Source organism: Streptomyces sp. NPDC031670 (genome assembly GCF_055580545.1).
This window is the reverse complement of the sequence record NZ_JBVILC010000001.1, coordinates 396229-506342: the sequence shown is the minus strand read 5'-3', so window position 1 is coordinate 506342 and position 110114 is coordinate 396229. Positions and strand designations below refer to the sequence as shown.

The window sequence follows — 110114 nt, the reverse complement described above, 5'->3', positions numbered from 1 at the left end:
GTCTCCCGCTCCGGCCTCGGCGGGGTGAACCGGGCCAGGAGCTCGCCGCCGGGGCCGGTGAGGCGCAGGCTCGGCACCGGCAGCCGGCCCAGCGGCACGCCCGGCTCGGCGGGGCTGACGACCACGGTGAGCCGGCTCGCCCCGGCCCGCAGCCGGCCGGGATCGACCGTGATCACATGGTCGTCGAGCCGGGTTCCGGGGGCGGACGGCTGGTTGTAGAAGACGAAGTCGGCGTCGCCGCCCACCTTCCCCGTGTCGTCGGTGATCAGCACCGACAGGTCGAAGGGCCCCGGGACGCCGATCGTGAGAACGCCGTCCGGGAGGGATTGGTTGCCGCCGGGAACCAGCTCACTCATCGCCACCACCTGTCCCCGGGGCCTGCCGCGGTCCGCCGCCGCGCCGCTGTGCCGTCGTGGGGAGAACGCGACGGGCGCGGTGGCCGGTTCCCGGCCCGCGGCGTGTCGCGCCGAGGACTTTCGCGGCCGGGGCCGCCCGGCCGCCGGGGCCCGCCCGGACCACCGGAACGGGTGACACATCCGGGGCGGATGCGTTCTGCGGGGCCGGGTACCAGAATGGAGCCACGCCGGACTAACAAGGAGGCGGTATGAACGCTCAGTCCGAGCCCGCGCCGAAGCGGGAGGGAATCACCCCGGACGCACTGCTGCACACCGGGTCGAGCGGTGACGTCACGGCCGAGGACCTGGTACTGGCCTCGGGGCGCGACATCACGCCCAAGAACCTGGAGTGGGCCGAGCGCCGCCTTGAGCAGGACGGCACCGCGGCGATCGACAAACTGCTGCCCTGACCTGACCTGCCCTGACCTCGAAAGCCCGGCCCCTCCCCGCTCAGCCCCTCGCGTAGACGCTGCTCGCGAACGAGGCGAACTGGTCCGCGGGGAGGTGCCGGGCGAGGTCCGCCTCGGTGATCATCCCGACCGGCTCACCGTCGTCCACGACGACGAGTCGGCGGATCCGCGCGTCGCTCATCACCCGTACCGCCTCGACCGCGTCCGCGTCCGCGGGGACCGTCCGCGGCCTGCCGTAGGCGAGGTCCCCGGCGGTCACCTCGGCCGCCTCCCTGCCGGCCGCGAGCACCTTCACCACGATGTCACGGTCCGTGACGATGCCCGTCAGCGTGCCGTCCTCGCTCCGCACCGGAAGCGCCCCGATGCCGTGGTCCCGCATCAGCTGGGCGGCGCGGTCGAGCGTCTCGCTCGCCGGGATGCAGCGGATGTCGACGGTCATCAGGTCGCGGGCGGTGGTCATGAGGGCCTCCGGGGGCGGTCGGGTACGCCTTCGCCATGCTGGCGGCGCCCCGGAGGTGCGGCGACCGTATGGGGACGAACGGGTGACCCGCGCCGGTCCGGCGCGCCTTGGTCCCGCGAGGTCTTCGCACCGCCCTTCCGCGTTCCCCGCCCTTCCGGATTGCTGGAACACGTTCTACTGTGTGCCCGCCCGCACGACGTACCGAAAGGCGTGCGCCCCCGCACGGCCCCGCACGGCCGCGCACGGCGACGTTCAGCGACACACCGTGACGCGCACGCACCGCGACGGACCGTGACCGCCCGGGAGGGCCCCGTGCACCTCGAATACACGCCCGAGCAGCAGCGGCTCCGCGCCGAGCTGCGCGCCTACTTCGCCGAGCTGGTGCCCGACCGCGCCGACGGCCTCCCCCAGGGCCCGCAGGGCACGGGAGGCGCCCGCGCCACCGGTCCCGCCGCCCAGAAGCGCTTCTACCGCGAAACCGTGCGCCGCCTCGGTAGGGACGGCTGGCTGGGGGTGGGCTGGCCCACCGAGTACGGCGGGCGCGGGCTGAGCCCGATGGAGCAGTTCATCTTCTTCGACGAGGCGGCCCAGGGCGGTGTCCCGCTGCCGCTGATGGCGCTGAACACGGTCGGCCCGACCCTGATGGCCTTCGGCACGGACGAGCAGAAGGCGTACTTCCTGCCGAAGATCCTCTCCGGCGAGATCGACTTCGCGATCGGCTACAGCGAACCGGACGCCGGCACCGACCTGGCCGCGCTGAAGACGAGAGCGGTGCGCGACGGGGACACGTACATCGTCAACGGCCAGAAGATCTGGACGACCAACGGCGACACCGCGGACTGGGTCTGGCTGGCCGTGCGCACCGACCCCGCCGCGCCGGTGCACAAGGGCATCTCCATGCTCCTGGTGCCCACCTCCGACCCCGGCTACTCGTGCACCCTCATCAACACGCTCGCCTCGCACGACACCACCGCCAGCTACTACGAGAACATCCGCGTCCCCGTCTCCCGCCGCGTGGGCGAGGAGAACAAGGGCTGGCGGCTGATCACCAACCAGCTCAACCACGAACGCGTCACGCTCGCCGCGCACGGCACCATGGCGATCCGCGCCCTGCACGACGTCCAGCGCTGGGCCGCCGACACCAAGCTCGCCGATGGGCGCCGCGTCATCGACCTCGGCTGGGTGCGCGGGCGCCTCGCCCGGACCCACACCAGGCTCGACGCGATGAAGCTCCTCAACTGGCAGATGGTCAACGCCGTCCAGGAGGGCACCCTCACCCCGCAGGACGCCTCGGCGGTCAAGGTGTACGGCTCGGAGGCGCGCCGGGACGCGTACGCCTGGCTCATGGAGGTGGTCGGCGCGGCCGGCCCACTGAAGGAGGGCTCGGCGGGGGCGGTGCTCCACGGCGAACTGGAGCGCGGCTACCGCTCGGCGGTGATCTTCACGTTCGGCGGCGGCAACAACGAGATCCAGCGCGAAATCATCTCCTGGATCGGTCTGGGGATGCCGCGCGTACGCCGTTAGCCTGGCCGTACAGGAGGTCCTGTCCGTACAGGAGGTGGCCACAGATGGGTGAGGGCGGTACCGGACACGGCGGCGGCGACCCCGGGTACTTCGGGCCCGACTCGGTGACCTGGCAGATGCACGCCGACCCCGTCATGTGGATCGCCGGGGTGCGGGCCCTGTACCTCCAGGCCCTGCACCCGCGCGCGGTGCGCGGGGTCCTGGCGAACGGCGACATCCGCGAGGACCCCTGGGGGCGGCTGCTGCGCACGGCCCGCTTCGTGGGCACGCTCACCTACGGGACGAAGGCGGACGCCGAGCATGCCGGCGCGCGCGTGCGGCGCATCCACGGCTTCCTGAAGGCCGACGACCCGGTGACCGGTGAGCGGTTCAGGATCGACGACCCGGCCCTGCTGCTGTGGGTGCACTGCGCCGAGGTCGACAGCTATCTGCGGGTGGCGCGGCGCTCCGGCTTCCCGCTCAGCGACGCGCAGGCCGACCGCTATGTGGACGAACAGCGCGAGGCCGCCCGGCTCATAGGCCTCGACCCCGCCCGCGTCCCGGCGTCCACGGCGCGGCTCGCCGCCTACTTCGCCGACGTACGGCCCGAGCTCACCGCCGGTGCCGACGCCCGCGACGTGGACGCCTTCCTGCGGCGCCCGCCCGTGCACCCGCTGCTGGTCCCGGGGCGCGCCCTGGTGTGGCGGCCGGTGGCCCGGCTCGCCTACGACGCGCTGCCCGCGTACGCCCACGAGCTGTACGGGCGGCCCGCGCCCGGACCGGACGAGGTCACCCGCCGGCTCGTCGCCGCCCGGCGGCTGCTGCGGCTGATCCCCGACACCGTGCGCTGGCAGCTGCCGCCGAAGCACATCCTGCGGGCGATGGCCCGGCTCGGTCCCGGAACGCGACCGGCACCGTACAAACTCCGCGGACAGGCGGCCATACTGAACGGAGCCGGGGAGGGCGCAGCGGCACAGTGACGGGGGCGACATCGCGCGATGGCGGACACCAGGCTGATCCACGGCCGGTACCGGCTGCTGGAGCTGATCGGGCGCGGCGGCATGGGCGAGGTGTGGGCGGCCCGTGACGAGTCGCTGGGGCGGCGGGTCGCCGTCAAGTGCCTCAAGCCGCTGGGGCCGCAGCCCGAGCAGTCGTTCGCCCGGGTGCTGCGCGAGCGCTTCCGGCGCGAGGCGCGGGTGGCGGCGGCGCTCCAGCACCGGGGCGTCACGGTCGTCCATGACTTCGGCGAGTTCGAGGGCGGGCTCTACCTCGTCATGGAGCTGCTCGACGGCCGCAACCTGAGCCAGCTCCTGGAGGACGGCAAGGGGCACCCGCTGCCGGTGCCGGACGTCGTCGACATCGCCGAGCAGGTGTCGTCCGCGCTCGCCTACACCCACCAGCAGGGCATCGTGCACCGGGACCTCAAGCCCGCCAACATCATGCGGCTGGCGGACGGCACGGTGAAGATCCTGGACTTCGGGATCGCCCGCCTCGGCGCCGACATCGGCTTCACCTCCCGGCTCACCGGCACCGGCATCGCCATGGGCACCCCGCACTACATGTCGCCCGAGCAGATCGGCGGCGCGTCCGTCGACCACCGCAGCGACCTGTACTCGCTGGGCTGTGTCCTGTACGAACTGGCCACCGGGGCACCGCCGTTCGACCTCGACGACGCCTGGGCGATCCTCGTCGGCCACCGCGACACCGTGCCCGAGCCGCCGCGCGCCCGGCGCGCCGAACTGCCGGTCTTCTTCGAGGAGGCCGTGCTCGACCTGCTCGCCAAGGAGCCCGGCGCACGGCCGCCGGACGCCCGGGAACTGGTGCGGCGGCTGGCCGCCGGACGCGGACTGCCGCCCGCCCCGGCCGTCCTCCGGGCGACGGCGCCAAAGCCCCCGCGGACCCGCGGGCTGCCGTCCTGGGCGCGCGGGATGACCACCGGCCACAAGGCGACCGGTTCCGCCGGGCCGGACCCGGCCCCGCCCGACCCCGACGGCAGCCTCACCGGCGCCTGGACGAGCGCCCTGCCGCCTTCTCCGCCCGTCCCCGGCCCGCCGCCGCCCGCCCCGGCCGAGCTGCTCGCCGCGCTGGCGGACCGCCACCGCGAGGGCCTGGCCCTGGGCCGCGCGGGCCGCTGGGCGCAGGCGGGCGAGGTGCACCGCGCCGTCGCGGCCGAGCGTGCCCAGACGCTGGGCCCCGACCACCCCGACACCCTGGCCAGCCAGTACGAGGTGGCCTTCGCCCTGTGCCGGACCGGGCGCGAGGCGGACGCCCTGCGCGAGTTCGGCCTCGTCGCCCAGGCCCGCGCCCGCACCCTGGGCCCCGACGACCCGGGCACCCTCGACGCCCGCCAGGAGACCGCCTACGTCCTGGGCCGCCTCGGACGCCACTTCGAGGCCCATGGGATGTACGCGGCCGTGCTCGCCGCCCGCGAGCGCGTCATGGGCGCCGGCCATCCGGCCACCCTGCGCTGCCGCCACAACCTCGCCTTCAATCTGAGCCGCCTCGGCCGGCTGGAGGAAGCCCACCGCGTGGCGCACGAGGTCGCCGCCGACCGGGGGCGGGTGCTGGGCCCCGACCACCCCGACACCCTGGTCTCCCGCTACGAAGTCGCCTACGTCCTCGGCCAGTCGGGGCGCTGGACCGAGGCGCTCCAGGTCTACCGCGAGGTCGCCTCGGCGCGCGCGACCGTGCTCGGGGCCGACCATCCCGACACGCTCGCCACCCGGTACGAGACCGGTATCGCCCTCGGCCGTCTGGGACGCGGCGCCGAGGCGCTCCAGCTGTACCGCGTGCTCGTGGAGGACCGCACCCGCGTCGACGGACCCGAGGACCCCGAGACCCTGCGCGCCCGCCACGGCCTCGGCGTCAACCTCGGGCGTCTGGCCCGCTGGGAGGAGGCGCTCGTGGAGGCCCGTGAGGTGTGCGCGCTGCGCGAACGCGTCCTGGGCCCCGACCACCCCGACACCCTGGTCAGCCGGCGCGAGACAGCGGTCGGCCTCGGCTGGCTCGGGCGCTGGGAGGCGGCGCTGACCGTCTACCGGCAGGTCGCGGACGCCCGCGAACGCGTCCTCGGCGCCGACCACCCCGACGCTCTCGCCAGCCGGACCGAGGAGGCCCACTGCCTGGAGCGGCTGGGACGCGCCGCCGAGGCGGCGGCCCTGAAGCACCGGGTCGCGTCGCTGCGAAAGGAGAGCGGCCGGGGGGGTCAGGGCGGCCGGTAGCGGTCGGCGGACCACCGGCGCCACCCTGGCCGCCGGTGATCGGCGCGTGCTAGGAAGGGCCATGCCCGCACAGCAGGTCTACGACACCGTGATCGTCGGCGGGGGCCACAACGGCCTGGTCGCCGCCGCCTACCTCGCCCGCGCCGGGAAGTCGGTGCTGGTCCTGGAGCGTCTGGGCCGCACCGGCGGCGCGGCCGTCTCGACCCGTCCCTTCGCGGGCGTGGACGCCCGGCTCTCGCGCTACTCCTACCTCGTCTCCCTGCTGCCCCACAGAATCGTCGACGATCTGGGGCTGCGCTTCGCCGTCCGCAAGCGGACGGTCTCCTCGTACACGCCGGCGGTACGCGACGGCCGCCCCACCGGGCTGCTCGTCGGGGGCGGCGAGGAGCGCACCCGCGCCTCGTTCCACCGGCTGACCGGCTCCGACGCCGAGTTCACGGCGTGGGAGGAGTTCTACGGGATGACCCGGCGGGCCGCCGGGCGGATCTTCCCCACGCTGACCGAACCGCTGCCCACCCGCGCGGCCCTGCGCGAGCGGCTGGGGGACGACACGGCGTGGCGGGTGCTCTTCGAGGAGCCGATCGGCGTCGCCGTGGAGGAGCGCTTCCGGGACGACCTGGTGCGCGGGGTCGTCCTCACCGACGCCCTGATCGGCACCTTCGCCGACGCCCACGACCCCTCCCTCGCCCAGAACCGCTGCTTCCTCTACCACGTCATCGGCGGCGGCACCGGTGACTGGGACGTACCGGTGGGCGGGATGGGCGCGTTCACCGACGCGCTCGCGGGCGCCGCCCGGGCGGCGGGCGCGGAGATCGTCACCGGGCACGAGGCGACCGCGCTGCGCACCGACGGCCGCGAGGCCGAGGTCGACTTCCGTACGGAAGCGGGCGAGGGCACGGTCGCGGCCCGGCACGTCCTGGTCAACGCCTCTCCCGCCGCCCTGGCCGCCCTCACCGGCGGCCCGGCTCCGGAGCCCGCCGAGGGCGCCCAGCTCAAGGTGAACATGCTGCTCACCCGGCTGCCCCGGCTCAAGGACACGACGGTCGACCCGCGTGAGGCGTTCGCCGGGACCTTCCACATCGGTGAGGGCTACGGGGCGCTGGCCACCGCGTACGCCCAGGCGGCGGCCGGTGAGCTGCCCGCCGCGCCGCCCAGCGAGATCTACTGCCACTCGCTCACCGACCCCTCCATCCTCGGCCCGGACCTCGCCCAGCGCGGCCACCACACGCTGACGCTGTTCGGGCTGCACACCCCGGCGCGGCTGTTCGCGCGGGAGAACGACACGGCGCGCGAGGTGCTGCTGAAGGCGACGCTGGCGCAGTTGGACGCGCACCTGGCCGAGCCGCTCGCGGACTGTCTGGCCACCGACGCCGAGGGACGGCCCTGCATCGAGGCGAAGACCCCGCTGGATCTGGAGCGCGAGTTGCGGCTGCCCGGCGGCCACATCTTCCACCGCCCGCTCGCCTTCCCATACGCGGAGGAGTCCGCCGGGCGCTGGGGCGTGGAGACCGCGCACCCCAACGTCCTGCTCTGCGGGGCGGGCGCGGTCCGGGGCGGCGGGGTCAGCGGCATCCCGGGCCACAACGCGGCGATGGCGGTCCTCGGACGGTAGCCGCGTCAGGACGCGATCGCCCCGGGCCGGGCGCCGGCCGGAGCCCGTGCGACCGCGCCCGGCAAAGAAACTGACGCAGCATCAGAAAATCTCTTCCCTCTCCGTCCCGGCTGCGGCATCCTGCGCCCCATGCAGACGGAGCTGAGCAGAAGACTGGGAGTGGAGCACGCCATCTTCGGCTTCACCCCGTTCCCGGCGGTGGCCGCCGCCATCACCCGGGCGGGCGGGTTCGGCGTGCTCGGCGCGGTCCGCTACACCGCCCCCGACGACCTCGCCCGCGACCTCGACTGGATGCAGGAGCACACCGGAGGGCTGCCCTACGGCCTCGACGTCGTGATGCCCGCGCGGAAGGTGGAGGGGGTCACCGAGGCCGATGTCGAGGCCATGATCCCGGAGGGGCACCGGCAGTTCGTGCGCGAGACGCTCGTCAAGCACGGGGTCCCCGAACTCGCCGAGGGCGAGGTGTCCGGCTGGCGCATCACCGGCTGGATGGAGCAGGTCGCCCGCAACCAGCTCGACGTCGCCTTCGACTACCCGATCAAGCTGCTCGCCAACGCGCTCGGCTCCCCGCCCGCCGACGTGATCGAGCGGGCCCACGCCCGCGGCGTCCCGGTCGCCGCGCTCGCCGGCAGCGCGAAGCACGCCCGCCACCACGCCGAGGCGGGCATCGACATCGTCGTCGCCCAGGGCTACGAAGCCGGCGGCCACACCGGTGAGATCGCCTCCATGGTGCTCGTGCCCGAAGTCGTCGACGCGGTCGGCCCGCTTCCGGTACTCGCCGCCGGAGGCATCGGCAGCGGCGCCCAGGTGGCCGCCGGGCTCGCCCTCGGCGCCCAGGGCGTCTGGCTGGGCTCCCTCTGGCTCACCACCACCGAGGCCGATCTGCACTCGCGCGCGCTCACCCGCAAGCTCCTCGCGGCGGGCTCCGGCGACACCGTCCGCTCACGCGCCCTCACCGGCAAACCCGCCCGCCAGCTGCGCACCGGGTGGACCGACGCCTGGGACGATCCCAGCGGCCCCGGCACGCTGCCCATGCCCCTCCAGGGGCTGCTGGTCGCCGAGGCGCTGTCACGGATCCAGAAGTACGAGGTCGCGCCGCTGCTCGGCACACCGGTCGGCCAGATCGTCGGACGGATGAACTCCGAACGCAGTGTCCAGGAGGTCTTCGACGACCTCACCCGCGGCTTCGAGCAGGCCGTGGACCGTATCGCGCGCATCGCGGGAAGGACTGGGTCATGACCGACTCCCGGCAGCCGCCCAACGGGTTCTGGGCGCAGGCCGCGGCCGACCCGGGACGGGTGGTGCTCACCGCGCCCGACGCCGAGCGGTGGACGGCGGGGCGGCTGCACGCCGCCGTCAACCAGCTGGTGCACGGGCTGCGCGCGGCAGGACTGCGGCCGGGCGACGCGTTCGCCGTGGTGCTGCCCAACGGTGTCGAGTTCTTCACCGCCTATCTGGCCGCCTCCCAGGCCGGGTTCTACCTCGTGCCCGTCAACCATCATCTGGTCGGCCCCGAGATCGCCTGGATCGTGGCGGACTCGGGCGCCAGGGTGCTCATCGCCCACGAGCGGTTCGCGGACGCGGCGACCGCCGCCGCCGACGAGGCGGAACTGCCGGCCGACCACCGGTACGCGGTCGGGGAGGTGGCGGGCTTCCGTCCGTACGCCCAACTCCTGGACGGGCAGAGCGAGTCCGCACCCGAGGACCGCACCCAGGGGTGGGTCATGAACTACACCTCGGGCACCACCGGCCGCCCGCGCGGCATCCGGCGCCCGCTCTCCGGAAAGCCGCCCGAGGAGGCCCATCTCGGCGGCTTCCTCGGCATCTTCGGCATCAGACCGTTCGACGACAACGTCCATCTCGTCTGCTCGCCGCTCTACCACACGGCCGTGCTCCAGTTCGCGGGCGCGTCCCTGCACATCGGGCACCCCCTGGTCCTGATGGACAAGTGGACGCCCGAGGAGATGCTGCGCCTGATCGACACGTACCGCTGTACGCACACCCACATGGTGCCGACCCAGTTCCACCGGCTGCTCACGCTGCCGGAGGAGGTCAGGGCGCGGTACGACGTGAGCTCGCTGCGCCACGCCATCCACGGCGCGGCCCCCTGCCCCGACCATGTGAAGCGGGCGATGATCGAGTGGTGGGGGAGCTGCGTGGAGGAGTACTACGCGGCGAGCGAGGGCGGCGGGGCGTTCGCCACCGCCGAGGACTGGCTGAAGAAGCCGGGCACGGTCGGCAGGGCGTGGCCGATCAGTGAACTCGCGGTCTTCGACGACGACGGCGAGCGGCTGCCCCCGGGCCGGCTCGGCACCGTCTACATGAAGATGTCGACGGGCGGCTTCAGCTACCACAAGGACGAGACGAAGACCCGGAGCAACCGCATCGGGGACTTCTTCACCGTGGGCGATCTCGGCTACCTCGACGAGGACGGCTATCTGTTCCTGCGCGACCGCAAGATCGACATGATCATCTCGGGCGGGGTCAACATCTACCCGGCCGAGATCGAGGCCGCGCTCCTCGGCCACCCGGCCGTCGCCGACGCCGCCGCGTTCGGCATCCCGCACTCCGACTGGGGCGAGGAGGTCAAGGCGGTCGTGGAGGCCGCGCCCGGGCACGAGCCGGGGGACGCGCTCGCCGCCGACATCCTGGCCCACTGCGAGGAGCGCCTCGCGGGCTACAAACGCCCCAGGTCCGTCGACTTCATCGCGTCCATGCCACGCGACCCCAACGGCAAGCTCTACAAGCGCCGGCTGCGCGAACCGTACTGGGAGGGCCACGAACGGGCGATGTGAGCGGCGGGGCGTGTCGTGCGGGTCTCCGCCCTGCGGCGCGGGCCCGGAACGCGCCTCCGCGGCAGGGCCGAAGCCGCGAGATCGGCGGGACACCCCCGAGCCCGGTTGTGGCTCACGTCACATCCGGTGACTGTCACGCGCGACGGGGCTCGCCCGTCCTGATGCCGAACATCCCGTGGGACCGGACCATGGCCCCAGGGGACCGACATCGGGAGGAACCCCCATGCGTGTACTTGTCGCCGGAGCCACCGGGGTCGTCGGACGGGCCCTGGTCCCGCTGCTGGCCTCGGTCGGCCACGACGTCGTCGCCCTGTCCCGCTCGGCCGGGCGGACCGCCGTGCTGGAGGGGACGGGCGCGCGTACCGTCACGGCCGACGCCCTCGACGCAGGGGCGCTGGACCGGGCCGTGCGCGAGGCGGCCCCGGACGCGGTCGTGCACCTGCTCACCGCCATCCCGCCGCGGCTCGACCCCCGCCGAATGCCCCGGCAGTTCGCCCTCACCGACCGGCTGCGCACCGAGGGCACCCGCAATCTGATCGAGGCGGCCCGGGGCGCGGGCGCCCACCGGATCATCACCCAGAGCGTCGCCTTCGCCTACGACCCGGACGGCGACGGGCTCGCCGACGAGACCACCCCGCTGTGGCGCACCCCGCCCAAGCAGTTCCGGCGCTCGCTCGACGCGCTGCGGGAGCTGGAGCGGCGCACCGGCGAGGCGGACGGACTCGTGCTGCGCTTCGGCCACCTCTACGGCCCCGGCACAGCGTTCGACACCGACGGGCAGTTCGTGCGCCAGATCAGGGACCGCGCGCTGCCGCTGGTGGGCGGCGGCACGGCCACCTTCTCCTTCACCCACGTCCACGACGCCGCCACCGCCGTCGTCGCGGCCCTCGACAAGAACACCACCGGACTGCTGAACATCGTCGACGACGACCCGGCCCCGATGAGCGAGTGGGTGCCGGAGGTCGCTCGGATGCTGGGCGCCCCGGCGCCGAGGCGGCTGCCGGCGTTCGTGGCCCGGCTCGCCGTCGGCGGCTGGGGGGTGGCGTTCATGACCCGGCTGCGCGGCGCCGACAACACGCGCGCCCGCCTCGGCCTCGACTGGCGCCCGCGCCACACCTCGTGGCGCACCGGGATGGCGGTCGAGTTGAATGGCACGGTGGCCGCGGCGAAGTGACACCCACGGCCGTGAACAGCGCGAACAGGGGAGAGGACGGCGGCATGGCAACGCCGGCGCGACACCGGGACACAGCGGCGGAGGAGGGCGGCGCGGCCGAGTTCGAGCGGCACCGGCCGCTACTGCTCGGCCTCGCCTACCGCTTCCTCGGCTCCATGTGGGACGCCGAGGACGTCGTCCAGGACGCCTGTGTGCGCTGGCTGGGCACCGACCGCGGCGAGATCAGGGTGCCGCGCGCCTTCCTGATCAGGATGGTGTCGCGGCTCGCCCTCGACCAGCTGCGCTCGGCACGGGTGACCCGCGAGGCCTACACCGGTCCCTGGCTGCCCGAACCGGCCGCCACCGACGCGCTCGGGCCGATGGACACCGCCGAGCTCCGCGACACGGTCGCCTTCGCCACCGTGCACCTCATGGAGCGGCTGACCCCGCCCGAGCGGGCCGTGTTCGTGCTGCGCGAGGCGTTCGAGCTGCCGTACGACGAGATCGCCGACATCCTCGGCCTGAGCGCCGCCCACTGCCGCCAGCTCTTCCGCCGGAGCGGCCGGCACCTCGCGGACGGACGCGAACGCTTCCGGCCCGCCGCGGAGGACCATGTGCGGCTCTTCACCCGGTTCCTGGAGGCGGCCCAGCGGGGCGACCTCGGCGGGCTCACCGATCTGCTCAGCGAGGACGTCATCGCCTGGAACGACGGCGGCGGCAGGGTGCGCGCCGCCCTGCGCCCGGTCATCGGCCGCGCCAAGGTGCTGGCCTTCGTCACCGGCCTGTTGAAGCGCTACACCGTCGGCGCCACCCGCCTCGTCGACGTCAACGGCGCCCCCGCCCTGTTCACCTCGCTCGACGACCGCTCCCAGCTCACCTCCCTCGACATCCGCGACGGCCGGGTCCACGCCATCTACGTCGTGCTCAACCCCGACAAGCTCGGCCACGTCCCGGCCTGACCCTCCGGGGCGGCCCGCCCGGACGGGGCGGGCCGCGCGGCCGTCAGCGGTGCTCGCGCACCCGGACGATCCGCAGGGCGGGCGAGGAGAGGATGTCGCGCTCGCAGTAGCGCGAGGTGACCCAGCGCCCGCGCGAGTAGAGCTCCGTCTGATCGCTGTAGTGGGGCGAGCGGACGTTCTCCGACTGGGAGTACGTCAGCAGGGTGCGGGCGACGGGGCAGCGACCGCCGTCCCAGCCGACCGCCTGGATGTGGCTCGATCCGGTCGACACCTCGGTGTAGCCGCGCGCCGGGTCCCACACGCCCTCGACCTTGTTCCAGACGCCCAGCGCCTCCGTCCCGCCCGAGAGGGGCAGGCGCTCGCCGTCGCGCACCACGTACTGGTGGTCGCCCAGCGCCGAGTCCAGCGGGATGCCCGCCGCGCGCAGTTCACCGACCGCGTCGGCGAGCGCCCGGGCGACACCGGGCGAGGCGGTGTTGAGCGTGTTCGGCGTGTGCACCGGGTCGGCGGCGGAGAACGGCACCTTCCACAGCTCGGCCGCCGGCACCGCGGCCGTCAGCCTGCGCCAGTAGCGGTCGAAGAGCAGGGCGCCCCGGCTCCGTGCGTCGACGGTACGGTCCCAGCGGGCCAGCACCGGGCACGCCCCCGACACGTCGACGCTCCGGCCGGCGCTGTCCGTCGCGGTGCCGCCGGGCAGCGCGGCGCACGCCCGGGCGGTGTCGGCCGCCGCCAGGGTCCCGGCGGGCGCCCGGTCGGCGAACTCCTGGCGCTGGAGGTCGGCGACGGTCAGCCGCCCCTTCGCCGCCATCGCCGAGACGTCCTCGACGGCCCCGCGGGTGCGCAGCGAGCGCGGGGTGGCGACGCTGCCGAAGACCCGCTCGTAACCGGTCAGCGGATGGCCGGCGTTGGTCAGCCAGGCGCTGTCGTTGGAGTTCTCCACGTACGCGGTGTCCTTGAGCACCGGCATACGGGCGGGCCCGAAGACCCCGGACTGGAGCGCGTCCGGGTCCGAGCCCAGGGCGCAGTCGCCGCGCGAGCCGTCGAGGACGGCGACGCCCGAGGCCGGGTAGAGCGCCCGGCCCAGCGGGGTGGAGCAGCGTGCGGCCAGGTCGTCGGTGATCCGGGGCAGCACCTGCGACTGGGTGAACAGCGAGTGCCCGTGCGCGTCGGCGGCGACCGTGTTCACCCAGGGCAGGCCCTGCGTGCGGCGCAGCGAGGCGAGGACGTCGGCGGCGCTCCGCGCCCTGGAGAAGCCCAGCGAGGTGTCGGAGGCGCGCAGATTGAGGGAGTTGGGATCGTTGAGCGCGAACGCCGTGGCCCTGGTCCAGGGCAGCGGCACCGTCGGGCCCAGCCCCGTCACCACCGGCCCGTACCGCGTCCACCACTGCGTGCGGCTCACCGGGGCGCCGCCCTTGACCGCGACCGTCACGGTCCGCCGGGTCATGCGCTCGGAGCGGCCGTCCACGAGGTAGGCGGTGGGGTCGGCCGGGTCGAGGGTCAGCTGATGGAGGTTGAGGGTGACGCCGGTGGCGACGGTGTGGCTCCAGGCCACCTTGTCGTTGAAGCCGATGCTCATGGTGGCGGTGCCCAGCAGGGCCGCGCCGGAGACGTTCAGCTCGCCGGGGATGGTCTGCTGCATCTGCCAGAAGCGGCGGCCACCGTGCCACGGGTAGTGCGGGTTGCCCAGGAGCAGACCGCGCCCGTCGGCGGTGGCGGCTCCGCTGAAGGCGACGGCGTTGGAGCCCATGTCGGCCTGGTCGGCGGCGAACAGCCGCTGGGCGGCCTTCGCCGCCTCGCCGGGGTCGGGCGCCGCGGGCGGGGCCGCGGACGCGGGCGGCTGGGCGGCGGTGACGGCGTCGGTGACGCGTCCCTGGCCGCCGAGCACGGATATCGCGAAGCCGCGCGCCGCCACGTCGGTGAGGGTCACCGGGCGCACCCAGGCCGCGCCCCGGCACGCCGGGTCGGTGACGCGGTGCTGCTTCAGCCAGGCGTTGTAACCCGCCGCCCAGCCGCGCATCAGCTCCTTCGACTGCCGGCCGGGCCCGGCGGGCGCGGGGGTGGCGAGCAGCTTCTCGACCGTACGGGAGTCGCGTACGGAGGTGAAGTACAGGTCGCTGGAGAGGTTCTTGGTGGCCGCCGACAGCGCGCCGTCGGGGGCCGCGTCCGGGCCGAACCACTTCGACCGCTCCCCGCGCAGCGTGACGAACCCGTCGGCGAGGGTGCACACCTGGTCGGCGGCCTGGGCGTAGCCGGTGCCGAAGCCGAGGCCGGCGTAGTCGTCGGCGAGGATGTGCGGGACGCCGTACTCGGTGTAGCGGATGACGGCGGACAGGCCGCCGCCGGAGGGATGGTGTTCGCGGTCGCCGGGCGCGGCCGAGGCCGTCGGGGACAGCGAGGCCGAGGCGGTGAGCAGCGCGACACCGGCCAGCGCGAGGCGCTCGATCCGGGTACGGGCACGGATGCGTGTGCGCGTACGGGTGGTGCTTCGGCCGGTTTCGGTGCCGTCGCTGGTACGGGCGGCGGTGCGGGCGCGGAGAGCCAACGTTCCTCCCAACTCGGGGGGCGACAGGGGTGGTTGCCCAGGACACACGAAGTGCCGCCAGCCACTCAGTCAGCCCGGCGCACGCCTGTCAACAGGCAGGCCGGTACGCGTCCGCACCCACCTGCCGCCGCTAGTCTCCCCGCCGGCTCCCCGTCCACGGGCGCCGTCCCCCTCCTCAGCCCGCCCCGGCGCCCCCTCGCAGATCCACGATCCGTCTGAACTTGCCCACCGACCGCTCGATGGTGTCGGGGTCGACGACCTCCACCTCCACCGAGACCCCGACGCCCTCCTTCACCGCCGTCACGACCGACCGGGCGGCTGCCTCGCGCTGCTCGGCAGCGGTGCCGGCCCGCGCCTCCACCCGTACCGTCAGCGCGTCCAGCCGGCCCTCCTTGGTCAGCCGCAGCTGGAAGTGCGGGGCGAGGCCCGGTGTGCGCAGCACGATCTCCTCGATCTGGGTGGGGAAGAGATTCACCCCGCGCAGGATCACCAGGTCGTCGCTGCGGCCGGTCACCTTCTCCATCCGCCGGAAGACCCGCGCCGAACCCGGCAGCAGCCGGGTCAGGTCCCGTGTCCGGTAGCGGATCACCGGCATGGCCTCCTTGGTGAGGGAGGTGAAGACCAGCTCGCCGCGCTCGCCCTCGGGCAGCACCTCGCCGGTGAACGGGTCGACGATCTCCGGATAGAAGTGGTCCTCCCAGATGTGCAGGCCGTCCTTGGTCTCCACGCACTCCTGTGCCACCCCGGGCCCCATCACCTCCGACAGCCCGTAGATGTCGACCGCGTCGAGCGCGAAGCGCTCCTCGATCTCGCGGCGCATCTCCTCCGTCCACGGCTCCGCGCCGAAGATCCCGACCTTGAGCGAGGTCGCACGGGGGTCGACGCCCTGCCGCTCGAACTCGTCGAGGAGGGTCAGCATGTACGACGGGGTCACCATGATGATCTCGGGGCGGAAGTCCTGGATCAGTTGGACCTGGCGGGCCGTCATACCGCCGGAGGCGGGGATCACCGTGCAGCCGAGCCGCTCCGCCCCGTAGTGCGCGCCCAGGCCGCCCGTGAACAGGCCGTATCCGTACGCCACATGCACCTTGTGGCCCGGGCGTCCGCCCGCCGCGCGGATCGAGCGGGCCACCACGTCCGCCCAGGTGTCGAGATCGCGCTCGGTGTAGCCGACCACGGTCGGGCGGCCGGTGGTCCCGCTGGAGGCGTGGATGCGGCGGATCCGGGACTCGGGAACCGCGAACATCCCGAACGGGTAGTGGTCGCGCAGATCCGCCTTCGTGGTGAAGGGGAAGCGGGCGAGGTCGGCGAGCGAGCGGCAGTCCTCCGGCCGTATCCCCGCCTTGTCGAACGCCTGCCGGTAGAACCCCACATGCTCGTACGCATGGCGCAGCGAAGCCCTCAGCCGGTCGAGCTGGAGCGCCTCCAGCTCCGGCCGGCTCAGCCGTTCCGCCGCGTCCAGCAGGGGTTCCATGGGCCGCTCCCGTCCTCGCCGGTCGTCACTCCGCCAGAAAACGGACGACCGATCATTCGGTAGATCTGCTCGGGTTCAGTAATCCAGCCACCGGACCGCACCGTCAAGACCTGTGGACAACGCGCCCGCACCGCGCCTTTCGCGCTGTGGGCGAAACCCCCTTGGCCCGCTCGCCGCCGGCTGTGAGGATCACCGGCATGCCGAAGTTCACCGCGTACGACGGAACCGAGCTCGCCTACCGCCTGGTGGGGACGGGTCAGCCGCTGATCTGTCTGCCCGGCGGCGCCATGCGGGCCTCGGCCTATCTGGGCGATCTTGGCGGCCTGTCCGCCCACCGGCAGCTGGTGCTGCTCGACCTGCGCGGGACGGGTGACTCGGCAGTGCCGCAGGACCCCTCCTCGTACCGCTGCGACCGGATGACCGACGACGTCGAGGCGCTGCGCGAGCACCTCGGCCTGGAGCGCGTCGACCTCCTCGCCCACTCGGCCTCCGGCAACCTCGCCACCCTCTACGCGGCGGCCCACCCGCGGCGCGTCGGCTCGCTCGTGCTGGTCACCCCCGGTGTCCGGGCCGTCGGCCTGGAGATCACTGCCGACGACTGGCAGGCCGCGGCGGCGCTGCGCGCGGGCGAGAGCTGGTACGAGGAGGGCCGCGCCGCGCTGGCGGAGATCCGGGGCGGGCGCGACGCGCGCGAGGTGTGGACGGCCGTCCAGCCGTTCATGTACGGGCGGTGGGACGAGGCCGCGCGCGCCCACGCGGCGGGCGAGGACACCCAGATCAACCGCGCGGCGGCCGATGTCTACTACCAGGACGGGGTCTTCGACCCGTCCGCCACCACCGCCGCGCTGGCCGCCGTGGACGCGCCCGTGCTGGTCCTCGCGGGGGCGTACGACGCCTCCCCCACCCCCGAGCGGGCCGCCGAGTTCGCCGCGCTCTTTCCCCGGGGCGAGGTCACCGTGCTGCCGGGCGCCGGGCACTTCCCGTGGCTGGACGCGCCCGGCGACTTCGTACGGACGCTGGCCGCCTTCCTGGAGCCGGACGTGCGCAGCGTGCGCACGCCATCCGGTGTCCGTCTCGCCTACCGGGTCCTGGGCGAGGAGTCCGCGCCACCGGTCCTCCTCGTCCACGGCCGGGGCGGCACCGGCGCCGACTGGAACGGGATCGCCGAAGCGCTGGCCGCCACGCGCCGGGTGTACGCGCTCGACCTGAGCGGCCACGGCCTCAGCGACTGGCCCGGCAGCTACTCGTTCGAGGGGTTCCGCGACGATCTGCGCGGCTTCGTCGACGCCCTCGGCCTGGCCGGAGCCGATGTGGTGGCCCACTCCATGGGCGGCGCGGCGGCCCTCCTGCTCGCGATCGGGGCGCCCGAGCTGGTCGGGCGGCTCGTCCTGGAGGAGTGCCCGCCGCTGACCCCCCTCGATCCGCCGCGCGGGTTCGTGGACCGGCCCGACGGGGAGCTCTCCTTCGACTGGCCGGTCGTCACCGACGTGAACGCCCAGCTCAACAAGCCGGATCCGGCCTGGCGCGCGGGTTGCGCGTCCCTGGCCACGCCGACGCTGATCGTCGCGGGCGGCCCGGACAGCCACATCGACCAGAAGGCGCTCGCGGAGCTGGCCGCGGACATCCCCGGCGCCCGGCTCGTCACCCTGGACGCCGGCCACTCGGTCCACGCCGGGCGCCCGGACGAATTCCTGGCGGCGCTGCGGGAGTTCGGCATCTGACGGGCGGCTCTGGCGGGCGCCTCTGACGGACTGCCCCGGAGGGTCAGCCCGCCGACTCCACGGCCACCGCCCGCGCCCACCGGTAGTCGGCCTTGCCGCTGGGCGAGCGCTGGATGCTCGGCGCGATGACCAGCTGGCGCGGCACCTTGTACCCGGCGAGCCGGGTGCGGCAGTGGCTCTGGATGGCGTCGAGCGTCGGCGCCTCGGCGCCCTCGCGCACCTGCACCACCGCCGCGACATGGTTGCCCCAGGTCGCGTCCGGCACCCCGGCCACCAGCGCGTCGTACACGTCCGGATGGGACTTGAGCGCCTGCTCGACCTCTTCCGGATAGACCTTCTCGCCACCGGTGTTGATGCACTGCGAGCCGCGCCCGAGAACCGTGACGATGCCGTCCTCGTCGACCGTGGCCATGTCACCCAGCAGCACCCAGCGCTCCCCGGCCCGCTGGAAGAACGTCTCGGCGGTCTTCACCGGGTCGTTGTAGTAGCCGAGCGGCACATGGCCGCGCTGGGCGATCCGGCCGGGCTCACCGGGCTTCACCGGCTCGTGGGTGGCCGGGTCGACCACCGCCGTACGGGAGTTGACGCGCAGCCGGAAGCCCCTGTCGGGGCCGGAGTCGTCGGTGGCGGTGCCGTTGAAGCCCGATTCGGACGAGCCGAAGTTGTTGAGCAGCATCGCGTTCGGCACCAGTGCGCGGAATTGGGCGCGGACCGTCTCGGACATGATCGCGCCGGAGGACGAGACGCTGAACAGGGACGAGCAGTCGATGCCCTTGAGCGGGCCGCTCAGGGCGTCGATGAGCGGGCGCAGCATCGCGTCCCCCACCAGCGACACGCTGGTGACCCGCTCCCTCTCGATCGTCCGCAGGACCTCCTCGGGTACGAACTTGCGGTGGATGACCACACGCTGGCCGAAGTGGAAGCCGATGAACGCGGTGAGGGTGGAGGTGCCGTGCATCAGCGGGGGAGTGGGGAAGAAGGTGATGCCCTCGCCGCCCGCCGCGACCCGCTCGGCCAGCTCCTCGGGGCGGGAGACCGGCTCGCCCGTGGGCGCGCCGCCGCCGAGCCCCGAGAAGAACAGGTCCTCCTGGCGCCACATCACGCCCTTGGGCATCCCGGTGGTGCCGCCGGTGTAGATGATGAAGAGGTCGTCGGGGGAGCGGGGTGCGAACCCCCGCTCCTCCGACCCCGCCGCCTCCGCCTCGGTGAACGGCACCGTGTCCAGCGCGGGCGCACCCTCGGGCGGCTCCCCGACCCGTACGAGATGGCGGAGTTTCGCGGTGTGCGGCAGCGCGCCCGCCACCCGCGCGGTGAACTCCGCGTCGAAGACCAGCGCGGCGAGGTCGGCGTCCCGGTAGAGGTAGACCAGCTCCTCCTCCACATAGCGGTAGTTGACGTTGACCGGGACGATCCGGGCCTTGAGGCAGCCGAGCACGGTCTGGAGGTATTCCACGCCGTTGTACAGATGCAGGCCCAGGTGCTCGCCCGGTCCGACGCCGCTGTCGATCAGGTGGTGGGCGATCCGGTTGGCGGCGGCGTCCAGTCGGCGATAGGTCAGCCGGCGCTCCGCACCCGTGCCGGGGTGGTCGAGGTGGACCAGTGCCTCGCGGTCGGGGACCACGTCGACGACCGACTCGAACAGGTCGGCAAGGTTGTACTCCACCGCTCCTCCTGACCCCGGCGCCATCCGTGTGGCCGTCATCAGAGCAGAGCCCACCACAAGTGGGAAGGGCCTTCGGCGAAAGAATCTGACTGCCTGTCAGAAAACTATTGAACTGCGCCCCCGGCTCCTGCAACCTGTTCCAGTCCGACGACGGGAGGCAGGTCCATGGGTGGCACCGAACACCTCACCGTGCGGCGCGAGGGCGCCACACTCGTACTCACACTCAACCGGCCCGAGGCCAGGAACGCGCTCTCGCTGTCGATGCTGGTCGGCCTCTACGACGGCTGGCTGGCGGCCGACGCCGACGACACCGTCCGCTCGGTCGTCCTCACCGGCGCCGGTGGCGCGTTCTGCGCGGGCATGGACCTCAAGGCCCTGGCGGGCAGGGGCATGGAGGGCGAGGCCCACCGGGACCGCCTCAAGGCCGACCCGGATCTGCACTGGAAGGCGATGCTGCGCCACCACCGCCCCCGCAAACCCGTGATCGCGGCCGTCGAGGGCCCCTGTGTGGCGGGCGGCACCGAGATCCTCCAGGGCACCGACATCCGGGTGGCCGGCGAGAGCGCCACCTTCGGGCTCTTCGAGGTCCGGCGCGCCCTGTTCCCCATCGGCGGCTCGACCGTCCGGCTCCAGCGCCAGATCCCGCGCACCCACGCCTTGGAGATGCTGCTCACCGGCCGCCCCTACACCGCGCGCGAGGCCGCCGGCATCGGCCTGATCGGGCACGTCGTCCCGGACGGCACCGCCCTCGCCAAGGCCCTGGAGATCGCGGAGCAGATCAACGCCTGCGGTCCGCTCGCCGTCGAAGCGGTCAAGGCCTCGGTGTACGAGAGCGCCGAGATGACCGAGACCGACGGCCTCGCCGCCGAACTCGAACGCGGCCGGCCGGTCTTCGACACCGCCGACGCCAAGGAGGGCGCCCGCGCCTTCGCCGAGAAGCGCCCGCCCGTCTACCGGCGCGCCTGAGCGCGCACCCGCGCCGCGCGCCCGTAAGGAGACCCCGATGCCCGAAGTCCTCAGCGCCCCCCTGGTGGTCGAGTTCCCGTTCACCCGCTCGCTGGGCCCCGTACAGAGCGCCTTCCTCACCGGGCTGCGCGAGCGGACCGTCCTCGGAGTGACGACCTCCGACGGCAGGACGCTCGTGCCGCCCGTCGAATACGACCCGGTCACCGCCGAGGAGCTGCGCGACCTCGTCGAGGTCGCGCCCACTGGCACCGTCACCACCTGGGCCTGGAACCCCTCCCCGCGCCGCGGCCAGCCCCTGGCGCACCCCTTCGCGTGGGTCCTGGTCCGGCTCGACGGCGCCGACACCGCGCTGCTGCACGCCCTGGACGCGCCCGGCCCCGACGCCGTGCGGACCGGGATGCGGGTGCGGGTGCGATGGGCGGGGGAGCGCGAGGGCGCCATCACGGACATCGCGTGCTTCGAACCGTACGAGAGCGAGGCGGCGGGGCGACCGCGCCCGCACGACGGCTCCTTCGCGGACCCGGTCACCCAGATCGTCGCCCCGGCCCGGCTCGACTACACCTACAGCCCGGGCCGCGCCCAGACCGGGTACATCGAGGCGCTGGCCGAGCACCGGACCGTCGGCGAGCGCTGCCCCTCGTGCCGCAAGGTGTACGTGCCGCCGCGCGGGGCCTGCCCCACCTGCGGGGTCGCCACCGAGGAGCGCGTGGAGGTGGGCCCGGCCGGCACCGTCACCACGTACTGCATCGTCAACATCAAGGCCCGGAACGCGATGAACGACGCCATCGAGGTGCCCTACGTCTACGCGCACATCGCCCTCGACGGCGCCGACCTCGCCCTGCACGGCCGGATCGGCGGCATCCCCTACGACCAGGTGCGGATGGGGCTGCGGGTCGAACCGGTGTGGCGCGAGGGTGGCCGCCACCCCGACCACTACCGGCCCACCGGCGAGCCCGACGCCGACTACGACGCGTACAAGGAGCTGATCTGATGCGCCCCGCACGGGACGTGGCCGTCGTCGCCTTCGCGCAGAGCGACCACCGGCGCCGCACCGACGAACTCTCCGAGGTCGAGCTGCTGATGCCGGTGCTGCACCGGGTGCTGGCGAGCACCGGACTGCGGACCGGCGACATCGGCTTCACCTGTTCCGGCTCCTCGGACTACCTCGCCGGCCGCGCCTTCTCCTTCACCATGGCCCTGGACGGCGTGGGCGCCTGGCCGCCGATCGCCGAGTCGCATGTCGAGATGGACGGTGCCTGGGCGCTCTACGAGGCGTGGGTGAAGATCCTCACCGGTGAGGCCGACACCGCGCTCGTCTACTCCTACGGCAAGTCCTCGCCCGGCGAACTCCGCGACGTCCTGACCCGCCAGCTCGACCCGTACTACCTGGCGCCCCTGTGGCCCGACTCCGTCGCGCTCGCCGCGCTCCAGGCGCAGGCCCTCATCGACGCGGGGGACACCGACGAGCGCGCGCTCGCCGCGATCGCCGCCCGCAGCCGGGCCTCCGCGACCGCCAACCCCCATGCGCAGGTGCGCGGTTCACGCCCGCTGGGCGACTACCTCGTACGCCCGCTGCGCACCGGCGACTGCCCGCCCATCGGGGACGGGGCCGCCGCCGTGATCCTCGCCGCGGGCGACACCGCGCGCGATCTGTGCGAACGGCCCGCCTGGATCCGGGGCATGGACCACCGCGTCGAGGCCCACGCCCTGGGCGTGCGCGACCTCACCGACTCGCCCTCGGCGCGGCTCGCCGCCGAGCGCGCCGGGGCCTTCGACCGGCCCGTTGACACCGCCGAACTGCACGCCCCCTTCAGCTCCCAGGAGGTCGTCCTGCGCAAGGCGCTGAGGCTGGCCGACGGGGTACGGGTCAACCCGTCCGGGGGCGCGCTGGCCGCCAACCCGGTGATGGCCGCCGGACTGATCCGGATCGGGGAGGCCGCCGCCGGGATCCACCGGGGCGACTCCGAGCGGGCACTGGCCCACGCCACCTCGGGGCCGTGCCTCCAGCAGAACCTCGTCGCCGTACTGGAGGGGGAGCCGTCGTGAGCAAGGAACCCGTGGCCGTCGTCGGGATCGGCCAGACCAAGCACGTCGCCGCCCGCCACGACGTCTCGATCGCGGGACTGGTCCGTGAGGCGGCCCAACGCGCGCTGGCCGACGCGGAGCTGGGCTGGGCGGACGTCGACGCGGTCGTCATCGGCAAGGCCCCCGACTTCTTCGAGGGCGTGATGATGCCGGAGCTGTACCTCGCGGACGCCCTCGGTGCGGTCGGCAAGCCCCTGCTGCGGGTGCACACGGCCGGCTCGGTCGGCGGCTCCACCGCGCTGGTCGCCGCGAACCTGGTGGCCGCCCGTGTCCACGGCACCGTCCTGACCCTGGCCTTCGAGAAGCAGTCCGAGTCCAACGCCATGTGGGGCCTGTCCCTGCCCATCCCCTTCCAGCAGCCGCTGCTCGCCGGGGCGGGCGGCTTCTTCGCGCCCCACGTACGGGCCTATATGCGGCGCACCGGGGCCCCCGACACGGTCGGCTCGCTCGTCGCGTACAAGGACCGGCGCAACGCCCTGCTGAACCCCTACGCGCATCTGCACGAGCGGGACATCACCCTGGAGAAGGTGCAGTCGTCCCCGATGCTCTGGGACCCCATCCGCTACTCCGAGACCTGCCCGTCCTCGGACGGGGCGTGCGCGATGGTCCTCACCGACCGCGCGGGCGCGGCCCGTTCGCCCCACCCGGCCGCCTGGGTGCACGGCGGGGCGATGCGCAGCGAACCCACGCTCTTCGCGGGCAAGGACTTCGTCTCCCCGCGCGCCGGCAAGGACTGCGCCGCCGACGTCTACCGGCAGGCGGGGATCGCCGACCCGCGCCGTGAGATCGACGCCGTGGAGATGTACGTGCCGTTCTCCTGGTACGAGCCCATGTGGCTGGAGAACCTCGGCTTCGCGGCGGAGGGCGAGGGCTGGAAGCTCACCGAGTCGGGCGTCACCGAACTCGACGGGGACCTGCCGGTCAACCCCTCGGGCGGGGTGCTCTCCACCAACCCCATCGGAGCCTCCGGCATGATCCGCTTCGCCGAGGCGGCCCTCCAGGTGCGCGGGCGGGCCGGCGAGCACCAGGTGCAGGGGGCGCGCAGAGCGCTGGGGCACGCCTACGGCGGCGGCTCGCAGTTCTTCGCCATGTGGCTGGTCGGCTCCGAACCGCCCGGCCGGTAGGGGCCCGGGGTCCCGGGCACCGGGGCGTCCCGGCCCGTCGTCGCGGGTGGGGCGCGGTACTCCTTCCGTGGCCTGTCCGGGACCGGACGCGATCGCTAGTCTGGCCCGGACGACAGGGAACCGGGAGGAGCAGGGACGTGGCCGAGAGCACCACCCAGCAGACCCTTGTGGGCTGGGACAAGCCGGATCTCGATCTCAGCAAGGCCGACTGGAGGTCGAGCAGCCAAGGGACGGGGGACGTCCAGATCGCGTTCGTGGAGGGGTTCATCGCGATGCGCAACGGGGGCCGCCCCGGCAGCCCCTCGCTGATCTTCAACCCGGCCGAGTGGCGCGCCTTCGTGCTGAACGCGCGCGACGGCGAGTTCGACCTCACCTGAGGCACGGGACGGATCGGGCCGCCCGGCCCGGTCGCCGTCTGCCGCGCACCCGCCCGGCCCGCGCGCCGGGCGGGGCCGGAGCCCGCCCGGGGACGGCCGCCCGCTGAGGACGGACGCCCCCCGAGGGACGGGCGGGCCGGTCAGGGGCCCGGAGACCGCCCCGGTCCCGCGCTTGCCCCCGTGACTGCCGTGAGCCGCATGCCCGGCCACTCCCTCGTGCTCGGCCTCGCCCTCACCGGGCGTCAGGCGTCCAGCGCGTCCGCCTGCTCGAAGAGGTGCGCCCAGGGCCGCTGCCCCCGGCCCGCCGCCTCGATGCCGGTCCTGTTGTACCGGGCCGTCGTACGCGACCACGCCAGATTGCCGCTCATCAGGGCGCGCATCCCGGCCACGTAGTCGTCGACCTGGGCCCGCAGCTGGTCCGAGACGCCGGTGCCCGCCAGCGTCCCGGTCAGCTCGGCCGCGAGTGTCTGGAAGCGCTGCACCCGGGAGTTGGCCATCCGGGCGACCTCGCGGGCGGCCCGGTCCACCGAGAGCCCGGACCCCTTGTGCAGGATGATCACGCTGTTGTTGACGTCCCCGGCGGCCAGTTCCTTGTCCGCGGAGACGATGTCGTTCACGAAGATCACCACATCGGCGGTGATGCAGCGCATTTCGGCCAGTGGACTGCCCCGGTGCAGCTCGTCGGGGAGCGTGTACCGACCGCACCGCTCGACGAGATCCAGACAGGGCTGGACCCCTATGGAGTCACGGCGCCCGCGCAGGAAGCCGGGCAGCGACGGCAGCCCGGTCCGGGTGCGGTTGACCGCCTCCCAGTGGTAGGCCGTCAGATAGTCCCGCCAGTGCTCGCGGAAGCGGTTCTGCCACAGCAGCGGGGTGCCGTGGCACAGCCGCTTCCACAACTCCGCGAGGGTGCCCGCGAGATGGCTGGTGGGGTCGCCGGGGGCCGGGCCCCGCTCGCTCATCGTGCGCAGCATGATGTCGATCTGCCGGGCCACCGCGTCGGGCTGCCGCCCTATCGGACCGTCGAACTGGTCGTCGAAGACGAAGAACCAGGCGTTGAGGTCGGTCGCCAGCGCGAGATCCGCGTCGGTGGCGTCCGGATAAAAGTACGCCATCAGGCGTTCCAGCCCCATCGCGTCGTACTCGTCCGTGGCCTTCTGGTCCGAGAGCATCCCGAACCGGTGAAGCCAGTCCAGTGTGTGCCGACGCGCCAGCGCGTGGCGCGGATGGCAGCGGGCCGGAAACGGGATGTCGACCAGTCCCGTGCGGCCGTCCGACAGCTGTGGGCCTGGTGGGGACGCCATCGCTCCGCCTCCTGAACGCCGAAGGGGGTGAGCAGCCTTGGGCGGAGCTGCTGTCCGAAAGCCCATAGTGCGCCCGTGTCCGAAAGGGCACAAGCGGCGTGTGGACCGGCGCTTCGCGCCCCCCGGAAGCGGTCCAACGCCCGAGCAGATCCAGGCCAGTTAGTCAAGCTGGATTTGCAAGACAGTCACATCGGTGTCACGGTGCGTGTCCGAAAGCGTAGGCTCGGCCCTACTGGCAAAGGGGACGGTTGTGGCGGACTCGAAAGGCCGGCGGACCGGTGGTGCGCGCAGGCGGCTGTTCGAACGGGAGAACGAACTCCTGCTTTTCGAAGGCATGCTGGACGATCTGTGCGGCACCGGAGCCGAGGGGGATACGGGCGCGCCGAGCGGCGGGCTGCTCGCGATCGCGGGAGCGGCCGGACTCGGCAAGACGACCCTGATCGCCGAGATCCGCAGGGAGGCCGTCGCACGCGGCTGCACCCTGCTGACCGCCCGCGGCGGCGAACAGGAACAGGGCGTGGCCTTCCATGTGGTGCGCCAGCTGGTGCAGCCCGTACTGGCCGCGACCGGCGAGGACGAACACCGCAGGATACTGGGGACCTGGTACGACATCGTGGCGCCCGCGGTCGGCCTGGTCGCCCTCCCGGGCGGCGGCTCGCCCGACCCGCAGGGAGTGCGCGACGGCCTCGACTGGCTGGTGACCCGGTTCGCCGTCCAGCACACACCCGTCGTGCTCATCGTCGACGACGCGCACTGGGCGGACGGCGAGTCCCTCACCTGGCTGAGCTCGTTCGCGCTGCGCGCCGCCGAACTGCCGATCCTGATCGTGACGGCCTACCGGCCCGACGAGCTGCCCGCGCGGGCCGTCGAGTTCCACCGGCTGGCCGAGCGGCACGGCTCCCGCCCCGTCACCCTGGCCCCGCTCTCCCCGCACGGCGTGGGCAGGCTCGTCCACGACGTACTGCAGAACGGCGCCGACGACCTCTTCTCCCGCGAGTGCTGGGCGCTCACCGGAGGCAACCCGTTCGAGGCCGTCGAGCTGATCGCCAAGATCCACGAGCGGAACATCAAACCGCACTACGCCAACGCGGCCGAGCTGCGCGAGCTCGCCTCCTCCGCCCGCGGCAGCGGACTCGTCGAGCGCCTGGAGCGGCTCGGCCCCTCGCCGGTCAGGCTGGCCTGGGCCGTCGCCATCCTGGGCACCTCGGTCGACCCGCAGATGGCGAGCAGTGTGGGCGGACTGGGCGCCGAGGAGTCGGTGGACGCGATCGGGCGGCTGCGCGAGGCCCGCATCCTGGCCGAGCGCACGGGCGACAGCGACCGGCTGGACTTCTTCCACCCGCTGGTCGGCACCGCCGTCTACCGGGCCATCCCGCCCGCGATGCGGGTGGCCATGCACGGGCAGGCCGCCGTCCGCGTCACCGAGGCGGGCCTCGGCCCCACGGTGGCCGCCCGCCACCTCCTGGAGATGCATCCCGAGGACGACCGCTGGGCGGTGCAGCAGCTGAGGGCCGCGGCGCGCGAGTGCATGCGGGCCGGCGCCCCCGAGGCCGCCCGGCGCTGTCTGGCCCGCGCCCTGCGCGAACCGCCCTCCCTGGAGGACCGGGCCGAGGTGCTGTTCGAGCTCGGCTGCTCGGCGCTCCTGAACGAACCCGCCACCACCGTCAACCACCTCCAGGCGGCCCTGGAGGAGCCGGAGCTCGACCCCGCCCTGCGCGAGGCGATCACCTGCCGGCTCGCCCAGGCACTGGCCCACACCGACCGGATGGGTGAGGCGGCCGAGCTGGTCGCCCTCGAGGCCAGGAGCTCCAACAATCCGCGCACCCGGCTGCGGATGCAGGCCGAGGGCTTCAAGTGGAACGCCTTCCGCGCCGACGAGCAGGACTCCGCCGCCCGCTCGCGCAGGCTCGCCCGCCTCGCCGACCACCTCACCACCCGGGGTATGGCCGAGCGCTACATCCTGGGCCTGCGCGCCTGGGACGCCATGGTCCGGGGCGAGCCCGCCGCCACCGCGCTCGCCTACGCCGAGGAGGCGCTCGGCGACGGCCTCTCCTGGACCGACGAGGAGTGGGGCTTCGAGGTCCCCGTGATGGTCGCGCTCACCTTCATGTACTGCGACCAGCCGGGCCGCGCGGACGAGCTGTTCAGCAAGGGCATCGCGGAGTGCGAGAACCGGGGCTGGCGCGGCGCCCACCTCTCGTTCGGGCTCACCCTGCTCGGCTACATCCGGTTCTGCCGCGGCCGGCTCGCCGAGGCCGAGGACCTGGTCCACGGCGGACTGCGGATCGCCGACCGGGTCGGCCAGCGCATCCCCGCGCAGTGGTTCGCCCTCGGCATCCTGATGGAGATCCTGCTGGCCAGGGGGAGGGTGGACGAGGCGCAGGACCTCTCCGACCGCTACAACTACGGCCAGGTCGTCCCCAACGCCGTCGTCTACCCCGACTCCGAGACCGTCTACAGCGAGCTCCTGCTCGCCCGCGGGCTGCGCAGCGACGCCGAGCAGCGGCTGCGCGCGGTCGGCCGGCGCCTGGACCGCCGGGGCATGCGCAACCCGGCCTGGTGCCCCTGGCGGCCCCTGCTCGCCGAATCACTGGCCCAGGCCGACCCGGCCGAGGCCCAGAAGGTGGCCGACGAGGCCGTGGAGCTCGCCCGCAGGTTCGGCACGTCCGGCGCCATCGGCCGGGCCCTGCACTCGGCCGCCAAGGTCGCCACCGGCGCGAAGAGCCTCAAACTCCTCGCGGAGGCCGTGCACCACCTGGAGCGCTCGCCGTCCGCGTACGAGCTGGCCCGCGCGCTCGTCGACCACGGCGCGGCGCTCAGCCGGGCGGGTCTGCCCCAGGACGCCTCGGAGCTGCTCGTCCGGGGCATGGAGAGCGCGGCGAGCTGCGGCGCCGACGCGCTGGCGGCCCGGGCCCGCCAGGAGCTGGCCGCCTCCGGGCTGCGCCCGCTGCGGCTGCGTGCGGTGGGCACGGACTCGCTGACCACGCACGAGAAGATGGCGGCCGACCGGGCGGCACGGGGCTGGGAGAACACTCGCATCGCCGAGGAGCTGGGTGTGCGGGAGCGGGACGTGGAGCTGCTGCTCTCGGGCGTCTTCCGCAAGCTCGGTACCGACCGGGCCGGGCTGCCGGAGGTCCTGCGGCACAGCGAGCCCCACTCCGCCCCCGGGGCGCCGCCGCGCTGAGCGACCGGACGTGGGCCGGGGCCCGTCGCGGTGCCCCGGCCACGTACCATGGCGGCATGTCGTTCCTCCGCCGCCGCAGCTCCGCCACTCCCGCGGGCCCGGACTTCGATGTCCTGGCCATGGACCCGGGCGACTGGCCCGGAAACCTCGGGGCCGGGCTGCTGCCCGCACCCGACGGAAGCTGCCAGGGCGTCTTCCTGCGCTACGACCTGTTCGGCGGCCGGGGCCCCGCGATGGTCATCGGCAATCTGCCCGAGGGCTCCCCGGCCCGCGAGCTGGACGAGGGCCAGGTGCCCTTCGAGGTCGCCCAGCTCCTGCTGGCGCTGGAGAACGACGAGCCCGTCGAGGTCGTCGGCGCCGAGGACATCCCCGTGATGCAGGGCGACAACCTGCTGATCGTGCGGCGCCTCAAGCTCTCCGAGAGCCGCGTCTCCTGTGTCCAGTTCGACCGCAGCGACCGGGTGCTCGTCACCATCGCGAGCTGGGACCGGCCGATCACCGACGATCTGTACGCGCTCCTCAAGCCGCTTCCCGCGGAACTCTTCCAGCAGGGCTGACGGCGCCAGTGGCAGGTCAACGGCCTGCCACTGGTCTCCTCCACTGACACAACACGCCCTTCCCGCAGCGCTCTTGACGCGCCCTCACCCGGGGTCACACAGTGTGCGCGCACCGCACCGAGGTGAACTCCCGGCAGGAAGGGCCGCCATGACATCCCATCAGAGGACCAGGCTCGCACTCGCGCTGACCGCCACCGGGGCCTTCGGGCTCGCCCTCCTCGCCCCCGTGTCACCGGCCGGTGCCCAGGAGCGTGCCACCGAGTGCCCGCGCGTACTGAAGTGCGACTGGATTCCCGCGGCGTACCAGCAGAACGGCGACCCGGCCAATAAGCAGGCGTACGGGAACTACGACATCGCCGACCGGCCGTCCACCAACCGGATCAAGTACATCGTCCTGCACGACACCGAAGAGGACTACGCCGGGACGATCCGGATCTTCCAGGATCCCAGGAGAGCCGTCTCCGCGCACTACGTCGTCCGTTCCTCGGACGGCCATGTGGCGCAGATGGTGAAGACCAAGGACGTCGCCTGGCAGGCCGGGAACTGGTACATCAACACGCACTCCATCGGCATCGAACAGGAGGGCGTCGCCGTCGAGGGCGCCACCTGGTACACCCCGCAGATGTACCGCTCCACGGCCGCGCTGGTGCGCTATCTCGCCGCCAAGTACGACATCCCCCTCGACCGGCAGCACATCCTCGGCCACGAGAACGTGCCGCCCACCACGGCCGCGGGCACCAAGAACATGCACTGGGACCCGGGCCCGTACTGGGACTGGAACCGCTTCATGGCCGTGCTCGGCGCCCCCACCCACCCCACCGCCCGCCCGAGCAGCCGACTCGTCACCATCAGCCCCGAGTTCGCCACCAACCAGCAGGTCTTCCGCGACTGCGAGAAGAACACCGACCTGCCCGTCCAGGGCAGCAGCGCCGTCCCCCTGTACACCGAGCCCGCCACCACCGCCCCGCTCTTCGCCGACCCCGGCCTCCACGCCCCCGGTCAGCCCGGCACCAACTGCGCCGCCGATTGGGGCAGCAAGATCAGCGCCACCCAGCAGGCCGTGGTGGCCGAGCGCAGACCCGGCTGGACGGCGATCTGGTGGTACGGCCAGAAGGCCTGGCTCCGGACGCCCGAGCACACCCGCACCACCACCCCCACGGCCGGCCGGGTCGTCCGGCCGAAGCCCGGACTGACCGAGGTGCCGGTGTACGGCGTCGCCTACCCCGACAAGGCCGACTACCCGGCCGACTTCACCGCCCCGCGCGTGGGCGCCCCGCTCCCGTACACCATCAAGGCGGGCCAGTCCTACCCCGGCGGCGGCGAGGCCCCCACCGGCTACTTCTACGCGCCGACCATCGACTCCTCGCTCCCGTACGACCACACGTACTTCCCCGGCGCGGCGAAGTACGTCACCGTCCAGCTCGGCCACCGCGTCGGCGTGGTGCGGGCCGCCGACGTGGATGTCGTACGGGTGCGCTGAGGACACCCGCACACGGCGACGCGCCGCGCCCCCGGTGTGTCGGCACCGGGTGCGCGGCGCGCCCCTTTCCCGGGCCCCTCCGGCGGAGCAGGTAGCCGGACGGGCCCCTCACACGGCGGCGGTCAGCGGGTCCCGACCGCCGCACGCACGGCCCGACGCGCCATGGCGCAGTCGTCGTGCAGCCTGCGCAGCAGCAGCCGCTGCTGCTCTCCGGCCGAGGGCACACCCGGCTGCTGCGGCGAGGCGGTGCCCGAGGGCGCCGAATCGCGCATGGCGCGCTGCACGGCCGTCTCGTACGTCCGGATCTCCCGCGTCAGTACGAGCATCAGGTTCACCAGGAAGGCGTCCCGCGCGGCCGGGCCCGCGGCCTGGGCCGCCTGGCTGATCTGCCGCCGGGCCGCCGGGGCGTCCCCGAGCACCGCCCACAGCGTCGCCAGGTCGTACCCCGGCAGATACCAGCCGGCGTGCTCCCAGTCGACGAGCACCGGGCCCGCGGGCGACAGCAGGATGTTCGTCAGCAGCGCCTCACCGTGCGAGAACTGCCAGGTGAGGGAGCGGCCCGCGTGGGCCAGACCGTGCAGCAGCTTCTGGAGGTCGCTCAGATCCCGGTCGGTGAAGAGGCCGAGCTCGTGGTAGCGGGCGATCCGTGGCGCGTACTCCAGCGGCCGGGTGAACAGCTCGGTCGGCGGGCGCCAGTCGTTGACCCGGCGGATCGCCCCGAGCGCGGCCCGGATGTCGGTCCGGGGCGGAGCCTCGACCGGGTGCCGGGCCAGGGCCGCCGCCCGGCCGGGCATCCGCTCGATCACCAAGGTGCAGTTGTCCGGGTCCGCCGCGATCAGCCGGGGCGCCCGCACGGGTGGGCGGTGCCGGACGAACGCGCGGTACGCAGCTATTTCGTGCCGGAACCGCTCCGCCCAGGCGGGCGAGTGGTCCAGCAGGCACTTGGCGACCGCGGTGGCGCGGCCGGTGGTGCCCACGAGCAGCACGGACCGGCCGCTGCGCCGCAGGACCTGCACCGGGTTGAACTCCGGGCAGACGCGGTGCACGGACGCGATGGCCATCCGCAGCTGCGCGCCCTGCGGGCCGGACAGGTCGATCCTCCCGCTGAGCGGCTGGACGCCCGCCCCGGGCCGGCGCGGGGTCCGGCCGGCGCCGAGCGCCGCCGGAGCGGCGTGCGTGGGGTCGAGGTACGGTCCGCCGCCCGTCACCAGGTGGCGGTGCGGCCGGGGCGGGGCTGACACGGAGGACGATGCTGTGTACATGGGCGAGACAGATCCCTTCGTGCGCCGACGAGTTGCTGGCCAGCCCGGCCCGGTGGCCCTGATCCCACCCTGGGGAATGGGGTCCGCCTGCCGGGGCGGGGTGGCGCCTTCTTACCTGACACCCGGTCGCGGGTGGCACACCATCTGGCGCACCCTGGCGAACCCTGGCGAATAGTCCCACCGCGTCTGACAGGGGGTTACTGTCAACTCAGCCGAGAACCTGGGGGCTTGAAGTGAACGGACAACCCAACACTCGCCTGAACGACCTCTTCGGCCTCGCCGGCTGGTCCAAGGGCGAACTCGCGAGGCTGGTGAACCGGCAGGCGGCGGCGATGGGCCACCCCCAGCTGGCCACCGACACCTCCCGGGTGCGGCGGTGGATCGACATGGGGGAGTCCCCGCGCGATCCGGTGCCGAGGGTGCTGGCGGCGCTGTTCACCGAGCGGCTCGGCCGTGTCGTGACCATCGAGGACCTCGGTTTCGACCGGCAAGGGCGCACCGGGAAACGGCGGGACGTCGGACCCAAGCACAACCCCGACGGCCTTCCGTGGGCGCCCGAACGGACGGCGGCGGTCCTCACCGAATTCACGGGAATGGACCTCATGCTCAACCGACGCGGTCTGGTGGGCGCGGGCACCGCGCTCGCCGCAGGCTCAGCACTCAGCAGCGCCATGCACGACTGGCTGCACACCGACCCGGCACTCGCGGCCGACGCCCCCCGTCTCGACGATCCCCTGCACGCCGACCCCGTCGGGTACGACCGCTACGAGGCCGCCCCGATCGGGTCACAGGAGATCGGCGCGCTGGAGCGCTCGGTCGAGGTCTTCCGGGCCTGGGACGCGTCCCGGGGCGGCGGACTTCAGCGCAAGGCCGTGGTGGGGCAGCTCAACGAGGTGGGCGGCATGCTCGCCTACCGTCACCCCGACCACCTCCAGCGGCGCCTGTGGGGCGTCGCCGCCAACCTGGCCGTCCTGGCAGGCTGGATGTCCCACGACATCGGCCTCGAACCCACTGCCCAGAAGTACTTCGTCATCGCCGCGCACGCGGCCCGTGAGGGCGGCGACCGTCCGCGCGCCGGCGAAGCCCTCTCCCGCGCGGCCCGGCAGATGGTCCATCTGGGCCGTCCCGACGACGCGCTCGACCTCATGAAGCTCGCCAAGTCCGGCTCCGGGGACGAGACCCTGCCGCGCACCCGGGCCATGCTGCACACCATCGAGGCCTGGGCGCAGGCGTCGATGGGGCACGGTCAGGCGATGCGGCGCACCCTCGGCGAGGCCGAGGAGCTCTTCGTCTCGGACCGGGGCGACGTCCCCCCGCCCAGCTGGATGCAGATGTTCGACGAGGCGGACATGCACGGCATGCAGGCCCTGGCGTTCCGTACGCTCGCCGAGCACGACCCGAGCGCCGCGAACATCGCGGCCCGCCATGCGAAACAGGCGCTCGAACTACGGGTCAACGGGCGCCAGCGCTCGAAGATCTTCGACTACATCTCGCTCGCCTCGGCGTGCTTCATCGCCGACGACCCCGAGCAGGCCGACCGCTACGCCCGGCTGGCCCTGGTGTCGATGGGGGAGACCTCCTCCCACCGCACCTGGGACCGGCTGCGCGAGATGTACCGGCTGACCGGGCAGTACTCCGGATACCAGAAGATCCAGGACCTGCGCGAGGAGATCCAGCTGGCCCTGCCGAAGGCGCCGACGCGCCGGGGCGGGAACACGGACGTGTAAAGGGCGGGCCCGGACCACCGGACCCGCCTCGTCCCACCGAGCATCACTCGATCCGGACCGCCCTCAACCGACCTTCGCCGCCCGGGCGTTCACGACCCGATCCGTGCCACCAGCACGCACGCGTCGCCCTGGCGGTCCGCGTCGCCGAACTCCTCGACCACCGTACGCACCCCGTCCTGCGCGGTGCGGACCGTGTCGAGGCGGGGCGCGAGCTCCAGCAGCCTGCGGCACCCCGGCTCGTCCGAGGTGCCCCGCCGGGTCAGCCCGTCGGTGTGCAGGACCAGCAGATCGCCGGGCCTCAGCTGCACCTCGGCCTGTCCGTACCCGGCTCCTGACGTCGCTCCGAGCAGCACCCCGTCCGGGGGCGTCAGCGCGCACCCCGTCCCGCCACGGAACAGCAGCGGGGCGGGGTGTCCCGCTTGGGCCCAGGACAGGACGCGGGTGGCCGGGTCGTACTGGCAGCAGACCGCGCTGCCCAGGGCCGGCTGGACCGAGTGGTCGAGCAGCTGGTTGAGGTGGCCCATGAGGTCGCCGGGGCGGATGCCGGCGACCGCCATGCCGCGCAGCGCGCCGAGCAGCATCGCCATGGCGCCGGTGGCGGTCACCCCGTGTCCGGTGAGGTCTCCGACGGTCAGTAAAGACCTGCCGTCGGGCAGCTCCAGCGCGTCGTACCAGTCGCCGCCGATGAGCGCGCTGCTGGCGGACGGCAGATAGTGCGCCGCGACGTCGAGCGCCGCCGGGTTGCCCTGGGGCAGCCGCAGGGAACCGCGCCAGGGCGGCAGCACGGCCTCCTGGAGCTCGACGGCGAGCCGGTGTTCGGTCCGGGCGATGTGCCGCTCGCGCCGCAGCGAGTCGCGCGACTCCCGGACGGCGCGCTGGCTGCGGCGCAGCTCGCTCACATCGCGCAGCACGGCCCACATCGAGGCGGTGCAGCCGTCGGCGTCGAGGACGGGCTCGCCCATCATGTGCAGCGTCCGGACCCGTCCGTCGGTGCGGACGATCCGGAACTCGCCGTCGATCGGCTTCCCGTCGACCAGACAGTCCGTCACCATGGCCGTCAGCAGGGCCTGGTCCTCGGCGAACACCATCGACGGCAGTTCGTCGAGCGACATCGCCCCGCTCTCGGGGGGCCGTCCGAAGATCTGGAAGAGCTCGTCGGACCAGTCCACCGCGTCCGTGAGCAGGTTCCACTCGGCGCTGCCGACCCGGCTGAGCAGGGAGCCGGGCAGCGGGTCGGGCTCGAAGCGGGGCGGCTCCTCCTCGACGGTCTCCTCCGGCGCGGGCTCGGGCAGCCCCTCCTTCAGCTGGTCCAGATGCGTACCGAGGTCGTCGAGGTGATGGACCGCCAGGTCGCACAGGGCACGCTGCCAGCGGCCGTGCGCGTCGTCGTCCACGACCGCGTCCCGCCGTACGGCGTCCACTCCGCCGCGGAGCCGACGGGTCTGTGTGATCAGTGCGTCGACCGTCTCCCGCTCCGGCGGTTGCGGGCTGGGACGGTCCGCGAACAGATGGGACGGCATGACGTACTCCGATACAGGCGCGGCACTGCAAGTCGGAAGGATGGACCGGTAACGACTGTTGCACAGGCGGCGATGCCCCGTAAGGGATTTGGCAACACTCGATACGGTGGTGCTTCTGGCATATGCCTGAGGCCTTCCTTGGGCGATCAGCGCACGCCTCGCCGCACGGGATTTCCACGGGTGGGCGCGCTCCAAACCACCAGTACAGCACCGTTGAGGAGGGGAAAGGACGCCGAGGACAACGCCTCGGTGTCCGTTTTGCCCGTGATCCAGGCCCCGGGACGCCGACCGGGGCCGTCCGGGTCTGCGCGGCACCCCGGTCGAGGGCCGTGCCGCCAGGGCGGGGGCCGATCCGGCCCCGGGGCGCACAGCGGGGCGGCGCGCAACCTCCGATCGACCAATACGCCCGCGCGCCCGGCCCCGGCGACCGCCCTGCCGAAGGAGGCGAAGCGCACGGGGCTCCCGCCCGGCCCCGGCCGCTCGGCGGGCGGCACCGGAAAGGCGGACGTCGTCCGACGGGGCGCCCTGCCCGGGGGACCGCGCTGACCTGCGCCGAAACCCTTTACGGGGCGGAGAGCGAGGTTCTTGGCCGTTCATGACATCCTGTGTCGTCACAGCTCGCCGGACAGATGGGATCGGCGGACGTCCGGGGGGTTACAGGGGAAGGTCGATGAGGCTCTGCTTTCTGGTGGAGGAGCACTACCGCCACGACGGCATGCCGGTGGAGGTGATCCGCCAACTCGTCGCCTGGGGTCATCGGGTGGACGTACTGCGCCCCGGCGGCTCCCTGCTGCGGATGTCCGAGGCGGTCAGCGCGGGCAGCCACGACGCCTGGGTGCTCAAGACGGTGTCCGGCGGCCCCGGGCTCACGCTCCTGGAGGCCGCCGCCGCGGTGGGCCTGACCACCGTCAACGACGCGCGGTCGATCCGCGGCGTCCGGGACAAGGCGCTCGCGGCGGCCATCGGCCGCGGCCGGGGCCTGCCGATGCCGACGACCTACGCCGCGGCGGTCCCCGAACTGCTCGCGGAGATACCCGATTCCGAGTTCCCGCTGGTGGTCAAGCCCGCCGACGGCAGCGCCGGACGCGGGGTGTGCCTGGTCCCCTCGCCGGACCGGCTCGCCGCGATGACGGGACAGCTGGGAGGCCAGGGCATGCTGGTGGCCCAGCCGTACGTGCCCAACGCGGGCGTGGACCTCAAGGTGTACTGCGTGGGCGGTGAGCTGTACGCCACCGAGCGCTGCTCCCCGCTCCACCCCGACCACGCCGTCCGCGAACGGCGGGTGGAGCTGCCCGCCGAGGTGGCCGCGATCGTCGCCCGGGTCGGCGCGGTCTACGGCCTGGACCTGTACGGGGTGGACGTGCTGCTCGGGCCCGACGGGCCGGTGGTGGTCGACGTGAACGACTTCCCCAGCTTCCGCCAGGTCCCCCAGGCGGCGGCGCGCGTGGCGCGCGCGGTGCTGGAACTGGCCCGCACCGGCCGGGCGAGCGCCCCGGACGTCTTCCCGGCGGCGATCATCCCCGAGCAGCCGGGGGCGGCCGTATGAGGATCGGCCTCGTCACCCCGGAGCCCGGCCATCCGCTGCTCGCCGCCACCGCCGCCCTGCTCGCCCCCGACCACGCGGTGGAGGCGGTGGACCCGGACTCGGCGCCCCCGGAGCGCGTCGCCGACGTCTATCTGCTCAAGTCCCGTACGCCCCGCGCGCTCGCGCTGGCCCGGGAGCTGGAGGCGCGCGGGGCCGCGGTGCTGAACTCCGCGTCCGCGACGGGACTCGTCCAGGACCGCACGGCGATGGCCGAGGCGGCCGTCCGGGCCGGGCTGCCGTTCGCGGCGACCCGCACCTTCGCCGCGCTCGCCCCCCTGCCGGACGATCCGGACCGCACCTATCCGCTCGTGGTGAAGAGCCGGCACAGCCGCCGCCACGACCTGGTCGCCCGCGCCGACGACAGCGCGGAGCTGCGGGCGCTCGCCGAGGAGTGGGCCGGGGAGCCGGTGGTGGTGCAGGAGTTCACCGCCAACAGCGGCTGGGACCACAAGCTGTGGGTGATCGGGGACCGGGTCTTCGCCGCGCTGCGCCGCTCCGAGCTCGCGCCCGGGGGCCGCGGCCCCACCCGCTCCCTCCCCCTCGACGCGCTGCCGCCCGGCTGGGCCGCGCTGGCGCTGCGGGTGGGGGAGGTGTACGCCCTGGACGTGTACGGGGTGGACATCGTCGACGCGGACGGCGCCCCGGTCATCGTGGACGTCAACGCCTTCCCCGGGATACGGGGTCAGCTCGGCGCCCCCGAGGCCCTCGCGGAGCTGGCCCTGGCGGCGGGGAGCGGCCGGCTCATCCCGCGGTCGCGGGTACGCCCTGAGCGGGAGTCGTGTTCCACGCCGTGATCACCGGCCGTCCGTGCTCGGTCCCCAGCCGCGACACGGCTCCGGTGCCGAGCAGGAACAGCGCCCCGGAGGCGGCGGGCAGCCCGAGGTAGCGGGCCGTCAGGACGCGCAGGAAGTGCGAGTGGGCGACCAGGGCGACATCGGCGCCGGCGTCCGGGCCGCCCAGCGCGGCCACGGCCTCCGCGAGCACCCGGTCGGCCCGCTCGCCGACCTGTTCGGCGTCCTCGCCCGGGTGCGCGGCGGGCCCGGGGGCGACGCCGTCCGTCCACAGGTTCCAGTCGGGACGGTCGCGCTGGATCTCGGGGGTGGTGACGCCCTCGTACGCCCCGTAGTCCCACTCGCTCAGGTCCGGGCGCACCCGAGGGGCGGTGAGTCCGGCGAGTTCGGCGGTGCGCCTGGCCCGGGTCGTGGGGCTGACCAGGGTGAGCCCGATCCGGCGTCCGGCGAGCAGCGGCGCCACCGCGCGGGCCTGGGCCTCGCCGTGTCCGGTGAGGGGCAGGTCGGTGTGGCTGGTGTGCTGCCCGGTCAGGCTCCACGCCGTCTCGCCGTGCCGGATGAGGATCAACTCGCCCATGGATCGTTCCCGTTCTCCGCGACCGGCCGCCGGGCTCCTCCCGCCGGACCGTGTAGGGCACAACCAACCGGCGCGGAGTGACATTCCGGCAGGTGGGGCCGGTGGCGGAGATCACGGACAAGGGGCCGGGTCCCGGTCGGCGGGCGCGGCGGGCGCTCCGCGCGCTCATCTGTCGGCCAGCGTGTTCCAGAACATCTCCTCGTAACTCTGGAGCAGGCGGCCGTAGCGGCGCGCCGGAGCGGTTCCGGCCTCGGAGCCGATGCCCGAGGCGACCGCCGCCAGGGCCTGGCGTTCCACCTCGGGTGCGGGCTCGGCGAAGAAGTCGAAGAAGCCGCACGCCTCGTCCGGGAAGCCGTAGCGGGCGCGCAGCGCCTCGGCCACGGTGGCGCAGTAGCCGCCCCACGCCGCGAAGTTGGCGGTGAGCGCCAGGGCGACCGACGGTGGCTCACCGTTCAGGGCCAGCCAGGCCACCTGGGCCGGATACGCCTGGCAGCCGGCCAGCGGCTCGTAGCGCCCCACGGCGTCCGCGTCGAGCCCGCAGGCGCTCTCGTACGCGCCGAGCCGCTCCAGGGCCAGCCGTTCGCCGCTCGCCAGCGAGGCGAAGAACTCCGCGCACGCCGGATTGCCCGCCTGCGCCGAGCGCTCGGCGAGGAAGGTGAAGGCGCGCAGGTCGGAGGCGATGACATGGCGCTGTTCGAGGGCCAGCGCGGCCAGTGTGTGGACGGTGGCCGAGCCGTCCGCGATCCGGGGCACCAGCCGGTTGGCGTCCTTCGCGGGAGCGAGCTCCGCCGTGATCCGCTCCACCAGTTCTCGGGCCGTCTCCGCCATACGGGACCCCTTCTTCCGTGTGCGCTCGTGCTGCCCAGGCTCTCACGCGGGCAGGGGACGAGGGGGTCCGATCGGGCGGAATCCGGCCGGATCGTCCCGCGGGGGTGATTCGGCCGAACTCCGCGTAGACCATTTAGCTGCCTCGGGCATGTAGTGGAGATCGGCAAGACGGACTCTTCGCTTGCGAGGTTGACCCATGACCGGACCCATGACCGCAGCCGTCTCCTTCCCCCAGGACCGCACCTGCCCCTACCGCCCGCCCACCGCGTACGAGCCGCTGAGCCAGGCCGGCCCGCTGTCGCGGGTGCGGCTCTTCGACGGCCGCGCCGCGTGGTTCGTGACCGGCCACGCCGAGGCACGGGCGCTGCTCGTCGACCCGCGGCTCTCCTCCGACCGGCTCCACCCGGACTTCCCCGTCGCCACCGAGCGGTTCGCCGCGCTCAACGAACGCCGCACGGAACTCCTCGGCGTGGACGACCCCGAGCACAACACCCAGCGCCGCAAGGTCATCCCCGGCTTCACCCTCAAACGCACCGCCGCCCTGCGTCCGATGATCCGCGCGACCGTGGACGGGCTGCTGGACGCGATGGTCGAGAAGGGGCCGCCGACCGATCTGGTCACCGCGTTCGCGCTGCCGGTGCCGTCCATGGTGATCTGTTCGCTGCTCGGCGTGCCCTACGACGACCACGACTTCTTCGAGGAGCAGTCCCGGCGGCTGCTGCGCGGTCCGGCCCCCGCCGACACCCGGGACGCCCGTGACCGGCTGGACGCCTATCTGGGCGAGTTGATCGAACACAAGGTCCGCGAGCCGGGTGACGGCCTGCTCGACGAGCTGGTCGAGGACCAGTTGCGCACGGGCGGCATGGACCGTACCGAACTGGTCCGGACGGCGGTGCTGCTGCTGGTCGCCGGGCACGAGACGACCGCGAACATGCTGTCGCTGGGGACGTTCACGCTGCTGGAGCACCCCGAGCGGCTGGCGGAGCTGCGGGCGGACCTCTCGCTGATGCCGGTGGCGGTCGAGGAGCTGATGCGCTTCCTCTCCATCGCCGACGGCATCCTGCGGGTGGCCACCGAGGACATCGAGGTGGCCGGGAGCGTGATCCGCGCCGGCGAGGGCGTCGTTCTCTCCACCTCGATGATCAACCGGGACGGTTCGGTCTATCCGGACGCGGACGCCCTCGACTGGCGCCGCCCGGCCCGCCACCACGTGGGCTTCGGGTTCGGCATCCACCAGTGCCTGGGGCAGAACCTGGCGCGGGCCGAGATGGAGATCGCCCTGGGCGCCCTGCTCACACGGCTGCCGGGGCTGCGGCTCGCGGCGCCCGCCGAGCGGATCCCGTTCAAACCGGGCGACACCCTTCAGGGGATGCTGGAACTCCCCGTCACTTGGTAGTGGAGTGGGCTCATGAAGATCAGCATCAAGGGTGACGTCTGTATCGGCTCGGGGCAGTGCGTCCTGACGGCGCCGGGGGTGTTCACCCAGGACGACGACGGGTTCAGCGAGTTGCTGCCGGGGCGCGCGGACGGCGGGGGAGACCCCATGGTCCGCGAGGCGGCCCGGGCCTGCCCGGTGCAGGCCATCTCGCTCGCGGACTGACACCGGGCGGGGGTACGGCACGGGACACCCGTGCCGTACCCCCGACCGTCCCGGTCGTCAGTCGCCGGTGTGCCGCAGCCGTACGACGGGGATGTCCCGCTCGGTCTTCTTCTGGTAGTCCGCGTACGGCGGGAACACCTCCACCAGATGCGGCCACACCCGGGCCTTCTCCTCGGGGGAGAGGGTCTCGGCGCGGGCGGGGAACCGCTCGGTGCCGATCCGGACGCTGACGTCCGGCTCCTCCATGAGGTTGAGGTACCAGAGCGGGTGGTCGTCGGAGCCGCCCTTGGAAGCCACGATCAGGTAGTCGTCGCCGTCGCGCCCGTAGATCAGCACGGTGCGGCGTACGGCGCCGGTGCGCCGGCCGACGTAGTCCAGGAGCAGGCACGGGGCGCCGTGCATGGTCGTTCCCTTGGTGCCGCCCGACTCCTCGTACAGCCGGGCCTGTTCGGCCACCCAACCGGTCGGGCTGATCTCCACCGCGCCGCCGTCGCCGGGTTTCAGAGCCACTGCGTCCTCCTTCGCCGAGGGTGAGTCGCCTTCCAGCCTGCACCACGGCGCGAAGTCGCGTCGTCGGGGCGCACCGGGGCGGCCGGAAACGTCTCCTCGCGCCCGCGCGGCCGTCAGCCCCCGGTGGTGGAGCCGGGCCGCAGGACCATGAGGACGGTCACCGCCGCCCACAGGAGGTTGAACACTCCGGTGTACATGGCCAGTTGGACGGTCCGGCGGACCTCCGGGTCGCCCGCGGGCGCGGTCCGCGCCTCCGCGGCGGCCGTGTCGAGCCCGGTGAGTATCGCGTCCTGGCGGGGCAGGACGAGCGCGATGAGCGCGCCCGCGGCGAGGGTCGTCAGCACGATGGAGACGATCAGCCAGGTGTCGCCGAGGATGTGCATATTGCTGGCCGTGGCGAAGCCGAGGACGGGTACCGCGACGCCCACGGCGGCGTAGACCCGGCAGATCCGGTACAGCAGCCGCACCGACGCCAGCGCCTGCGCGTTGCCGGGCGCGGCCAGGGCCCGCCGGGCGGTGGGCGGGAACATGCTGGCGGCCACGGCGACCGGTCCGACGGCGAGGATCGCGGCCAGGATGTGCACGGTGAGCAGGAACTTCGTCACGGGCTGAGGCACTTTCGTACGGGCGTGCGGGCTTTCGGACGAAAGCCCCGGCCGACGCTATGGCCTGCCCGGGTGCGGGAGAAGTGGCGGGAGTGCCAGCCTCCAACGGATTTCCGCCAGGCCCCGCGTGAGCCTGCCTGTTCTGCGTCCACAGGCCCCGGGGCGCTGTCGGCGCCCGCCCCTACGATGGGCGGAAGATCACTTCGTCGGGAGTGGTCGTCCGCTCGTCGTCGGAGGTCTTTCGTGGAGCAGAGGTCGGTCACCGTCGTCACCGGCGGCAGCCGTGGGATCGGCGCCGCGGTCTGCGCCCGGCTCGCCGCCGAGGGTCACGACGTGGTGGTGGGCTACCGTTCGGACGCGGCAGCCGCCGAAGCCGTGGCCGATCAGGTGCGCGCGGCGGGCCGCGGGGGCCTGGCGGTGGCGGTCGACACCGCGGACGAGGCCTCGGTGGACGGGCTCTTCGACGCCGCCGCCGCGCTCGGCCCGGTCACCGGGCTGGTCAACAACGCGGGGGTGAGCGGCCCCAACGGCCGTCTGGCGGACGCCGACGCGGAGGGGATGCGCCGGGCCATCGACGTCAATGTGCTGGGCTATCTGCTCTGTGCCCGCCGGGCCGTGCGCGACATGGCGGCGCGGGGCGGCGGCTCCATAGTCAACATCTCCTCGGCCGCCGCCACCCTGGGCAGCCCCGGTCAGTACGTGCACTACGCCGCCACCAAGGCCGCGGTCGACGCCATGACGGTGGGTCTGGCCAAGGAGGTCGCGGCCGACGGGATCCGGGTCAACTGCGTGGCGCCGGGCATCATCTGGACCGGCTTCCACGAGGACCCGCAGCGCCCCGCGAAGCTCGCCGGCGCCATCCCGATGGGCCGCGCCGGCCGGCCGGACGAGATCGCCGGGGCGGTCGCCTGGCTCCTCTCCGAGGACGCCTCGTACGCGACGGGGACCGTCCTGCGGGTGGCGGGCGGGATGTAGCCGGGGACCGGCCCCCGCGCCCGGGCGTCAGGTGACGGGTCCCGGTGAGGGCGCCGGGTCCGGTACCGGGTCGGGCCCCGGCGGGCTGGGCACGGGATCCGGCTCCGGTACGGGCAGGGGCCCGGGCAGCGGTCCGGGGTCGGGCGCGGGCGGACCGGGCGTCGGCCCGGGAGTGGGCGGTACGGGATCGGGCCGCCCCGGCGTCGGGCCCGGGGTGGGCCCGGGCGTCGGCGGGTTGGGGTCGGGGTAGGGCGGCTGGGTCACGGGGCCTCCTGGGTGCGCGGGCCGATGGGCGTGGCGGCGGCCCCCGCGCCCGGGACCGGGCTCTTGGGCCGACGCCGCCTCCACTGTCTCCTCCAGCGCGTGCCCACGCGCGTCGGCCGTACTCCATCCGTCACCCGGCGGGCGCTCGCCGCGGATGGCGCCGGGGCGCGTCCGCTGGGATCAGTCCACGCCGTCCCCGAGGGATTCGAGGAGTTCGCGCAGGGTACCCGCCAGGGCCTCCCGCCGCTCCGGGGCGAGGGCCGTGAGCAGCCGCTCCTCGGTGGCGAGGTGATCGGGCAGCGCCCGGTCGATCAGGGCCCGGCCCTCGGGGGTCAGGGCGACCTGGACGACCCGGCCGTCGGTGGGGCTGGGGGAGCGGGTCACCAGACCCCGCTCCTCCAGCCGGTCGAGGCGCTGGGAGACGGCACCGGAGGTGACCATCGCGGAGCGCATCAGCTCGGCGGGCGAGAGCAGATGGGGCGGCGGGCTGCGGCGCAGGGTCGCGAGCACGTCGAAGGAGGCCGGGTCGAGACCGTGCTCGGCGAAGGTGCGGCGCAGCTCGGTCTCGATGAGCCGGGAGAGGCGTTTGAGCCGCCCGATCACCGCCATCGGCGACACGTCGAGGTCGGGGCGGCGCTCGCCCCACTGCGCCAGCAGGAGGTCCACATGGTCGGTCACGGATCCACCCTAGCCAATCTCTTAGCGATGAGATACTTTTCCCTTAGCGCTAAGAGAAACTTCTCGCGGCGAACGGACGAAACAGAAGGAGCGGACCCTCATGCGCATCACCGTCTTCGGAGCAGCCGGAAACGTCGGCAGCCGCGTCGTGGCCGAGGCCGTCGCCCGGGGGCACGAGGTCACCGCCGTCGTGCGCGACCGGGCCCGCTTCCCCGAACTCCACCCGGCGGCCCGCGCCCGTACCGGTGACGCGGCCAGTGTCGAGGACATAGCCGCGCTGAGCGCGGGCCAGGACCTGGTCATCAGCGCCACCCGGCCCGCCCCCGGCAGCGAGGGCGACCTCGTCACCGTGACCAAGGCGCTGCTGGCCGGGCTCGCCGGAACCGGCGTGCGGGTGCTGCTCGTCGGCGGCGCCGCCACCCTGACCCTCCCCGGCACGGACGGCGTCACCGTCGTCGACGACCCGGACTTCCCCGCCGACTGGCGCCCCATCGCGGACGCCTGCACCGAGCAGCTCGCCGTCTGCCGCGCCGAGGCCGAGGTCGACTGGGCCTACCTCAGCCCCGCCGCCCTCCTGGAGCCGGGCGAGCGCACCGGCACCTACCGGCTGGGGGCCGACGAGCTCATCGTGGACGGCGACGGCGTGTCCGCGATCTCCATGGAGGACCTCGCGGTGGCGCTCCTGGACGAGGCCGAGGAGCCCCGCCACCACCGCACCCGGTTCACCGTGGCGTACTGAGCCCCGCCCCTCAGTGCCCGAGCAGCACCCGCAACTCGGGCTGGAGCAGCTCCCCGTGGGCCTGTACGAGGTCGTCGCACAGATCCCAGATCCGTTCCACCGGCAGGGTGGCGGCGGTCGCCGCGTCGGTCATCGCGGCATGCCGCACATGCCGGGGCTCGCCCTCGGTGGCGGCCCGGACCACCAGATCGGTGACGCTCGCGTACGTACGGTTGAGCGCGGCGCACTGCGGCGGGAGCGCGCCGACATGGGTCGGCTGCACGCCCGAGGCGTCGACCAGGCACGGCACCTCGACCACGCAGTCGGTGGGCAGATTGGGGATCAGGGAGCTGTTGGGGACGTTGCCGTAGATCGTGCGGGGCGTGCCGGTGACGATGCTGTGGACGATCTGCGGGGCGTACTCCATGGTGCCCTCGACCGGCAGCGGCCGGCCCGCCGCCAGGGCGTCGCGGGTCCGCTCGTAGCTGAGCGTGTTGTCCTCGATGATGTCGAGGTACGCGCCGATCGGCAGCCGCAGCCGCTCCACCTCGCTGTCGTGGTGCAGATACCACGGCACGTACTCGGAGGAGTGCTCGCTGGTCTCGGTGGGGTAGTGGCCGAGCCTGCGGTACATGTCGACGCGGACCCGGCGCAGCAGTTCACGGTCCTTGTCGATGGCGGCGTCCAGGAGCGGGTGCAGGTCGCGGCCGTCGCGCTCGAAACGCAGCACCCACGCCTGGTGGTTCATCCCGGCGGCCAGATACGACACCTCGGAGAAGTCCACCCCGACCAGCTCGGACAGATCGTGCATCGTCCAGTACACCGAGTGGCACAGGCCGACCGCCTTCAGCCGGGGGGCGATCCGGTGCAGATAGAGCAGGTTCATCGCCATCGGGTTGGTGTAGTTCAGCAGCCAGGCGTCCGGGCAGAGATCGGCCATGTCCTCGGCGATGCCCCGCAGCACCGGGAAGGTGCGCAGGGCCCGGAAGATACCGCCGATCCCCAGCGTGTCCCCGATCGTCTGGCGCAGTCCGTACCGCGCGGGGACGGCGAAGTCGGTACGGGTCGCCGCGTTCATACCGACCTGGACGGTGTTGATCACGAAGTCCGCGCCGTCGAGCGCGCCGCGCCGGTCGGGGTGCGCGGTGACCACGGGCGCGACCTCCAGTACCCCGGCGATGTGCCGGGCCGCCGCCTCGGCGGTCGCCAGCCGCTCCGGATCGATGTCGTGCAGGGCGATCCGCAGCCGGCCGAACTCGGGGAAGGCGAACAGGTCGGCCAGCAGCCCCTGGGTGAACACCACACTGCCCGCGCCCATGAAGGCGATCTTCACTTCGGCCGGTTCGGCCATCTCGGTGACTCCCGTCGTCTCGGTCATACGTGAACTTCCCTGTCCGGTGCGGCTCCCGGGCCCGGGACGTGGGCGACGGCCTCGTCCCAGGTGGGCTGGGCCGCGGTGCCGCCACGGCCCCGGGTCGACAGCGAACCGCAGGCCGCGGCGACGGCCAGCGCGTCCGCGAGGCCGAGCCCGCGCAGCACCGCGGCGACGAACCCGGCGTCGAAGCTGTCCCCCGCCCCGACGGTGTCGAGCGGCTCGACGCGCAGCGCGGGCACGGCCGTCACGCGCCTCCCGTCGTGCGCCAGCGCGCCCTCGGCGCCGTTCTTGACCACGACGAGCGGCCCGCGCCGGGCAAGCGCCTCGGCCGCCTCGGCCACCCCCCTGGCGACCCCGGTCAGGGCGCGCGCCTCGGCCGCGTTGGGCAGCACCTGGTCCGTCACCTTCAGCACCGGGTCGAGGAGATCGGGGTCCCAGCGGCCGGACGGGTCGTCATTGGTGTCGAGCGAGGTGGTCGCGCCGAGCTCGCGCGCCCGCGCGAACACCCCGGCCAGCGCCCCCGCGAGCCGCGGCATCAGGAAGAACGAGGCGGCGTGGACGTGCCGGGTCGCGGCGAGCAGCGCCTCGGGGACGTCCCCGGGCCCGGTCGCGGCCAGACATCCCGGCGCGGTGAGGATCGCCCGGTCGGCGCCCCGGGTGAGGACGGTGGTGAGCGGGGTGGCCAGTCGGGGGTCGGTCGTCAGGGCCGAGGTGTCGACTCCGCGCGCGCCCAGGGCCGTACGGACGAAGGCGCCCGCCGGGTCGTCGCCGACGCGGCCCGCGAACGCCACACGCAGCCCGAGCCGGGCCGCCCCGCACGCCATGATCGCGGCCGAGCCGCCGAGGACGAGATCGGCCCGCTCGACCAGCTGTTCGCGCTGGCCGTACGCGAGGTCGCGCGGTACCGGCCCGAGGACCACGTCCGGGTTGGCGTCGCCCACGACGAGCAGGTCGAAGGGGCGCGAGGAGGGCGGGGGCGCCGGCGGTACGGGTGGTGCGGGCATGGTGAAGGGCTTTCTGGTCCGGGGGAGTCGAGGAAGAGGGAGCCCCCGTGGGGCGGGGGGCGCGGGCGGGGGCGGCGGCGGACGGACGGGTGGACGGGGGTGGACGGGCGGGGCCGTCCCAGCCCTTCAGCGGGGCCGTCTCAGCCCTTCAGCCCGCTCGATGTCAACGACTGGATGAAGGTCCGCTGGGCGAACAGGAAGGCGAGCAGCACCGGAAGCACCGTGATCACATTGCCCGCCATCACCGCCGCCCACTGGGTGTGGTGCTGCCCCTGGAAGGTGGTCAGCCCCAGCTGGAGGGTGTACTGGGTGTCGTGGTTGATGGCGATCAGCGGCCAGGACAGGTCGTTCCAGGTGGCGAGGAAGGTCAGTACCGCGACCGTGGCCAGCGCGGGCCGGGCCAGCGGCGCCACGATCGAGAAGAGCACCCGCAGCCGTGAGCACCCGTCGATCCAGGCGGCCTCCTCCAACTCCCTGGGCAGCGTGAGGAAGAACTGCCGGAAGAGGAACACCGCGAACGGGGTGACCAGCGACGGCACGATCAGCGCGCCCAGCGTGTCGATCAGCCCCAGCCACTTCATCACCAGGAACGTGGGGATCATCGTCAGCTGGAACGGGATCACCATCGTCGCCAGCATCAGCGCGAGCAGCGCCCGTGAACCCCGGAACCGCATCCGGGCGAAGGCGTAGCCGCCGAGCGAGCCGAGCACCAGGTTCGAGCCGACGGCGACGGTCGAGACGATGCAGGAGTTGGCGAACCAGCGCGGGAACATCGCGTTGCCCAGCACATAGCGGTACCCGCCGAAGTCGATCCCCCTCGGCCACAGCGCGGGCGGGAAGCGGTTGATCTCGGCGTTGGTCATCACCGAGCTGAGCACCAGCCACACCAGCGGCAGCGCGAAGAGCAGCGAGAGCGGCGCCAGCAGCAGATGCCAGGGGCTGAACGGCAGTCGGCGCCGCCGGGCGGTCCGCGGCACCGGCGCCGCCGCGGGCGCCGCGCCCTCGCCGACCATGGTGGAGGCCGTCATCGGGCCGCTCCTTCCGCGCGCAGGGGCCCGGCCGCGCCGCCGGTGGTGCGCTCCCGGTGGCGGCGGTAGAGCGTCACCGCCGTGCCCGCGAGCAGCAGGGCGACCGCCAGGACGTACGCGGCGGCGGCGCCGTAGCCCGCGGTGAACGTCCGGAACGCCTGCTCCCAGACGAAGTACACGATGACCGTGGTCGACTCCAGCGGACCGCCCTTGGTCGTCACGTACACCAGGTCGAAGACCTGCAGCGAGGTGATCAGCTGCCACAGCACCAGGAACGCGGTGACCGGGGCGAGCGCCGGCAGCGTCACGTACCGCAGCACCTGCGCCCGGTTCGCCCCGTCCAGGCGCGCCGACTCCAGGAGTTCGGCGGGTACGTCCTGGAGCGCGGCGAGGAAGACCACGACGCAGAAGCCGGTCCCGCTCCACAGCGAGATCGCCAGGAGCACGGACAGCGACTGGCCGGGGTCGGTCAGGAAGCCCTGCGGGGAGACGCCCAGCTTGTGCAGGATCGAGTTGGCCGCGCCGAACTGCGGGTCGAAGATGAAGGAGAACAGCACGCCCTGGGCGGCGGCCGAGATGACGAACGGCAGGAAGACGAAGGTGCGGTAGAGGCCGACGAAGCGGATCCGCCGGTTCAGCGCCAGCGCCAGCGCGAGGCCGCCGGCCAGGCTGAGCGGCACATAGACGCCCGCGTAGACGAGGGTGTTCTCCACCGCCTTGCGAAAGCCCGGGTCCTTCGACAGGGCCCGGTAGTTGTCGAGGCCGACCCAGCGGCCGGGGGTGACCAGGTCGTCGGCGCGGAACGACAGCAGCAGCGACCAGACGACGGGAACAATGCTCAGCCCCAGGATCACCAGGACCGACGGGCCGATGAACGCCCAGGCCGTGGCCGTCTCGCCGCGCGCCCGCCGGCGCCGGGCCCGGCGCCGCTCGGGGGGCTCCCGGTCGGCCGGGGCCAGGGTGAGCGGGCGGGGCGCGCCCGTACGGGATCCTCGGTCCACGACGACCCTCCTCATCGGGGAATCAGCAGGGCGGCGTCGGCCTTGTCGGCGCAGCGGCGCACCGCCTTGGCGGGGGAGGCCCGGCCGAGCAGCACGGACACCACGGCCTCGCCGGTGGCCCGGGAGATCTGCGGATACGCGGGGTGGATGGGCCGCACCCGGGCGGTCTCCAGGGCCTTGGTGAAGACCGGGAGGCCGACGGTGGCGGCGGAGTGCCGCCGCCACGCGCTCTCCCGCTCGGTCCGTCTGCTCAGCGGCAGACTGCCGCCCCCTATGTCCCACCGCACGTCCTGCGCGGGTGTGATGAGCCAGCGGACGAACTCCACCGCGGCCCTCGCACGCGCCCCGCCGTTGTCGAAGACGGTCCAGGTGTCCGGCCCGGAGATGGTCAGCGGCCGGCCGCTGTAGGTGGGCATGGGCACCACGTCGTACGGCAGCTTGGACTCCACGATGTTGGGCAGCTGCCACGGTCCGGTGATCACCATGCCCATCCGGCCCGAGACGAACACCTGGTACATCTGCTCGCTGCCGGGTTTGGGGTCGATGTAGACGCTCTTGTCGGCGACCAGTTGGGCCACCGTCTCCAGGGCCCGCCGCCCGGCCTCGGCGAAGCCGATGCTCTTGCCGTCGGGGGCGATCACGTCACCGCCCAGGTCCCAGATCATCGGCCACAGCCGCCACACGGTGTCCTCGTCGCCCGCGCCCGGCCAGGCGGTGCCGAAGACGCCGTGCCCCGCGTCGGTGAGCTTCTTCGCGGTCGCCACGAACTCCGGCCAGGTCCAGCCCGCCCTGGGCAGCGGGATACCGGCGCGCCGGAAGAGCGTGGTGTTGCAGGCGACGGCGAGCGAGTCGAGCAGCGAGGGCGCGGCCCGTACCTTGCCGTGCAGGGTGACGGCCTCCCTGACGGAGGGCCAGAAGTCGCTCCACGGCGGCGAGCCGTCGTGCAGCGCGCCGGTCAGGTCGACGACCTTGGGGCTGCGGGCGATGCTCGCGAGGTCCGAACCGAAGATGTACGCGATGTCCGGGTAGGCGCCGGCCGCGAGCGCCGCCGTCACCTTCTGGAGCATGGCGTCGGCGACCACGCCGCCGCCGCTCGCGTTCACCCGGATGCGGGACTGCGACCGGTTGAAGTCGGCGGCGAGCGCCTCGACGGCCTTGGCCCCGATCTCGTTCTGGCCGTGCCACATCTCGATGGTGACCCGGCCGTCGGCGCCGACGCCGTCGGAGGTGGTGGCCGCGCAGGCGTCGAGCAGGGGTACGGCCGCGGCCCCGGCGACGACGCCCGCCCCGGTGCGCAGCACCCGGCGGCGCGGGAGGCCCGGGACGGGGTGGGGCTTGCTGGTGCGGTCCTGACCGGCGGGCATGGTCGTCCATCCCTTCGCGGGCGCGCCCCGCCTCGGACGCGGGAGACACGTCCTGGCGACTCGGGCCGGACTCCGGACCGGGTCAGGATCCGCTACCGGCTGGGCGCGCCTCTCGAAGTGCCGGGCCGCACTGAGGCCCCGCACTGGCTGGATGAAAGCGCCTCGGGGAGCACGCGTCAAGTACCCCGGAGGGCCCGCCGACCGCGTGCCGCAGGCCACCACGCACCACCGCCGCCCGCAAGAGCGCGCTTTCGGCCTACTCGCCGGTACGGGCGTGACCGGGTGGCCGGAAGGCGGGAGGGGCGAGGCGGTATGCGGGGGCGGCCGGCCGGCCCGCGTCATGCCTGGGGGGCGGTGAACACCAGCTCCGACCAGCGGACCCCGGGACGCCCGTGCAGATCGGCTCGGCCGCCTCGGTGGGCGAGCCGCAGCCCCGCGGACCCGGCGAGCGCGAGCGTCTCGGCCTCCGGCACATCGAACATGCGCCGCCCGGGCGGTACCGGACCGCTGCGTACGGTCATCGCCAGGGTGCCGCCGGGGGCGAGCAGCGCGACGACGCTCCGCATGCCCCGGGCGCGTTCGGCGGCGTCCAGGTGCATCCACACGGCCGTGAGCAGGACCAGGTCGTACCGCCCGCTCCGTCCGGTCAGCACCGGCAGCCCGGGCAGCGCGTCGTCCAGCCAGGTCACGGAGGTGCCCGCGTGCAACCGCACACCGTGGCGGCGCAGTTCGGCGGTCGGTTCGACGGCCGTGACGGTGTGGCCGAGACGCGCCAGCGCCGCCGCGTCCCGGCCGGTCCCGGCGCCCAGGTCCAGGACCCGTGCGGGCGGCGCCGGGTAGAGGTGCAGCAGGCCGCCGTGGACCTCCTCGAAGGTGACGCTCTCGTACTGCTCGGCCAGCGCGTCGGCGTCCACGCCGTAGCCCCGCGTCCCCGCGACGGTGTCGTTCATACGGTCAGGTTATGCGTCCGGCCGGCCCCTGGGCGGGGCATGACCCCCGGGGTAATCGACCAACTGGCCGCGTCCCCCGCACCATTGATCCCACAGACACCGCCGCCCGAGGCGGTGGCCGAGGGGGAAGGACCCAGCACCATGCCGTACTTCGAGACCGCCACCGACGGCACCCGGCTCCACTACGTCGACTACGGCCCCCGCGAGGGGCGTCCGGTCGTCTTCGTCAACAGCTCCTACTTCGGTACGGAGATGTGGGAGTTCCAGATGCTCCCGCTGGCCGCCGAGGGCTTCCGGTGCGTCGGGCTCGACCGGCGGGGGCACGGGCGCTCCGACGACGTGTGGGACGGCTTCGACCTCGACACCCTCGCCGGGGACCTGGGCGCGCTCCTCGACCACCTCGACCTGACCGGGATCACCCTGGTCGGCCACTCGATCGGCACCGCCGAGGTCGTCCGCCACCTCACCCTCCACGGCAGCGGCCGGGTGGCCCGGATCGCCCTGGTGGCCGGGATGGCGCCCGGCCCGGCCCGCTCGGCCGACCACCCCGAGGGCGTCGACCCGGCGCTCATCACCGCCGGGAACGAGACGTTCCGCAAGGACCGGCCCGGCTTCTTCGCCGACGGCGCGGCCGGCTTCTTCGCCCTGCACCGGCCCGGCAACGACCTCTCGCCCGCCATGGTCCGGTACTGGGAGGACCGCTGCGCGGGCGCCACGGCCCGCGCCGCCAACGCCCTCGGCGACCTCGTGGTGACCCTGAACCTCGCCCCCGAACTGGCCAAGGTGGACATCCCGGCGCTCGTCGTCCACGGCACCCACGACGTCTCCGCCCCGATCGGTCTGACCGGGGAGCGCGCCGCGCGGCTGATCCCGGACAGCGTCTTCCACGTCTACCAGGACGCGGGTCACGGCCTGTTCGTCACCCACGCCGACCGGCTCACCGCGGACCTGCGGGAGTTCGCGGGCCGCTGACGGCGGTCCGGTGGGCCTCGGCGCTCAGTCGCACCGGATGCCGAGCGCTCCCCGGACCTCCCGGAAGAGCCGCTTGTCCAGGCCGTTCACGCTCATCCTGTTCTTCGTCAGGGCGAACGAGAAGCGGTGGGCCGGGTCGCCGGAGGCGGCGCTGCCGCCGGAGCCGTTGGTACCGAAGCCGCCGTCGGGGGAGCGCACCACCGAGCCCGCGCCGCCGAGCATGAACCCGTAGCCCTTCAGCAGGGGGAAGCCCAGCGAGCGGTCCTCGCCCGACGTCCTCGGTGTCGTCGCCTCCTTCAGGGTGGCCGGCGACACCAGCCGTACGCCGTCGAGTTCACCGCAGACCAGCGCCGCGTACATCCGGGCCGCCGCCCGGGCCGTCATCGTCCCGTTGGCGGGGAGCGCGGCCCGGCGGTAGTCGGGGCGGTTGGCGAGTGCGGCCACCGGCAGCACCGGACGGGGCGCGAAGACCAGGAACGGCGAGTCGGAAGGCATCCGGTCCAGATGGTCCGACCAGCCGCCGTCGTAACAGCGGGCCACCCGCCCGTGCAGGTGCTCCGGGACCGAGAACAGCAGCGAGTCCGCGACCCCCAGCGGCCCGGCCAGCTCCTCCCTCAGCAGCTCGTCACAGGTACGGCCGGTGGCCCGGCGCAGGATCTCGGCGAGCAGCACGCCGTAGGTCCAGCCGTGGTAGCCGCTCGCCGTGCCCGGCTCCCACAGCGGTGCCTGTCCCGCCAGCCAGTCCCCGACCGCCGGGACGTCGAACAACTCCTCGGGGGTCACCTCGGGCGGCAGTTGCGGCAGCCCCGCCGAGTGGGAGAGGACCTGGCCCAGGGTGATCCCCTCCTTGCCCCGGGCCGCGAACTCGGGCCAGTGGGCGGCGACCGGGGTGTCGTAGGCCAGCACGCCCCGATCGACCAGGACCGCCACCAGCGCCGCCGCGACCCCCTTCCCCGTCGACCAGGCGGGCACCGGGGTCTCCGCCTCCATCGGCCTCCCGCCCGCCACGTCGGCCAGCCCCGCCCAGGCGTCGACGACGAGTTCGCCGTCGAGGTAGGCCGCCACCTGGACGCCGGTCTCCTCGCCGGAGGCGGTCACCTCGGCCAGAATCTCCTCGGCCCTTGTCTGGGCGGCGTTGCGCGGTCGTTCCCCGGTCATCCCACTGCTCCCCACTCGCGCCGGTGACCGCCCGCCGCGAAGTGCGACGGACGGCCACCCCATTCGTGCCCCCAGGCTAACCGGCTACATCCGGGCGAACTCCGACGCCGTGATCACCTGGAACGGCAGCCAGGTCGACGTGGCCGTCCCCGGAAGGCCGTTCCCCGTCCGCAGCGCGGTCAGCTCCTCGTCCGACAGTGCCTTGCGGGTGATCCGGAACTCGTCCAGGGCCCCGGTCAGCGCATTGGTCCCGTCGGGCTTGGCGCCCAGCCGGAAGCCGTCCACCGCGTAGGTGTCGCCGGTGGTCACCGAGCCCGCCGGGACCGCGGCGCTGCCGAGCGTCCGCCCGTCGACGATCAGCAGGAGCCGGCCGTCCGCCCGCTCCAGGGCCACGTGGTGCCAGGCGCCGTCGCCGAACCCGGCCGCGGCCGAGCCGTCCACCGCCGCCACCACCGTGGTCGCCGTGTCCGTCTCGAACGCGGCGTACAGCCGGTCCTGCGCGGGCTGGGCCCGCAGCCAGAGCTGCCGCTCCGAGGCGCCCGTCCCGTACGCCCACACCAGCACCTGGTCCGCACTGCCGCTGGTGGCCGAGTACTTGAGCCAGGTGCTGACGGTGAAGTCGGCCGAGCCGAGCGCGGTGGCCGCGCCGTACGGCAGGTCGACGGCGTCGTCGGAGCCGTCGAAGGCGAGCGCGGTGCCGAACTTCCCCGGCGTGGTGGCCGCGCCGCCGCGCACCAGAGCGTGGCCGCAGTGGACCGTGGAGTCCGGGGTCGCCGGGCCCGCCGGGGGCCGCACCACGTCCCGGGCGCCGGTGTACTGGTTCTCGAACGACCACCACAGCGCGGGCAGATCGCCCGGGTACGAGCCGGACGAGCCCGCCGTGGACCCCGCGACCGCCGCGGTCTCGGCCGTCGTGAGCGCCCGGTGGTAGACGCGGAACTCGTCCACGTCACCGTCGAACACGCTGGTCCCGTCGGGCTTCGAGCCGACCCGTACGCCCAGCTGCCCGTTGCCCTGCGCGGGCGTCAGCGAGCCGGTGAGACCGGCTGCGTTGGCGGGGGTCCGCGCGTCCACGCCGAGCGTGACCCTGTCGGCCGAGCGGGTCAGCGTCAGCAGGTGCCAGGCGCCGTCCCCGAACGACCGCGCCGACGTGGTGTCCGGGAGGGCCAGCGCCACCGGGCCGGCGTCCGACTGCACCCAGGCGTAGAGCCGGTCCTGCGCGGGCTGGGCGCGCACCCACAGCTGCGGACTGGCGCTGCCCGTCCCGTACGCCCACACCAGCGCCTGGTCGGGGCTGGTGGAGCTCGCCGCGTACCGGAACCAGAGGGAGTACGTGAAGTCGCCCGCGCCCACGTCGAGCGTCGGCGAGAAGCCGGTCTCGGTGCCCGGGTGGCCGGCGTCGACGGTCGCCGCCAGCGATCCGATCCGGCCCGCCGGCTGGGCGGGCACGCCCCCGAGCAGGGTGCCGGGGGCGCAGTGGCCCGAGACGTCGTCCTCGATGGTGATGCGGCGCCGGTCCGGGACGACCGCCGTGTCGATCACCTGGAAGGGCAGCCGGGCGCCCATCGAGCGGGTGGCGGCGTCGGTGTCCAGCTGTGCCGCACCGGCGCGCACCTGGTCCAGCCGGCTGTCCGTCAGTGCGGTGCGGTAGAGGCGGAAGTCGTCGACGGCCCCGTCGAAGGCGTCGCTGGCGCCGGCGTCGGCCTTGGCGCCGATCCGGATACCCCCGACGCCGTTCCGCGGCGTGTCGGTGACCGGTCCGGCCACCCCCGTCGCCGTACCGGTGACCGTCCCGTCGACGGTGAGCCGGATCTGCGCGCCCGTGCGGATCAGCGCCGCGTGGTGCCACTGGCCGTCGCCGAAGGCCACACCCGGAGAGGGGTCGTTGAGCGTGAGCCGGGCGCCGCCGTCCGCGCCCTGCACCCAGGCGTAGAGCCGGTCGTCGGCGGGCTGGGCGCGCAGCCACACCTGCGGTTCGGCGCTGCCCTGCCCGTACGCCCAGAACAGCGCCTGATGCCGGCCGGCGGTCGTCGCCGCGTACTTGAACCACAGCGTGTACGTGAAGTCGCCCGCGCCCGGGTCGATGGTCCTGCCGTACGGCACGTCGGCGTAGTCGCCCGTGCCGTCCAGGACCAGGCCCTGCCCGAACCGGCCGCTTCCCAGGGCCGCGTCGCCCTGGAGGTAGGCGTCGTTGGCGTCCGGTCCCGCGTCCGGGCTGGTGCGGCCGGCCGTCGGGCTGTTCTGCCCGGAGGCCTTGCCGGTGAAGGTGCCGGGTATGCCGAGGGCGCCCGGCGTGGTCACGTCGAAGCGGATCTCGTCGGCGGAGTTGGTCGGGCCCCCTTCGTAGAGGAGCCCGAGTTCGCCCGTGTCGAGCTCGGCGAGGTCGGAGTAGGAGGCCCGGTCGTTGCTGATCAGTCCGTTGGAGGCGGCCGTCCAGGTGGCCCCCTGGTCGGTGGAGTAACGGATCTTCATCAGCTTGCGGTCGGAGGCGTCCGAGGGCGCGGAGAAGACCAGGGTGTCGCCGGGTGTGCGCTGGTACGTCTGGCGCAGGGTGAGCGCCGAGCCCTGGACCTCCGGGGTGATCAGGCCCGGGACGACGGTCGAGGCGGGCACGGTGGTGCCGCCGTCGGTGCTGACCGCGCGGGTGCGGTGGTCGGAGCTGCCGCCGATCTCGTTGCGGGCCGCCAGATACACACCGCCGCCGGGAAGTTCGGCCACGGAGACCTCGCCGGGCTTGACCTTTCCGGCCACATAGGAGTTGGCGGTGGTGCTCGCCTGCCAGGTCGTGCCGTGGTCGTCGCTGTAGAGGACGCCCGCGTAGCGGGTGGTGGCGTCGGGGTTCTGGTGGGCGCCGACCACCAGCCGTCCGGTGTGCGCGCCCGCGGTGAGCTGGAGGCCGTGCGAGGGGCCGGTGGCGAACCAGCCGGTGTCGGCGCCGCTGAACGTCGGCAGGGCCCGGGGCGCGTCCCAGCTCACCCCGTCGTCGTCGCTCCGCTGCACCCAGGGCAGCCGGGGGCCGCTCGGCGTCTGCTCGTTGGAGGTGGTCAGCAGGAAGACGGAACCGGTCTCACGGTCCACCACGGGCGCCGGGTTGCCCCGGGTGAAGGGGGCGGTCTTGTCGGTGGGGCTGCCCTCCAGGACCACATGGGCCGGGCCCCAGGTGCGGCCGTCGTTGGTGGAGCGGCGCATCACCAGATCGATGTCGCCGCGGTCGGCGCAGGTGGGCGACTTGCGTCCCTCCGCGAAGGCGAGCAGGCTGCCGGCCTTCGTCTTGACCAGCGCGGGGATGCGGTAGCAGCCGTAGCCGCCCACACCGGAGCGGAACAGCACCTGTTCGGCGCCGACGAGGGCGCGCGGGGAGACCAGCGGCCCGCCGGCGTACGAGGCGGGCGCGGTGAGCAGGACGCCGACGGCCGCGAGCGCGAGGGCGACCAGGCCCGCGACCGCGCGCGACGGTCCGCGCCACGGGGCGCGTGCGCCGCGTGGTGCGGGTGGGTTGTACGGGGTGAACGACATGGAGATCATGGTGGTGAGCGTCCGGTACCGGATTCGACCAACACCCGGTGGCCAGTTGCTGAACGGACCGTGAAGATCTCCACACCCCCGGGGGCGGAGCGCGTCAGGCCCGCGCCGCCGCCACCAGGGCCTGAGCCGCCTCGCGGGCCCGGAGGGCGGGCTCGCCGGTGCCGAAGATGCCCGCGGTCACCATCGCGCCCTCGGCGAGCAGCGTCAGCTGGTCCGCGAGGCGCTCGGGCAGCCCCGCGTCCGCGACGAGCGAGCCCAGATAGGCGCGGAACGCGCTCTTGTGGGCACGCGCCTGCGCCGCGACCCGGGCCGAGGAGGCGCCGAGTTCGCCGTAGGCGTTGATCCACGCGCAACCGCGGAACCCCGGCTCCCCGAACCAGCGGTGCAGATGGTCGAAGACCGCGAGGAGGCGCTCCTCCGGGTGCGCGTGGCTCTCGACCTCCTGCGCCAGACGCCCCCGCCACACCGTGTCCCGGCGCTCCAGATACGCCTCCACCAGCTCTTCCTTGGCGGGGAAGAGGGAGTAGAGGCGCTTGAGGGAGACACCCGAGGCGGTGCGGATCTCGTCCATGCCGACGCTCTGGACGCCCCGCCCGTAGAACAGCGTCCCGGCGGCGTCGAGCACCCGCTCCCGTGCGACCGCGGTGTCCATGCCCCATCCCTCCTTGTGCTGAGAACGGCCGTTCTCTAGGGTAGCCGAAGACCGAGAGAACGCTCGTTCTCCCCTGCTCGTCCCGTTCGCGCGCCCGTTCGCCCCGTCGCCCCGGAGGTTCCGTCATGACCGCTCGCCCGCCCCTGCCCCCCTTCGACGCGCACACCGCCCGGCAGAAGGTCCAGGCCGCCGAGGACGCCTGGAACACCCGCGACCCCGAGAAGGTCGCGCTCGCGTACACCGAGGACTCGCGGTGGCGCAATCGGGACACCTTCGTCACGGGCCGCGCGGAGATCGTCGCACTCCTCACCGCCAAGTGGGCCCGCGAGCTCGACTACGCGCTGCGCAAGGAGCTGTGGGCGTTCGAGGGCGACCGCATCGCGGTGCGCTTCCAGTACGAGAGCCGGGACGCGGCGGGGCAGTGGTGGCGCAGTTACGGGAACGAGCTGTGGGAGTTCGACGAGAACGGTCTGATGGCCCGCCGCGAGGCGAGCATCAATGACGTGCCGATCGGTGAATCGGATCGTCGGATCTTCGGAACACGCCCCGAATCCGAGCGCGGAGTTCCTTTCCCGCTCCGCTGAACAGGCGAATTTTGGAGTGATAGGCCCTGCGCCCTCGTTCTTCCGGACGGCACCTGTCCGTCAGCTGATCGAAGAACCAGAGGGATGGAAGTACCTATGAAGCTCACCAAGCGGGCCGGCCTCGCGGCCATGATGACGTGCATGGCCGCGGCGGCGGCCGTCACACCCGCCGCGGCCGGGGTGTCCGCTCCCGTCGGGGTACCGCTGGAAGGCCTGGAGACGGTGCTGCCGCTGGAGGCCCCCACGGTGAGCACGGCCGTGCCGATCCCGGTGCCGGGATCGCCCGGCGGGCCGCGCCACGTCGTCGGCTCCCTGATGCCGTCGCCCGTGCTGCCCGCGCTGCCGATCACCTCGGAGGTGCCGTCGACCGTGGTCAAGGCGCCGCTGGCCGACCCGCTCACCGAGGACAGGATCGGCGCGGCGGCCGTGAGCACACCGTCCTCGCCGCTGCGCGCGGAGAGCCCGGGGGCGATCCTCGACGCCCCGCTCACCCCGCCGCAGGCGGAGCTGTTCGGACTGCCCGAGCTGAGTGAGCCCCAGGCCGGACTGCTCGCGCCGACACTGCAGGGCTCGCCCGCCGCCTACCTCGGCCTGGTGTAGGGGCCTTCGGGAGGGGATCACGGCGCGCGGGTGCTCCCGCCGAGGTCCTCTGGAGTCGCTAGCGCATCAGGTGTCCGGCTGTCAAGACCACTAGAAATAGGCGGACGTGGACTCGTAGCGTGCTGAACAGCCCCCCACCGCTGCACGAAGGAGCTGTTCCATGGACCACTCGCGCCTTGTCGAGGTCACCGAATACGTCAACCGCAATGCCCCTCACCTCGCATTCGAGAAGTCGTCATTCAGTGACCTGGACTACTCCAAGGATTGCGTCGGATTCGCCGTGGACGGCGACCGGATCGCCGTGACGCATACGAAGGACACCGAAGCACCGGTGCTCCGGTACACCCGGTCCGAGATCGCCGCCATGGTTCGTGCCGCGAAAGCGGGGCAGCTGGACAAGTTCTGCTGAGCCCGCCGCTTCCCCCAGCCGCCCGCTGCCGCCGTCGAAGCGGTCGCGGGCGGTCCGCTGTCGCGATCCCGTCGGTGTCGCCCAACGCAATGTTCCGGCCGAATCGGTGCCGCGGTGGCGGAGATTGTGAAGCCTTCACCACACACCGCGCGGCCCGCCCCACGACCCGTGCCCCCGCTGGTGGCCGGGGCGGGAGCCGGGGGAGCCGCCCCGGAAACGGGGGGATCGAACGCCGCGGTACGGGGTAAACGATCCCTGCGGACACGCGAATTTGCGACACCGTACGCACAGTTTCCACATCCCGGGGCGAATTTGTTCGCGAAGTCGGTCACTATCGCGGCCGTTGAGTACGTCATAGATGCGGATACCGAACAACACCCGGCGACCGGCCGCCGGTGACTGTCCCGACGAGGGGGGCGACATGGAAGAGATCTGCGTTCCGTTGTATGTCGAACTACTGCACGAGGGTGATGCCATGACCCCCGTGGAGGCCTTGATGGCTTACGACCCCGCCGATCCGCTCGCCGTTTCGGTGGAATTCGTCTGCGGCAATGGCATGCATACGACATGGACCATGGGCCGCGACCTCGTGGCGGAGGGGCTGATCTCCCGCTGCCCGGTCGGTCTCGGCGATGTACGGGTCTGGCAGTACGGCGACAGCGGACTGCGGATCCGGCTGCACTCGGACGAGGGCAGCGCGGACCTCCTCGCCGAGATCGAGGACGTCGCCGAGTTCCTCTCCCGTACCTACCAACTCGTCCCCGAGGGCAGCGAGATGGACGGCTTCGACGTGGACGAGGTCATCCGGATGCTGCTCGCCACCACGCCGGTCCAGGGGCGCTGCTGGTGCGGCCGGGAGTACCCCTGCCTGGACCACGGGGGTGCGTGAGCCGGCCGCCCCGCGCACGCCTCCGCCTCAGCCGCGCCGCGAGGCGCCGAACCGCGCCAGCCGGTCCGCAGTCGCACTCCCCGGCGGAGGCGTGAAGAGCACCAGGCGGTGATCGCCCTCCGGGGCGAGCAGCACCTGGCAGAACAGGTCGAACGGGCCGAGCTCCGGGTGCAGGACGCGCACCCGGTCGCGTCTTCGGACCGCAACCTCGTGCAGCTCCCACAGCTGTGTGAACTCGGAACTGACGCTGTGCAGCCGGGAGATCAGCCGGGTCGACTCCGCGTCGCCGAAACGGCGTGCCGCGGCGGCGCGCAGATCCGCGACATGGAGGTGGCCGTAGTAGCCGTGCTCCTCGGGCGGGTAGGGGAGCCGGGCGGACGGTTCGGTGAACCAGCGCCACACGACGTTGCGGCCGTGCTCGCTGACCGTGCACACCTCACCCAGCAGCTCACGCGCCATGGGGTTCTGGACGAGCACGTCGCCGAGGTCGCTCAGGACCACGGCCGGGGTGTCGGCGAGCTGTTCGAGCAGATGCAGCAGCCCCGGGCTCACCTCGCCGTCCGAGGAGTGCGCGGCGGGCGGACGGTGCCCGGAGAGCAGATAGAGGTGGTCGCGCTCGTCGTCGCTGAGCCGCAGGGCGCGGGCCAGCGCGGCGAGTATCTGCGGCGAGGGCTGCGGCCCCCGCGCCTGCTCCAGCCGGACGTAGTAGTCGGCGGACATCCCGGCGAGCTGCGCCACCTCCTCGCGCCGCAGCCCCGGGGTGCGCCGGCGCGGCCCCGCGGGCAGTCCGGCGTCCTGCGGAGTGACCCGGTCACGGCAGCGGCGCAGGAAATCGGCGAGCTGGCGGCGGTCGGTCGTCATGATCATCATCATGGCGGAACCCGGCCGCCGGAACCAGGGACCGTCGGTACCAGGGTCCAGTGGACCCACGCTCGACTCCGCGGCGCGGGCCCCGGCTCGGTGGTGACGGACCCGGCCGGAACCGGCCATCGGTGACCGGGCGGTGGGCGGTCCCCCGTAGGCTGCGATCACCATGAGTCTTCTTGCCATCAGCGATCTGCACGTCGGTCATGCGCGCAACCGCGCGGTCCTGGACGCGTTGCGGCCGGACTCGTCCGAGGACTGGCTCCTCGTCGCCGGGGACGTGGGGGAGTTGGCCGACGAGGTGCTCCGGGCGATGGAGCTCCTCGCGGGGCGCTTCGCCACCGTCGTCTGGGCGCCGGGCAACCACGAGCTGTGGACCCCACCGGCCGACCCGGTGGGGCTGCGCGGCGAGGCCCGCTACGCGTATCTGGTCCAGCGGCTGCGGGACCTGGGGGTGGCGACCCCCGAGGACCCCTACCTCCAGTGGCCCGGCCCGGACGGGCCGGTGGTCGTCGCGCCGCTCTTCGTGCTCTACGACTACACCTTCCGGCCCGAGGGCGCGCATACCAAGGAAGAGGCGCTGGCCGTCGCCCGCACGACCGGTGTGGTGTGCGTGGACGAGCACCTGCTGCACCCCGACCCCCACCCCAGCCGCGACGCGTGGTGCCGGGCCCGGGTCGCGTACACCCGCTCGCGTCTGGACGCCGTCGATCCGGCGCTGCCGACCGTGCTGGTCAACCACTTCCCGCTGGTGCGCGAACCCACCCGGATCCTGCGCCACCCGGAGTTCGCGCAGTGGTGCGGCACCGAGGCCACCGCCGACTGGCATGTGCGCTACCGGGCCGCCGCCGTCGTCTACGGGCATCTGCACATCCCACGCGCCATCGAGGTCGACGGGGTGCCGCACCTGGAGGTGTCGCTCGGCTATCCCCGCGAGTGGGGCAGCCGTTCGGCGCCGCCGCGGGGGCTGTGCCGGGTGCTGCCCGGGCCTGCCACGGTGACGGCATGGTGAGCCGCGCGCTGCTGCACGGGCTGCTGCCGGCCCAGGTGGTCGTGGCGGAGCTGTTCGCGGACCCGCCCTCGGTCGACCTGTTCCCGCAGGAGGCGGAGCTGGTGGCGAAGGCGGTCGACAAGCGCAGACGGGAGTTCGCGACCGTACGGCTGTGCGCGCGCACCGCGCTGGCCCGGCTCGGGCACCCGCCCGTCCCGATCCTGCCCGTACTGGAGGGCCCGGCCTGGGCGCAGCGTGCCCCGCGCTGGCCGGACGGTGTGGTGGGCAGCATGACGCACTGCGACGGCTACCGCGCCGCCGCCGTCGCCCCGGCCTCGGCCATCGCCTCGGTCGGGGTGGACGCGGAGCCCAACGCGCCGGTCCCCGACGGCGTACGGGAGCTGGTCACCCGCCCCGAGGAGCGCCCCGTCCTGGACCGGCTCACCGTCTCGCACCCGGCGGTGGCGTGGGACCGCCTGCTGTTCAGCGCCAAGGAGAGTGTCTTCAAGGCGTGGTTCCCGCTGACGGGCCGCTGGCTGGACTTCGGTGACTGCGTGATCACCCCCGACCCCGAGAACGGCACGTTCACGGGCGCGTTGCGGGTGCCCGGCCCGGTGGTGGACGGGGTCCGCCACGATGTGTTCCAGGGCCGGTGGCGCACGGTGAAGGGGGAGAGCGGCGAGCTGGTGGCCACCGGGGTCGTCGTGGCGCGGGCGGGCGAGGGGGCGTGAGCGAGGGGGCGTGAAAACCCCCGCGCCCGCCGCCCGGGGTGCACCCGCGCCCGCCCCCCCACAGCGCCCCGACGCCGCCAACGACGTGCGCGCCCGCCCGTCCCTCACCGAGCGGTGGTCGCCGCGATGTGGTCCCGCACCTCCTGCGCCACGGTGGGCAGATGGGCGTCCAGGAAGAAGTGGCCGCCGGCGAGGACCCGCATCCTGAAGGAGGCCGAGGTGTGCCGCTCCCACAGGGCCACGTCACCGGGGTCGACCACCGGGTCGGCGTCGCCGCACAGGGCCACCACCGGACAGGACAGCGACCGGCCCGGCTCGGGGCGGTGTGTCTCCAGGGCGCGGTAGTCGCCGCGCAGCGCGGGCAGCACCAGCCGCAACAGGGACTCCTCCGCGAGGAGTCGCGCGTCCGTGCCGGAGAGCTCGCCGAGGTGGCGTATCAGCTCGTCGTCGTCCGCGAGGTGCAGCCGGCGGGTGACGGGCACGCTGGGGGCCGAGCGGCCCGAGGCGAAGAGACCGAGCGGCCGTACCCCCTTGTCCTCCAGCCGCAGCGCCACCTCGTAGGCGACGGAGGAGCCCATGCTGTGGCCGAAGAGGGTGAGCGGCCGGTCCGTCCACGGCATCAGCTCCTCGGTGACACGGTCGGCGAGCGTGCCCATGTCCTCGATCGGCCGCTCTGCCAGCCGGTCCTGCCGTCCGGGGTACTGCAACGCCAGCACGTCCACCTCCGGCGACAGCGCCTTCGCGGCGGCGAAGAAGGAGGTGGCCGAGCCGCCCGCGTGCGGAAAGAAGACGAGACGGGTCGGGGCCTGGGGCGCCGGATGGAACCGCCTGATCCAGGGGCTCGTCGTCATCGTCGCGCCCCCACCCGGTGCTGGTGCACCCGAAGATGCGCGGTGGCCAGGTCGAGCAGCGGCGTGGGCACCGCGAGGGCGCGGGCGCGCGCGGTCAGGTCCCCGAAGACGTGCTCGACCTCGGTGGGGAACCCGGACACCATGTCGCGGTACATGGAGGAGGCGAAGGTGGAGCCGGCCCGGGTGACCAGGGCCGTGGTGAGGTCCCGTTCGCTCTCGGGAACGGGGTATCCCGCCGCGGCGGCCACCGCGGCCCCCTCGGCGAGCACGGCCGGGCCGATCGCGGAGCCGCCCGGGACGGCCACGACGTCACCGACCTCGCCGCGCATCAGACAGGTCACGGTGGACAGGGTGGTGATGAAGACCCACTTGTGCCACATCGAGGCGAGGATGTCCGGCGGCACGCTCGCGTCGATGCCCGCCCCGGCCAGTACCGTCCGGATCTCCTCGGTACGGGCCGAGGCGCCGCCGTCCTGCTCGCCGAGGGCGAGGACCGCCAGCGGCGCGAGGCGGACGATGTCGCCCTCGTCGTTCAGGGTGGTGATCACCTTGGCCACCCCGCCGAGGACCGCCTCCTTGCCGAAGCGGCCGTTGAGCACGTCGAGATGGCGCAGGCCGTTGAGCAGCGGCACGATCGCCGTACCGGGGCCGACCGCCGGGGCGAGGTCCTCGACGGCCCGTTCCAGGGCGGTGGACTTCACCGACAGCAGGATGAGGTCGTAGGGCTGGGTGATCCGGTCGGCGGTGACCAGCCGTGGGGTGAGCACCTCGTCCTCGCCCGATCCGGTCAGCCGCAGGCCCCGCTCGCGCAGTACGGCGGCGCGCCGTGGCCGCACCAGGAACGTGACGTCGCGGCCCGCGCGGGCGAGCAGGGCGCCGAAGTAGCCACCGGCGGCTCCGGCGCCGACGACCAGGATCTTCATGTGCGTACACCTTTCGTCGTGGACATCGTCGTGCGAAGGGTCGGTGCGAGGGGTTGCTTTCAGCCGCGCAGGGGCTGGAGCAGCCGGTGGGGGCGGCTCAGGGCCACCGTCACCGGGTCGTCGTCCTCACCCGCGGGACCGAGTCCCGGCCCGGGAGCGACGAGGATGTCCGGAACCTCGACGGTGGTGTCGCAGCGGGTGCACCGCCCGTCGGCCCCGATGGGCGCGTCGTCGGCGGCGTGCCGGTAGACCCGGCGCGAGCCGCCCCGCGCGTAGTACTCGTCGCCCCAGCAGGTGAGCGCCCGCACCACCGGCCACAGCGCCACGCCCTTCGGCGTGAGCTCGTACACCTCGCGGCGCCCGGCCGGCACTTTGGCGAGGACGCCCTCCTCGGTGAGGGTGGTGAGCCGGTCGGCGAGGACGGCGCGGGGGACCGACAGGTGCGCCGCGAACTCGCCGAAGCGGCGCACCCCGTAGAAGGCGTCCCGCACGATCAGCAGCGTCCAGCGCTCTCCGACGATCTCCAGGGAGCGCGCGAGGGAGCAGGACTGGCCGGTGTAGTCGCGGGGCAGCGTCATGGGCCGACCCTAACCCGGAACGGTTCGGTGAGTGAACCGAATCCTGAAGGTCATCCGCGCGGTGATTACCTTGGTGTGGACCCCCGTGTGCGGCGCGTGTTCGATCTGGTGCACGATCTGGGGGTACGGGGGAAGCTACACGCCGAATGTCATGACTGCCGGGCGTTGCAGCGTTGAGGGGTTGATCGACCAGTGTTCCGACTTGCCGACGGCCGTCGTGACGGGGTGGAGGGCGGCGGCGCCGTCCGGGGAGCCGGGGCGACGCACGCGCCGCCCGCGACCGCCGGCCGGGGCTCCCGCCGGGGGGCCGAGCTGCCGGCGCGGTTCGTACGGTTCGTCGCGCGCACCCTGCGCGGCGAGTTCCAGGGCATCGTCGTCGACCCCGTACGGCAACTGGTCAACCGGGGGCTGCGCGGTCTCTTCCTCGGTGTGCTCGCCTGTGTGGCGGTGACCGTCTTCCACGCCATCCACCTGACCAGGACGGGCGCGGTGGTGGTCCGGCTGACCGGCGAGGTCAAGGCCGATCTGCCGTTGTGGCTGGCCCTGCTGCGCACCCCCATCTCGCTCTTCGTCCCGGCCCTGGACCTGCCCGTCTGGGCGGGCCTGACCCAGCTGTTCCTCGGCTTCGCCCTCGCCGAGCTGGCGCTCGGCCGGACCCGGACGCTGGTCATCGCGTACGTGACGACCCTGGCGGGGACGCTCAGCGCCCGTGTCATGATCGCGCTCGGCCCCGGCACCTGGGGCGGTCTGGGCCTCCCGCGCGAGGTGGGGCAGGTGCTGGACACCGGGCCCTCGGCGGCCGTGGTCGGCCTGTTCACCTATCTCTCGGTGGTCCGCCGGGCCCCGGTGGTGTTCGCCCTGACCGGCGGCTCGATGCTCTTCGAGGCGGTCGTGAAGCCCAATCTGGCCGGCCGTGAACATCTGATCGCGGTGGGTGTGGCCATCGTGCTCGGGCTGCTGCACGGGCGCGTGGATCTGAGCCCCGCGGCGCTGCGGCGCGGATGGTGGCGGTGGCGCAACCGGCGCGCGATGGCCGCCGCCGAGGCCGTGGCCTAAGCCTTTCCACACAGAACGCCCGTAAGTTCTGTAGGTATTGGATAACAGCAAAAGTTCGCATAAAGGCGGGATAAGAGCACACTGGAACCGCGACCGGATGTCGCATCGGGGCCAGAAGACTTGCAGAGACCAGAAGGAGGCGAGTCACATGGCCGACGTCTCTCACCACCGACCAGGTGACCTTTCGGGACACCCCGACGTACCGGAGATGCGGGACAGGTACGCGGCGATGCTGCAGACGCGGGGGGTCGCGGCGGTCGAGGAACTAGTGATCCTCGCCGGGATCTACGCGGCCATCTCCGGCTGGACCGTGCACTTCGCCAACTCGATGCCGACGCTCGCGCTGACCAACCTGGTCGTAGGCATCGCTCTCGCCGTCGTGGGTCTGTGCATGTCCATCGCCCCGGAGCGGTCGCAGGACCTGAACTTCGTGGTGCTGCTGATGGGCGCCTGGCTGATCGTCGCTCCCTGGGTGGTCGCCCGCCACCCCGGCACCGGCGCGGTCCTGAGCAACATCGTCACCGGAGCAGCGGTGTGCCTGTTCGCGCTGGTCGCGGGCGGCATGCTGATGAGCAAGAACAAGAGGGCCACCTGATCCGCGGCGGCTGCCCGCACAGCCGCCCTTCCCAGGGCCCCCGCCCGCGCGAGCCGCGGCCGGGGGCCCGCCCGCGCCTGTCGGCTGATCGTCCGCGCCCCGCGTCAACTCACCCGGCACGCGAAACCCCTGGGGACACAGGGGTGTTGTGCGCGATATCCGGGCGCTGCCCCTATCGTGGACGCATGTCCACCGCCGAGCTGATCCGGATCGTCTCGCGAGACTCGCCCATGGCGCTCGCACAAGTGGAACGCGTACGCGCCGAGCTCGCGGCCCTGCACCCGCGGGTGGCCACCGAGGTCGTCCCGGTCAGGACGACCGGCGACAAGTGGATGGGCGATCTCTCGCTGGTCGAGGGGAAGGGCGCGTTCACCAAGGAGGTGGACGCCGCGCTGCTCGCGGGCGAGGCCGACCTCGCCGTGCACTGCGTCAAGGACGTGCCCGCCGACCGCCCGCTGCCCGCCGGGACCGTCTTCGCCGCCTTCCTCAGGCGCGACGACATCCGCGACGCGCTGATCCACCCCGGCGGCCTCACCCTCGACGAACTCCCCGACGGCACCCGTATCGGCACCTCCTCCGTCCGCCGCATCGCCCAACTCGCCGCCTCCCACCCCCATCTGCGCTGCGTCCCCATGCGCGGCAACGCCAACCGCCGCCTGGAGAAGCTGGCCGCGGGCGACGCGGACGCGCTGCTGCTCGCCGCCGCGGGCCTGGAGCGCATCGGCCGCACGGACGTGATCAGCGAGGTGCTCTCGCCGGACGTGATGTGCCCGCCGATCGGCGCGGGCATCCTCGCCCTCCAGTGCCGGGAGGGCGACCGCGACCTGATCGACCTGGTGAGCGACCTCGGCGACCCGGACGCCCACCGCGAGGCGACGGCCGAGCGGATGTTCCTGCACGTCCTCCAGGGCCACTGCAACAGCCCGATCGCCGGATACGCGCGAGCCGCCCGCAACGGCGACCTCTCGCTGCGGGCCTGTGTGTTCACCCCCGACGGCAAGACCGTCCTCAACGCCCACGAGTGGGCGGGTCCGCTCGACCCGGCCACCCTCGGCACCTCCGTCGCGGTCACGCTGCTGCGCCAGGGGGCCCGTGAACTGATCGACTCGATCGCCCACTGACGGCGCCCGGGACGCGGTGCCTAAGCCTTTGGACCGAGGGGAAGCGCGACCCGGGACCGATCCGGTGGAGATCGCCCCGCCGCTAGCATGACGCCCACTCGCCGGCTTCGTCGTCGATGCCCAGTCCATCGGCGAAGCCGGCGAGAGCATAGGTTCAGTGGGACAGGAAAGCGACTGGACCGGAGGACGCCCGCAGATGCTCAGCCGTACCGATGAGGTCGAATCACTGATGGCCCGGTTCCCGGGAGTGCCCCGGGAAGCCGTGATCAAGGAAGATCTGCTGCGCGGAGGGATGGCCTTCGACGACTCCGCGCTCAGCGACAACGAGTCCGGAGAGGTCAAGCCGAAGTCGTACTTCATCTTCTCCTTCGACCACCGCACCCTGCCGGAGCTCGGCGCGGCGGCGCTGCGCCGCCCCCCGGAGGAGATCGTGCTGACCGGAGGCCCCTACGACCTGCGCCGGACCGTCGTGTCGGTGCGGGTCAACCCGGCGTCGCCGTACCGGGTCGCGGCCGACGAGCACGGCATGCTCGGTCTGTACCTGGACGGCAGGCGGATCTCGGACGTGGGGCTGCCGCCGATGCCGGAGTACTACAAGCACAAGCTGTCCAACGGCAAGTCCGTGATGGAGGTGGCCCCGACGATCCAGTGGGGCTATCTGATCTATCTGACCGTGTTCCGGGTCTGCCAGTACTTCGGCGCCAAGCAGGAGTGCCAGTACTGCGACATCAACCACAACTGGCGCCAGCACAAGGCGGCCGGGCGTCCCTATACGGGTGTCAAGCCGGTCGAGGAGATCCTGGAGGCGCTGGAGATCATCGACCGGTACGACACCGCCAGGGCGTCCACGGCGTACACCCTCACCGGCGGCGCGATCACCTCGCACGTCGGCGGGCGTGGCGAGGCCGACTTCTACGGGATGTACGCCAAGGCGATCGAGGAGCGCTTCCCCGGCCGCTGGACCGGCAAGGTCGTCGCCCAGGCCCTTCCCAAGGAGGACGTACAGCGCTTCCACGACTACGGCGTACGGATCTACCACCCCAACTACGAGGTGTGGGACCGGCGGCTGTTCGAGCTGTACTGCCCGGGCAAGGAGGAGTACGTCGGCCGTGACGAGTGGCACCGGCGCATCCTCGACTCGGCGGAGATCTTCGGCCCCCGCCATGTGATCCCCAACTTCGTCGCGGGCGTGGAGATGGCCGAGCCCTTCGGCTTCACCACGGTCGACGAGGCGATCGCGTCCACGGTCGAGGGCCTGCGCTTCTTCATGTCGCGCGGCATCACCCCGCGCTTCACGACCTGGTGCCCCGAGCCGACCACCCCCCTCGGCAAGGCCAACCCGCAGGGCGCGCCGCTGGAGTACCACATCCGCCTGCTGGAGGCGTACCGGGCGACGATGGACGAGTACGGCCTGACCTCACCGCCCGGCTACGGGCCCGCCGGGCCGGGGAACGCGGTGTTCTCCGTGAGCTCCTTCATGGACAGCCTGCCGGTCTAGGTCGGAGGCGCTCCCGGCATGGTTTATGATTCATCTATATGCGGGCCGCGCTGAGGCGCCGGTTCACCCGCCCCATGTACGAGCCCCGGCAGGTCTCCCCCGTCCTGCCGGGGCTCTTTTGCTGCCCTGACCAGGCGTGGAGCGGTATCGATCGGCCGCCTGTGTTGCGCCTTCACCCGGTTGGGGTCACGCTGATTGCGTTCGCTCTGTATCTGAGTGACTACTTACCGCTTTCTCGGGGCTGTCATGTCAAAGCGGCAGCAGCCGGTCCGCCGGCCGTCCTGATGAGGAGCGCAGTCGTGGGCGTGGTCGTGGAAGTCAACCGTCAGTACACCCTGGACCTGGAGGCGGCCCCCGAGCGGGTGCCGCAGATCCGCCGGATCGTCGCCGCACACCTTCGGTACTGGAAGCTGGAGTGCCTGATCCAGCCGGTCAGCCTCGGGGTGTGCGAGCTGCTCACCAATGTGTTCCGGCACGCCGAGGGCGACAAGAAGTGCACGCTCGAACTGCGCTGGACCGGCCGCCGGCTGACCGCGGCCGTCCTCGACCGCGACCCGCGGCTGCCCGTCCTCGGCGGCGGCGAGCCGCTGGAGGCCCGCGGCCGGGGCCTGGCCATGGTGGCCTCGCTCAGCGACAGCTGGGGCACCCACGGCACGGACGGTGGCAAGGTCGTCTGGTTCACGCTGCGGGCCGAGGCGCCCGACGCCCAGGCCCTGGTCCGGATGCGCCCGCTGCCCGCGCTGGCCGCGGCCCAGCGCGCGCCCGCCGCGGTGACGCGCCGCCCACTGGTCCCGCCGGAGCGGGAGCCGCATCTGTGCGGATGACGCGACGGCGGTACGGCCCCGGCGCCCTGTTTCACGGCACTTCGCGCAGGAACAGGGCGCCGCAGGTGTGACAGAACGGCCGCGCCTGCGCGGTGCCCCAGGCGTCGGACGGCAACTGGGGCCTGCTCATGTCGAGGGCGCGCCCGCACATGGACACCTCCTGGCCGGCACGGACCATGTGCCACTCCTTGAGCGTGTCGTCGGGTGCGGTCATCTCGGCGACGATGCGGTGTTCCATCGTGTGCTGCTCCTTCGTGGGCCCGTGGGTGCCGGGCGCGGGGAGCGCGGCACCGCCCCCACTCTGACGCCCACCCCGGGAGCGCGCACGTCCGACGGCGCCACATGGGCACGCCCCGGAGGCCGGGTGGTGGCCCGGTCATGAATTCCCCGGGAAACCTTACTATTCAAGATTCAATGTTGTAGTTGCTTTAGAAAGGCAAGCAGAGGCGGCTTTGCGCCTTCTTCTCCATAGGTGCCCATCAGCCCGGCCCACCGCCCCGGCGCCCCTGGCCTGCAACTTTACGCAATCGGAGCGTGGCGGAGTGTGACCGGATCCGTATACGACGCGCTGCGGCACCCCCGGACCTGGACAAGACTCGCCCTCGTTCATCCGTCCCTGAATGACAGGAGTGTTCGATATGCGTAAGACGCTTGGGCGTACGACTCTGGTGGCCGCGCTGGCTCTGGCCGGCGCCGCGGTCGCCGTACCGGGTGCGGCCGGCGCCGATCAGCATGACACCCCGGGTGCCGCGATGAGCCTCTACGCGCCCTCCGCGCTCGTCCTGACCGTGGCGCCCGGCACCGGTGACGACGGTGCCTCCGTGCAGCGCGCGGTCACGCTCAGCTGCGCGCCCACCCCCTCCGGCACCCATCCGGCCGCCAAGGGGGCCTGCCAGGAGCTCCGGCACAACCAGGGGAACTTCGCCGCGATCACGGCCGGCCCGCCGGCCGGGGTGGTGTGTACCAAGGAGTGGAAGCCGACGACGGTCACGGCCGAGGGCGTGTGGGAGGGCCAGCGCGTCTCGTACAAGTACACCTTCGGCAATCCCTGCCTCAAGCAGGCGAGCCAGGGCATCGTGTTCGACTTCTGACCGAGCGGCTCCCGTAACACTTGGTACGGACGGCGGGGCACCCCGAGGGGGGGTGCCCCGCTTCGTGCCGCCGCCCCGGCGCCCGCGCGGAGTGCGCCGGGCGGGGCGGCGGCGGACAATGGGGGACGGTCGGAGGTGGCGATGGACCCGGTGACGGCGTTGCGGCGGATCGCGTTCCTGCTGGAGCGCACCCAGGCCCCCACATACCGCGTCAAGGCGTTCCGTACGGCCGCCGACGTGATCGCGGACATGGCGGACGGCGAGCTCGCCGAGCGGGCCGCGGCCGGGTCGCTGGAGTCCGTGCGGGGGATCGGCCCCAAGACCGCCAAGGTGGTGCTGGAGGCCCTGGCGGGCGACCGGCCCGGCTATCTGCGCCGGCTGGAGGAGGAAGGCGCCTCCGCGCCCCTGGCCGAGGGCGGCCAGGAGCTGCGCGCGGCCCTGCGCGGCGACTGCCACCTCCACTCCGACTGGTCCGACGGCGGCAGCCCCATCGAGGAGATGGGGTGGGCGGCGGCCGGGATCGGCCATGAGTGGGCGGTGCTCACCGACCACTCGCCCCGGCTGACCGTCGCCAACGGTCTCTCCCCGGAACGGCTGCGCAGCCAGCTGGAGGTGGTGGCCGAGGCGAACGAGCGGTGGGCGCCCTTCCGTCTGCTTACCGGCATCGAGTGCGACATCCTGGAGGACGGCTCGCTCGACCAGGAGGAAGAGCTCCTGGAACAGCTCGACGTCGTGGTGGTGTCGGTCCACTCCAAGCTGCGCATGGACGCCGCCGCGATGACCCGCCGCATGGTCGCCGCGGTCCGCAACCCGCACGCCGACGTGCTGGGGCACTGCACCGGCCGGCTGGTCACCGGCGGCCGGGGCAAGCGGCCCGAGTCGGAGTTCGACGCGGACGAGGTCTTCGCCGCGTGCGCCGAGTCGGGCACGGCGGTCGAGATCAACAGCCGCCCCGAGCGCCTGGACCCGCCCCGCAGGCTGCTGCGGCGGGCGGTCGACGCGGGTGTGCTGTTCTCCGTCGACACCGACGCGCACGCCCCCGGCCAACTGGACTGGCAGGTCTTCGGCTGCGTCCGGGCGGAGGAGTGCGGGGTCCCGGCCGAGCGGGTCGTCACGACGTGGACGCGCGAGGAGCTGCTGACGTGGACCCGGGAGGGCCGGACACCCGCGCGGGGGTGACCGGCCGGTGCCGCGCGCGGCCCCGGCCCCGTCCACGGCCGGTGACATCGTCTTCTCGGGTGAGCCGGCCGGGTGGCCGTGTCCATCGGCGGCGTCGGCCGGTTGTCAGGGCGTGATCTCAACACGACGTATCGCCACAGTCCTCGCCCTCGCCGCCGGAGTCACGGGCCTCGGCGCCTCCGCGGCGAGCGCCGCGGGCCCCGCCGGAATCCAGCCCGTCGGCGTCTCGCCGATCGCCGCGCTCGACAGCCTCGTGAACAGCTCCGTCCCGGCGCAGGAGCGGGACCGCATTCCCCATGTGGGGCCGCAGCTCGCCCAGTTGAACAAGTTGAACGACCTCAACCAGCTCCACCAGGTCACCGACCCGGTCGCGCCGGTCATGGGCCTGCTGCCGGGCCTGGGGTAAGGCGCGCGACGCGCGGACGGCCGAAGAACGGCCGAATATGTGTTTGCCCCCAGGGCCGAAAGGTGGCTGTCCGCGGGGCGCACGTGCCGGTAGGAATTGCTCAGCGCAAGTGACCGGACGCCGACGTGGTCGGCGTTCCCCGCTGCACTGACAAGGAGACCGCCCGTGATACGGACCCGTTTCGCCTGTCTCGCCCTTCTGGCCGCCGCGGCCGGCGTCGCCGGGACGACCCCCGCCAACGCCGCGCCCGGTGACACCCTGAACATGTGCGCCTCGACGCTCACCCCGACCGGGTGGGTGGACACCCAGTGGTGGAACAGCGCCGGCTGCGGATCGGGCTTCAGCCCGAACAGCAAGCGGATCATGCAGCTCACGGGCTATCCGGTCGGCACCAGGGTCAACGCCTGCGCCTCCACGTACCCGCCCGCGGGCTGGACCATCACCAGCACGTTCTACAACAGCGCCTGCCGCTACTCGGTGGTCCCGAGCTTCGACCCCAACGCCTGGACCATCGTCAGAACGAACTGAGCCACCCGTACGGAACGGGGCGCCCCGCACTCCTGCGGCCGGGCGCCCCGTTCCGCGCTCCCGCGCACCGGGCCACCGCCCGCGGACTACTCGTCCCAGGCCTGCACCACGGTCTGGTCGACGATCTTGCCTTCCTTGAGCGACATCATCGAGTTGGCCAGCACCCGCACACCGTCGGGGTACTCGCAGGACTCCGTGTACGCGACGGTGTCACCCTGGACCACGCACTGCTCCATCCTGTGCGTCATGTCCCGGCCGTAGACGTCGTCGAGCATCCGGGAGATCTCGCCCTGGCCGTGCATGACCATCGGGCGGCTCGGCTGGCTGTTGCGGTCGACGACGCGGACCTCCGCGTCGTCCGCGTAGAGCGACAGCAAGGCCTTCGCGTCGTGACCCTCGATGCCGCGGCGCAGTGTCTCCGTGTCGAAGGCGGTGCCCATGATGACCTCCTCCAGAAGGTCGCGGCCCGCGCCTGGTGGGCCGCGAGGGGCCTACGTTTCGAGCGTCCTCCGCCGGGGCGCCCGGGGCAAGCCGTGCGGCCGGAAGTGGTGTCGTGCCGCGCGGAAACGCCGCCCGCGGGAGATCGTGGGCGCAGGGCACGGTGAGCGGCGGAGGCGGTATGAAGAGCGACGACGGCCCGGAACTCGTCCTGGTGACCGGCGCGACGGGCTACATCGGCGGCCGGCTGGTGGCCGAGCTCCTCGACGCCGGGTACCGGGTGCGGTGTCTGGCCCGTACCCCGCACAAGCTGCGCGACCACCCGTGGGCCGGGCGCGTGGAGACCGTACGGGGCGATGTCACGGACGCCGAGTCCGTCGGGGCGGCGCTGCGGGGCGTGGACGTGGCGTACTACCTGGTGCACTCGCTCGGCACCGGGCGGGGCTTCGAGACCACCGACCGCTCGGCCGCCCGGATCTTCGCCGAGCAGGCCAAGGCGGCCGGGGTCCGGCGCGTGGTCTACCTCGGCGGCCTCATCCCCGCCGGCGTACCGCAGCGGGAGCTCTCGCCGCATCTGCGCTCACGCGCCGAGGTGGGCGACATCCTCCTAGGCTCCGGCGTGCCCACGGCCGTGCTGCGCGCCGCCGTCATCATCGGCTCCGGGTCGGCCTCGTTCGAGATCCTGCGCCATCTCACCGAGCGGCTCCCGGTGATGATCACCCCGAGCTGGCTGGGCAACCGCGTTCAGCCGATCGCCGTACGGGACGTGCTGCGCTATCTCGTCGGGAGCGCCCGGCTGCCCGCCGACGTCAACCGGACCTTCGACATCGGCGGCCCCGACGTCTTCAGCTACGAGCAGATGATGCGCCGGTACGCGGAGGTCGCCGGGCTGCCGCACCGGCTGATCCTGCGGGTCCCGATGCTGCCGCCCCGGCTCTCCAGCGAGTGGATCGGCCTGGTCACCCCGGTCCCCAGCAGTCTGGCGCGGCCCCTCGCGGAGTCCCTGCGCCACGAGGTGGTCTGCCACGAGCACGACATCGCGCGGTACGTGCCCGACCCGCCCGGCACGCCCATCGGCTTCGACGAGGCGATCGCACTCGCCCTGGGGCGGATCAAAGAGGCCAACGTCATCACCCGCTGGTCCTCGGCCGCACTCCCCGGCGCCCCCAGCGACCCGCTGCCCACCGACCCCGACTGGGCGGGCGGCAGCCTCTACACCGACTCCCGCGAGCGCGTGGTGGACGCCTCGCCGGAGGCGCTGTGGCGGGTCATCGAGGGCATCGGCGGGGAGAACGGCTGGTACTCCTTCCCGCTCGCCTGGGCGGTACGCGGCTGGCTGGACCGGCTGTCCGGCGGCGCGGGGCTGCGCCGGGGGCGCCGTGACGCGGCACGGCTGCGGGTCGGGGACTCACTGGACTTCTGGCGGGTGGAGGAGATCACCCGCCCGCGTCTGCTGCGGCTGCGGGCCGAGATGCGGCTGCCGGGGCTGGCCTGGCTGGAGATGTACGCCGAGCGCGAGCCCGACGGCCGCACCCGCTACCGCCAGCGCGCCCTGTTCCATCCGCACGGCCTGCTGGGACACGCGTACTGGTGGAGCGTGTCGCCGTTCCACGCCGTGGTCTTCGGCGGTATGGCGCGCAACATCACCCGCGCGGCGACGCGCGTGGAAGGGGCGCCGGTGGGGCCTACGGTGGCCGCCCGCCTCAGACGCCCCGCTCCTCGACACCGGGGAGATGGACGACGAGCAGGGTGACCGCGGCGAGCAGGAAGTCGCGGGTCGCCGCCTCCAGCCCGTTCCACGTCTTGGACTGCCACATCGCGAACCACTCGCCCCCGACCGCGATGAACCCGGCGCCGAAGAGCAGCAGCACCATCAGCAGCCCCACCGTGCTCAGCCGACGCGCCCGGGCGAGGCTCCCACCCGCCCGCAGCGCCCGCGCCCACACCGCGCCCGCCGCCACCAGCACCAGCGCGGCGACCGTCTCCCACGCGATGATCAGTACGTAGGCGATGTCCTGGAGCGTGGTGGAGTCGATGGCCCGCCAGGTCAGGTCGGGGTCCTTGAAGGTGGTGTCCATGGCGAGGACGTGGTGGACGAAGGCGCGGTTGGTGTCGAAGTCGGTGATGTTCCCGAACGCCACCAGTGCCATGTAGAGGGCGACGGTCGCGGTGAGCAGGGCGGCGGTCAGGGCCAGTACGGGGAGCGCGCCCGCCCGGCGGCGCAGCGAGGGCCTGGAGGAGGGCCTTGGGGTCATGCCCGACTCTCCCCGGCGCTGCCACGGGTGAAACGCGCGACCCGGGATCAGCCGGTGGCGGGACGGTCCGCGATCGCGGTGATCATGAGGTCACCGGGCCGGACCGTGTACAGGACGTCCGCCGTGGTGCCGTCGCCCCATTTTTGGGTGACGACGACGCCCGAGGTGCCCGGACCGGCGGGCCTGAAGGTCCAGGACGAAGGGGCGTTCGGGGCGCGGAACACCGGGTCCTGTGCGGGGTGGGCAGCCGCCCACGCCTTGAGCGCCCGGTTCAGCTCCGGGGTGAGGAACGTCTCGCGCACCTCGTCCGGGGTGGCGTCCTCGGTGGTGCTCATACGGGCCCTGAGATAGGCGGTGAGGAACGCCTCGACCTGGTCCTGCGCGGCGAGGGCGGAAGCCGGCGCGCTCGCGACGGCCGCGACGGGGTCGGGGCCGGGACCGACGGCGACGGCGGACCCGGCGCCCAGCAGGCCGAGCAGCGCGGCGGCCGTCGCGACACCGGGGGCGTGGACTCGCTTACGACTGGTCATGTCGTCGAGTCAAACACCGATCGCGCGGGACGCGGGATCGGGATCGCCCACCCGGGTGGCGCGCCGCGCCGCGCCGCCGGGCGCCGAGGGGCGCACGCAGGACGTGTGCCCCTCGGACCGCCGTCGGCGGCCGGCGGACGGAAGGGGGACCGTCAGAGCTGGCCGGACGCGGCGATGGTGATCTTCGCCTTGGTCTTGCCGCTCTGCGAGCCGAGGCTCTCGATCTTCTTCACGAGCTTCATGCCGTCCTCGTCCGCGACCTCGCCGAAGACAACGTGCTTGTTGTCCAGCCAGCCGGTGACGATGGTGGTGATGAAGAACTGCGAGCCGTTGCTGTTCGGGCCGGCGTTGGCCATGGACAGCAGACCCGGGCGGTCGTGCTTGAGGGTGAAGTTCTCGTCGGCGAACTTCTCGCCGTAGATGCTCTTGCCACCGGTGCCGTCGCCGCGGGTGAAGTCGCCGCCCTGGAGCATGAACTCGGGGATCACGCGGTGGAAGGAGGAACCGGCGTAGCCGAAGCCCTTCTCGCCCGTGGCGAGCGCGCGGAAGTTCTCCGCGGTCTTGGGGACCACGTCGTCGAACAGGTTGAAGTTGATCCGCCCGGCGGGCTCGTCGTTGATGGTGATGTCGAAGTAGACCTTGGTCGTCATGCCCCCCATCCTGACATCCCGTCCGGCGAACCCGCTCTCCGGGCACCCTCGCGGGGGCTCGCGCGGCGGTACGGGCGGGGTGACGGCCCAGGTCGGAGGGTGTGCCGGCGCCGGACGCGGCACCCGTGGGCGGCTGTACGCGTCACTCGCGGGCGGCCGTGCGCGTCAGCCGTCGGCGTTCGCCTCCAGGCAGGTGAGCTCCATCTCGTCGAGATAGGCCTCGTGCGTCTTGCCGGTCAGACGCGCGTTCGACTCGATACCGACCGCCGTCCACCCGGCCATACTCATGACCAGCACCCGCAGCCCGTCGGGGCCGTGTCTGGCCAGCACCCGGTCGGCCGCTTTCAGCGCCTCCTCGGGCACGCGTTCGGCGGGTTCGATACCGACGACCGTACGCAGCAGATCGATCGTGGTGCGGGTGATCTCCGGCGCGATGGCCCGCAGCCGCCGCTCCTCGTCCTTGTCCACACGCCCCTCCTCACCGGGTGCACAGCGGAACAGTAGGGCTATGCCCCGCGGCCCGGAAGGACAAGCCGGCCCACCGCGCGGGCGGTTGGATTGAGCCGGTTCCGCCGGGGCGGCGGCCCGCGGGCGGAAACCCGGTTTGCGGCGGCCGGCCGACGCCGCTACCGGCCCAGACGCGCGAGGAGGTCCCGCACCTGGCCGTAGGCCTCCTCGTAAGCCGCCGGATCCAGGCCGTACAGCCGCTCGTACGCCTCGACCGCCAGCGCGCACGCCGCCAGCGCGTCCGGGTTGCCGGGGCGCGTGTCGTCGTACAGCCCGCCCGCGAGCCGCCGCAGCGCGTCCGCGGCCGTCGCCAGCCGGTCCACCGGCGTCCGCTCGTCCTCGACGGCGATCCGCAGCCAGGACAGACACCCGTCGAGGTCGTCGTGGTCGTTCATCGCCACCTGCGCGACCCGCAGCACCCCCTCGATGTGTCCGGCCCGCGCCGCGGCGGTCCACCACCGCTCGGCCCCGGCCCGGTCGCCCTTCTCGTCCAGCAGACAGGCCAGTTCGTACGCGCACAGCGCCTCGCCCGAGTCGCCGGTCTCGCCCAGGCTGTGGCGCAGACCGCCCCCGGTGGGCCGCTCCTGCGCGGGGGTGAGCCGTTCGGCGGCCTGCCGCCACCAGTGCTCGGCCTCGTCGGTGCGCTCCGCCCGGGCCAGCAGCATGCCGTAGTAGTACGCCCCCCGGCCGTGCCCCCGCTCGGCGGCCTCACGCCACCAGCGCTCGGCCGCCACGTGATCCCCGGCCCGGTACCGCAGGAAACCGGCGTGGACAGCGGCTTCGTCGCTGCCCTCACCGGCCGCGCGGAGCCACAGCTCCTCCGCCTCGGCGGTGCGCCCCCGGCGGTTGAGCAGGACCGCCAGGTTCTGTGCCGCGTTGGTCCGCCCGTTGGCGGCGGCGAGCCGCCACAGCGTCTCGGCCTGCTCGGTGTCCCCGCGTTCGGCCACCAGCGCGGCGAGTCCGTCGGCCGCCGCCCAGTCGCCCTCGTCCATGCCCCGCCGGTACCACCGTTCGGCCTCGTCGTTCCGGCCGTCCTGGAGCGCCACCAGACCGAGGTTGTTGTAGGCGGTCCCGATCCGGCGCTCGGCCGCCAGCTCGTACCAGTGCCGCGCGCCCGCGAGGTCGCCCTGTCCGTGCAGCAACTGGCCGAGGGCCAGCGCGGCTTGCCCGCTGCCCGCGGCGGCGGCTGCCCGGTAGGCGTCCGCCGCCTCACGCGGCCGGCCGGCCGCCAGCTGCCGGTCGCCCGTCTCGCGACGGCGCAGGCCCTCACCGGTCTCCGGGTCCGGGCCGGTGCGCGAGGGGCCGCGCAGGACATCGGTGCCGTCGGCGGTGGCATGCGCCACGACCGCGAAGGCGCTCTCCGACAGACCCTCCTGTCCCGGCGGGCCGTCGCGGACGGCCGGGTCCCAGTGGTCCGGGAAGAACTGGTGGACGGAGGCCACGGTCGGGGCGCCGCCGCCCGGGTGGTGGGTCGAGAGGCCGGACGTGGCGGTGACGGTCAGCTCCCAACTCGGGTTGTCGGTACGGCCGTCGCACTCGATCCCGGCGTCGAGCCGCCAGTGCACCCAGGCGCCGGAGCCGGTGACGGGCGCGAGGACGAGCGTGGCGCTCCCGCCTCCGGGGACGGTGAGCGGAAGCGCGGGCACGTCCTCGTCGACGGGGCGGACGGCCGCCGGGCCGTCGTCGAGCAGCACCTCGAAGTCCGGCCGCCGCAACGGCTCGAACGCCTCGACGGACCGCTGGACGGACTCCAGCAGATCGGGGCTGAGCACCATGTCCGGCACCCGCCGGTGGGCCACGCTGACGCCGTCCGCCACGAGCGAGGCGTGCTTGGTGACCCGGGCCTCCAGACGGACGAGGGTGACGTCCGACGGGCCGTCCGCGGTCAGCGACAGCACCAGGTTGTGGCCGGTGAGCGGGATGAACACGGCCTCGGAACCGGCTCCCGAACCGGGCGGCCCGATCACCGCGAGATGGCTGCGGGTCGTCACCTTCAGCGTGTACGGCACGCCGTCGGGGAGCCCGGTCGCGGGCACGTCCCGTACGGGCCGCTGCATCGCGTACATCGCGGAGCCGGTCGCGTCGGGCGGGGGAGGGGCCGGCGCGCAGGCGCGCTTCGCGGACGCCGCGCGCCGCGCGGCCAGCGTCCCCGACGTGGCGGCGACCGCGAGGACGGCCGCCCACGCGGGCCAGGCGTCCGTGCCGCCCGCGAGCAGGACCGCGCCGCCCAGGACGAGCGGGACGAGGGTGGCGAGGGCCGCACCGCGCGGCGCGGGGTCCCGTGCCATCAGCGGGCCGGACGGGGATGGCGGGCGGCGGTGCGGAACGGACGGCCCCCGAGGTCCACCCGCACGCTTCCGGTCCGGCCCCCGCAGGACCAGTCGAGCCACAGCACCCACGCCACGTCCCCGGCCTCGGTCCTGATCTCCAGGTCGAACACCTCCACCGCGTCCTGGGCCACCTGGTACGGGAAGTCGCTGCCGGAGAGCGGGCGAACCCGCGGCGGGTCCGCGTCGAGCAGCACCTCGAAGCGCCGTGGCGGGATCTCGGCGGCGTGCCGGGAGAGGTCACCGCGGCGGTCCGCGCGCGAGAGCACCTCGACGCGCAGATCGGTGAGCACCACGGGTAAGGACCCGGCCCCGGTCGCGACCAGCCGGAGCGTGTGGCCGCTCGCCGGAATCTCGACAACCCGGCCGCCCTCCTCCAGCGCCACGTAGTCCTGGTTCCTGATCCGCGCGGTGACGTGGACGGGGACCGCCGCGCCGGAGTCCTCCCGCGCCCTGCGCCGCGCCAGCCGGTCACTGACCCGGCGGGGCAGGTCCTGGCTCAGATATGCGGCGGTGGCCGCAGCCACCACCCCGCCCGACCACGACAGCACTCCTCCCGGCGCCCGGACCAGGACCGCGCCGACCGCGGCAGCCCCCGCGCCGCCGATCAGCCAGGCACGACCGCGCCCCCCACGTCTCGCCATCGCACTCCGTCCCGGACACCGCCTGCGGATTCGCCCGCACACCGTATCGGTGGAGCGATCACCTTGTCAGACGGTCGGAACTTCCTGCCGGGCCGGGCCGGAAGGAGAGCGGGCCGAGGGCCCGAGCGTCCCAGTCCGCTGTTCCAGGGACCGGCGTATTCGCAGGTCAGAGCCGTTGGAACGTTCCGGCGTCCCCAACTCGCCGTCAGGGCTGGCGGCTGGGACGGGCGGGCCGGAAGTGTGTGGCCGCGGGGCACACCGGCCCCGTCCACTCTGACGAATGCGAGAACACCATGTCGAAGAAGACGCGCCGCGCCGCCGTGGGAACGGTCCTGGCCGCCGCCGCGCTGGTGGCGGCCGGCGCCGTCCCGGCCTCCGCCGTGCACGGGGGCAGGACCGCCGGGGGGACGCCCTCGTTCGCGGTGGTCCTGGAGAACCCCGACGGCTCCCAGTGGTGCGGCGGCACGCTGATCGCGCCGGACAAGGTCCTGACCGCGGGGCACTGCCTGGCGAACGCGGCGGACCCCGAGGCCCTGCTGGTGGTCGGCGGCCGGGCGGACCTGTCCTCCAGCGGCGGCCGGGTGCGGCACGTCGCCGCGTTCCGGGTCGCCCCCGGCTTCAACTGGAACCTGGACCACGACGCGGCCCTGGTCACCCTGGACAAGCCGCTGCCCTACAAGCCGCTGCCGTTGGCGGGGAAGCAGGACACCGCGCTGTACCGCGACGGCCGGACGGCCACCGTGTACGGGTGGGGGATGACCGGCCCGAACGTCCCCGGCACCAAGCTCAAGCAGGCCACGCTCCGGCTCGCCCCGCAGGCGTCCTGCGCCCCGTACACCGAACCCGCCGACACCCGCGACCTCCGCGTCTGCGGTCTGCCGCGCACCGGCACCACCGACAGCATCTGCCCGGGCGACTCGGGCGGACCGCTGGTCGCGGACGGCAAGCTGATCGGCATCGTCTCGACCGGCAACAAGTACTGCGACACCCAGCACCCGGTCTCGGTGTTCACCAAGGTGAGCACGGTGGCGGCGGAGCTCGGTCTGTAGCCGCCCCGGGCCGTGGCCCGGCCGGCTTCAGAAGGCGGCGATCGTCCGGGGTGCCCGCTCCGCCCGGCTGAGCGCCCGCAGCACCGCCGTCGGGCCGTGGCGGCGCACGGCCAGGCGCGCGAGCAGATCGACGACGCCTTCCACGGCGCCCGGCGCCCAGGGCGGCGTGGGGATGCCCGCGCTCACCGCCAGGTCGTCGCCGTGCACCGCGATCTCCATCGTCCGGGTGGTCAGGAAGTCGTCGAGCAGCAGCGACCACGGCCCCCACAGGGGGATGCGGACGGGGCGGTTCTCCACCGAGGCCAGGGTGACGGTCAGTTCGGCGACGGCCTCGGCCACCCGGTCGGCCAGCGCCTTCGCCCCGTCGGCCGCGGCGCTCTCGCCGCCGCGCCGGATCCGTACGCTGATCTCGTCGTCGAGCTCCGCCCCGATCCACTCCACCCGTTCGTAGTGGCCGAGCAGCGAGACCGTGGGCTCGGCCGGTACGGGATCGGCCAGCGCGGGCGGGATCGACAGGACCTGGTAGGCCAGATGGCCCGCCAGACCGGCCACGGTGAACTCGGCCAGCGCGCTCGGACCGGACCACGCGGCGGCCACGGCCGGGTCGCGCAGCAGGCCGGGGACCGAGTTCGCCAGGGCCAGGAAGTCGTGCCGGGGTGAGGTCATCCCGGTACGATCCCGCCCGCGGCCCTCACCACGCAAGCGGCAGTGCCTCCGGGCCCCGGTTGATCGAGCCGCGGCGCCAGCGCACCTCCTCGGGCGCGACCGCCAGCCGCAGGCCGGGGGCCATGCGCAGCAGCGTGGAAAGGATCACCTCCAGCTGCATCCGGGTCAGCGCGGCGCCCAGGCAGTAGTGCGCCCCGTGCCCGAAGGCGAGGTTGGGGGACTCGTCGCGGGTCAGCTCCAGGCGGTCCGGGTCGGTGTAGACCTCCGGGTCGCGGTCGGCGGCCAGATACGAGACGTAGACGGCCTCCCCGGCGCGGACGAGCACATCGCCCACCGGCACGTCCTCGGTGGCGATCCGGGGCAGTCCCACGCCGTTGCGCTGCGGGATGAAGCGCAGCAACTCCTCGATGGCGGTGGGCAGCAGCTCGGGTTCGGCCCTCAGCCGTGCCAGCTGCTCGGGGTGGGTGAGCAGGGTGTACACCATCGTGGAGCACTGGTTGCGGACCTGGTCGAGGGCGTTGAGGACGATCATCACGGCCAGTGAGATCAGCTCCGGGCGGCTGAGCGCGCCCTCGGCCTGCGCCAGCGACAGCTCGCTGAACAGGTCGTCGCCCGGGTGTTCGAGGCGATGGTCCGCCAGCGTCCTGAAGTACCCGGCGATCTCGGCCTTGACCGCGTTGCTCTCCTCCAGCGAGTGGTCGCTGGAGAGGATGACGCCCCGCCAGGCCTGGAGCCGGCCGAGGTCGGCCTCCGGCACCCCGAGCAGCTTCCCGATCACCTGTTCCGGCATGGGCCCGGTCACGTACTCGGTGAGGTCGGCGGGTGCCCCCCGGGCCAGCATCTCCCCGACCAGCCGCTCCGCGATCGCCTCCGCCTCCACCTTGAGGACCGCGACCCGCTTGCGGTTGAAGGTCTGGGCGAGGAGCCGCCGCAGCCGGGTGTGGTCGGGCGGATCGGTGCGGCCGATGCCGCCGACGGGGGCGACGACGTGCGGAGTCATGCTGGTCACCGGCCGGTCGACGGTCAGCGCCCGGCTGAACCGCGGGTCCGAGGTGACCTCCTTGACGTCCTGGTAGCGGGTCACCAGCCAGGCGTTGCCCTCCCCGAACCGCATCCGTACCAGGGCGACGGGCTCCTCGCGCAGCAGCCGGTGCAGCAGCGGGTCGAACTCCAGCTCCTCCAGGTGCTCCACCGGCCAGAAGTGCTCGACGGCCTCCGCGGAGGTGCGCCGGCTCAGCTCGTCGGTGGCGATGTCCTCGCTCATGACGTCACCCCCGCGCCCGCCGTCGGGGCCTGGACGGGAGGCGAGTGCCGCAGCGGGGTCAGCTGCTCGATGTCGTACCGCACGCGCAGCTCCTCCACGGCCGCCGGGTCCACCCCGCCCCCGTCGGCGAGGAGCTCCAGCAGCTCCTCGAAGTAGCGCTCGTGGTCGGGGGGAGGGGATGCCTGGAAGAGCATCCGGGCGGGGCGGCCGGTCGGGTTGGCGAAGGCGTGCGGGCAGCCCGGCGGCACCAGGATCATGGTCCCGGCGGTGGCCCGGACGTGGCGCAGACCGGACGGCGACTCCCACTCCCGCCAGTCGTCGCGGGTGCGGACCTTCGGCTCGAAGGCCAGCACGTCCAGCTCGCCCTCCAGCAGGTAGAACAGCTCCTCGCTGCGGCTGTGGGCGTGCGCGCCGACGTCGAAGCCGGGCGGCACCACCACCTCGAAGGTGGAGGCGACCGTCGAGTGCGCCCCGGTGACCTTGAAGGTCACCTGCTGGGCGGCGGTCCTGACGGTCCGGCCGCCGCCGGGCGGGATCACCAGACCTTCGATCGGGCGGGTGTACGGGCCGGGGTCGTCCACGGCTCTCTCCTCTCGGTACGGCTCCTCGACGGTCCTCACCACTGCACCGGCAGTTCCCTGGGCCCGCGGATCAGCGCCCCGCGTTCCCACACCAGCTCCCGCTCCGGCACCGCGAGCCGCAGCCCGGGGAAGCGGTCCCAGAGCGAGCGCAGCAGGATCTCGGACTCCATCCGGGCCAGGGTGGCGCCGGGGCAGTAGTGGGGGCCGTGGCCGAAGGCGACGTGCGGGTTGTGCGTCCGGTCGAAGTCGAGCTGCTCGGGGTCGGCGAACACCTGCGGGTCGCGGTTGGCCGTGAGGTACGAGACGTAGACGGGGTCGCCCGCGGGGATCAGCACCCCGCCCACCTCGACGTCCTCAAGGGCGATCCGGGAGAGGCCGACCGCGTTGCGGTGCGGGATGTAGCGCAGCAGTTCCTCCACGGCCTGCGGGAGGAGCTCCGGTTCGGCGCGCAGCCGGGCCAGGTGGCCGGGCCGGGTGAGCAGCGCGTACACCATGTTGGCGCTGTTGTTGCGTACCGCGTGGGCCCCGCCGATCTGGATGAGTACGGCGAGACCGACCGCCTCGTCCCGGTCGAGCACCTCGTTCTCCAGGGCCTCCGCCAGCACTCCGGCCAGATCCTCCTCGGGCTCGGCCCGGCGCCGCTCGATGAGGTCGCGGAAGTACGCGGCCATCTCCGCCTTGGCCCGCTCGCTGGCCTCACGGCCGCGCGCCGCGGAGATGATGGTGTCCGACCAGCGCGCCATCTTCGACTGGTCCTCGTCCGGTACACCCATCAGCGCGCACACCATGGCGAGCGGGAAGGGCCGGTTGAGGTGGGCCATCAGATCGAGCGGGCCGCCCTTGTCCGCCATCTGGTCGAGGAGGCGGTCGGCGACCTGCTGGGCGTGGTCGCGCAGGCGGCGCATCGAGCGGGCGGTGAAGGCGCTGGCGACCACGCGCCGCATCCGGGTGTGGTCCGGCGGGTCCGCGAAGCCGACGGCGCCGTCCATCGGGATGAAGTGCGGGGCGAGCCGGGTGACCTGGCGTCCCATCACGGCCTGCCGGCTGAAGCGCGGGTCCACGGAGACGAACCGTACGTCGTCGTAGCGGGTCGCGAGCCAGGCGTGGCCCTCGCCGTTGGGCAGTCGCACCCGGGCCACCGGCTCCTCGTGCAGCAGCCGGGCGAGCAGCGGGTCGAAGGCGAGGCCGGGCAGGTCCGGCGGCGCCCAGAAGTGGATCTGCGGTTCGGCCATGGCGTTCTTCTCCTGTCTCGGTGGTGCGCGGTCAGACCGCGGGCTCCGGCACGGCGGCCCTCGGTACGGCGGACTCCTCGGGCGCCGCGGCCCCGCCCTGCGCGCCCTGGACGGTCCAGCGCCCCAGGGCGACTTCGGCGGTGATGCCCGGCCCGAACCCGGCGATCAGGCCCTTGGCCCGGTGCTCCGCCCCGCCCTCGTCGAACAGCCGCCGGAGGGCGTCCAGGACGACGGCGCTGGCGATGTTCCCGTACTCGGTGAGCGTGGCGCGGCTGAAGCGGAACGCCCGGGGCGGCACACCGAGGTAGGTGCAGAGGTCGTCCAGGATGCGCGGTCCGCCCGCGTGGACGATGTAGAAGTCCAGGTTGGAGGCGTTCCAGCCGTGCCGGTCGGCGAGGGTGCTCAGCACGGGTGCGAGGGCCTCCATCGTGCCGGGGACCCTCTTGTCGAGCAGGAAGTGGAACCCGGTCTCGCGCACCGCGTACGCGATCCAGTCCTCGGTCTGGGGTACGAGGTAGGAGCCGTTGCGCTCCAGCTGGATCCCGGTGCCGCCGGAGCCCCGGACGACCGCCGCGGCCACGGCGTCGCCGAAGAGGCCGTTGGACAGCAGGGTGCCGACGCCCAGGTCGGTGGGCTGATAGCTCAGCGAGCAGAACTCGCAGGCCACGACGAGGACGTTGGCCCCCGGGTAGGCGGTGCAGAAGTCGTGCGCCCGGTTGATCGCGCTGCCGCCCGCCGCGCAGCCGAGCTGGGCGATCGGGAGCTGCCGGGTCTCCGGCCGGAAACCCATGGTGTTGATCAGCCAGGCCGTCAGGGAGGGCATCATGAACCCCGTGCACGAGACATAGACGATCAGATCGATGTCACGCGGCGACAGCTCGGCCGTCTCCAGCGCCTGGCGCACCACCTGCGGCACCCGTGCCTTGGCCTCCGCCTCGTAGAGCTTGTTGCGCACCTCGAAGCCCGGGTGGCGAAGCGTGTCCTCAAGGGGCTGGACGAGATGCCGTTCGGCCACTCCGGTGTTCTCGATCAGGCGTAGCGCGAGTGCGAGCTGGGGATGGTCGGCGTGAACGGTGCGCACCAGATCGAGAGTCTGCTCAGAGGTGATCACGTGCTCGGGCACGGCGACGGCAGGTCGGCACAAGACGGCCATGGGCGGAACATCCTGAGGGGTAGACGGCGCCCGGTCTCGTGGCGGGGCTCGGGCGGGCTGCCGGACAGCCGTGGTGGATCATTCCAGACCTAAGGAAGAAGACCCATCAAATCCGCCTGAAAGTACACAAAAGTGTCATACGAGTGGCGGGGCATGGCGCCGGACGTCAGGGGCCGGGCGGCGCCGCCGCGAACGAAGGGGAGTGGACGTATGTCGTCGGCGTTACTGGACGACCGGGTGGCTCTGGTCACGGGCGCGAGCCGGGGGATCGGCGCGGCGGTCGCCCGCGCGCTGGGCGCGCACGGGGCCGCCGTGGCCGTGAACTACCTCCGCAACGCCCAGGCCGCGGCCGGAGTGGTCGCCGACATCGAGAGGGTGGGCGGGCGGGCCGTGGCGGTGGCGGGGGACGTCAGCGACCTCGGACAGGTGCGGGCCGTGGTGGCGGCGAGCACGGCGGCGCTGGGCGCGCCGGACGTCCTGGTCTGCAATGTGATGGTCGGCACCGAGGCGGTCGCCGCCCGGGCGGGGGCAGCCGGATGCTTCGTCGACACCCCGCAGGGCATCGCCTCGGTGCGGGACGCGGTCGCCTCCCAGCTCGACGCGACGCTCGCCTGCTGCCACGCCGTCGTCCCCGCGATGCGGCGCCGCGGCGGCGGCTCGATCGTCCTGATCGGCGCCTCCGCCACACACAACCCCTATCCCGTGCCCGTCGAGATCACGGCGGCCAAGAGCGCCCAGGACGCGGTCGGGCGGGCGCTGGCACGGGAGTTGGCCCCCGACAACATCCGGGTGAACACCGTCGCCCCCGGCTTCGTCCCCACCGACGCCAACGCGGGGCCGTCCCAGCAGGCACTGATCGCCCATGTCGCCGCCGGAACACCCCTGCCCCGGGCGATCCGGGCGGAGGACGTGGCCGACGCGGTCGTGCTGCTGGCGAGCGATCTGTCCAGCAAGGTCACGGGCACGTTCCTGCCGCTGGACGGGGGGCGCACGCTGATCTGAGGCGCCGGCCGGGGTGCGACACCATGGGCGCCATGGATATCGACATGAACGGCGTCTCCGCTGGTGGCGGGCGCGCCGACGGGGTGTACACGGGCAACGCGGGCAAGGACGCCGCACTGGACCGGGGGTGGCTGCTGGGGCACTTCAAGGACGCCGGGGACCCGCGGCACAGCGACGCCGTGGAGATCAAATGGGGTGTCCACCCCCGAGGCGACGAGCGGGCGGAGTGGGTGACCGGCGAGGAGCGCACCGCGCTGCTGGTGCTCATCAGTGGCCGCTTCCGGGTAGAACTCCCGGGCGGCGCCGTGACGTTGGCCGAGCAGGGCGACTACGTCGTCTGGGGGAAGGGGGTGGATCACTCCTGGTACGCGGAGGAGGAGTCCGTCGTCCTGACGGTCCGCTGGCCTTCGGTGCCGGGCTACCGCGTCGGCTAGGGCGTGTCCGCCGGATGCTCGGCGGCAGCCGCGCGCCGGTCCAGGACCGTCAGGGTCCGCTGCGCCCAGCGGATGTTCTCCTTCTCGAAGGCGAGGCCCCGCAGCAGGGTGAGATAGGGGCCGACGCGTGGGGAACGGGCCAGGTACTCGTCCTCGGTACGCCCGTCGAGCAGGCGGTCCCGAAGGCGTTCGTAACGGGCCACCTTGGCCCGGGCCCGCTCCAGCCGCTCCGCGACCGCCTCGCGTACGGCCGCGGCGTCGCCCGCGTCCACGGACTGCACCTTGACCAGGAGTTCGTCGCGGATCGCGCTCGGGCGGGGAGGCTCGGCGGTGAAGGTGCGCAGGGCCGCGAGGCCCGTGTCGGTGAGGGAGAACAGCCGTTTGTTGGGCCTGCGTTCCTGCTGGACGAGCCGCGCTCGGACCAGGCCCTCGGACTCCATCCGCTCCAGCTCGCGGTAGAGCTGCTGCGGGGTGGCCATCCAGAAGTTGGCGACGGACGCGTCGAACCCCTTGGCCAGGTCGTATCCAGAAGCCTCGCCCTCCAGGAGTGCGGCGAGAACGGCGTTGCGCAGTGCCATCGCGCCAAGTTATCACTTCCCTGACCAGGCAATTACGCGGCTGATCAGCGCCTTTGAGCCGGGCGCGGCGGGTCCGGACCCAGCGGGGTCAGGGTGTGGGTTTCGCCGCCGCTGTCGCACGCGTGTTGACCGTGAACGTGGCGCCGTCCGGGTCGCGGATCGTCGCCCACGGGCCGCCCGCGGCCGTGCCCTGGGCGATGACCATGCCGCCGTGGGCACGGGCCGCCGCCGTCTTGGCGGGCACGTCGGTGGTGACGAAGTGGACCTCCCAGTGCGGCCGGATGGTCGGGTCCGGCGCCGCTTCGAGGGCGCCCGAGCTGAGGCGGGCCACGATGTGGCCGCCGTGCCGCAGCACGACCTCCTCCGCCTCGTACCGTACGTCGCAGCAGCCCGGCCGCTCATCGGCCCAGTCGAGGACCTCGCCGTAGAAGATCGCCGCCTCGAAGGCGTTGCGGGTGCGCAGCCGCAGCCAGGCCGGCTCGCGGTCGCGCCAGGACTCCCAGTCGTCGACGAGCTTGCCCTGCCAGATACCGAAGACCGCGCCGTCCCGGTCGGCAGCGAGCGCGCCGCGTCCGGTCTGGAACGCGACCGGCCCCACGGCGACCGTGGCGCTCCGCTCGCGGATGCGTGCCGCGGTGGCGTCGGCGTCCTGGACCGCGAAGTACGGCGTCCAGGCCACCGCCACCTGCAGCGCGGGCGCCAGGGCTCCTATTCCGGCCACGGGCTCGCCGTCGTCCAGCGCCACCCGGAACTGCTCGCCGAGCCGCCCGCCGCGGAAGGTCCAGCCGAAGACGGCTCCGTAGAACTGCAGCGCGGGTTCGAGCTCGCGCGCCATGAGGCTGACCCAGCACGGTGCCCCGAGCACCGCCGCACTCGACGAGGCCTTGCGGTCCGGGACCGTGGTTGTCCTGTCCATCACTGATGCCGATCGCTCTCGCTTGGCGGCTTCCTGTGGTCACCATTTTCCCGCATATCGGGCGCCCCGCACCCAGCCGCCTGTGGTGGTGTGCCGTCGCGCAGTGTAATGGCTACGCTGCGTATGGTGCCGCTCACGGTAGCGGAGGGGCGATCCCCCCGAGGCGCCCGGCCGCGGTGCGGGCGACACGGGTGTCTCGTTCCGGGTCCGCCGGTACGGGTACCCCGTTTCGGATGTAAGAGGCACCGGTCCGGCCGTCCCGCATCACCTTCCGCCCTCCCACGGCACCTCGCAACCGGTCGGGGGCTTGGTGGCCCCTCGGCTACGCGGCCCGCTCGTAGCGGGCGCCGTCGCGGGTCCGGGTGAGCAGGCCGGCCGTGATCAGATAACGGCGCAGCGCCGGGAAGTCGTCGTGGACCGTGAGCAGCGCCTCGTTGACCTCGCGTTCGGTGTACTGCCGTCCCGCCTCGAAGAGCGTCTCCTTGAGGTGGACGAGCAGTTGCTCACGGCGGGCCGCCTTGCGCGGGATCGCCGTCAGACGGCCGTGGGAGAAGAGCGCGGCCACGGCGTGCGAGCCGGTGGCGGCGGTGTGCGGAGTGTCGTCGGTGGTGGGGGCCGACGTGTCGCCGGTGGGGTTCGCTGACATGCCGGGAAGCCTTCCTCATACGGTGGCCGCCGGGCAACGCAATTCCGCCCGCCCCGAGCCGGGACGGCCCCCGCGGATGGCCGATCATGTGCTCGACGCTGGGCGAACACATGTGCCATCGTCGTGCCGGGGGGACATTCCGTACAAGGGGGGTGGGGGATGGGGCTGACCCGCGAGTTCACCACCGCGGTCGTGCCGGCGGCCGAGCGGTTCGCGCTGTGGACCGAACTGGCCGCGCAGTCGCATGTGCGCAACTGGCTCAGCAGCGAGTGCGCCGAGGACTTCCACGCCTGGCTGCGCGTTCTGGACCTGGGCGACGTGCGGGTGTCGACCCTGACGTACCCGAGCGTGGAGATCACCCGCACACCGAAGCTGATACGGCAGGACGACCCCGAGGTCTACCAGGTCAACGTCCTGACGTCCGGCAGGGGTTACGCGGCTCAGGGCGGCCGGGAGGCGGCCCTGAGTGCCGGGGAGCTGGTCCTGGTCGACAGCAGCCGTCCCTTCGAGGGCCGGTTCGACGGCACGCTCTCGTCCATGACGGTGGTGCAACTGCCCCGGAAGCGGCTGCCGCTGCCCCAGGACGTGGTCCAGCGGCTCGCCGCCACCCCCATCGCGGCCGACCGGGGGATGGGCGGGGTCTTCGGCCGCTGGCTCGCCGACCTCGACGCCCGCGCCGACGAGTGCGCGCCCGCCGACCTCCCGGCCCTGGCCTCGGTGACGGTGGACCTGCTCGCCGCCGTGCTCGGACGACGGCTGGCCGTCGAGGACGAGATGAGCCCGCAGGCACGCCGACAGGCCCTGCGCGTGGAGGTCTGCGACTTCATCGGTCGGCATCTGGGCGACCCGTCCCTGTCGCCCGCGACCATCGCCGCCGCACACCGGATCTCCCTGCGCCACCTCCACCAGATCTTCGACTCGCGCGGCACCACGGTCGCCGCCTGGATCCGGGCCCGGCGGCTCGACCGCTGCCGCCGGGACCTCGCCGATCCGGTGCTGAGCCGCCGCCCGGTGTACGCGATCGGCGCCCGCTGGGGGTTCGTCGAGCCGTCCCACTTCAGCCGCGCCTTCCGTGCGGCGTACGGGGTCAGCCCGCGTGACTACCGCGAGGCAGTCCTGAATCGCTGAGCGGGTCCTCCATGTCCTCGATCCGGGAGTGGTGGTAGAGGAAGCCGTATTCGTCCGCCCAGCAGGCGTCGCCCGTGAAGGTCCAGCCGTTGCGCACGGTGTCCCGCTGGCGTTCGTCGTCGAGGTAGCGGCAGCCCGTGGGCCCCTTGACGGCGAGCGCGCCGACCTGGCCGTAGGGGACGGGCCGCCCGGAGGCGTCGACGATCGCGGTGAGATAGCCGGGCACCGGGCGCCCGATCGCGCCGGGGTGGGACCAGGCCTGCTCGCCGCGGATCGCGACGACGATGTGGAGCATCTCGGCGGAGCCGAGCCCGTCGATCACGCTGTTGCCGGTCCGCTGCTTCCATCTGCGCCGCGTCTGGACGGGCAGCGGCTCCCCCGAGGAGACGCACTCGCGCAGCGAGGACAGGTCGTACGGGGTGGGGTCGGCGCAGATCGCCTGGTAGCGGGCGGGTCCGCTGAAGCAGACCGTGGCGCGGAACTCGTCGATGGCACGGGCGAGCCGGCGCGGCGAGGAGGTGTCGAGCAGCACCGTCGAGGCGCCGACGTGCAGGGGGAAGAGGAGCAGCCCGCCCAGCCCGTAGGTGTCGGCCAGCGAGGGGGTGCCGATGAAGCGGTCGTCGCCGGTGGCCCGCAGCACATGCCGGGGGAAGGAGTTGCAGGCGGCCATCACGTCCCGGTGGGTGTGCACGGTGGCCCTGGGCGTCCCCGAGGTGCCGGCGGTGAAGGCGATCAGGCAGGGGTCGGTCGCGGCGGTGTCGACCGGCAGCGACCAGTCGGCTTTCGCCTCCATGGCCCGCTCCAGACCGGACCCGGCGCCCGCCCCGCCGAGGAAGAACAGGGTGCGCGGGGCGCGCCCGGCCGACTCCAGCTCGGACCGCAGGCCCCACTCGCACAGCGCGTGGGTGACCCGGGCCTTGTCGATCACCCGGGTCAGATCCGCGGCCCGCAGGGTGGGCGCGGTGGTCACGACCACACCGCCCGCCCGCACCACCGCCAGCCAGATCGCCGCCAGCATCGGGGTGTTGGCGCCCCGCAGCAGCACCCGGTTGCCCGGGACCAGGCCCATGTCCTCGGTCAGGACGTGCACGACGCGCGCCACGACCGCGGTGAGCTGCCCGTACGTCCAGCGGACGCCGTGCGGGGACAGCACGGCCTGCCGCTGTGCCCGGTCCAACGACCCACCGCCCTCCAGGAGTTCCCACGCGCAGTTCAGGCGGGCGGGAAAGCGTAGGGAGGGCATGCCCAGGAGCAGGTCGGGCTGGAGCGGCCGGGGTGGTAGGTGGTCCCGTACGAAGGTGTCCGTGTGGGCGGATCGGTGGTCTGCTTGCGATGGGGTGTTCAACTGCCTGCCCCCTCCTGGTCGACTTGTGCCTCATTCAACGAGGGTCGACTAGAGATGTCCTTGACGATCCGTGCGCGCTCCTGGCCGGATCGTGCACACCGTGACGATTGGTGCTGGTGGGGCGGGGGTTACTCAAAGGGAGGGGAGTGGGGCGCCACCGGCGCCCGTCCCGGAGCGGCCGGGTCCGGACCCGCGAGGTCCTTGCCACCGGGGGGCTTCGAACTCGTTTCGGCGGGCCCGTTGCGCGCAACACTGTTCATGACAAGCCAACTCCGCCTCGACCCACCGGCCGGTCGACGGGGAGTCACGGAAGACCTCCGGCGGGGACGCGCCCGCGGGGGCCTTCGGCTTCGACGTCACCAGCCGGTTCCCCCCACCCCTTCCCCCCACGGGCCCCCGCACGGCCGGGGCTCCGTTCTGGAGGCACCGATGCCAGATCTCTGGCTGCCCGGCGCAGCACGCATCGACGTGGGCGACCACGCCCCCACCGACAGCGCCTACCCCGCCAAGGCCATCGCCCACATCACCTGGGACAAGAACGCCACCGCCGCCCACCCGCAGGACCAGGTGCCGTACGGCAACCTTCAGGACTGGTTCGGCCGCAACCCCGACGGCAAGGGGTCCGCCCCGCACCTGCTCTGGTCGCCCTTCACCGGCGCGTTCACCCAGTTCTTCCCGGCGAACTCGCGCTCCAAGTCCCTGGTCGACCTGTCCGGCGGCACCCGGACCAACCGGGCCGGCACCGTCGTCCTCCAGATCGAGGCACACTTCTTCCCGTACTGCCGGGTCGGCGGCGAGGTCTACGCCCGACTCGTCGACACCCCGTGCGCCGGCTGGGCGACCCTGAACGCCTGGGTGCGCTCCTGGGGCGTGCCCGACATCTGGCCGATGGGGCGGCCGGTCGACTTCACCTCCCGCCGCGACGAACACGTCTGGGAGACGCGCGGCGGTTGGTACGGACACCAGCACGTGCCGGAGAACACCCACCAGGACCCCGGTTCCTGGCCCCAGTTCACCGGGGCCCCGCCGACGGCGAAGGTCTCGCTGGCCCATGTGGTCGCCGCGGCCCGGCGTGACCCCGGCCTCCCGCAGGGCGGCACCACCTACCGGGGTGAGGTCCTGGTCGTCGAGCGCGCCCTCCAGGCCGAGGGGCTGCTCAGCGCCACCTGGGTGGACGGCTCCTTCGGCACCAGGACGAAGACGGCGTACGCCGCGTGGCAGCGGCGGTGCGGCTACTCGGGACCCGACGCGGACGGCATCCCCGGCCGTGACTCGCTCGCCCGGCTCGGCGCCCGCCACGGCTTCACGGTCGTCTGACGCGTCCGGTCCCGGGGGGGGGGGGGGGAACCGCACGGCCCACGGGTTCCGGCGGTCGATCGCGAGCACGGCGACGACCGCCGGGACCGCCGCGCGCCCATGGACGCTCCGGACGCTCAGCCGTTCGAGGCCGAGGCCACGTCCACCGTCTCCAGGGCCTCGCGGGCCACCCGTTCCGTCCCCCAGGCGCCGAGCGGCCCGAGCGCGTGGTTGAGGGTGCGCCCGTGCTCGGTCAGCGAGTACTCCACGCGCGGCGGCACCTCGGCGTAGACCTCCCGGTGCACGAGTCCGTCCGCCTCCATCTCGCGCAGGTGCTGCGTCAGCATCTTCTCGCTCACTCCCGGCAGACCGCGGCGCAGTTCGGCAAAACGGCGTACGCCGTGGGCTTCCAACTCCCAGAGGATCAGCCCCTTCCACTTGCCGCTGACCACGTCGAGCGCGGCGTCGATGCCACAGATGTACGGTCCGCTCCTCGGCGCCCTGGCCATCCCCAGTCCCCTTACGAAAAGGTAAGTACCGCAGAAAATAGTGGGTACTTCCGAGAATAGTGGTGCTCTCCGAGCATGGAGGGGTGAACGAACAACACCACCCAACTCCCGCCAGGAACACCAGCGCTGTCACCGTGATCGGGCTCGGCCCGATGGGCCGGGCGATGACACGCACCCTCCTCACCGCCGGGCATCCGGTGACCGTCTGGAACCGCACCTCCCACCGGGCCGACGGTGTCGTGGCCGACGGGGCGACGCCCGCCCCGACGGCCGCCGAGGCCGTCGGGGCGAGCGGCCTCGTGGTCCTCAGCCTCACCGACTACCGGGCCATGTACGACGTACTCGACGGCGCGGGCGGATCGCTCGCGGGCAGGACCCTCGTCAACCTGAGCTCCGACACTCCCGACCGCACCCGCGAGGCGGCGAAGTGGGCGGCCGGCCACGGCGCCGCCTTCCTGACCGGAGGCGTCATGGTCCCCGCGCCGATGGTCGGCACGGACGCGGCCCACGTCTACTACAGCGGCCCGCGGGAGGCGATGGAGAGCCACCGCGAGACGCTGGCACTGTTCGGCACACCGAAGTACCTGGGCGAGGACCCGGGCCTCGCCCAGATGATGTACCAGGCCCAACTGGCGGTGTTCCTCACGACCTTGTCCGCGCTGATGCACGCCACCGCCATGCTGGGCACCGCGGGGATGAAGGCGGGGGAAGCGCTCCCGGAGCTGCTCGCCTCCGCCGACTCGATCGGTGCCATCCTGAGGGCCGGTGAGGCCCGGCCCGGGGCCGCGCTCGACGCGGGGGAGCACCCCGGCGATCTCAGCACGGTGACCATGATGGGGGCGACGGCCGACCACATCGTCGAGACCAGCACCTCACTCGGCCTCGACCTCGCGCTCCCGCTGGCCGTGCGGAGCCACTACCGGCGCGCGCTCGCGGACGGACACGGCGGCGACAACTGGACCCGCATCATCGACGGCATCCGGGAGCCGCGCTGAGCGGGAACAGGACCGGGACCGGCAGCAGGACCGGTCCCGCGCCGCGTCGACCGTGACACCCGGGCGGCGGACGGTCTCGTGCACGCCCCGGCCCGCCCACCCGCACGCACGACCGGCCGCCGACCCGGCCCGCATGATCCGCCGGCCGACCCGGTCCGCAGGCGATCGTTTTCGGGCACGTGCCGGGCGCGGCGGCACCAGTCCCTGTCCGTGGGCGGGTGAACGCCTAGGCTCGGGGGTGTGCTGCGCATCTTCGATCATCTCGTCGGCCGGGGTCCGCTGCGGATCTGCGCCCATGTGCCGCGGGCCGACGGCCCGGGGGACCTCACCGGGCTGCGGGTGCTGCTCACCGCCGACGTGCTCGCGCGCGTCGTCGAACTGCGCGGCCGGGCCGTCCTGACGGGACGGACCGGCCCGGGTGTCCCCGGCGCCGCGGCGGCCGGCGTCCACCCCGCCGACGCCGAGGGCACTCCCGAGGAGATCGCCGAGGCCCTGGGCGGCCCGGCGGCCGTGCACCTGAGCGGCCGGCCGTACGAGGGCGGGGGCGGTCTCTCCCTGCGGATCGGGCGGGCGGCGCGTGAGGACGGGGGCGACGGGGGGGACGGTGACGGGGACGGCCTCGCCCTGCGGCTGTCGCTGCTCGACCAGCCGTACCACCAGCCCGTGACGCTCACCGCCGAAGCCGTCGGGAGCGCCGCCCGGCGCCTCGCACGGTGGCGGCGTGCCGTCGCGGGGTGGGCCGACGAGCCCTCGAAACCCCTGCTGGACGATCTCGTGCGCACGGCCCGCGAAGGGCTGGAGGACAGCCTCGACACGGCCGCCGTGCTGGGGGCGCTGGACGAACTGGCCGCGGACAGCGGTGTACCGGCGGGCGCCAAGTTCGAGACGTTCGCCCGGCTCGACCGGGTCCTCGGCCTGGAGCTGACCCGCGAGATCGGCACGGCGCCCGCCGGGGGAGCGGGCGCGTGAGTCCGCTGCGGCGGCTCGTGGTCCTGCGGCACGCCAAGTCGGCTTGGCCCGAGGGCGTACCCGACCACGCCCGGCCGCTCGGGCGGCGCGGGCTGCGCGACGCGCCCGCCGCCGGGCGCTGGCTGAGCGCGGCGGACTGCCTGCCCGATCTCGTCCTGTGCTCCACCGCCCGCCGTGCCCGCGAGACCTGGGAGCTGGCGGCGGCCGAGCTGGGCAGCCCGCCCCCGGTCCGCCACGATCCGAGGCTGTACGCGGCCGACGCCCGCGAGCTGCTCGGCGCCGTACGCGAAGGGCCCGCCGACGTGGGGACGCTGCTCCTGGTCGGCCACAACCCCGGCGTCCAGGAGCTGACCCTGCTGCTCACCGGGGAGGCCCTCGGGGAGAGCCTGGACCGGGCCGGGACCAAGTTCCCCACCGCCGCGATCGCCGTGCTCACCTGGCGCGGCGCCTGGTCCGACCTGGCGCCCGGGGCCGCGCTGCTCATGGACTTCGCGGTCCCGCGCGGGGCCCGCACCTGAGGCGCGCCCGGGGAGGGTCGCGGACCGGCCATCGGAGTGGTTGGTCGTTTCGCTGCGCGGCTCGGGCGGGGGCGGCGTGATGGACGTGATGGAGTTGTCGCGTCCGTCACGTACGCCTGTGGGAGAGGACCGAGGGCGATGCAGTACGGCTGTCCGGGCTGTGACGCCCTGCGCGCGGAGGCACGTCGGCCGGGCGCCGATCTGGCCGATCTGCTGGACCGCGTCCAGCTCCACGAGCTCGACCCCCATCCGCCCCGGTCCGCGGCTTCGCGCGAGCGCGGGCAGGACCGGAAGCGGCGGGCCTGAGCGGGAGGTTCAGCCGACGCGCTCGTAGCGCAGGAGGACGACGCCGTTGCCGAACGCCCGGCTCTCGGTGAGCCGGAGCGCGACCTCCGCGTCGGAGGACGGGAAGGGGAGCCTGCCCCGGCCGATGAGGACGGGGTGGACGTACACGCGGAACTCGTCGACCAGTCCGTGGCGCAGGAAGGCGGCGGCGAGGTCGGGGCCGCCCACCGTCAGGTCACCGCCCGGCCGCTCCTTGAGCGCCCGGATCTCCTCGGGGACGACGTCCCGCAGGAGCGTGGAGTTCCACTCCGCCCGCTCCAGCGTCCGCGAGAACACGAACTTCGGCTTGTCCAGCCAGATCCGGGCGAACTCCCGCATCGGCCCGGTGCTCGCCGGATCGGCCTCCGCGGTCGGCCAGACCCCGGCCATCAACTCGTAGGTGACACGGCCGTGGATGAAGCCCCCCATGGCCCGTAGCTCGTCGTTGAAGTGCTGGTGCAGTTCGTCGTCGAGGCGGTGCCAGTCGAGCTGGCGCTCCGGCCCCTCGAAGAATCCGTCCAGGGACACGGACATCATCAGGATGATTTTCCTCAAGGCGGCCTCGCCGGTGTCAGGGACGGGTACGGGCGCGACGATACGCGCGTGACGGCGGGGCGGGGGCGGGGCGCGCGGACGGGTGGCGGACGGGCGGTCGCGGCGCACCGGCCCGGTGGCGGGCGGTTTGCGGTGGTGGATGGGCCCCGGGGCGGACGGGTGGCAGACGGGTCCGGCGGGACCCGGTGGCGGCCGTGTCCGGCTCCTTGCCGGGCCGGGGGGCCGCGTGCCCCGCGCCCCAGGACCGCCCCCGACCGGCGGTTCTCGGCCATCGCGTCTCCCCACCGCCCCGTTCCGGGCTGACCGCTTCCGCCCGATTGGTAACCTCAGCTAGTTGATCTTGGTGGGCGGGCGGTGGACCGACTCGCCCACCCCGCACGGGCGTTCGCGAACGTCCTCCCGACCAGAATGCGAAAACCATTGGCTCACCGTCAGCTTCGCCGCCGCACCCGTCTCGCCGGTCACCTGGTGGCCTGCTCCACCGTGCTCGCGGTCCTGCCCGCGGCCCCGGCGCTCGCGGACTCCGGCGGGACCCCGCCCGCCCCGGGGACGACGACCGCGCACCTGGACGCGGTCGAACAGGCCCTGCGCCAGGTCTCGCCCGGTCTGGAGGGCAGCGTCTGGGAGCGCACCGCGGGCAACCGGCTCGACGCCTCGGCGGCCGACCCCTCGGACTGGCTGCTCCAGACCCCCGGCTGCTGGGGCGACGACAAGTGCGCCGAGCGGCCCGGGACCAAGCGGCTGCTCGCCAAGATGACCGAGAACATCTCCAAGGCCGAGCACACGGTCGACATATCCACGCTCGCGCCGTTCCCCAACGGGGCGTTCGAGGACGCGGTCGTCGACGGCCTCAAGGCCTCGGCCGCCGCCGGGCACAGGCTCAGGGTCCGCGTCCTCGTCGGGGCGGCGCCGATCTACCACCTCAACGTGGTCCCCTCGAAGTACCGCGACGAGCTCGTCGGCAGGCTGGGCGACGCGGCGAAGAACGTCACCCTCAACGTGGCCTCGATGACGACCTCCAAGACCGCGTTCTCGTGGAACCACTCCAAGCTGCTGGTCGTCGACAACCGCTCGGCGCTCACCGGCGGCATCAACGGCTGGAAGGACGACTACCTCGACACCGCCCATCCGGTCTCGGACGTCGATCTGGCGCTGACGGGACCGGCCGCCGGCTCCGCGGGCAAGTACCTGGACACGCTGTGGGCCTGGACCTGCCAGAACAAGTCCAACATCGCCAGTGTCTGGTTCGCCTCCTCCAACGGCGCCGGCTGCATGCCGTCGCTGGCGCAGGACGCCCCCGCCCCGGCCCCCGCCGACGGCAACGTCCCCGTGATCGCCGTGGGCGGTCTCGGCGTCGGCATCAAGAACAACGACCCGGCCTCCGCGTTCCGCCCGACGCTGCCCACCGCGCCCGACACCAAGTGCGTCGTCGGGCTGCACGACAACACCAACGCCGACCGGGACTACGACACGGTCAACCCGGAGGAGAGCGCCCTGCGCGCGCTCGTCGCCAGCGCGCGCGACCACATCGAGATCTCCCAGCAGGATCTCAACGCCACCTGCCCGCCGCTCCCGCGCTACGACATCCGCCTCTACGACGCGCTCGCGGCGAAGATGGCCGCCGGTGTGAAGGTGCGGATCGTCGTCAGCGACCCCGCCAACCGGGGCGCCGTCGGCAGCGGCGGCTACTCGCAGATCAAGTCGCTCTCGGAGGTCAGCGACACTCTGCGCGACCGACTCGCCCTGCTCACCGGCGACAAGGGCGCGGCCCGGGCGAAGATGTGCTCCACCCTCCAGCTGGCCACCTTCCGCAGCTCGGACAGCCCGAAGTGGGCCGACGGCCACCCGTACGCGCAGCACCACAAGCTGGTCTCCGTCGACGACTCGGCCTTCTACATCGGCTCGAAGAACCTGTACCCCTCCTGGCTCCAGGACTTCGGATACGTGGTGGAGAGCCCCGAGGCCGCGGCCCAGCTGAAGTCGAAGCTGCTCGCCCCGCAGTGGCGGTACTCGCAGGCGACCGCGACGTTCGACTACGAGCGCGGCATCTGCCAGGCCTGACCCCGGCCGTCAGCCCGTGACTCCGTCAGCCCGTCAGCCCGCTCCCGCCCCCGGCCATGCCTTCCGGTGTGCCCTCGGTCGTCCCGAGCCGCGTGGGCGGCAGGAAGTCGCGTACGTACGTCCGCTTCCAGCACGCTCCCGTGGCCCGCAGTTCGCGCCATGTCGTGTACTGGTAGCGGAACAGCCGGGCGCGGATGTACCGGGGCGGGCTGTCGGGTGGGAACGGTGAGCGCCTGAGCAGGCGCAGGGTGTCGCGGTCGTTGTCCAGGAGGCGCTCCACCAGGGGGCCGAACCACGGCCGCGCGTAGCCCGGGGAGAGACCGGCGAACCACATCAGCCAGTCGAGCCGCAGATGGTACGGCGCGAACTGGCGTGGCCAGTGCCGGAGATCCCCGGGCTTGCCCCTGAACTCGTACGCGCGCCAGTCGGAGTCCACGAGCGGCAGCGGGTCCGCCGTGCCCTCGATGACGACCTCCAGCCGCAGCCTGCTGACGCTGCCGAACGCGCCGTAGGTGTTGACCAGGTGCAGCGGGTCGAAGGAGTAGTTCATGATCTGGCGGCGCGAGAACAGATTGCGGGCCGGGCGGTAGCTCAGGGCGAGCAGGCACGCGGCGACGGCCAGTACGACCACCTCGTACCAGAGCGGGGTGGACGGGAAGCGCCGGCCGTCGGTGAGCGCGGAGAAGTCGACGGCGGTGAGGGCCAGGGCGACCGTCGTCCAGTTCAGCCAGGAGAAGTTGCCCGACAGGATCAGCCACAGCTGGGTGAGGATCATGAGCGAGGCAGCCGCCGTGGCCACCGGCTGCGGGGTGAACAGCAGCACGGGGACGGCCAGTTGGGTGACATGGTTCGCCGCGACCTCGACCCGGTGGAACGGCTTCGGCAGATGGTGGAAGAACCAGCTCAGCGGGCCCGGCATGGGCTGGGTCTCATGGTGGTAGTCGAGACAGGTCAGCTTGCGCCAGCACTCGTCGCCGCGCATCTTGATGAGCCCCGCCCCGAACTCGACGCGGAACAGCACCCAGCGCATCAGGAACAGTACGACGACGGGCGGCGCCACCTCGTCGTTGCCGAGGAACACCGCGAGGAACCCGACCTCCAGGAGCAGCGACTCCCAGCCGAAGGCGTACCACGTCTGGCCGACGTTCACGATCGACAGGTACAACGCCCAGGGCAGCAGCCAGAGCAGCATCGCGCCCCACAGCGGCACCCGGCCGTCGACCCCCGCCAGCAGCCCCGCCGAGACCAGGACACCCGTCCAGGCCCAGAGGGCGAAGAACCGGTCCGAGTAGCGGAAGTGGAAGACGCTCGGTGCCCGCCGGAACGGCACCCACTCGACATAGCGCGGTACCGGGAGCATGCCGCGCTCACCGATCAGCGCCCGGAACTGCCGGGCCGCGCCGAGGAACGCGACGAGATAGATCGCGGCGAGTGCCCGCTGGAAGACCAGTCGGCTCAGCCAGTAGTCGGGCGCGACGAACCACTCCACGGTCCCATTGTGACGCTGGGTGACTCGGGTGGCCTGCGGGGCGGGGCGGGGCGTGCGGGCGGACGGGCCGTCCCCCGGTCGGAGCGACGAGCCGCGGCCGGCTGCCGCCACCGCGGGCTCCAGCGGTACTCGACTTCCGCCGCACCCGGAACGGATAGGGTCCGGCCGGGTCGCGCGTGTCGACGGGGGGCCCGCGGTCCGGCTGCGAGGATGCCGGGACGAGCCGGTGCCGGAAGAACGACGAAGCGAGGGCAGCATGTTCAGTGGCGCGCACGCCATCTTCTACAGCACGGACGCCGACGCCGACCGGGCCTTCATCCGGGACGTGCTCGGCTTCCCGGGGGTGGACGCGGGCCAGGGCTGGCTCATCTTCCGGCTACCGCCCGCCGAGCTGGCCGTCCACCCCACCACGGACGAGCCCAGGCACGAGCTGTATCTGATGTGCGACGACATCACCGCCCAGGTGCAGGACTTCCTGGCGAAGGGGGTCGCGGTCACGCGCCCCGTCAGCGACCAGCCGTGGGGCCGGATCGCGGCGGTCCGCCTGCCCAGCGGCGCGGAGCTCGCCTTCTACGAACCCCGTCACCCGGTCGCCCACAACCTCTGAGGCGAGGGGGCCCGGACGTGGGGCCGCCAGAGTGGCGCCACTGTGGCGTCAGGGCAACCCCTGTGGAGTGGGAGTGTGCTGGAATCTGGCGCCATAATTGGCTCCTCGATGACGCCACGCGCCTCCGATCCATCCGTCACCGCAGGTCAGTGCGGCGTGAGCGCGAGACGCGCCGCCGGGCGCCGGCTCCGTCCCGCCCGATTCGCGGTGCCATGGGACCGCGCTCAGATGTCGTCGCGCGCCCCGGGCGCCTCCCCCGGCGCACAAATCCCAGCCGAACGAGGGGTCCCGGATTCATACGATGCCCTTACCCTTGGGCGGGTAGCCTCGGTAAAGAGAAGCCAAAGAGGTGCGTGAGGCCACAGTCGTCCTCACGCACCACAGCGAAAGGCACGGCTTATGGCCCTCACTTTTGCGCACAGGGTCAGCGCTCGGCGTGCGTCCCTGCAGGATGTGAACGCGATAGTCCGTCTGCTCTCCGGCGACCAAGGGCTGCCGCCCGAGACCGCCGCTCTCGTCTCGGCATCACAGGCCCAACTCCGGCTCATCCTCGCGCATTTCGGTCTGGAGACCGGCAAGGTGTGGGTCGCCGAGTCGGGGTCGGGAGTGCCCGAGGCGGCTGCGGTCTGGATCCCGCCGGGTGTCTCCATCGACGAGGAAGAACACAGAGCCCTCCTGCGGCTGCACGGACTGCGGCCGGCGCTGATGCCCGCGCGGGACCACGAGGGACGGATACCGGGCGAGGAGGACCACTGGCTGCTCGCCGCCGTGGGCATAGCCCCGACGGCCCACCCGGCGGCCCTGGAAGTCGTCCTGGACCCGGTCCTGCGCATCGTGGACGACGCCTCCCTGCCCGCCTACGCCACCGCGCCCGCGTCCTTCCGGGCCGAGCTCCTCGCGCCCTTCGGGTTCGAGCCGTGCGCCTCCGGCGCGGCCCGCCCGGAGCCCCGGCTGCGCCGCCCGCCGAAGGCCGCCTACGACGCGCTGACGGGGCCGTAACCCCCTCCCGTACGGCAACGAAGACCTCTGCCCGGCCCGCGTCCTGCGGGCCGGGCAGAGGTCTTCTTCACGGTCGCAGCGCGCGCGCTACGGCCGGGGCCGTCACTGCAGTCCGGCGGACTTGCACGCGGCCTTGTACTTCGGCGTGCAGATCTCGTCGATCGTGTAGAGGCCGTCGGAGACGACGGTGGAGCGGATGTTCTCCTTGATCACGGCGACGACCGGGACGAGCGCGGTGGGGATGTCGCTCTTGGTCGGGCTGTTGGTCTTGGAGTTGGCGATGGAGATGAGGCTCTGCTTCTTGGCCAGCGCGACCGCCATCTGCGCGGCGATCGGGCTCTCCTCCGCGTACGACTTGTAGACGCTCATGTACTGCTCGCCCGCCACGATGCGCTGGACTCCGGCGAGTTCGGTGTCCTGGCCGGTGATCGGCGGCAGCTTGGAGGCGCCCGCCGCCTTGAGGGCGCTGATGACGCCACCGGCCATACCGTCGTTGGCGGAGTAGACACCGATGATCTTGTCCTTGCCCAGCGCCGCGATCGCGCTGCGCATGTTCGCGGCGGCGTTCTCCGGCTTCCACTCCTTGGTGTCGTACTCCTTCCCGATGTTCACCTTGCCGTCCAGCTCGGCGTGCGCGCCCTTCTTGAACTGGGCGGCGTTCGGGTCGGTACGGGCACCGTTCATCATCACGATCTGGCCGTCCTTGGCCTTGCCGCCCAGGTTGTCCAGCAGGGCCCTGGCCTGCACATGGCCGACGTCCTCGTTGTCGAACGAGACATAGGCGTCGACGGGGCCCTCGGCGAGCCGGTCGAAGGCGACGACGGGGATGCCCGCGTCCTTGGCCCGCTGCACCGCGCCGCCGATGGCCTTGGAGTCCACCGCGTCGATGATGAGCGCGTCGACCTTCTTGGCGATCATGGCGTCGACCTGCTGGTTCTGCCGCGCCGCGTCCTGCTCCGCGTTCGCGTAGACGACCTGGCCCTTACCGCTGGTCAGCTCACCGACCATCTTCTCGATGAGCGGCTTGTCCGACTTCTCGTAGCGAGCAGCCTGCTTCTCCGGAAGCAGCAGACCTATCTTGAGGTCCTTCTTCTTGGCGCCCTGCCCGGACCCGTCGGACTTGCTCCCGCCGCCGCATGCGGCGAGGGTGACGGCCATCGCGACGACACCCGCTGTCATCGCTCCACGGCCGATACGCGTGCTCACTTAAAAACAACCTCCCTGACATGGCCGCATAAATTTCGGCCGAGGTGGCTGGAAGCCAACCCTGCCCCTGCCATGCCGTCAAGAAGTTAGCCCTTAACGAGATGACAACGGAATTTTCGGATACGGGCCGGACGGGCTTAATCTGCCCCGCAATACGGGGTGAAACGGTCTTTGAGGAGCGTTTCGCTTCTCCCGACAAATGCTGATGGTTCGTCAATTTGACGGGCGCTGGAATTGTAGTCTCGCAGCTCAGGCCGGCCGTGATGGCGGAGAGGTGCCAGGTGGTCTGCTCGCCGCTCAATGCTTCAGAGAATGTTCTTCAGTGGTGCCACGCGGCCTTTATTCGTTCATGTAGTGAACGCAAGAGCCTCCGTTTCCGTTGAAATTGGTCTACACCTTGGCGGAAACCTCTTATTTCGCCCTGTGGCTTAAGTGGTGAGCCAACAGCCTGTCAAGCCCCTGGTTCAGACCAGACGTTCGAGGCCTGAACCCTTGACGTGTCCATGGGGGAGCCCTAACTTCACGCCTTGAAGAAAGGGTGAGGCCATGACCATTCCCGCAACCCCCACTCCGCCCGACCGTCGGAGCGTGCGTGGCAGAGCAGCCTCACTGGTGGCCGTCGGAGCGCTCGCCGCCTCCTTGACCACCGGTGTTTTCACCGCCCCCGAAGCCCGAGCCGCGACCCTGCCCTCCAGTTGGGTCACCGTGACCGCGCGGCACAGCGGCAAGTGCGTGGACGCGGCGTCGGCCGGCACCGCCGACGGCACCGCCGTCCAGCAGTACGCCTGCAACACGACCGCCGCACAGCAGTGGCGGTTCCAGCCCACCGACAGCGGCTATGTCCGTGTGGACAACCGCAACGACACCGCCAAGTCCTGGGACGTCACCGACGTCTCCACCGCCGACGGAGCGCCGGTCCAGCTCTGGACGTACGGCGGCGGTGGCAACCAGCAGTGGAAGCCCGTCGAGGAGGCCGCCGGCAGGTACCACTTCGTCAACCGCAACAGCGGCAAGTGCCTCGACGTCCCGGGCGCCTCGACGGCCGACGGGGCGCGGATGCAGCAGTACGCGTGCAACGGCAGTACCGCCCAGTCGTTCCAGGTCGACGCGGCCGACAGCCAGCCACCGAGCGGCGGCGACCCCGACCTCGGGCCCAATGTGTCCGTCTTCGACCCGTCGATGTCCTCGGCCGCCATCCAGAGCAGGCTCAACCAGGTCTTCGACCAGCAGGAGTCCAACCAGTTCGGCGACCGGCGCCAGGCCCTGCTCTTCAAGCCGGGCAGCTACCACGTGGACGCCAACGTCGGGTTCTACACCCAGGTGGCCGGGCTCGGCCTCACCCCGGACGCGGTGACCATCAACGGCGCCGTGCACGCCGAGGCCGACTGGTTCCAGGGCAACGCCACCCAGAACTTCTGGCGCTCCGCCGAGAACCTGTCGGTCACCCCCAACGGGGGCAGCGACCGCTGGGCCGTCTCGCAGGCCGCCCCGTACCGCCGTATGCATGTGCGCGGAAACCTGCAGCTGGACGACGGCGGCTGGTCCAGCGGCGGGTTCATGGCCGACTCCAAGATCGACGGACAGGTGCGGTCCGGTTCGCAGCAGCAGTGGCTCTCGCGCAACAGCCAGTGGGGCGGCTGGAACGGCTCCAACTGGAACATGGTCTTCGTCGGCGACACCAACGCCCCGGCCAACACCTTCCCCAGCCCGCCCTACACCACCGTGGCGCAGAGCCCGGTGATCCGGGAGAAGCCCTTCCTGTACGTGGACGCGGCCGGCGCCTACCAGGTGTTCGTCCCCGCGCTGCGCACCGCGACCCAGGGCACGACCTGGGCGAACGACACCCCCGCGGGCACCTCGCTCCCGATCGGCCAGTTCTTCGTCGTCAAGCCCGGCGCCACCGCGGCGGACATCAACGGAGCGCTGGCGCAGGGCAAGAACCTGCTGTTCACCCCCGGGGTCTACCACCTGAACCAGACCATCGAGGTGAACCGCCCGGACACCGTCGTCCTCGGCCTGGGCCTGGCGACCCTGATACCCGACAACGGCATCACCGCCATGGACGTCGCGGACGTCGACGGCGTCAAGGTCGCCGGACTGCTCATCGACGCCGGTCCCACCAACTCCGCGCTGCTGATGCGGGTGGGCACCCCGGGTGCGACCGCCCGGCACACCGCCGACCCGACCTCGCTGCACGACGTCTTCTTCCGCATCGGCGGCGCGGGGGTCGGCCGGGCCACCCAGAGCCTGGTGGTCAACAGCTCCGACGTGATCGGCGACCACATGTGGCTGTGGCGCGCCGACCACGGCAGCGGCGTCGGCTGGACCAGCAACACGGCCGCGAACGGGCTGGTCGTCAACGGCACCGGCGTGACGATGTACGGCCTCTTCGTCGAGCACTACCAGCAGCACCAGGTGATCTGGAACGGCAACGGCGGCCGTACGTACTTCTTCCAGAACGAGATGCCCTACGACCCGCCGAACCAGTCCGCGTGGACGAACGGCTCGACCCGCGGCTACGACGCGTACAAGGTCGCGAGCTCGGTGACCAGTCATGAGGCGTGGGGCCTGGGCAGCTACTGCTACTTCAGCGCCAACCCGTCGGTGGTGGCCGAGCGCGCCTTCGAGGCGCCGAACACCGCCGGCGTCCGCTTCCACGACATGGTGACGGTCTCGCTGGGCGGTACGGGAACGATCAACCACGTCATCAACGACAACGGAGGCACCGCCGGCTCCGCCGGCAACGTGGTGAACCTGGTCTCGGGTCCCTGACCGGGAGCCGGCCGAGGCCGGTCCGGAGGCCCGAGGGCCACCGGACCGGCTCGCACATCAGGTCGCGGCCCTTGTCAGGTCGCGTCCCCGCGCCGCTCGACGCGGTAGTCGAAGGGCACCGTCCCGGGGTCGAGCGCCGTCGCCCCGCCGTCGATGGTGAGCGTCGCGCCGTTGACGAACGACGCGGCCGGGGAGAGCAGCCACGCGATCGCCTCGGCGACCTCCCGCGGCTCACCCGGCCGCTGGGCGGGCAGCAGCCGCGTGGCCGTCTCGTACGCCTCGTCGACGTCCGCGAGGCCCGCCTCCTCGGCGAACCGCGCCATGCGCCGGTCGGCCATCTCCGTACGGACCCAGCTGGGGCACACCGTGTTGGCACGCAGCCCCTTCGCCCCGTAGTCGACCGCCAGGGAGCGGCAGAGCTGGAGCAGCGCGGCCTTCGACGTGGCGTAGGCGGCGTTGCCCACCCCGTTGCGCAGCGCGGAGACCGAGGCGACCGCGACGACGGAGCCGCGCGCCTCGACCAGGTGCGGCAGCGCGCTGCGCAGCAGCAGGAAGGGGCCGGTGAGGTTGGTGCGCATCACCAGGTCCCAGTCCTCCACGGAGGTGTCGCCGACGGCCCCGCTGCGTCCGGTTCCGGCGTTCAGCACCACCCCGTCGAGCCGGCCGTACGCGGCGAGGGCCGCGTCCACCAGGCCCGGCACGGACTCGGGGTCACCGATGTCGCAGGGGTGGGCGAGGGCGCCGGTCTCCTCGGCGATCTCGCGCAGTGGCTCGGGGCGGCGCCCGGCCACGACCACCCGGTGTCCGGCGCCGGCCAGCAGCCGGGCGGTGGCGGCGCCGATCCCCGTCCCGCCTCCGGTGACGATGACAACCTGTCGCTCAGCCATGCCCGTTCAGCCTCCGTGGTCGCGTGCGGTCGCGCCGGGCCGGTGCCCCGATCGCCTGGATCGACCCCCGCCCGGACCCTCGAAACGATCATAGGTGGACACCACCGGCGCACCGCCGCGCGGAATCCGGCCATCCGCCTCCCGCAGCCCGGTCGCTCAGACGTGGAACTCCGGAGGGAAGCCGGTCCAGCGGAGCTCCGCGGGCAGATGCCCCATGTCGTTGAGGAAGACGACGGAGGCGGGGCGGTCGGACGCGTAACGGATCACCGTCAGGGCGGCGTTGGCGTGGTTGAGGCCCTGCCAGCGCCAGTTGGGAGCGTCGAAGGCCGCCCGGACGAGCCAGCCGATGAGGAAGTTGTGGGTGACGACCAGTTCATGGCGCGGCTCGTCGCCCTCCACCGGGCGCGCGAACCGCTCCAGTGCCGCCGGCGCCAGCTCCCGCCCCCGCTCGCGCATCGGCGCCGGGAACCGCGCGAGCCGGTCGAGCAGCCCTTCGGCCCACTGCGCCGGCAGCTCCTCCGCCCGGGGCACGTAGGGGATGTAGTCCCCGGCGAGCTCCGAGGACTCCAGTGGGACGCCGTCGAGTTCGCCGTGGATCAGGCGCGCGGTCTGCTCGGCGCGCGCGAGCGGGCTGTGCAGCACCACGGAGAGCGGACTGCCCCTGAGCCGTCGGCCGAGCAGGACGGCCTGGCGGCGCCCGTTCTCCGTCAGTCCGCTCTCGTCGGGCAGGGCCTCGCCGTGGCGGGCGAGGTAGAGGTAGCGGTCAGCCGTAGCGGCCATGGCGACGTCCTCCGTGCGACAGACAGTGATCATCCAGTGCCGGAGGGGACGCCTTGGTACGGCCGCGCGGTTCCGTGGCACGTTCCGCTTTCCTGTTGCCACCCGCCACCCCCGTGGGCGGGTGGCAACAGGGAAACGGACCGACCCGCGCCGGGCCCGCCGGGCCATCCGTACCGTCGCCCGACTGGCCGTAGGCCAGGGGCATATGCGCCGGGCCTCGGGCGATGGCCGATATTCGGCCAGGGGTTCGTCCATTCCTGGCCTTGACCGCCTGTGCCGTCCCAGACTGCTGCCGAGGCCGACCGCTGGTCTTGTAAGAAGGCGCACTGCCTTGCCGGATTCCGGTCGGCGGAACACGCGCATGGTGAGGAGAGGGTTGCAGGTGGAGGCCAAAGCATCCTTGATTACCGAAGACCGAGGGGAGAGTGTGGAACGAGTGGCACCCGACTGGTTGCGGGGCCGGGTGGTCAAGTACCGGGGCCGGCGCACACCGGGAGGAATGCCCGCGCGGCTGACCCTGCCCGCCGCCACGGTGACGCTGATCGTCGGCTGGGGCGACCCGCTGTACCTGTTCGACGCCGCGGACAGCGGGTCGGGCGGGGCGTGGTACTCGCTGGTCGGAGGTCTGCGGACATCGCCCGTCCTCGGTGGGTACCGGGGTTCGGGGCAGGCCGTCGAAGTGGATTTCACCCCGCTGGGCGCCTATATGTGCCTGGGCGTGTCCATGCACCAGCTGGCCAACGAGACCGTCCACCCGGACGAGTTGCTGGGAAGGAGATGGACGGAGCGGCTGACCGAACGGCTCGCCGCGGCGCCCGACTGGGAGGCGCGCTGGGCGCTCCTCGACGACGCCCTCGCCAGCCGGCTGGCCGAGGGACCCGTGCCGTCCCCCGTGGTCGCCGAGGCCTGGAGCCGGTTGAGCGCACGCCACGGCGGGATGACCCTGGGTGAACTGGCCGGGGCCACCGGCCGTGGTGGCCGCAGGCTCCAGGTGCTCTTCCGGGAGCAGATCGGTCTGCCGTTGCAGTCGGTCGCCCGGATCCTGCGGTTCCAGCGGGCGCTGACGCTCCCGTACGGCTCGCACCGGTCGCTCGCCGAACTCGCGGCGGCTTGCGGCTACTACGACCAGGCGCATCTGAACCGCGACTTCAAGGCGCTGGCGGGCCTGACGCCCGCGCAGCTGTGCGGACTGGCCAACCAGACCCCGCTGGACGGCACGGCGACCGTCGAAGGGAGCCGCACCAGCGTCTTCAACCGCTGATCCCCCCGCCCCCAACGACAGACGACAGAGGGACAGAGGGGTGGGGGGCGGGCGGGGGGGGACCCCCCCCCCCCCCCCTCCCCCCCCTCCCCCCCCCCCCCCCCCCCCTCCCCCCCCCCCCCCCCCCCCTCCCCCCCCCCCCCCCCCCCCCCCCCCCCCCCCCCCCGCC

The 110114-nt window shown here is 73.0% G+C and carries 105 protein-coding genes (1 of these 105 running past the window's edge); 56 read left to right on the top strand and 49 right to left on the bottom strand.

Annotated features, from left to right (window positions below; translation table 11 throughout):
- Nucleotides 1–356, bottom strand: partial view of a CAP domain-containing protein gene (locus tag ACZ5ID_RS02295; protein ID WP_468892636.1) — the beginning only. The gene continues 985 nt to the left of window position 1, outside the view; only the first 356 of its 1341 coding nucleotides appear in the window; it begins with the start codon at nucleotides 354–356; its stop codon lies off the left edge, out of view.
- A 248-nt stretch (nucleotides 357–604) separates the two neighbouring features.
- Between ACZ5ID_RS02295 and ACZ5ID_RS02290 the strand changes: the two genes are divergently transcribed.
- Nucleotides 605–805 (top strand): hypothetical protein, encoded by a 201-nt coding sequence (locus ACZ5ID_RS02290; RefSeq protein ID WP_406551900.1) that lies wholly within the window; start codon nucleotides 605–607, stop codon nucleotides 803–805.
- Between the two features lie 40 nt (nucleotides 806–845).
- Here the strand turns inward: ACZ5ID_RS02290 and ACZ5ID_RS02285 are convergent, their stop codons facing one another.
- Nucleotides 846–1265, bottom strand: coding sequence for a CBS domain-containing protein (locus ACZ5ID_RS02285; protein ID WP_468892634.1), 420 nt, complete (start codon nucleotides 1263–1265; stop codon nucleotides 846–848).
- Nucleotides 1266–1577: 312 nt separating this feature from the next.
- Between ACZ5ID_RS02285 and ACZ5ID_RS02280 the strand changes: the two genes are divergently transcribed.
- From ACZ5ID_RS02280 to sigJ, 8 genes are all read left to right on the top strand, one after another.
- Nucleotides 1578–2789: an acyl-CoA dehydrogenase family protein gene (locus ACZ5ID_RS02280; RefSeq protein ID WP_468892632.1), complete on the top strand. Its 1212-nt coding sequence runs from the start codon at nucleotides 1578–1580 to the stop codon at nucleotides 2787–2789.
- 44 nt (nucleotides 2790–2833) lie between these two features.
- The gene (locus ACZ5ID_RS02275) at nucleotides 2834–3748 is read left to right on the top strand and encodes an oxygenase MpaB family protein (protein WP_468892630.1); all 915 of its coding nucleotides are present in this window, start codon (nucleotides 2834–2836) and stop codon (nucleotides 3746–3748) included.
- A gap of 18 nt (nucleotides 3749–3766) precedes the next feature.
- Nucleotides 3767–5989: a serine/threonine-protein kinase gene (locus tag ACZ5ID_RS02270; RefSeq protein WP_468892628.1), complete on the top strand. Its 2223-nt coding sequence runs from the start codon at nucleotides 3767–3769 to the stop codon at nucleotides 5987–5989.
- Nucleotides 5990–6050: 61 nt separating this feature from the next.
- On the top strand, nucleotides 6051–7601 hold the full coding sequence (locus tag ACZ5ID_RS02265) for a phytoene desaturase family protein (protein ID WP_468892626.1): 1551 nt from the start codon (nucleotides 6051–6053) through the stop codon (nucleotides 7599–7601).
- Between the two features lie 129 nt (nucleotides 7602–7730).
- The gene (locus ACZ5ID_RS02260) at nucleotides 7731–8840 is read left to right on the top strand and encodes an NAD(P)H-dependent flavin oxidoreductase (RefSeq protein WP_468892624.1); all 1110 of its coding nucleotides are present in this window, start codon (nucleotides 7731–7733) and stop codon (nucleotides 8838–8840) included.
- Complete coding sequence (locus tag ACZ5ID_RS02255; protein WP_468892622.1) at nucleotides 8837–10396, top strand: acyl-CoA synthetase; 1560 nt, start codon at nucleotides 8837–8839, stop codon at nucleotides 10394–10396. Before ACZ5ID_RS02260 ends, ACZ5ID_RS02255 begins: the two co-directional genes overlap by 4 nt.
- Before the next feature lie 223 nt (nucleotides 10397–10619).
- Nucleotides 10620–11570, top strand: coding sequence for an NAD-dependent epimerase/dehydratase family protein (locus ACZ5ID_RS02250; RefSeq protein ID WP_468892620.1), 951 nt, complete (start codon nucleotides 10620–10622; stop codon nucleotides 11568–11570).
- Nucleotides 11571–11614: 44 nt separating this feature from the next.
- On the top strand, nucleotides 11615–12508 hold the full coding sequence (gene sigJ, locus ACZ5ID_RS02245; protein WP_468892618.1) for an RNA polymerase sigma factor SigJ: 894 nt from the start codon (nucleotides 11615–11617) through the stop codon (nucleotides 12506–12508).
- Between the two features lie 43 nt (nucleotides 12509–12551).
- Here sigJ and ACZ5ID_RS02240 read toward each other — a convergent pair whose 3' ends face one another.
- Entirely contained in the window at nucleotides 12552–14969 is a 2418-nt protein-coding gene (locus ACZ5ID_RS02240; protein WP_468893149.1) for a penicillin acylase family protein, read from the bottom strand.
- A 256-nt stretch (nucleotides 14970–15225) separates the two neighbouring features.
- A complete protein-coding gene (gene paaK, locus ACZ5ID_RS02235) occupies nucleotides 15226–16524 on the bottom strand; it encodes a phenylacetate--CoA ligase PaaK (RefSeq protein WP_468892616.1) in 1299 nt (432 codons plus the stop codon).
- A gap of 197 nt (nucleotides 16525–16721) precedes the next feature.
- On the opposite strand from paaK, the gene ACZ5ID_RS02230 reads away from it, so the two are divergent.
- Complete coding sequence (locus tag ACZ5ID_RS02230; protein ID WP_468892614.1) at nucleotides 16722–18245, top strand: alpha/beta fold hydrolase; 1524 nt, start codon at nucleotides 16722–16724, stop codon at nucleotides 18243–18245.
- 43 nt (nucleotides 18246–18288) lie between these two features.
- On the opposite strand, the gene ACZ5ID_RS02225 is transcribed toward ACZ5ID_RS02230, so the two are convergent.
- Nucleotides 18289–19908, bottom strand: coding sequence for an acyl-CoA synthetase (locus ACZ5ID_RS02225; protein ID WP_468892612.1), 1620 nt, complete (start codon nucleotides 19906–19908; stop codon nucleotides 18289–18291).
- A gap of 165 nt (nucleotides 19909–20073) precedes the next feature.
- Between ACZ5ID_RS02225 and ACZ5ID_RS02220 the strand changes: the two genes are divergently transcribed.
- The 5 genes from ACZ5ID_RS02220 to ACZ5ID_RS02200 all read left to right on the top strand — a co-directional run bounded on the left by ACZ5ID_RS02220 (nucleotide 20074) and on the right by ACZ5ID_RS02200 (nucleotide 24460).
- Nucleotides 20074–20874, top strand: a complete 801-nt coding sequence (locus ACZ5ID_RS02220) for a crotonase/enoyl-CoA hydratase family protein (RefSeq protein WP_468892610.1) — start codon at nucleotides 20074–20076, stop codon at nucleotides 20872–20874.
- A 37-nt stretch (nucleotides 20875–20911) separates the two neighbouring features.
- Entirely contained in the window at nucleotides 20912–21865 is a 954-nt protein-coding gene (locus tag ACZ5ID_RS02215; RefSeq protein ID WP_468892609.1) for a Zn-ribbon domain-containing OB-fold protein, read from the top strand.
- The gene (locus ACZ5ID_RS02210; RefSeq protein ID WP_468892607.1) at nucleotides 21865–22920 is read left to right on the top strand and encodes a thiolase domain-containing protein; all 1056 of its coding nucleotides are present in this window, start codon (nucleotides 21865–21867) and stop codon (nucleotides 22918–22920) included. Before ACZ5ID_RS02215 ends, ACZ5ID_RS02210 begins: the two co-directional genes overlap by 1 nt.
- Complete coding sequence (locus ACZ5ID_RS02205; protein ID WP_468892605.1) at nucleotides 22917–24083, top strand: thiolase domain-containing protein; 1167 nt, start codon at nucleotides 22917–22919, stop codon at nucleotides 24081–24083. The genes ACZ5ID_RS02210 and ACZ5ID_RS02205 overlap by 4 nt, the downstream gene beginning before the upstream one ends.
- Before the next feature lie 137 nt (nucleotides 24084–24220).
- Nucleotides 24221–24460 (top strand): DUF397 domain-containing protein, encoded by a 240-nt coding sequence (locus ACZ5ID_RS02200; protein ID WP_406552082.1) that lies wholly within the window; start codon nucleotides 24221–24223, stop codon nucleotides 24458–24460.
- Nucleotides 24461–24702: 242 nt separating this feature from the next.
- On the opposite strand, the gene ACZ5ID_RS02195 is transcribed toward ACZ5ID_RS02200, so the two are convergent.
- Nucleotides 24703–25764, bottom strand: coding sequence for an isoafricanol synthase (locus tag ACZ5ID_RS02195; protein ID WP_468892604.1), 1062 nt, complete (start codon nucleotides 25762–25764; stop codon nucleotides 24703–24705).
- A gap of 334 nt (nucleotides 25765–26098) precedes the next feature.
- On the opposite strand from ACZ5ID_RS02195, the gene ACZ5ID_RS02190 reads away from it, so the two are divergent.
- From ACZ5ID_RS02190 to ACZ5ID_RS02180, 3 genes are all read left to right on the top strand, one after another.
- Entirely contained in the window at nucleotides 26099–28948 is a 2850-nt protein-coding gene (locus ACZ5ID_RS02190) for an ATP-binding protein (protein WP_468893147.1), read from the top strand.
- Nucleotides 28949–29004: 56 nt separating this feature from the next.
- Nucleotides 29005–29505 (top strand): hypothetical protein, encoded by a 501-nt coding sequence (locus tag ACZ5ID_RS02185; protein WP_468892603.1) that lies wholly within the window; start codon nucleotides 29005–29007, stop codon nucleotides 29503–29505.
- 148 nt (nucleotides 29506–29653) lie between these two features.
- Nucleotides 29654–30985, top strand: coding sequence for an N-acetylmuramoyl-L-alanine amidase (locus ACZ5ID_RS02180; RefSeq protein ID WP_468892601.1), 1332 nt, complete (start codon nucleotides 29654–29656; stop codon nucleotides 30983–30985).
- A gap of 122 nt (nucleotides 30986–31107) precedes the next feature.
- Here ACZ5ID_RS02180 and ACZ5ID_RS02175 read toward each other — a convergent pair whose 3' ends face one another.
- Nucleotides 31108–32247, bottom strand: a complete 1140-nt coding sequence (locus tag ACZ5ID_RS02175; protein ID WP_468892599.1) for an aminoglycoside phosphotransferase family protein — start codon at nucleotides 32245–32247, stop codon at nucleotides 31108–31110.
- Between the two features lie 233 nt (nucleotides 32248–32480).
- Here ACZ5ID_RS02175 and ACZ5ID_RS02170 point away from each other — a divergent pair, with 233 nt between their 5' ends.
- A complete protein-coding gene (locus tag ACZ5ID_RS02170) occupies nucleotides 32481–33974 on the top strand; it encodes a DNA-binding protein NsdB (protein WP_468892597.1) in 1494 nt (497 codons plus the stop codon).
- An 89-nt stretch (nucleotides 33975–34063) separates the two neighbouring features.
- Here ACZ5ID_RS02170 and ACZ5ID_RS02165 read toward each other — a convergent pair whose 3' ends face one another.
- Nucleotides 34064–35494, bottom strand: coding sequence for a PP2C family protein-serine/threonine phosphatase (locus ACZ5ID_RS02165; RefSeq protein ID WP_468892596.1), 1431 nt, complete (start codon nucleotides 35492–35494; stop codon nucleotides 34064–34066).
- Nucleotides 35495–36164: 670 nt separating this feature from the next.
- Here ACZ5ID_RS02165 and ACZ5ID_RS02160 point away from each other — a divergent pair.
- Together ACZ5ID_RS02160 and ACZ5ID_RS02155 are read left to right on the top strand one after the other, a co-directional pair.
- A complete protein-coding gene (locus ACZ5ID_RS02160; RefSeq protein WP_468892594.1) occupies nucleotides 36165–37040 on the top strand; it encodes an ATP-grasp domain-containing protein in 876 nt (291 codons plus the stop codon).
- Nucleotides 37037–37873 (top strand): ATP-grasp domain-containing protein, encoded by an 837-nt coding sequence (locus ACZ5ID_RS02155; protein WP_468892592.1) that lies wholly within the window; start codon nucleotides 37037–37039, stop codon nucleotides 37871–37873. Before ACZ5ID_RS02160 ends, ACZ5ID_RS02155 begins: the two co-directional genes overlap by 4 nt.
- Here the strand turns inward: ACZ5ID_RS02155 and ACZ5ID_RS02150 are convergent.
- Together ACZ5ID_RS02150 and ACZ5ID_RS02145 are read right to left on the bottom strand one after the other, a co-directional pair.
- Nucleotides 37821–38447: a histidine phosphatase family protein gene (locus ACZ5ID_RS02150; RefSeq protein WP_468892590.1), complete on the bottom strand. Its 627-nt coding sequence runs from the start codon at nucleotides 38445–38447 to the stop codon at nucleotides 37821–37823. The genes ACZ5ID_RS02155 and ACZ5ID_RS02150 overlap by 53 nt on opposite strands.
- Before the next feature lie 165 nt (nucleotides 38448–38612).
- Nucleotides 38613–39275, bottom strand: coding sequence for a transcriptional regulator (locus ACZ5ID_RS02145; protein ID WP_468892588.1), 663 nt, complete (start codon nucleotides 39273–39275; stop codon nucleotides 38613–38615).
- Between the two features lie 196 nt (nucleotides 39276–39471).
- Between ACZ5ID_RS02145 and ACZ5ID_RS02140 the strand changes: the two genes are divergently transcribed.
- Nucleotides 39472–40671: a cytochrome P450 gene (locus tag ACZ5ID_RS02140; RefSeq protein ID WP_468892586.1), complete on the top strand. Its 1200-nt coding sequence runs from the start codon at nucleotides 39472–39474 to the stop codon at nucleotides 40669–40671.
- Nucleotides 40672–40683: 12 nt separating this feature from the next.
- On the top strand, nucleotides 40684–40875 hold the full coding sequence (locus tag ACZ5ID_RS02135) for a ferredoxin (protein ID WP_406556003.1): 192 nt from the start codon (nucleotides 40684–40686) through the stop codon (nucleotides 40873–40875).
- 57 nt (nucleotides 40876–40932) lie between these two features.
- On the opposite strand, the gene ACZ5ID_RS02130 is transcribed toward ACZ5ID_RS02135, so the two are convergent.
- Nucleotides 40933–41385: a nitroreductase family deazaflavin-dependent oxidoreductase gene (locus ACZ5ID_RS02130; RefSeq protein WP_468892584.1), complete on the bottom strand. Its 453-nt coding sequence runs from the start codon at nucleotides 41383–41385 to the stop codon at nucleotides 40933–40935.
- 113 nt (nucleotides 41386–41498) lie between these two features.
- Complete coding sequence (locus ACZ5ID_RS02125; protein ID WP_468892582.1) at nucleotides 41499–41990, bottom strand: DUF2269 family protein; 492 nt, start codon at nucleotides 41988–41990, stop codon at nucleotides 41499–41501.
- A gap of 243 nt (nucleotides 41991–42233) precedes the next feature.
- On the opposite strand from ACZ5ID_RS02125, the gene ACZ5ID_RS02120 reads away from it, so the two are divergent.
- Complete coding sequence (locus ACZ5ID_RS02120) at nucleotides 42234–42965, top strand: SDR family NAD(P)-dependent oxidoreductase (RefSeq protein WP_468892581.1); 732 nt, start codon at nucleotides 42234–42236, stop codon at nucleotides 42963–42965.
- 444 nt (nucleotides 42966–43409) lie between these two features.
- On the opposite strand, the gene ACZ5ID_RS02115 is transcribed toward ACZ5ID_RS02120, so the two are convergent.
- Nucleotides 43410–43907, bottom strand: coding sequence for a MarR family winged helix-turn-helix transcriptional regulator (locus ACZ5ID_RS02115; RefSeq protein ID WP_406556615.1), 498 nt, complete (start codon nucleotides 43905–43907; stop codon nucleotides 43410–43412).
- 100 nt (nucleotides 43908–44007) lie between these two features.
- Between ACZ5ID_RS02115 and ACZ5ID_RS02110 the strand changes: the two genes are divergently transcribed.
- Nucleotides 44008–44646, top strand: coding sequence for an NAD(P)-dependent oxidoreductase (locus ACZ5ID_RS02110; RefSeq protein WP_468892579.1), 639 nt, complete (start codon nucleotides 44008–44010; stop codon nucleotides 44644–44646).
- 10 nt (nucleotides 44647–44656) lie between these two features.
- On the opposite strand, the gene melA is transcribed toward ACZ5ID_RS02110, so the two are convergent.
- From melA to ACZ5ID_RS02080, 6 genes are all read right to left on the bottom strand, one after another.
- Nucleotides 44657–46003, bottom strand: a complete 1347-nt coding sequence (gene melA, locus ACZ5ID_RS02105) for an alpha-galactosidase (protein WP_468892577.1) — start codon at nucleotides 46001–46003, stop codon at nucleotides 44657–44659.
- Nucleotides 46000–47004: a carbohydrate kinase family protein gene (locus tag ACZ5ID_RS02100; RefSeq protein ID WP_468892576.1), complete on the bottom strand. Its 1005-nt coding sequence runs from the start codon at nucleotides 47002–47004 to the stop codon at nucleotides 46000–46002. Before ACZ5ID_RS02100 ends, melA begins: the two co-directional genes overlap by 4 nt.
- Nucleotides 47005–47144: 140 nt before the next feature.
- A complete protein-coding gene (locus ACZ5ID_RS02095) occupies nucleotides 47145–48032 on the bottom strand; it encodes a carbohydrate ABC transporter permease (RefSeq protein ID WP_406556687.1) in 888 nt (295 codons plus the stop codon).
- Complete coding sequence (locus tag ACZ5ID_RS02090) at nucleotides 48029–49048, bottom strand: carbohydrate ABC transporter permease (protein ID WP_468892574.1); 1020 nt, start codon at nucleotides 49046–49048, stop codon at nucleotides 48029–48031. Before ACZ5ID_RS02090 ends, ACZ5ID_RS02095 begins: the two co-directional genes overlap by 4 nt.
- A complete protein-coding gene (locus ACZ5ID_RS02085) occupies nucleotides 49045–50397 on the bottom strand; it encodes an ABC transporter substrate-binding protein (protein ID WP_468892573.1) in 1353 nt (450 codons plus the stop codon). The genes ACZ5ID_RS02090 and ACZ5ID_RS02085 overlap by 4 nt, the downstream gene beginning before the upstream one ends.
- 338 nt (nucleotides 50398–50735) lie before the next feature.
- Nucleotides 50736–51347 carry a class I SAM-dependent methyltransferase gene (locus tag ACZ5ID_RS02080; RefSeq protein ID WP_468892571.1) on the bottom strand — a complete coding sequence of 204 codons (612 nt, stop codon included), beginning with the start codon at nucleotides 51345–51347 and terminating at the stop codon, nucleotides 50736–50738.
- A gap of 141 nt (nucleotides 51348–51488) precedes the next feature.
- Between ACZ5ID_RS02080 and ACZ5ID_RS02075 the strand changes: the two genes are divergently transcribed.
- Nucleotides 51489–52319, top strand: coding sequence for an alpha/beta fold hydrolase (locus tag ACZ5ID_RS02075; protein ID WP_468892569.1), 831 nt, complete (start codon nucleotides 51489–51491; stop codon nucleotides 52317–52319).
- Nucleotides 52320–52343: 24 nt separating this feature from the next.
- Here the strand turns inward: ACZ5ID_RS02075 and ACZ5ID_RS02070 are convergent, their stop codons facing one another.
- The 3 genes from ACZ5ID_RS02070 to ACZ5ID_RS02060 form a co-directional block, all read right to left on the bottom strand.
- A complete protein-coding gene (locus ACZ5ID_RS02070) occupies nucleotides 52344–53477 on the bottom strand; it encodes a serine hydrolase domain-containing protein (protein WP_468892567.1) in 1134 nt (377 codons plus the stop codon).
- An 84-nt stretch (nucleotides 53478–53561) separates the two neighbouring features.
- Nucleotides 53562–57002 (bottom strand): LamG-like jellyroll fold domain-containing protein, encoded by a 3441-nt coding sequence (locus ACZ5ID_RS02065; protein WP_468892566.1) that lies wholly within the window; start codon nucleotides 57000–57002, stop codon nucleotides 53562–53564.
- Between the two features lie 94 nt (nucleotides 57003–57096).
- A complete protein-coding gene (locus ACZ5ID_RS02060; protein WP_468892564.1) occupies nucleotides 57097–57654 on the bottom strand; it encodes a TetR/AcrR family transcriptional regulator in 558 nt (185 codons plus the stop codon).
- A 125-nt stretch (nucleotides 57655–57779) separates the two neighbouring features.
- On the opposite strand from ACZ5ID_RS02060, the gene ACZ5ID_RS02055 reads away from it, so the two are divergent.
- The 4 genes from ACZ5ID_RS02055 to ACZ5ID_RS02040 all read left to right on the top strand — a co-directional run bounded on the left by ACZ5ID_RS02055 (nucleotide 57780) and on the right by ACZ5ID_RS02040 (nucleotide 60136).
- Entirely contained in the window at nucleotides 57780–58238 is a 459-nt protein-coding gene (locus ACZ5ID_RS02055) for a nuclear transport factor 2 family protein (protein WP_468892563.1), read from the top strand.
- A 96-nt stretch (nucleotides 58239–58334) separates the two neighbouring features.
- The gene (locus ACZ5ID_RS02050; RefSeq protein WP_468892561.1) at nucleotides 58335–58838 is read left to right on the top strand and encodes a hypothetical protein; all 504 of its coding nucleotides are present in this window, start codon (nucleotides 58335–58337) and stop codon (nucleotides 58836–58838) included.
- Between the two features lie 160 nt (nucleotides 58839–58998).
- Nucleotides 58999–59247 (top strand): DUF397 domain-containing protein, encoded by a 249-nt coding sequence (locus ACZ5ID_RS02045; RefSeq protein ID WP_344070880.1) that lies wholly within the window; start codon nucleotides 58999–59001, stop codon nucleotides 59245–59247.
- Between the two features lie 496 nt (nucleotides 59248–59743).
- Nucleotides 59744–60136 carry an SsgA family sporulation/cell division regulator gene (locus ACZ5ID_RS02040; RefSeq protein WP_406551325.1) on the top strand — a complete coding sequence of 131 codons (393 nt, stop codon included), beginning with the start codon at nucleotides 59744–59746 and terminating at the stop codon, nucleotides 60134–60136.
- A 27-nt stretch (nucleotides 60137–60163) separates the two neighbouring features.
- Here the strand turns inward: ACZ5ID_RS02040 and ACZ5ID_RS02035 are convergent, their stop codons facing one another.
- On the bottom strand, nucleotides 60164–61006 hold the full coding sequence (locus tag ACZ5ID_RS02035) for a helix-turn-helix transcriptional regulator (protein WP_468893146.1): 843 nt from the start codon (nucleotides 61004–61006) through the stop codon (nucleotides 60164–60166).
- A 163-nt stretch (nucleotides 61007–61169) separates the two neighbouring features.
- Here ACZ5ID_RS02035 and ACZ5ID_RS02030 point away from each other — a divergent pair, with 163 nt between their 5' ends.
- Together ACZ5ID_RS02030 and ACZ5ID_RS02025 are read left to right on the top strand one after the other, a co-directional pair.
- A complete protein-coding gene (locus ACZ5ID_RS02030; RefSeq protein ID WP_468892559.1) occupies nucleotides 61170–62012 on the top strand; it encodes a metallophosphoesterase family protein in 843 nt (280 codons plus the stop codon).
- Between the two features lie 8 nt (nucleotides 62013–62020).
- On the top strand, nucleotides 62021–62722 hold the full coding sequence (locus ACZ5ID_RS02025) for a 4'-phosphopantetheinyl transferase family protein (RefSeq protein ID WP_468893144.1): 702 nt from the start codon (nucleotides 62021–62023) through the stop codon (nucleotides 62720–62722).
- Between the two features lie 104 nt (nucleotides 62723–62826).
- Here ACZ5ID_RS02025 and ACZ5ID_RS02020 read toward each other — a convergent pair whose 3' ends face one another.
- Genes ACZ5ID_RS02020 through ACZ5ID_RS02010 form a run of 3 tightly spaced genes read right to left on the bottom strand, consistent with a single transcriptional unit; the run spans nucleotide 62827 to nucleotide 65074 of the window.
- Nucleotides 62827–63573 (bottom strand): thioesterase II family protein, encoded by a 747-nt coding sequence (locus ACZ5ID_RS02020; protein ID WP_468892558.1) that lies wholly within the window; start codon nucleotides 63571–63573, stop codon nucleotides 62827–62829.
- Complete coding sequence (locus ACZ5ID_RS02015) at nucleotides 63570–64496, bottom strand: 2-dehydropantoate 2-reductase (protein WP_468892556.1); 927 nt, start codon at nucleotides 64494–64496, stop codon at nucleotides 63570–63572. The genes ACZ5ID_RS02020 and ACZ5ID_RS02015 overlap by 4 nt, the downstream gene beginning before the upstream one ends.
- A 59-nt stretch (nucleotides 64497–64555) precedes the next feature.
- Nucleotides 64556–65074, bottom strand: a complete 519-nt coding sequence (locus tag ACZ5ID_RS02010; protein WP_468892554.1) for a winged helix-turn-helix transcriptional regulator — start codon at nucleotides 65072–65074, stop codon at nucleotides 64556–64558.
- Nucleotides 65075–65266: 192 nt separating this feature from the next.
- Here ACZ5ID_RS02010 and ACZ5ID_RS02005 point away from each other — a divergent pair, with 192 nt between their 5' ends.
- From ACZ5ID_RS02005 to ACZ5ID_RS01985, 5 genes are all read left to right on the top strand, one after another.
- Nucleotides 65267–66130: a hypothetical protein gene (locus ACZ5ID_RS02005; protein WP_468892552.1), complete on the top strand. Its 864-nt coding sequence runs from the start codon at nucleotides 65267–65269 to the stop codon at nucleotides 66128–66130.
- 148 nt (nucleotides 66131–66278) lie between these two features.
- Complete coding sequence (locus ACZ5ID_RS02000; RefSeq protein ID WP_468892550.1) at nucleotides 66279–66725, top strand: SPW repeat protein; 447 nt, start codon at nucleotides 66279–66281, stop codon at nucleotides 66723–66725.
- A 185-nt stretch (nucleotides 66726–66910) separates the two neighbouring features.
- Nucleotides 66911–67846 (top strand): hydroxymethylbilane synthase, encoded by a 936-nt coding sequence (gene hemC / locus ACZ5ID_RS01995; protein WP_468892548.1) that lies wholly within the window; start codon nucleotides 66911–66913, stop codon nucleotides 67844–67846.
- Nucleotides 67847–68042: 196 nt separating this feature from the next.
- Nucleotides 68043–69344: a radical SAM protein gene (locus ACZ5ID_RS01990; RefSeq protein WP_468892547.1), complete on the top strand. Its 1302-nt coding sequence runs from the start codon at nucleotides 68043–68045 to the stop codon at nucleotides 69342–69344.
- A gap of 299 nt (nucleotides 69345–69643) precedes the next feature.
- Nucleotides 69644–70168 carry an ATP-binding protein gene (locus tag ACZ5ID_RS01985; RefSeq protein WP_468892545.1) on the top strand — a complete coding sequence of 175 codons (525 nt, stop codon included), beginning with the start codon at nucleotides 69644–69646 and terminating at the stop codon, nucleotides 70166–70168.
- A gap of 31 nt (nucleotides 70169–70199) precedes the next feature.
- On the opposite strand, the gene ACZ5ID_RS01980 is transcribed toward ACZ5ID_RS01985, so the two are convergent.
- Nucleotides 70200–70406 carry a hypothetical protein gene (locus ACZ5ID_RS01980; RefSeq protein WP_406551316.1) on the bottom strand — a complete coding sequence of 69 codons (207 nt, stop codon included), beginning with the start codon at nucleotides 70404–70406 and terminating at the stop codon, nucleotides 70200–70202.
- 400 nt (nucleotides 70407–70806) lie between these two features.
- On the opposite strand from ACZ5ID_RS01980, the gene ACZ5ID_RS01975 reads away from it, so the two are divergent.
- From ACZ5ID_RS01975 to ACZ5ID_RS01960, 4 genes are all read left to right on the top strand, one after another.
- Entirely contained in the window at nucleotides 70807–71259 is a 453-nt protein-coding gene (locus ACZ5ID_RS01975) for a subtilase-type protease inhibitor (protein ID WP_468892542.1), read from the top strand.
- A 141-nt stretch (nucleotides 71260–71400) separates the two neighbouring features.
- A complete protein-coding gene (locus tag ACZ5ID_RS01970) occupies nucleotides 71401–72438 on the top strand; it encodes a PHP domain-containing protein (protein WP_468892540.1) in 1038 nt (345 codons plus the stop codon).
- A 112-nt stretch (nucleotides 72439–72550) separates the two neighbouring features.
- Nucleotides 72551–72844: a hypothetical protein gene (locus tag ACZ5ID_RS01965; RefSeq protein ID WP_468892538.1), complete on the top strand. Its 294-nt coding sequence runs from the start codon at nucleotides 72551–72553 to the stop codon at nucleotides 72842–72844.
- 165 nt (nucleotides 72845–73009) lie between these two features.
- Entirely contained in the window at nucleotides 73010–73372 is a 363-nt protein-coding gene (locus ACZ5ID_RS01960) for a hypothetical protein (protein WP_406551312.1), read from the top strand.
- A gap of 86 nt (nucleotides 73373–73458) precedes the next feature.
- On the opposite strand, the gene ACZ5ID_RS01955 is transcribed toward ACZ5ID_RS01960, so the two are convergent.
- Nucleotides 73459–73812: a nuclear transport factor 2 family protein gene (locus ACZ5ID_RS01955; RefSeq protein WP_468892536.1), complete on the bottom strand. Its 354-nt coding sequence runs from the start codon at nucleotides 73810–73812 to the stop codon at nucleotides 73459–73461.
- A gap of 179 nt (nucleotides 73813–73991) precedes the next feature.
- Between ACZ5ID_RS01955 and ACZ5ID_RS01950 the strand changes: the two genes are divergently transcribed.
- Nucleotides 73992–75563: an SDR family oxidoreductase gene (locus ACZ5ID_RS01950; RefSeq protein WP_468892534.1), complete on the top strand. Its 1572-nt coding sequence runs from the start codon at nucleotides 73992–73994 to the stop codon at nucleotides 75561–75563.
- Here the strand turns inward: ACZ5ID_RS01950 and ACZ5ID_RS01945 are convergent.
- The 6 genes from ACZ5ID_RS01945 to ACZ5ID_RS01920 all read right to left on the bottom strand — a co-directional run bounded on the left by ACZ5ID_RS01945 (nucleotide 75514) and on the right by ACZ5ID_RS01920 (nucleotide 80723).
- Nucleotides 75514–76065, bottom strand: a complete 552-nt coding sequence (locus ACZ5ID_RS01945) for a DUF2165 domain-containing protein (protein ID WP_468892533.1) — start codon at nucleotides 76063–76065, stop codon at nucleotides 75514–75516. The genes ACZ5ID_RS01950 and ACZ5ID_RS01945 overlap by 50 nt on opposite strands.
- Before the next feature lie 47 nt (nucleotides 76066–76112).
- Complete coding sequence (locus ACZ5ID_RS01940) at nucleotides 76113–76595, bottom strand: hypothetical protein (protein WP_468892531.1); 483 nt, start codon at nucleotides 76593–76595, stop codon at nucleotides 76113–76115.
- 152 nt (nucleotides 76596–76747) lie between these two features.
- Complete coding sequence (locus ACZ5ID_RS01935) at nucleotides 76748–77245, bottom strand: peptidylprolyl isomerase (protein WP_468892529.1); 498 nt, start codon at nucleotides 77243–77245, stop codon at nucleotides 76748–76750.
- A 165-nt stretch (nucleotides 77246–77410) separates the two neighbouring features.
- Nucleotides 77411–77713, bottom strand: a complete 303-nt coding sequence (locus ACZ5ID_RS01930) for a hypothetical protein (RefSeq protein ID WP_468892527.1) — start codon at nucleotides 77711–77713, stop codon at nucleotides 77411–77413.
- A gap of 158 nt (nucleotides 77714–77871) precedes the next feature.
- On the bottom strand, nucleotides 77872–80040 hold the full coding sequence (locus ACZ5ID_RS01925; protein WP_468892525.1) for an SEL1-like repeat protein: 2169 nt from the start codon (nucleotides 80038–80040) through the stop codon (nucleotides 77872–77874).
- A complete protein-coding gene (locus tag ACZ5ID_RS01920) occupies nucleotides 80040–80723 on the bottom strand; it encodes a hypothetical protein (RefSeq protein ID WP_468892523.1) in 684 nt (227 codons plus the stop codon). Before ACZ5ID_RS01920 ends, ACZ5ID_RS01925 begins: the two co-directional genes overlap by 1 nt.
- A 293-nt stretch (nucleotides 80724–81016) precedes the next feature.
- On the opposite strand from ACZ5ID_RS01920, the gene ACZ5ID_RS01915 reads away from it, so the two are divergent.
- Nucleotides 81017–81772 (top strand): S1 family peptidase, encoded by a 756-nt coding sequence (locus ACZ5ID_RS01915; RefSeq protein ID WP_468892521.1) that lies wholly within the window; start codon nucleotides 81017–81019, stop codon nucleotides 81770–81772.
- Between the two features lie 27 nt (nucleotides 81773–81799).
- On the opposite strand, the gene ACZ5ID_RS01910 is transcribed toward ACZ5ID_RS01915, so the two are convergent.
- The 5 genes from ACZ5ID_RS01910 to ACZ5ID_RS01890 are packed head-to-tail and all read right to left on the bottom strand — an operon-like array spanning nucleotide 81800 to nucleotide 86668.
- On the bottom strand, nucleotides 81800–82438 hold the full coding sequence (locus ACZ5ID_RS01910) for a maleylpyruvate isomerase N-terminal domain-containing protein (RefSeq protein WP_468892519.1): 639 nt from the start codon (nucleotides 82436–82438) through the stop codon (nucleotides 81800–81802).
- A 25-nt stretch (nucleotides 82439–82463) separates the two neighbouring features.
- Nucleotides 82464–83702 (bottom strand): cytochrome P450, encoded by a 1239-nt coding sequence (locus ACZ5ID_RS01905; RefSeq protein WP_468892517.1) that lies wholly within the window; start codon nucleotides 83700–83702, stop codon nucleotides 82464–82466.
- Entirely contained in the window at nucleotides 83699–84283 is a 585-nt protein-coding gene (locus ACZ5ID_RS01900; protein ID WP_468892515.1) for a cupin domain-containing protein, read from the bottom strand. The genes ACZ5ID_RS01905 and ACZ5ID_RS01900 overlap by 4 nt, the downstream gene beginning before the upstream one ends.
- Before the next feature lie 35 nt (nucleotides 84284–84318).
- Nucleotides 84319–85515, bottom strand: a complete 1197-nt coding sequence (locus ACZ5ID_RS01895) for a cytochrome P450 (protein WP_468892513.1) — start codon at nucleotides 85513–85515, stop codon at nucleotides 84319–84321.
- 31 nt (nucleotides 85516–85546) lie between these two features.
- Nucleotides 85547–86668 carry a type III polyketide synthase gene (locus ACZ5ID_RS01890; RefSeq protein WP_468892511.1) on the bottom strand — a complete coding sequence of 374 codons (1122 nt, stop codon included), beginning with the start codon at nucleotides 86666–86668 and terminating at the stop codon, nucleotides 85547–85549.
- Between the two features lie 210 nt (nucleotides 86669–86878).
- Here ACZ5ID_RS01890 and ACZ5ID_RS01885 point away from each other — a divergent pair, with 210 nt between their 5' ends.
- Both ACZ5ID_RS01885 and ACZ5ID_RS01880 read left to right on the top strand, forming a co-directional pair.
- Nucleotides 86879–87670, top strand: coding sequence for an SDR family NAD(P)-dependent oxidoreductase (locus ACZ5ID_RS01885; RefSeq protein WP_468892509.1), 792 nt, complete (start codon nucleotides 86879–86881; stop codon nucleotides 87668–87670).
- A 32-nt stretch (nucleotides 87671–87702) separates the two neighbouring features.
- Nucleotides 87703–88104 carry a cupin domain-containing protein gene (locus ACZ5ID_RS01880; RefSeq protein WP_468892508.1) on the top strand — a complete coding sequence of 134 codons (402 nt, stop codon included), beginning with the start codon at nucleotides 87703–87705 and terminating at the stop codon, nucleotides 88102–88104.
- Here the strand turns inward: ACZ5ID_RS01880 and ACZ5ID_RS01875 are convergent.
- The 3 genes from ACZ5ID_RS01875 to ACZ5ID_RS01865 form a co-directional block, all read right to left on the bottom strand.
- The gene (locus tag ACZ5ID_RS01875) at nucleotides 88101–88682 is read right to left on the bottom strand and encodes a PadR family transcriptional regulator (protein WP_468892506.1); all 582 of its coding nucleotides are present in this window, start codon (nucleotides 88680–88682) and stop codon (nucleotides 88101–88103) included. The two genes, ACZ5ID_RS01880 and ACZ5ID_RS01875, sit on opposite strands and share 4 nt — an antisense overlap.
- A gap of 88 nt (nucleotides 88683–88770) precedes the next feature.
- Entirely contained in the window at nucleotides 88771–89598 is an 828-nt protein-coding gene (locus tag ACZ5ID_RS01870) for a VOC family protein (RefSeq protein ID WP_468892504.1), read from the bottom strand.
- Between the two features lie 322 nt (nucleotides 89599–89920).
- Entirely contained in the window at nucleotides 89921–90244 is a 324-nt protein-coding gene (locus tag ACZ5ID_RS01865) for a DUF2087 domain-containing protein (RefSeq protein ID WP_468892502.1), read from the bottom strand.
- Between the two features lie 159 nt (nucleotides 90245–90403).
- Between ACZ5ID_RS01865 and ACZ5ID_RS01860 the strand changes: the two genes are divergently transcribed.
- The gene (locus ACZ5ID_RS01860) at nucleotides 90404–91372 is read left to right on the top strand and encodes an AraC-like ligand-binding domain-containing protein (protein WP_468892500.1); all 969 of its coding nucleotides are present in this window, start codon (nucleotides 90404–90406) and stop codon (nucleotides 91370–91372) included.
- Here ACZ5ID_RS01860 and ACZ5ID_RS01855 read toward each other — a convergent pair.
- Nucleotides 91332–92717 (bottom strand): AMP-binding protein, encoded by a 1386-nt coding sequence (locus tag ACZ5ID_RS01855; protein ID WP_468892498.1) that lies wholly within the window; start codon nucleotides 92715–92717, stop codon nucleotides 91332–91334. The two genes, ACZ5ID_RS01860 and ACZ5ID_RS01855, sit on opposite strands and share 41 nt — an antisense overlap.
- A 429-nt stretch (nucleotides 92718–93146) precedes the next feature.
- On the opposite strand from ACZ5ID_RS01855, the gene ACZ5ID_RS01850 reads away from it, so the two are divergent.
- The gene (locus ACZ5ID_RS01850; RefSeq protein ID WP_468892496.1) at nucleotides 93147–94034 is read left to right on the top strand and encodes a peptidoglycan-binding domain-containing protein; all 888 of its coding nucleotides are present in this window, start codon (nucleotides 93147–93149) and stop codon (nucleotides 94032–94034) included.
- A gap of 116 nt (nucleotides 94035–94150) precedes the next feature.
- Here ACZ5ID_RS01850 and ACZ5ID_RS01845 read toward each other — a convergent pair whose 3' ends face one another.
- The gene (locus ACZ5ID_RS01845; RefSeq protein ID WP_468892494.1) at nucleotides 94151–94522 is read right to left on the bottom strand and encodes a winged helix-turn-helix transcriptional regulator; all 372 of its coding nucleotides are present in this window, start codon (nucleotides 94520–94522) and stop codon (nucleotides 94151–94153) included.
- An 83-nt stretch (nucleotides 94523–94605) separates the two neighbouring features.
- Here ACZ5ID_RS01845 and ACZ5ID_RS01840 point away from each other — a divergent pair, with 83 nt between their 5' ends.
- The 4 genes from ACZ5ID_RS01840 (at nucleotide 94606) to ACZ5ID_RS01825 (ending at nucleotide 97310) form a co-directional block, all read left to right on the top strand.
- Nucleotides 94606–95517 (top strand): NAD(P)-dependent oxidoreductase, encoded by a 912-nt coding sequence (locus ACZ5ID_RS01840; RefSeq protein ID WP_468892492.1) that lies wholly within the window; start codon nucleotides 94606–94608, stop codon nucleotides 95515–95517.
- 240 nt (nucleotides 95518–95757) lie between these two features.
- The gene (locus tag ACZ5ID_RS01835) at nucleotides 95758–96486 is read left to right on the top strand and encodes a hypothetical protein (RefSeq protein ID WP_468892490.1); all 729 of its coding nucleotides are present in this window, start codon (nucleotides 95758–95760) and stop codon (nucleotides 96484–96486) included.
- Nucleotides 96487–96491: 5 nt separating this feature from the next.
- Nucleotides 96492–97004, top strand: a complete 513-nt coding sequence (locus tag ACZ5ID_RS01830; protein ID WP_468893142.1) for a SixA phosphatase family protein — start codon at nucleotides 96492–96494, stop codon at nucleotides 97002–97004.
- A 138-nt stretch (nucleotides 97005–97142) separates the two neighbouring features.
- Nucleotides 97143–97310: a hypothetical protein gene (locus ACZ5ID_RS01825; RefSeq protein WP_468892489.1), complete on the top strand. Its 168-nt coding sequence runs from the start codon at nucleotides 97143–97145 to the stop codon at nucleotides 97308–97310.
- Nucleotides 97311–97319: 9 nt separating this feature from the next.
- Here ACZ5ID_RS01825 and ACZ5ID_RS01820 read toward each other — a convergent pair whose 3' ends face one another.
- Nucleotides 97320–97883 carry a dihydrofolate reductase family protein gene (locus ACZ5ID_RS01820; protein ID WP_468892487.1) on the bottom strand — a complete coding sequence of 188 codons (564 nt, stop codon included), beginning with the start codon at nucleotides 97881–97883 and terminating at the stop codon, nucleotides 97320–97322.
- Between the two features lie 420 nt (nucleotides 97884–98303).
- Between ACZ5ID_RS01820 and ACZ5ID_RS01815 the strand changes: the two genes are divergently transcribed.
- On the top strand, nucleotides 98304–99944 hold the full coding sequence (locus ACZ5ID_RS01815) for a phospholipase D-like domain-containing protein (RefSeq protein WP_468892485.1): 1641 nt from the start codon (nucleotides 98304–98306) through the stop codon (nucleotides 99942–99944).
- Nucleotides 99945–99969: 25 nt separating this feature from the next.
- On the opposite strand, the gene ACZ5ID_RS01810 is transcribed toward ACZ5ID_RS01815, so the two are convergent.
- A complete protein-coding gene (locus ACZ5ID_RS01810) occupies nucleotides 99970–101433 on the bottom strand; it encodes a lipase maturation factor family protein (RefSeq protein ID WP_468892483.1) in 1464 nt (487 codons plus the stop codon).
- 256 nt (nucleotides 101434–101689) lie between these two features.
- Here ACZ5ID_RS01810 and ACZ5ID_RS01805 point away from each other — a divergent pair, with 256 nt between their 5' ends.
- Both ACZ5ID_RS01805 and ACZ5ID_RS01800 read left to right on the top strand, forming a co-directional pair.
- Entirely contained in the window at nucleotides 101690–102040 is a 351-nt protein-coding gene (locus ACZ5ID_RS01805) for a VOC family protein (protein WP_468892481.1), read from the top strand.
- A gap of 453 nt (nucleotides 102041–102493) precedes the next feature.
- A complete protein-coding gene (locus ACZ5ID_RS01800; RefSeq protein ID WP_468892479.1) occupies nucleotides 102494–103039 on the top strand; it encodes a hypothetical protein in 546 nt (181 codons plus the stop codon).
- Between the two features lie 102 nt (nucleotides 103040–103141).
- On the opposite strand, the gene ACZ5ID_RS01795 is transcribed toward ACZ5ID_RS01800, so the two are convergent.
- The gene (locus tag ACZ5ID_RS01795) at nucleotides 103142–104245 is read right to left on the bottom strand and encodes a sugar ABC transporter substrate-binding protein (RefSeq protein WP_468892477.1); all 1104 of its coding nucleotides are present in this window, start codon (nucleotides 104243–104245) and stop codon (nucleotides 103142–103144) included.
- 546 nt (nucleotides 104246–104791) lie between these two features.
- Here ACZ5ID_RS01795 and ACZ5ID_RS01790 point away from each other — a divergent pair.
- Nucleotides 104792–107017, top strand: coding sequence for an RICIN domain-containing protein (locus tag ACZ5ID_RS01790; protein ID WP_468892475.1), 2226 nt, complete (start codon nucleotides 104792–104794; stop codon nucleotides 107015–107017).
- Nucleotides 107018–107091: 74 nt separating this feature from the next.
- Here ACZ5ID_RS01790 and ACZ5ID_RS01785 read toward each other — a convergent pair whose 3' ends face one another.
- Together ACZ5ID_RS01785 and ACZ5ID_RS01780 are read right to left on the bottom strand one after the other, a co-directional pair.
- Nucleotides 107092–107904, bottom strand: coding sequence for an SDR family NAD(P)-dependent oxidoreductase (locus ACZ5ID_RS01785; RefSeq protein ID WP_468892472.1), 813 nt, complete (start codon nucleotides 107902–107904; stop codon nucleotides 107092–107094).
- A gap of 156 nt (nucleotides 107905–108060) precedes the next feature.
- Nucleotides 108061–108684, bottom strand: a complete 624-nt coding sequence (locus ACZ5ID_RS01780) for a histidine phosphatase family protein (RefSeq protein ID WP_468892470.1) — start codon at nucleotides 108682–108684, stop codon at nucleotides 108061–108063.
- A 427-nt stretch (nucleotides 108685–109111) separates the two neighbouring features.
- Between ACZ5ID_RS01780 and ACZ5ID_RS01775 the strand changes: the two genes are divergently transcribed.
- The gene (locus ACZ5ID_RS01775; protein ID WP_468892468.1) at nucleotides 109112–109945 is read left to right on the top strand and encodes a helix-turn-helix domain-containing protein; all 834 of its coding nucleotides are present in this window, start codon (nucleotides 109112–109114) and stop codon (nucleotides 109943–109945) included.
- Nucleotides 109946–110114: the final 169 nt, after the last annotated feature.

What these genes read in the sequence shown, in the direction of transcription:
- ACZ5ID_RS02290 (WP_406551900.1), top strand. Translation starts at nt 605, where the DNA reads ATGAACGCTCAGTCCGAGCCCGCGCCGAAGCGGGAGGGAATCACCCCG.
- ACZ5ID_RS02285 (WP_468892634.1), bottom strand. Translation starts at nt 1,265, where the DNA reads ATGACCACCGCCCGCGACCTGATGACCGTCGACATCCGCTGCATCCCG.
- ACZ5ID_RS02275 (WP_468892630.1), top strand. Translation starts at nt 2,834, where the DNA reads ATGGGTGAGGGCGGTACCGGACACGGCGGCGGCGACCCCGGGTACTTC.
- ACZ5ID_RS02270 (WP_468892628.1), top strand. Translation starts at nt 3,767, where the DNA reads ATGGCGGACACCAGGCTGATCCACGGCCGGTACCGGCTGCTGGAGCTG.
- ACZ5ID_RS02265 (WP_468892626.1), top strand. Translation starts at nt 6,051, where the DNA reads ATGCCCGCACAGCAGGTCTACGACACCGTGATCGTCGGCGGGGGCCAC.
- ACZ5ID_RS02260 (WP_468892624.1), top strand. Translation starts at nt 7,731, where the DNA reads ATGCAGACGGAGCTGAGCAGAAGACTGGGAGTGGAGCACGCCATCTTC.
- ACZ5ID_RS02255 (WP_468892622.1), top strand. Translation starts at nt 8,837, where the DNA reads ATGACCGACTCCCGGCAGCCGCCCAACGGGTTCTGGGCGCAGGCCGCG.
- ACZ5ID_RS02250 (WP_468892620.1), top strand. Translation starts at nt 10,620, where the DNA reads ATGCGTGTACTTGTCGCCGGAGCCACCGGGGTCGTCGGACGGGCCCTG.
- sigJ (WP_468892618.1), top strand. Translation starts at nt 11,615, where the DNA reads ATGGCAACGCCGGCGCGACACCGGGACACAGCGGCGGAGGAGGGCGGC.
- paaK (WP_468892616.1), bottom strand. Translation starts at nt 16,524, where the DNA reads ATGGAACCCCTGCTGGACGCGGCGGAACGGCTGAGCCGGCCGGAGCTG.
- ACZ5ID_RS02230 (WP_468892614.1), top strand. Translation starts at nt 16,722, where the DNA reads ATGCCGAAGTTCACCGCGTACGACGGAACCGAGCTCGCCTACCGCCTG.
- ACZ5ID_RS02220 (WP_468892610.1), top strand. Translation starts at nt 20,074, where the DNA reads ATGGGTGGCACCGAACACCTCACCGTGCGGCGCGAGGGCGCCACACTC.
- ACZ5ID_RS02215 (WP_468892609.1), top strand. Translation starts at nt 20,912, where the DNA reads ATGCCCGAAGTCCTCAGCGCCCCCCTGGTGGTCGAGTTCCCGTTCACC.
- ACZ5ID_RS02210 (WP_468892607.1), top strand. Translation starts at nt 21,865, where the DNA reads ATGCGCCCCGCACGGGACGTGGCCGTCGTCGCCTTCGCGCAGAGCGAC.
- ACZ5ID_RS02195 (WP_468892604.1), bottom strand. Translation starts at nt 25,764, where the DNA reads ATGGCGTCCCCACCAGGCCCACAGCTGTCGGACGGCCGCACGGGACTG.
- ACZ5ID_RS02190 (WP_468893147.1), top strand. Translation starts at nt 26,099, where the DNA reads ATGCTGGACGATCTGTGCGGCACCGGAGCCGAGGGGGATACGGGCGCG.
- ACZ5ID_RS02185 (WP_468892603.1), top strand. Translation starts at nt 29,005, where the DNA reads ATGTCGTTCCTCCGCCGCCGCAGCTCCGCCACTCCCGCGGGCCCGGAC.
- ACZ5ID_RS02180 (WP_468892601.1), top strand. Translation starts at nt 29,654, where the DNA reads ATGACATCCCATCAGAGGACCAGGCTCGCACTCGCGCTGACCGCCACC.
- ACZ5ID_RS02175 (WP_468892599.1), bottom strand. Translation starts at nt 32,247, where the DNA reads ATGTACACAGCATCGTCCTCCGTGTCAGCCCCGCCCCGGCCGCACCGC.
- ACZ5ID_RS02165 (WP_468892596.1), bottom strand. Translation starts at nt 35,494, where the DNA reads ATGCCGTCCCATCTGTTCGCGGACCGTCCCAGCCCGCAACCGCCGGAG.
- ACZ5ID_RS02160 (WP_468892594.1), top strand. Translation starts at nt 36,165, where the DNA reads ATGAGGCTCTGCTTTCTGGTGGAGGAGCACTACCGCCACGACGGCATG.
- ACZ5ID_RS02155 (WP_468892592.1), top strand. Translation starts at nt 37,037, where the DNA reads ATGAGGATCGGCCTCGTCACCCCGGAGCCCGGCCATCCGCTGCTCGCC.
- ACZ5ID_RS02150 (WP_468892590.1), bottom strand. Translation starts at nt 38,447, where the DNA reads ATGGGCGAGTTGATCCTCATCCGGCACGGCGAGACGGCGTGGAGCCTG.
- ACZ5ID_RS02145 (WP_468892588.1), bottom strand. Translation starts at nt 39,275, where the DNA reads ATGGCGGAGACGGCCCGAGAACTGGTGGAGCGGATCACGGCGGAGCTC.
- ACZ5ID_RS02140 (WP_468892586.1), top strand. Translation starts at nt 39,472, where the DNA reads ATGACCGGACCCATGACCGCAGCCGTCTCCTTCCCCCAGGACCGCACC.
- ACZ5ID_RS02135 (WP_406556003.1), top strand. Translation starts at nt 40,684, where the DNA reads ATGAAGATCAGCATCAAGGGTGACGTCTGTATCGGCTCGGGGCAGTGC.
- ACZ5ID_RS02110 (WP_468892579.1), top strand. Translation starts at nt 44,008, where the DNA reads ATGCGCATCACCGTCTTCGGAGCAGCCGGAAACGTCGGCAGCCGCGTC.
- melA (WP_468892577.1), bottom strand. Translation starts at nt 46,003, where the DNA reads ATGACCGAGACGACGGGAGTCACCGAGATGGCCGAACCGGCCGAAGTG.
- ACZ5ID_RS02100 (WP_468892576.1), bottom strand. Translation starts at nt 47,004, where the DNA reads ATGCCCGCACCACCCGTACCGCCGGCGCCCCCGCCCTCCTCGCGCCCC.
- ACZ5ID_RS02095 (WP_406556687.1), bottom strand. Translation starts at nt 48,032, where the DNA reads ATGACGGCCTCCACCATGGTCGGCGAGGGCGCGGCGCCCGCGGCGGCG.
- ACZ5ID_RS02090 (WP_468892574.1), bottom strand. Translation starts at nt 49,048, where the DNA reads ATGAGGAGGGTCGTCGTGGACCGAGGATCCCGTACGGGCGCGCCCCGC.
- ACZ5ID_RS02085 (WP_468892573.1), bottom strand. Translation starts at nt 50,397, where the DNA reads ATGCCCGCCGGTCAGGACCGCACCAGCAAGCCCCACCCCGTCCCGGGC.
- ACZ5ID_RS02080 (WP_468892571.1), bottom strand. Translation starts at nt 51,347, where the DNA reads ATGAACGACACCGTCGCGGGGACGCGGGGCTACGGCGTGGACGCCGAC.
- ACZ5ID_RS02075 (WP_468892569.1), top strand. Translation starts at nt 51,489, where the DNA reads ATGCCGTACTTCGAGACCGCCACCGACGGCACCCGGCTCCACTACGTC.
- ACZ5ID_RS02070 (WP_468892567.1), bottom strand. Translation starts at nt 53,477, where the DNA reads ATGACCGGGGAACGACCGCGCAACGCCGCCCAGACAAGGGCCGAGGAG.
- ACZ5ID_RS02065 (WP_468892566.1), bottom strand. Translation starts at nt 57,002, where the DNA reads ATGATCTCCATGTCGTTCACCCCGTACAACCCACCCGCACCACGCGGC.
- ACZ5ID_RS02060 (WP_468892564.1), bottom strand. Translation starts at nt 57,654, where the DNA reads ATGGACACCGCGGTCGCACGGGAGCGGGTGCTCGACGCCGCCGGGACG.
- ACZ5ID_RS02055 (WP_468892563.1), top strand. Translation starts at nt 57,780, where the DNA reads ATGACCGCTCGCCCGCCCCTGCCCCCCTTCGACGCGCACACCGCCCGG.
- ACZ5ID_RS02050 (WP_468892561.1), top strand. Translation starts at nt 58,335, where the DNA reads ATGAAGCTCACCAAGCGGGCCGGCCTCGCGGCCATGATGACGTGCATG.
- ACZ5ID_RS02045 (WP_344070880.1), top strand. Translation starts at nt 58,999, where the DNA reads ATGGACCACTCGCGCCTTGTCGAGGTCACCGAATACGTCAACCGCAAT.
- ACZ5ID_RS02040 (WP_406551325.1), top strand. Translation starts at nt 59,744, where the DNA reads ATGGCTTACGACCCCGCCGATCCGCTCGCCGTTTCGGTGGAATTCGTC.
- ACZ5ID_RS02035 (WP_468893146.1), bottom strand. Translation starts at nt 61,006, where the DNA reads ATGATGATCATGACGACCGACCGCCGCCAGCTCGCCGATTTCCTGCGC.
- ACZ5ID_RS02030 (WP_468892559.1), top strand. Translation starts at nt 61,170, where the DNA reads ATGAGTCTTCTTGCCATCAGCGATCTGCACGTCGGTCATGCGCGCAAC.
- ACZ5ID_RS02020 (WP_468892558.1), bottom strand. Translation starts at nt 63,573, where the DNA reads ATGACGACGAGCCCCTGGATCAGGCGGTTCCATCCGGCGCCCCAGGCC.
- ACZ5ID_RS02015 (WP_468892556.1), bottom strand. Translation starts at nt 64,496, where the DNA reads ATGAAGATCCTGGTCGTCGGCGCCGGAGCCGCCGGTGGCTACTTCGGC.
- ACZ5ID_RS02010 (WP_468892554.1), bottom strand. Translation starts at nt 65,074, where the DNA reads ATGACGCTGCCCCGCGACTACACCGGCCAGTCCTGCTCCCTCGCGCGC.
- ACZ5ID_RS02000 (WP_468892550.1), top strand. Translation starts at nt 66,279, where the DNA reads ATGGCCGACGTCTCTCACCACCGACCAGGTGACCTTTCGGGACACCCC.
- hemC (WP_468892548.1), top strand. Translation starts at nt 66,911, where the DNA reads ATGTCCACCGCCGAGCTGATCCGGATCGTCTCGCGAGACTCGCCCATG.
- ACZ5ID_RS01990 (WP_468892547.1), top strand. Translation starts at nt 68,043, where the DNA reads ATGCTCAGCCGTACCGATGAGGTCGAATCACTGATGGCCCGGTTCCCG.
- ACZ5ID_RS01980 (WP_406551316.1), bottom strand. Translation starts at nt 70,406, where the DNA reads ATGGAACACCGCATCGTCGCCGAGATGACCGCACCCGACGACACGCTC.
- ACZ5ID_RS01975 (WP_468892542.1), top strand. Translation starts at nt 70,807, where the DNA reads ATGCGTAAGACGCTTGGGCGTACGACTCTGGTGGCCGCGCTGGCTCTG.
- ACZ5ID_RS01970 (WP_468892540.1), top strand. Translation starts at nt 71,401, where the DNA reads ATGGACCCGGTGACGGCGTTGCGGCGGATCGCGTTCCTGCTGGAGCGC.
- ACZ5ID_RS01955 (WP_468892536.1), bottom strand. Translation starts at nt 73,812, where the DNA reads ATGGGCACCGCCTTCGACACGGAGACACTGCGCCGCGGCATCGAGGGT.
- ACZ5ID_RS01950 (WP_468892534.1), top strand. Translation starts at nt 73,992, where the DNA reads ATGAAGAGCGACGACGGCCCGGAACTCGTCCTGGTGACCGGCGCGACG.
- ACZ5ID_RS01945 (WP_468892533.1), bottom strand. Translation starts at nt 76,065, where the DNA reads ATGACCCCAAGGCCCTCCTCCAGGCCCTCGCTGCGCCGCCGGGCGGGC.
- ACZ5ID_RS01940 (WP_468892531.1), bottom strand. Translation starts at nt 76,595, where the DNA reads ATGACCAGTCGTAAGCGAGTCCACGCCCCCGGTGTCGCGACGGCCGCC.
- ACZ5ID_RS01935 (WP_468892529.1), bottom strand. Translation starts at nt 77,245, where the DNA reads ATGACGACCAAGGTCTACTTCGACATCACCATCAACGACGAGCCCGCC.
- ACZ5ID_RS01925 (WP_468892525.1), bottom strand. Translation starts at nt 80,040, where the DNA reads ATGGCACGGGACCCCGCGCCGCGCGGTGCGGCCCTCGCCACCCTCGTC.
- ACZ5ID_RS01920 (WP_468892523.1), bottom strand. Translation starts at nt 80,723, where the DNA reads ATGGCGAGACGTGGGGGGCGCGGTCGTGCCTGGCTGATCGGCGGCGCG.
- ACZ5ID_RS01915 (WP_468892521.1), top strand. Translation starts at nt 81,017, where the DNA reads ATGTCGAAGAAGACGCGCCGCGCCGCCGTGGGAACGGTCCTGGCCGCC.
- ACZ5ID_RS01910 (WP_468892519.1), bottom strand. Translation starts at nt 82,438, where the DNA reads ATGACCTCACCCCGGCACGACTTCCTGGCCCTGGCGAACTCGGTCCCC.
- ACZ5ID_RS01905 (WP_468892517.1), bottom strand. Translation starts at nt 83,702, where the DNA reads ATGAGCGAGGACATCGCCACCGACGAGCTGAGCCGGCGCACCTCCGCG.
- ACZ5ID_RS01895 (WP_468892513.1), bottom strand. Translation starts at nt 85,515, where the DNA reads ATGGCCGAACCGCAGATCCACTTCTGGGCGCCGCCGGACCTGCCCGGC.
- ACZ5ID_RS01890 (WP_468892511.1), bottom strand. Translation starts at nt 86,668, where the DNA reads ATGGCCGTCTTGTGCCGACCTGCCGTCGCCGTGCCCGAGCACGTGATC.
- ACZ5ID_RS01885 (WP_468892509.1), top strand. Translation starts at nt 86,879, where the DNA reads ATGTCGTCGGCGTTACTGGACGACCGGGTGGCTCTGGTCACGGGCGCG.
- ACZ5ID_RS01880 (WP_468892508.1), top strand. Translation starts at nt 87,703, where the DNA reads ATGGATATCGACATGAACGGCGTCTCCGCTGGTGGCGGGCGCGCCGAC.
- ACZ5ID_RS01875 (WP_468892506.1), bottom strand. Translation starts at nt 88,682, where the DNA reads ATGGCACTGCGCAACGCCGTTCTCGCCGCACTCCTGGAGGGCGAGGCT.
- ACZ5ID_RS01870 (WP_468892504.1), bottom strand. Translation starts at nt 89,598, where the DNA reads ATGGACAGGACAACCACGGTCCCGGACCGCAAGGCCTCGTCGAGTGCG.
- ACZ5ID_RS01865 (WP_468892502.1), bottom strand. Translation starts at nt 90,244, where the DNA reads ATGTCAGCGAACCCCACCGGCGACACGTCGGCCCCCACCACCGACGAC.
- ACZ5ID_RS01860 (WP_468892500.1), top strand. Translation starts at nt 90,404, where the DNA reads ATGGGGCTGACCCGCGAGTTCACCACCGCGGTCGTGCCGGCGGCCGAG.
- ACZ5ID_RS01850 (WP_468892496.1), top strand. Translation starts at nt 93,147, where the DNA reads ATGCCAGATCTCTGGCTGCCCGGCGCAGCACGCATCGACGTGGGCGAC.
- ACZ5ID_RS01845 (WP_468892494.1), bottom strand. Translation starts at nt 94,522, where the DNA reads ATGGCCAGGGCGCCGAGGAGCGGACCGTACATCTGTGGCATCGACGCC.
- ACZ5ID_RS01825 (WP_468892489.1), top strand. Translation starts at nt 97,143, where the DNA reads ATGCAGTACGGCTGTCCGGGCTGTGACGCCCTGCGCGCGGAGGCACGT.
- ACZ5ID_RS01805 (WP_468892481.1), top strand. Translation starts at nt 101,690, where the DNA reads ATGTTCAGTGGCGCGCACGCCATCTTCTACAGCACGGACGCCGACGCC.
- ACZ5ID_RS01790 (WP_468892475.1), top strand. Translation starts at nt 104,792, where the DNA reads ATGACCATTCCCGCAACCCCCACTCCGCCCGACCGTCGGAGCGTGCGT.
- ACZ5ID_RS01785 (WP_468892472.1), bottom strand. Translation starts at nt 107,904, where the DNA reads ATGGCTGAGCGACAGGTTGTCATCGTCACCGGAGGCGGGACGGGGATC.
- ACZ5ID_RS01780 (WP_468892470.1), bottom strand. Translation starts at nt 108,684, where the DNA reads ATGGCCGCTACGGCTGACCGCTACCTCTACCTCGCCCGCCACGGCGAG.